92 protein-coding genes and 1 tRNA gene (1 of these 93 running past the window's edge) are annotated in these 115,343 nt (G+C 42.8%); 38 read left to right on the top strand and 55 right to left on the bottom strand.

From position 1 onward, the window contains the following. From G458_RS20740 to G458_RS0112510, 7 genes are all read left to right on the top strand, one after another. Window positions 1-269, top strand: a 269-nt coding sequence (locus G458_RS20740) for a transposase (protein ID WP_035468194.1), incomplete at its 5' end; no start/stop codon positions are given. Window positions 270-389: 120 nt separating this feature from the next. Next, window positions 390-860 carry a hypothetical protein gene (locus G458_RS0112485; RefSeq protein WP_026952196.1) on the top strand — a complete coding sequence of 157 codons (471 nt, stop codon included), beginning with the start codon at window positions 390-392 and terminating at the stop codon, window positions 858-860. Window positions 861-1,007: 147 nt separating this feature from the next. Next, window positions 1,008-1,535 carry a RidA family protein gene (locus G458_RS0112490; RefSeq protein WP_211234633.1) on the top strand — a complete coding sequence of 176 codons (528 nt, stop codon included), beginning with the start codon at window positions 1,008-1,010 and terminating at the stop codon, window positions 1,533-1,535. A gap of 108 nt (window positions 1,536-1,643) precedes the next feature. Beyond that, on the top strand, window positions 1,644-2,534 hold the full coding sequence (locus G458_RS0112495; RefSeq protein ID WP_026952198.1) for a sugar phosphate isomerase/epimerase family protein: 891 nt from the start codon (window positions 1,644-1,646) through the stop codon (window positions 2,532-2,534). 239 nt (window positions 2,535-2,773) lie between these two features. Further along, window positions 2,774-4,135: a Gfo/Idh/MocA family oxidoreductase gene (locus G458_RS0112500; protein ID WP_026952199.1), complete on the top strand. Its 1,362-nt coding sequence runs from the start codon at window positions 2,774-2,776 to the stop codon at window positions 4,133-4,135. A 3-nt stretch (window positions 4,136-4,138) separates the two neighbouring features. Next, window positions 4,139-5,200 carry a DUF6807 domain-containing protein gene (locus G458_RS0112505; RefSeq protein WP_245579271.1) on the top strand — a complete coding sequence of 354 codons (1,062 nt, stop codon included), beginning with the start codon at window positions 4,139-4,141 and terminating at the stop codon, window positions 5,198-5,200. Window positions 5,201-5,286: 86 nt separating this feature from the next. Continuing rightward, window positions 5,287-5,793: an SRPBCC family protein gene (locus G458_RS0112510; protein WP_026952201.1), complete on the top strand. Its 507-nt coding sequence runs from the start codon at window positions 5,287-5,289 to the stop codon at window positions 5,791-5,793. Between the two features lie 45 nt (window positions 5,794-5,838). On the opposite strand, the gene G458_RS0112515 is transcribed toward G458_RS0112510, so the two are convergent. The 13 genes from G458_RS0112515 to G458_RS0112580 all read right to left on the bottom strand — a co-directional run bounded on the left by G458_RS0112515 (window position 5,839) and on the right by G458_RS0112580 (window position 21,853). Further along, the gene (locus G458_RS0112515) at window positions 5,839-6,579 is read right to left on the bottom strand and encodes a hypothetical protein (RefSeq protein ID WP_026952202.1); all 741 of its coding nucleotides are present in this window, start codon (window positions 6,577-6,579) and stop codon (window positions 5,839-5,841) included. Window positions 6,580-6,582: 3 nt separating this feature from the next. Next, window positions 6,583-7,275 carry an HAD family hydrolase gene (locus tag G458_RS0112520; RefSeq protein ID WP_026952203.1) on the bottom strand — a complete coding sequence of 231 codons (693 nt, stop codon included), beginning with the start codon at window positions 7,273-7,275 and terminating at the stop codon, window positions 6,583-6,585. 161 nt (window positions 7,276-7,436) lie between these two features. Then, the gene (locus G458_RS0112525; RefSeq protein WP_026952204.1) at window positions 7,437-8,354 is read right to left on the bottom strand and encodes an alpha/beta hydrolase; all 918 of its coding nucleotides are present in this window, start codon (window positions 8,352-8,354) and stop codon (window positions 7,437-7,439) included. A 34-nt stretch (window positions 8,355-8,388) separates the two neighbouring features. After that, a complete protein-coding gene (locus G458_RS0112530) occupies window positions 8,389-8,730 on the bottom strand; it encodes an L-rhamnose mutarotase (RefSeq protein WP_026952205.1) in 342 nt (113 codons plus the stop codon). 77 nt (window positions 8,731-8,807) lie between these two features. Beyond that, on the bottom strand, window positions 8,808-11,327 hold the full coding sequence (gene priA, locus G458_RS0112535; protein ID WP_026952206.1) for a replication restart helicase PriA: 2,520 nt from the start codon (window positions 11,325-11,327) through the stop codon (window positions 8,808-8,810). Between the two features lie 3 nt (window positions 11,328-11,330). Continuing rightward, window positions 11,331-13,358 (bottom strand): thioredoxin domain-containing protein, encoded by a 2,028-nt coding sequence (locus G458_RS0112540; RefSeq protein ID WP_026952207.1) that lies wholly within the window; start codon window positions 13,356-13,358, stop codon window positions 11,331-11,333. 51 nt (window positions 13,359-13,409) lie between these two features. Beyond that, entirely contained in the window at window positions 13,410-14,396 is a 987-nt protein-coding gene (locus G458_RS0112545; protein WP_026952208.1) for a GSCFA domain-containing protein, read from the bottom strand. A gap of 164 nt (window positions 14,397-14,560) precedes the next feature. Further along, on the bottom strand, window positions 14,561-15,316 hold the full coding sequence (locus G458_RS0112555) for a DUF1835 domain-containing protein (protein ID WP_035468196.1): 756 nt from the start codon (window positions 15,314-15,316) through the stop codon (window positions 14,561-14,563). After that, window positions 15,313-15,738 (bottom strand): DUF1801 domain-containing protein, encoded by a 426-nt coding sequence (locus G458_RS0112560; protein WP_026952210.1) that lies wholly within the window; start codon window positions 15,736-15,738, stop codon window positions 15,313-15,315. Before G458_RS0112560 ends, G458_RS0112555 begins: the two co-directional genes overlap by 4 nt. Window positions 15,739-15,740: 2 nt before the next feature. Beyond that, window positions 15,741-16,130 carry an SMU1112c/YaeR family gloxylase I-like metalloprotein gene (gene gloA2, locus G458_RS0112565; protein ID WP_026952211.1) on the bottom strand — a complete coding sequence of 130 codons (390 nt, stop codon included), beginning with the start codon at window positions 16,128-16,130 and terminating at the stop codon, window positions 15,741-15,743. 61 nt (window positions 16,131-16,191) lie between these two features. Beyond that, on the bottom strand, window positions 16,192-18,261 hold the full coding sequence (locus G458_RS0112570) for a S9 family peptidase (protein WP_026952212.1): 2,070 nt from the start codon (window positions 18,259-18,261) through the stop codon (window positions 16,192-16,194). A gap of 1 nt (window position 18,262) precedes the next feature. Further along, on the bottom strand, window positions 18,263-19,570 hold the full coding sequence (locus G458_RS0112575; RefSeq protein WP_026952213.1) for a D-alanyl-D-alanine carboxypeptidase: 1,308 nt from the start codon (window positions 19,568-19,570) through the stop codon (window positions 18,263-18,265). A 63-nt stretch (window positions 19,571-19,633) separates the two neighbouring features. After that, entirely contained in the window at window positions 19,634-21,853 is a 2,220-nt protein-coding gene (locus G458_RS0112580) for a sodium-translocating pyrophosphatase (RefSeq protein WP_026952214.1), read from the bottom strand. A gap of 266 nt (window positions 21,854-22,119) precedes the next feature. Between G458_RS0112580 and G458_RS0112585 the strand changes: the two genes are divergently transcribed. Together G458_RS0112585 and G458_RS20745 are read left to right on the top strand one after the other, a co-directional pair. Next, window positions 22,120-22,818 (top strand): response regulator transcription factor, encoded by a 699-nt coding sequence (locus G458_RS0112585; RefSeq protein ID WP_026952215.1) that lies wholly within the window; start codon window positions 22,120-22,122, stop codon window positions 22,816-22,818. Window positions 22,819-22,828: 10 nt separating this feature from the next. Then, entirely contained in the window at window positions 22,829-24,277 is a 1,449-nt protein-coding gene (locus tag G458_RS20745) for a sensor histidine kinase (RefSeq protein ID WP_035468198.1), read from the top strand. A 215-nt stretch (window positions 24,278-24,492) separates the two neighbouring features. Here the strand turns inward: G458_RS20745 and G458_RS0112595 are convergent, their stop codons facing one another. From G458_RS0112595 to G458_RS0112610, 4 genes are read right to left on the bottom strand one after another with little or no spacing between them, the layout of a single operon-like run. Next, window positions 24,493-24,942 (bottom strand): DM13 domain-containing protein, encoded by a 450-nt coding sequence (locus G458_RS0112595; protein ID WP_026952216.1) that lies wholly within the window; start codon window positions 24,940-24,942, stop codon window positions 24,493-24,495. 11 nt (window positions 24,943-24,953) lie between these two features. Then, window positions 24,954-25,565: a Crp/Fnr family transcriptional regulator gene (locus G458_RS0112600; protein WP_026952217.1), complete on the bottom strand. Its 612-nt coding sequence runs from the start codon at window positions 25,563-25,565 to the stop codon at window positions 24,954-24,956. Continuing rightward, window positions 25,562-26,452, bottom strand: a complete 891-nt coding sequence (locus tag G458_RS0112605) for a hypothetical protein (protein ID WP_026952218.1) — start codon at window positions 26,450-26,452, stop codon at window positions 25,562-25,564. Before G458_RS0112605 ends, G458_RS0112600 begins: the two co-directional genes overlap by 4 nt. Beyond that, the gene (locus G458_RS0112610; protein WP_026952219.1) at window positions 26,453-26,902 is read right to left on the bottom strand and encodes a DM13 domain-containing protein; all 450 of its coding nucleotides are present in this window, start codon (window positions 26,900-26,902) and stop codon (window positions 26,453-26,455) included. Window positions 26,903-27,010: 108 nt separating this feature from the next. Between G458_RS0112610 and G458_RS0112615 the strand changes: the two genes are divergently transcribed. Next, the gene (locus tag G458_RS0112615) at window positions 27,011-27,289 is read left to right on the top strand and encodes a hypothetical protein (RefSeq protein WP_026952220.1); all 279 of its coding nucleotides are present in this window, start codon (window positions 27,011-27,013) and stop codon (window positions 27,287-27,289) included. Here G458_RS0112615 and G458_RS0112620 read toward each other — a convergent pair. From G458_RS0112620 to G458_RS0112650, 7 genes are all read right to left on the bottom strand, one after another. Next, window positions 27,266-29,950: a fimbria/pilus outer membrane usher protein gene (locus tag G458_RS0112620; RefSeq protein ID WP_026952221.1), complete on the bottom strand. Its 2,685-nt coding sequence runs from the start codon at window positions 29,948-29,950 to the stop codon at window positions 27,266-27,268. The two genes, G458_RS0112615 and G458_RS0112620, sit on opposite strands and share 24 nt — an antisense overlap. Window positions 29,951-29,989: 39 nt before the next feature. Continuing rightward, on the bottom strand, window positions 29,990-30,814 hold the full coding sequence (locus G458_RS0112625) for a fimbrial biogenesis chaperone (RefSeq protein WP_026952222.1): 825 nt from the start codon (window positions 30,812-30,814) through the stop codon (window positions 29,990-29,992). A 47-nt stretch (window positions 30,815-30,861) separates the two neighbouring features. After that, window positions 30,862-31,395, bottom strand: coding sequence for a DUF4402 domain-containing protein (locus tag G458_RS0112630; RefSeq protein WP_157359782.1), 534 nt, complete (start codon window positions 31,393-31,395; stop codon window positions 30,862-30,864). 145 nt (window positions 31,396-31,540) lie between these two features. Further along, the gene (locus G458_RS0112635) at window positions 31,541-31,984 is read right to left on the bottom strand and encodes a hypothetical protein (RefSeq protein ID WP_026952224.1); all 444 of its coding nucleotides are present in this window, start codon (window positions 31,982-31,984) and stop codon (window positions 31,541-31,543) included. Further along, window positions 31,977-32,570 (bottom strand): hypothetical protein, encoded by a 594-nt coding sequence (locus tag G458_RS20750; protein ID WP_051287260.1) that lies wholly within the window; start codon window positions 32,568-32,570, stop codon window positions 31,977-31,979. Before G458_RS20750 ends, G458_RS0112635 begins: the two co-directional genes overlap by 8 nt. Window positions 32,571-32,599: 29 nt before the next feature. Then, window positions 32,600-33,112: a hypothetical protein gene (locus G458_RS0112645; RefSeq protein ID WP_026952225.1), complete on the bottom strand. Its 513-nt coding sequence runs from the start codon at window positions 33,110-33,112 to the stop codon at window positions 32,600-32,602. Beyond that, window positions 33,112-37,944, bottom strand: coding sequence for a T9SS type A sorting domain-containing protein (locus G458_RS0112650; protein WP_084438865.1), 4,833 nt, complete (start codon window positions 37,942-37,944; stop codon window positions 33,112-33,114). Before G458_RS0112650 ends, G458_RS0112645 begins: the two co-directional genes overlap by 1 nt. Window positions 37,945-38,622: 678 nt before the next feature. Between G458_RS0112650 and G458_RS0112660 the strand changes: the two genes are divergently transcribed. Both G458_RS0112660 and G458_RS0112665 read left to right on the top strand, forming a co-directional pair. Further along, window positions 38,623-38,868, top strand: coding sequence for a hypothetical protein (locus G458_RS0112660; protein ID WP_026952228.1), 246 nt, complete (start codon window positions 38,623-38,625; stop codon window positions 38,866-38,868). Window positions 38,869-38,962: 94 nt separating this feature from the next. Beyond that, window positions 38,963-39,037: transfer RNA gene (locus G458_RS0112665), tRNA-Pro, on the top strand. Between the two features lie 311 nt (window positions 39,038-39,348). Here G458_RS0112665 and G458_RS0112670 read toward each other — a convergent pair. The 4 genes from G458_RS0112670 to G458_RS0112705 form a co-directional block, all read right to left on the bottom strand. Then, window positions 39,349-48,708, bottom strand: a complete 9,360-nt coding sequence (locus G458_RS0112670; protein WP_026952229.1) for a T9SS type A sorting domain-containing protein — start codon at window positions 48,706-48,708, stop codon at window positions 39,349-39,351. 631 nt (window positions 48,709-49,339) lie between these two features. Then, complete coding sequence (locus tag G458_RS21460) at window positions 49,340-51,787, bottom strand: OmpA family protein (RefSeq protein WP_026952230.1); 2,448 nt, start codon at window positions 51,785-51,787, stop codon at window positions 49,340-49,342. A 4-nt stretch (window positions 51,788-51,791) separates the two neighbouring features. Continuing rightward, window positions 51,792-52,961: a hypothetical protein gene (locus G458_RS0112695; protein WP_026952231.1), complete on the bottom strand. Its 1,170-nt coding sequence runs from the start codon at window positions 52,959-52,961 to the stop codon at window positions 51,792-51,794. Between the two features lie 680 nt (window positions 52,962-53,641). Next, window positions 53,642-54,565, bottom strand: a complete 924-nt coding sequence (locus G458_RS0112705) for a DMT family transporter (protein WP_051287262.1) — start codon at window positions 54,563-54,565, stop codon at window positions 53,642-53,644. Between the two features lie 115 nt (window positions 54,566-54,680). Between G458_RS0112705 and G458_RS0112710 the strand changes: the two genes are divergently transcribed. The 4 genes from G458_RS0112710 to G458_RS0112725 all read left to right on the top strand — a co-directional run bounded on the left by G458_RS0112710 (window position 54,681) and on the right by G458_RS0112725 (window position 57,631). After that, entirely contained in the window at window positions 54,681-55,169 is a 489-nt protein-coding gene (locus tag G458_RS0112710; RefSeq protein ID WP_026952233.1) for a GNAT family N-acetyltransferase, read from the top strand. A 69-nt stretch (window positions 55,170-55,238) separates the two neighbouring features. Then, window positions 55,239-55,754, top strand: a complete 516-nt coding sequence (locus tag G458_RS0112715) for a hypothetical protein (RefSeq protein WP_026952234.1) — start codon at window positions 55,239-55,241, stop codon at window positions 55,752-55,754. 85 nt (window positions 55,755-55,839) lie between these two features. Beyond that, window positions 55,840-56,325 carry an RNA polymerase sigma factor gene (locus tag G458_RS0112720; protein ID WP_051287264.1) on the top strand — a complete coding sequence of 162 codons (486 nt, stop codon included), beginning with the start codon at window positions 55,840-55,842 and terminating at the stop codon, window positions 56,323-56,325. Next, window positions 56,312-57,631, top strand: a complete 1,320-nt coding sequence (locus tag G458_RS0112725; RefSeq protein WP_026952236.1) for a hypothetical protein — start codon at window positions 56,312-56,314, stop codon at window positions 57,629-57,631. The genes G458_RS0112720 and G458_RS0112725 overlap by 14 nt, the downstream gene beginning before the upstream one ends. 572 nt (window positions 57,632-58,203) lie before the next feature. Here G458_RS0112725 and G458_RS0112735 read toward each other — a convergent pair. Beyond that, window positions 58,204-58,905 carry a DUF4397 domain-containing protein gene (locus tag G458_RS0112735; RefSeq protein WP_035468205.1) on the bottom strand — a complete coding sequence of 234 codons (702 nt, stop codon included), beginning with the start codon at window positions 58,903-58,905 and terminating at the stop codon, window positions 58,204-58,206. Between the two features lie 201 nt (window positions 58,906-59,106). On the opposite strand from G458_RS0112735, the gene G458_RS0112745 reads away from it, so the two are divergent. Beyond that, on the top strand, window positions 59,107-60,567 hold the full coding sequence (locus G458_RS0112745) for a pyruvate kinase (protein WP_026952238.1): 1,461 nt from the start codon (window positions 59,107-59,109) through the stop codon (window positions 60,565-60,567). A 478-nt stretch (window positions 60,568-61,045) separates the two neighbouring features. Here the strand turns inward: G458_RS0112745 and G458_RS0112750 are convergent, their stop codons facing one another. From G458_RS0112750 to G458_RS0112780, 7 genes are all read right to left on the bottom strand, one after another. Continuing rightward, entirely contained in the window at window positions 61,046-63,313 is a 2,268-nt protein-coding gene (locus G458_RS0112750; RefSeq protein WP_026952239.1) for a xanthine dehydrogenase family protein molybdopterin-binding subunit, read from the bottom strand. A gap of 11 nt (window positions 63,314-63,324) precedes the next feature. Then, window positions 63,325-63,783 (bottom strand): (2Fe-2S)-binding protein, encoded by a 459-nt coding sequence (locus G458_RS0112755; protein ID WP_026952240.1) that lies wholly within the window; start codon window positions 63,781-63,783, stop codon window positions 63,325-63,327. 210 nt (window positions 63,784-63,993) lie between these two features. Continuing rightward, window positions 63,994-64,404 (bottom strand): response regulator, encoded by a 411-nt coding sequence (locus G458_RS0112760; protein WP_035468207.1) that lies wholly within the window; start codon window positions 64,402-64,404, stop codon window positions 63,994-63,996. Continuing rightward, window positions 64,404-66,944, bottom strand: a complete 2,541-nt coding sequence (locus G458_RS0112765) for a ligand-binding sensor domain-containing protein (protein WP_157359784.1) — start codon at window positions 66,942-66,944, stop codon at window positions 64,404-64,406. Before G458_RS0112765 ends, G458_RS0112760 begins: the two co-directional genes overlap by 1 nt. A 568-nt stretch (window positions 66,945-67,512) precedes the next feature. Next, window positions 67,513-69,753, bottom strand: coding sequence for a xanthine dehydrogenase family protein molybdopterin-binding subunit (locus G458_RS0112770; RefSeq protein ID WP_026952243.1), 2,241 nt, complete (start codon window positions 69,751-69,753; stop codon window positions 67,513-67,515). Between the two features lie 165 nt (window positions 69,754-69,918). Next, a complete protein-coding gene (locus G458_RS0112775) occupies window positions 69,919-70,365 on the bottom strand; it encodes a nuclear transport factor 2 family protein (protein ID WP_026952244.1) in 447 nt (148 codons plus the stop codon). A 123-nt stretch (window positions 70,366-70,488) separates the two neighbouring features. Further along, window positions 70,489-70,938, bottom strand: coding sequence for a nuclear transport factor 2 family protein (locus G458_RS0112780; RefSeq protein WP_026952245.1), 450 nt, complete (start codon window positions 70,936-70,938; stop codon window positions 70,489-70,491). Between the two features lie 154 nt (window positions 70,939-71,092). On the opposite strand from G458_RS0112780, the gene G458_RS0112785 reads away from it, so the two are divergent. Beyond that, entirely contained in the window at window positions 71,093-72,001 is a 909-nt protein-coding gene (locus tag G458_RS0112785; protein ID WP_026952246.1) for a helix-turn-helix domain-containing protein, read from the top strand. Window positions 72,002-72,108: 107 nt separating this feature from the next. Here G458_RS0112785 and G458_RS0112790 read toward each other — a convergent pair whose 3' ends face one another. Together G458_RS0112790 and G458_RS0112805 are read right to left on the bottom strand one after the other, a co-directional pair. Further along, on the bottom strand, window positions 72,109-72,651 hold the full coding sequence (locus tag G458_RS0112790; protein ID WP_084438866.1) for a fasciclin domain-containing protein: 543 nt from the start codon (window positions 72,649-72,651) through the stop codon (window positions 72,109-72,111). 247 nt (window positions 72,652-72,898) lie between these two features. Next, on the bottom strand, window positions 72,899-75,064 hold the full coding sequence (locus G458_RS0112805; protein WP_026952248.1) for a TonB-dependent receptor: 2,166 nt from the start codon (window positions 75,062-75,064) through the stop codon (window positions 72,899-72,901). A 235-nt stretch (window positions 75,065-75,299) separates the two neighbouring features. On the opposite strand from G458_RS0112805, the gene G458_RS21810 reads away from it, so the two are divergent. After that, entirely contained in the window at window positions 75,300-75,467 is a 168-nt protein-coding gene (locus G458_RS21810) for a hypothetical protein (protein ID WP_157359785.1), read from the top strand. Window positions 75,468-75,573: 106 nt separating this feature from the next. On the opposite strand, the gene G458_RS0112815 is transcribed toward G458_RS21810, so the two are convergent. Continuing rightward, the gene (locus G458_RS0112815) at window positions 75,574-78,117 is read right to left on the bottom strand and encodes a TonB-dependent receptor (RefSeq protein WP_026952250.1); all 2,544 of its coding nucleotides are present in this window, start codon (window positions 78,115-78,117) and stop codon (window positions 75,574-75,576) included. A gap of 404 nt (window positions 78,118-78,521) precedes the next feature. Here G458_RS0112815 and G458_RS0112820 point away from each other — a divergent pair, with 404 nt between their 5' ends. The 9 genes from G458_RS0112820 to G458_RS0112860 all read left to right on the top strand — a co-directional run bounded on the left by G458_RS0112820 (window position 78,522) and on the right by G458_RS0112860 (window position 85,871). Then, on the top strand, window positions 78,522-78,890 hold the full coding sequence (locus tag G458_RS0112820) for a nuclear transport factor 2 family protein (protein ID WP_026952251.1): 369 nt from the start codon (window positions 78,522-78,524) through the stop codon (window positions 78,888-78,890). A 380-nt stretch (window positions 78,891-79,270) separates the two neighbouring features. After that, window positions 79,271-80,053, top strand: a complete 783-nt coding sequence (locus G458_RS20760; protein WP_051287292.1) for a hypothetical protein — start codon at window positions 79,271-79,273, stop codon at window positions 80,051-80,053. An 11-nt stretch (window positions 80,054-80,064) separates the two neighbouring features. Continuing rightward, the gene (locus G458_RS0112830) at window positions 80,065-80,964 is read left to right on the top strand and encodes a helix-turn-helix domain-containing protein (protein WP_026952252.1); all 900 of its coding nucleotides are present in this window, start codon (window positions 80,065-80,067) and stop codon (window positions 80,962-80,964) included. A 66-nt stretch (window positions 80,965-81,030) separates the two neighbouring features. Beyond that, entirely contained in the window at window positions 81,031-82,011 is a 981-nt protein-coding gene (gene moaA, locus G458_RS0112835) for a GTP 3',8-cyclase MoaA (protein WP_026952253.1), read from the top strand. Continuing rightward, on the top strand, window positions 82,011-83,195 hold the full coding sequence (locus tag G458_RS0112840; protein ID WP_026952254.1) for a molybdopterin molybdotransferase MoeA: 1,185 nt from the start codon (window positions 82,011-82,013) through the stop codon (window positions 83,193-83,195). The genes moaA and G458_RS0112840 overlap by 1 nt, the downstream gene beginning before the upstream one ends. Window positions 83,196-83,199: 4 nt before the next feature. Then, complete coding sequence (locus tag G458_RS0112845; protein ID WP_026952255.1) at window positions 83,200-83,937, top strand: sulfite exporter TauE/SafE family protein; 738 nt, start codon at window positions 83,200-83,202, stop codon at window positions 83,935-83,937. A gap of 169 nt (window positions 83,938-84,106) precedes the next feature. Beyond that, window positions 84,107-84,346 (top strand): MoaD/ThiS family protein, encoded by a 240-nt coding sequence (locus tag G458_RS0112850; RefSeq protein ID WP_035468210.1) that lies wholly within the window; start codon window positions 84,107-84,109, stop codon window positions 84,344-84,346. A 3-nt stretch (window positions 84,347-84,349) separates the two neighbouring features. After that, a complete protein-coding gene (locus tag G458_RS0112855; protein ID WP_026952257.1) occupies window positions 84,350-85,417 on the top strand; it encodes a ThiF family adenylyltransferase in 1,068 nt (355 codons plus the stop codon). A gap of 7 nt (window positions 85,418-85,424) precedes the next feature. After that, entirely contained in the window at window positions 85,425-85,871 is a 447-nt protein-coding gene (locus tag G458_RS0112860) for a molybdenum cofactor biosynthesis protein MoaE (RefSeq protein WP_026952258.1), read from the top strand. A gap of 1 nt (window position 85,872) precedes the next feature. On the opposite strand, the gene G458_RS0112865 is transcribed toward G458_RS0112860, so the two are convergent. Continuing rightward, window positions 85,873-86,451 carry a TlpA family protein disulfide reductase gene (locus G458_RS0112865; RefSeq protein WP_026952259.1) on the bottom strand — a complete coding sequence of 193 codons (579 nt, stop codon included), beginning with the start codon at window positions 86,449-86,451 and terminating at the stop codon, window positions 85,873-85,875. Between the two features lie 219 nt (window positions 86,452-86,670). Between G458_RS0112865 and G458_RS0112875 the strand changes: the two genes are divergently transcribed. After that, window positions 86,671-88,914 (top strand): Tex family protein, encoded by a 2,244-nt coding sequence (locus G458_RS0112875; protein ID WP_026952260.1) that lies wholly within the window; start codon window positions 86,671-86,673, stop codon window positions 88,912-88,914. Window positions 88,915-88,996: 82 nt separating this feature from the next. Here G458_RS0112875 and G458_RS0112880 read toward each other — a convergent pair whose 3' ends face one another. Next, window positions 88,997-91,765 carry a TonB-dependent receptor gene (locus G458_RS0112880; protein WP_026952261.1) on the bottom strand — a complete coding sequence of 923 codons (2,769 nt, stop codon included), beginning with the start codon at window positions 91,763-91,765 and terminating at the stop codon, window positions 88,997-88,999. A 312-nt stretch (window positions 91,766-92,077) separates the two neighbouring features. Between G458_RS0112880 and G458_RS0112885 the strand changes: the two genes are divergently transcribed. Continuing rightward, the gene (locus G458_RS0112885) at window positions 92,078-92,335 is read left to right on the top strand and encodes a hypothetical protein (RefSeq protein ID WP_026952262.1); all 258 of its coding nucleotides are present in this window, start codon (window positions 92,078-92,080) and stop codon (window positions 92,333-92,335) included. Continuing rightward, entirely contained in the window at window positions 92,332-93,105 is a 774-nt protein-coding gene (locus G458_RS0112890; RefSeq protein ID WP_026952263.1) for a helix-turn-helix domain-containing protein, read from the top strand. Before G458_RS0112885 ends, G458_RS0112890 begins: the two co-directional genes overlap by 4 nt. Here the strand turns inward: G458_RS0112890 and G458_RS21465 are convergent. After that, on the bottom strand, window positions 93,102-94,145 hold the full coding sequence (locus G458_RS21465) for a toll/interleukin-1 receptor domain-containing protein (protein WP_051287266.1): 1,044 nt from the start codon (window positions 94,143-94,145) through the stop codon (window positions 93,102-93,104). The two genes, G458_RS0112890 and G458_RS21465, sit on opposite strands and share 4 nt — an antisense overlap. Before the next feature lie 64 nt (window positions 94,146-94,209). Continuing rightward, window positions 94,210-94,971 carry a hypothetical protein gene (locus G458_RS0112905; RefSeq protein WP_026952264.1) on the bottom strand — a complete coding sequence of 254 codons (762 nt, stop codon included), beginning with the start codon at window positions 94,969-94,971 and terminating at the stop codon, window positions 94,210-94,212. Window positions 94,972-95,043: 72 nt separating this feature from the next. On the opposite strand from G458_RS0112905, the gene G458_RS0112910 reads away from it, so the two are divergent. Beyond that, on the top strand, window positions 95,044-95,655 hold the full coding sequence (locus G458_RS0112910) for a 2OG-Fe(II) oxygenase (protein ID WP_026952265.1): 612 nt from the start codon (window positions 95,044-95,046) through the stop codon (window positions 95,653-95,655). Here the strand turns inward: G458_RS0112910 and G458_RS0112915 are convergent. Both G458_RS0112915 and G458_RS20770 read right to left on the bottom strand, forming a co-directional pair. Continuing rightward, entirely contained in the window at window positions 95,652-96,074 is a 423-nt protein-coding gene (locus tag G458_RS0112915) for a DUF2141 domain-containing protein (RefSeq protein ID WP_026952266.1), read from the bottom strand. The two genes, G458_RS0112910 and G458_RS0112915, sit on opposite strands and share 4 nt — an antisense overlap. Then, window positions 96,071-97,135, bottom strand: coding sequence for an AMP-binding protein (locus G458_RS20770; protein WP_051287268.1), 1,065 nt, complete (start codon window positions 97,133-97,135; stop codon window positions 96,071-96,073). The genes G458_RS0112915 and G458_RS20770 overlap by 4 nt, the downstream gene beginning before the upstream one ends. 100 nt (window positions 97,136-97,235) lie before the next feature. Here G458_RS20770 and G458_RS0112925 point away from each other — a divergent pair, with 100 nt between their 5' ends. Continuing rightward, window positions 97,236-98,069 (top strand): 1,4-dihydroxy-2-naphthoyl-CoA synthase, encoded by an 834-nt coding sequence (locus G458_RS0112925; RefSeq protein ID WP_035468228.1) that lies wholly within the window; start codon window positions 97,236-97,238, stop codon window positions 98,067-98,069. 225 nt (window positions 98,070-98,294) lie between these two features. Here the strand turns inward: G458_RS0112925 and hutG are convergent, their stop codons facing one another. The 4 genes from hutG to hutH form a co-directional block, all read right to left on the bottom strand. Next, the gene (gene hutG, locus G458_RS0112930; RefSeq protein WP_026952268.1) at window positions 98,295-99,254 is read right to left on the bottom strand and encodes a formimidoylglutamase; all 960 of its coding nucleotides are present in this window, start codon (window positions 99,252-99,254) and stop codon (window positions 98,295-98,297) included. Window positions 99,255-99,334: 80 nt separating this feature from the next. Beyond that, window positions 99,335-101,335 carry a urocanate hydratase gene (locus G458_RS0112935; RefSeq protein ID WP_026952269.1) on the bottom strand — a complete coding sequence of 667 codons (2,001 nt, stop codon included), beginning with the start codon at window positions 101,333-101,335 and terminating at the stop codon, window positions 99,335-99,337. A gap of 130 nt (window positions 101,336-101,465) precedes the next feature. Next, window positions 101,466-102,710, bottom strand: coding sequence for an imidazolonepropionase (gene hutI / locus G458_RS0112940; RefSeq protein ID WP_026952270.1), 1,245 nt, complete (start codon window positions 102,708-102,710; stop codon window positions 101,466-101,468). Window positions 102,711-102,790: 80 nt separating this feature from the next. Next, on the bottom strand, window positions 102,791-104,356 hold the full coding sequence (gene hutH / locus G458_RS0112945) for a histidine ammonia-lyase (RefSeq protein ID WP_026952271.1): 1,566 nt from the start codon (window positions 104,354-104,356) through the stop codon (window positions 102,791-102,793). A gap of 125 nt (window positions 104,357-104,481) precedes the next feature. Between hutH and G458_RS0112950 the strand changes: the two genes are divergently transcribed. Then, window positions 104,482-105,348 (top strand): LysR family transcriptional regulator, encoded by an 867-nt coding sequence (locus G458_RS0112950; RefSeq protein ID WP_026952272.1) that lies wholly within the window; start codon window positions 104,482-104,484, stop codon window positions 105,346-105,348. A gap of 400 nt (window positions 105,349-105,748) precedes the next feature. Continuing rightward, window positions 105,749-106,537, top strand: a complete 789-nt coding sequence (locus G458_RS21470) for a helix-turn-helix domain-containing protein (protein WP_157359787.1) — start codon at window positions 105,749-105,751, stop codon at window positions 106,535-106,537. 17 nt (window positions 106,538-106,554) lie between these two features. On the opposite strand, the gene menD is transcribed toward G458_RS21470, so the two are convergent. From menD to G458_RS0112970, 3 genes are read right to left on the bottom strand one after another with little or no spacing between them, the layout of a single operon-like run. Beyond that, entirely contained in the window at window positions 106,555-108,240 is a 1,686-nt protein-coding gene (menD, locus tag G458_RS0112960; protein WP_026952273.1) for a 2-succinyl-5-enolpyruvyl-6-hydroxy-3-cyclohexene-1-carboxylic-acid synthase, read from the bottom strand. Next, window positions 108,237-109,454 carry a chorismate-binding protein gene (locus tag G458_RS0112965; protein ID WP_035468212.1) on the bottom strand — a complete coding sequence of 406 codons (1,218 nt, stop codon included), beginning with the start codon at window positions 109,452-109,454 and terminating at the stop codon, window positions 108,237-108,239. The genes menD and G458_RS0112965 overlap by 4 nt, the downstream gene beginning before the upstream one ends. After that, window positions 109,451-109,873: a hotdog fold thioesterase gene (locus G458_RS0112970; protein ID WP_026952275.1), complete on the bottom strand. Its 423-nt coding sequence runs from the start codon at window positions 109,871-109,873 to the stop codon at window positions 109,451-109,453. Before G458_RS0112970 ends, G458_RS0112965 begins: the two co-directional genes overlap by 4 nt. A 53-nt stretch (window positions 109,874-109,926) precedes the next feature. On the opposite strand from G458_RS0112970, the gene G458_RS0112975 reads away from it, so the two are divergent. Next, the gene (locus tag G458_RS0112975; RefSeq protein WP_026952276.1) at window positions 109,927-110,556 is read left to right on the top strand and encodes a histidine phosphatase family protein; all 630 of its coding nucleotides are present in this window, start codon (window positions 109,927-109,929) and stop codon (window positions 110,554-110,556) included. Here G458_RS0112975 and G458_RS20780 read toward each other — a convergent pair. The 3 genes from G458_RS20780 to G458_RS0112990 form a co-directional block, all read right to left on the bottom strand. Next, window positions 110,516-110,956, bottom strand: coding sequence for a hypothetical protein (locus G458_RS20780; protein WP_051287271.1), 441 nt, complete (start codon window positions 110,954-110,956; stop codon window positions 110,516-110,518). The two genes, G458_RS0112975 and G458_RS20780, sit on opposite strands and share 41 nt — an antisense overlap. A gap of 118 nt (window positions 110,957-111,074) precedes the next feature. Further along, window positions 111,075-111,845 carry a zinc ribbon domain-containing protein gene (locus G458_RS0112985; protein WP_026952277.1) on the bottom strand — a complete coding sequence of 257 codons (771 nt, stop codon included), beginning with the start codon at window positions 111,843-111,845 and terminating at the stop codon, window positions 111,075-111,077. A 3-nt stretch (window positions 111,846-111,848) separates the two neighbouring features. Next, complete coding sequence (locus tag G458_RS0112990; protein ID WP_026952278.1) at window positions 111,849-112,949, bottom strand: Nif3-like dinuclear metal center hexameric protein; 1,101 nt, start codon at window positions 112,947-112,949, stop codon at window positions 111,849-111,851. Window positions 112,950-112,989: 40 nt separating this feature from the next. On the opposite strand from G458_RS0112990, the gene lpxK reads away from it, so the two are divergent. Further along, window positions 112,990-114,036 (top strand): tetraacyldisaccharide 4'-kinase, encoded by a 1,047-nt coding sequence (gene lpxK / locus G458_RS0112995; RefSeq protein WP_026952279.1) that lies wholly within the window; start codon window positions 112,990-112,992, stop codon window positions 114,034-114,036. Next, window positions 114,033-115,343, top strand: partial view of a putative porin gene (locus G458_RS0113000; protein WP_026952280.1) — the 5' portion only. The gene runs 633 nt beyond the window's last position; 1,311 of the gene's 1,944 nt are visible here — the first part of the coding sequence; it begins with the start codon at window positions 114,033-114,035; its stop codon lies off the right edge, out of view. The genes lpxK and G458_RS0113000 overlap by 4 nt, the downstream gene beginning before the upstream one ends.

The following is a 115,343-nucleotide window of genomic DNA, read 5'->3' on the forward strand; positions in this document are numbered from 1 at the left end:
GAGAAAACTGGGAAGAACTCACAGCTTTCCTGGACTTCCCACTGGAGATCAGAAAGATCATCTATACCACCAACATCATCGAAAACCTAAATGGAAAAATCAGAAAATACACCAAAAACAAGCTTTCCTACCCCACCGATGAAGCCGTCCTCAAATCGGTCTTCTTAGCAGTCATGGAGGCCACAAAAAAATGGACCATGCCCATCCGAGACTGGGGAATGATCCTAAACCAATTTATGATTATGTTTGAAAACCGTCTAAAACTCTAACTAACCCTAAAATCTATTTACACACTTTTCGGGATAGTGTCTATCTTTAAGAAGTTAGGAGTAGGCAGGAAGAGAACGGTTCCAAAAGTCCGCCGTCTCCAGGCTGAATCCAGTTAAAGAATGAACAATCGGATTCTTCTCGTTTCACTTTTAGGACTATTCATTATTTTGAATTTAGTTCCAACATACTTATGGATGTGGGGGATTTCATTAATTGACTTGGGAAGACCTGAATTCTCAACAATCAAATTTGAAACAAGAGAAATTCTAGATTCAATCATTCGAAACACAATTTTAATTGGGCTTTGGTTACCGATATTAATAGTCATATTAAGGCGTAAATGGAAACCAAAAGCTTTGATTTTGCCGACAGTAATAAGTTTGATTCTATTTGTGGTGATGATAAAATCTCAAGATGTTTATCCTGACGAGTATTCAGAATATACAGAAAACGGATATCAACATCGAATTGAAAAATGGAATGAAAAGGATGGGACCAAAATTAGACATTGGAAAAGTCGAGATTCATTAATTAACTACATGACACATAGACACATTGAATGGGTACTCTTAAAAGAGGAAAATAAATAAGCACAATTTCGGCTCTAGTAAGTGCGGGCTGAATTGCAAACTTGGAGCTTTGTGTTTCTAGTCAAGTTCAGTGCTGGGTAGACAGATTGGAGCTCTGAAATCCCGCCCATCGCAAATCTGCAAACCATTAATAATTCAATTATCCCCATGAAAACCCCCATCCTTCCCCTCCTTATTTTTCTCACGGTTTTGAGCAGTTGCCAGCCTGAGTCTGGAAGCCAGGAATCTCCAAACCCAAACAAGGAGGCTTCTCAAACTCAGGGACTAGCTGCAGCGGAAATGCAGGAACCTGTCTTTTTTCCCTCCGAACTTCCCTATCCTTTTTCCAGTGCGGTGCAGGTAGGGGATATCCTTTATCTCTCCGGAGAAATTGGGGATGCAGGAAATGGAACTGGGGTAGTTCCGGGTGGGATTGAAGCCGAAACCCACCAGATGTTCAAGCGAATTCAGGCCACCCTTGCCCAACATGGACTAGGCTTGGAGGATGTGTTTAAATGCACCGTGATGCTGGCCGATATGTCGGAGTGGCCAACCTTTAATCAGGTTTATGCCACCTACTTCGAAAAAGGAAAATACCCCACCCGTTCGGCAATGGGAGTAAATGGCTTAGCCCTTGGGGCAAGAGTAGAGATGGAAGTTTGGGCGTATAATCCTCAGAAAAAGATTTCTGAATAGGATTAGATGTGATTTTATAGCGAATACTTTTTCATTGCTTCTCAATCGTTTCCGTTGATTTTTGCGATAGGGGAGATTCCCCTCCTTTTTTATGGCTATTTTAAGTAGATGATAGAAAAGGACTTATCCAGAAGAGACTTTATCCAAAAAAGCTTGGCTGCCGGCTTGGGTTTGGCAGCATTTCCGAGTATTGCTGCACTTGCTTCCCAAGCTGAACCTAAAATGAAATTTGGCTTGGTCACCTACGAATGGGCAAAGGATTGGGATCTGCCTACTTTGATTTCTAATTGTGAAAAGACCAAGGTTTTGGGAGTGGAGCTGCGAACCCAGCATGCGCATGGAGTGGAAATTTCCCTTTCAAAAGCCCATCGGGAGGAAGTCAAAAAGCGCTTTGCGGATAGTCCAGTTACTTGTCTGGGTTATGGCAGCAACTACGAATACCATAGCCCTGATCCCGAAAAGTTGCGGCAAAACATCGAAGGCACCAAAGCCTATATCGAACTCTGTCATGATATCGGAGCCACGGGAATCAAAGTCAAACCCAACTTCCTGCCCCCGGACGTACCCAAGGAAAAAACCATCGCCCAGATCGCCGCTTCTTTCAATGAAGTCGGAAAATATGCCCAGGATTTTGGGCAGTTGATCCGGGTGGAAGTCCATGGGCAATATACCCAAGAGCTCCCGGTGATGAAGGCGATTTTTGAGCAGGTGACTGAACCCAATGTGAAAATCTGCTGGAATTGCAATACTGAGGACCTTTTGCCTCCGGGTTTGGAAGCCAATTTCAACTCGGTGAAAAAGTGGTTTGGAGATACCGTCCACGTGCGGGAATTCAATGTGGGAGATTATCCCTATCCAGAACTTTTCCGGCTTTTCCGGCAAATGGACTACGAAGGTTGGATTTTGTTGGAAGCCCGAACTCAACCCGCAGATCGAATTCAAGCTTTGCGCGAGCAAAAGGAACTCTTCCAGCAAATGGCCCTGAAACCTTCCACCTAGTGACATCCATTAACCGCTTGGTGAAAAGTAAGCAGTGATCAGTCTCAGTGATCAGTTTCAATCATCAGTCTCAGTCCCAGTGATCAGTCTCAGTTTGCAGTAAAGTAGATTATCCGAAATTCAGACAACCCACAACCGACACCAGTACTGAGCTTGCTGAAGTAACTCACAACCCATATTCATCGGACATCCGACATCGGACATCCGACATCCAAATTCAAACAATAACCCATACAACCATGAACAACGATCAATCCCGCAGAGACTTTCTCAAAAAGTCAGCGCTAACTACCGCCGGACTAAGTCTAGGCGCCATGGCCTTTTCCCCCAAAAGCTACTCCCGTATTCTCGGTGCCAATGACCGGGTGAATGTCGGCATCGTGGGTTTCTCAGACCGATGCCGGGGAGCCCTGATTCCTGCCATGCAAATCCATGCCAAGGAAATGAACTTTCAGTTTACCGCTGTTTCGGATATCTGGAGCCGTAGGAGAGCCGAGTGCTTGGCCTTTGTCAAAGAAAAGGCAGGTTTGGACATTGCGGCATGCCGAAACAACGATGAATTGTATGATCGAAAGGACGTGGATGCCGTGATCGTTTCTACTGCCGATTTCCAGCATGCTTTGCACTGCAAAGAAGCGGTGGAGGCGGGGAGAGATGCCTATGTGGAAAAGCCCTTTGCTGAAACCATGGCTGATGCTAGAGCGGCCAAAGAAGCGGTACTTCGAACCGGAAAAATCGTTCAGGTAGGTTCCCAGCGTCGCAGTGGGATCAATTACCATCAGGCTCATGACTTTATCAAGGCTGGAAAATTTGGGGATATTGTAGCGGTCGAGATGACTTGGAATGTGAACCAGCCCGGCCGCTGGAGAAGGCCGGATTTGGTCAGTCAGATCCGAAAAGAAGATACGGACTGGGATCGGTACCAGATGAATCGTCCCAAGACCGATTGGGATCCACGGAAATATTTGGAGTTCCGCCTATTCTGGCCCTATTCTTCCGGGATTCCGGGTCAGTGGATGGCTCACCAAATCGATACGGTACATTGGTTTACTGATCTTCCTCACCCAAGAAGTGTAGCCGCAAATGGGGGAATTTACCTATGGAAAGATGGTCGCCAGAATTTTGATACCATGACTGCCGTCTTTGATTACGGGCCTTTGAATGATCCGAGCAAGGGCTTTCAGGTGATTTACTCCTCGCGTTTTACCAATTCTGCTGGGGGCACCAAAGAAATCTATTATTCCAATGCAGGGGAATTGAATTTAGACACCAACAGGATTTCTCCCAATGGTGGTCTTTCTGCCAACCAAGCAAGGTCCATGGGAATGAAAGAAAATATGCTTCCAGAAATGGCCTTGGGAGAAGCAGTCAAAGTGGAAACCGGAGCCAATACCGGAGCGGATGACATGACTTCTGCCCACATGCGCAACTGGATGGAATGTGTGCGTTCCCGAAAAAAGCCCAATGCAGACGTGATGGCCGGATACAATCATTCCATTGCCAATATCATGACTACGGCAGCTCTTCGAACCGGTCAGTTTGTGACCTTTGACGAGGAAAAGCAGGAAGTTTTAGCCGGTGGAAAACCTTTTCAGTATTAAGGCATGAATCACCGTAAAGAAATCCAAACGGGGATGGCAGTGCTGCTGCTGTCCCTTTTTACAAGTATGAATACAAGCCTGCATGCCCAATCTGACCCGGTCAAACTGCTTCGAAAGGATGCTGAAAACAAGGTAGATGTCCTGGTGGGAGGGAAGCTTTTCACTAGTTATTATTATCCGATCACGATTGCCAAGCCGGTTTTGTATCCCATCATTTCTGCAGGTGGACATGAAATCACCCGTGGATATCCCTTGGCTCCAAGAGCAGGGGAGCGGGGGGACCACCCTCATCATATCGGGCATTGGATGAATTACGGGGATGTGAATGGCCTGGATTTTTGGAACAATTCGGACGCAATTCCGGCTGAGCAAAAACACAAGTATGGAACCATTATCCACACGGGAATCTTAGCGACCCAAGAAACTGATCAAGGTGCAGAATTGACCGTGGGAATGGATTGGGTTGCTCCGAGTGGGAATGTATTGCTTAAGGAAAAAACCACCTTTCTATTTTCTTCAGAAGGGGAAAAGCGCAGCATCACCCGGATCACTACCTTGACTGCTCAGGAGCTGGCGGTTTCGATGAAAGATAACAAGGAAGGAGTTTTTGCGATTCGGGTAGCCAGAGAACTGGAGCACCCTTCGGATAAGCCGGAGATTTTCACCGATGCGAATGGCATTCCCACCACAGTGGCCAGCCTGAACAATGCTGGGGTAACAGGAAAATACCGAAGCAGCGAAGGTAAAGAAGGGGATGCCGTCTGGGGAACCCGTGGAACCTGGGTCACTTTGAACGGTCAAATTGAAAATGAAAATATCACCGTGGCAATTCTAGACCATCAGGCAAATCCCGGGTATCCTACCTACTGGCACGCAAGAGGGTATGGGCTGTTTTCTGCCAATCCCTTGGGACAAAAAGAATTGAGTGGAGGGAAAGATGTTTTAGATTTTAAACTTCAGCCGGGAGAGTCGGTGACGTTTCGATATCAGGTTATCGTCCAGTCCAACCCTAAAGGAGAGGAATACTGGGAAGGTTTGGCCAGTGAATTTTCGAAAATGAAATAAGAGGAAACGTGGCAAAGGCCACGTTTTTTTGTTTTAAGTCCAGAGCATTGGTTTTTATCCAGATTTGAAAATCTGTAACTTAAAGTATGGAAGCGAACATCGATTGGACATCCTTTAAGCGAAAAATTCATATTGCTAAACCCAAGGAAGAGATATTCCGGGCTTGGGCAAGTCAAAATGGACTGGAAACTTGGTTTTTGGAAAAGGCTGAATTTGAAAAGGCCGATGGATCCAAAAGAGAAAATGATCAACTCTGCGAAGCGGGGGATTTTTTTTCATGGAAATGGCATAATTGGCCGCATCACGAGGATGGGAAGATCTTAGAATCCAATGGAAAAGATCGGTTGGTTTTCACCTTTGGTCCGGGAGGAGAGGTTTTGGTGGAACTGAAAGATTCTTCTTATGGAATTGAAGTGGCTTTGACTCAATATCAGATTGCCACTGATGAAAAAAGTAAAATGAATTACTATGTAGGCTGCCATGGAGGCTGGACTTTTTGGATGGCTAATCTTAAAGCTTGGCTAGAGCATGGGATAACGCTGCATATCACGGGACTTCCCCATGAGGAAACTGCCAATATGGTTAACTCTTAATCATTGCAACAAGGCAGTTAAAAGCTTTATAAAGCCTTCTGAACCTTAGGTTTTGAGATAGGCATTGGGAATATTGGGGAGTTTATATTCCATTCCATACTTATGTTTCATCAGAAGTTCAACCGTCTCAGCGACTGTATTTTCATCTCGGTGCATTTGGGGCAAAAGCCCCATCATCGCATAGCTGATCGGGCTTATGTCCGGGAGGAAAGTCTCCCAAGGTCTGTCTTTTCCCCAAATCAAGCCTTTCAGCTGAATATCTAGACTAGCTTGGTTTTTCAGGCAAAAATCCAGCATCTCCCGGGACTGATTGCCATTTTGATTGACAGTATGGAAAATCGGCGTTTGCCCTCCAAAACCTAAGGAATCCAGACCTGCTGGAGTATCAATCGACAAACCTTGTTGAATTAAAACTTTTGCGCAGGCCACATGATTGAATTCCGCGCAAAGATGCATCAAGGACACTTCCAAAAAGGGTGTATAGGCTGAGGAAAAGGTGTATTCCCGGACTGCTCCTTCAGGTTGAAGGGCAAGTTGTTCCGAGAGTAGGATAGAATTATCGGTCAACACTGCCTCTAAGAATTTGTCGCCAATTTGATCCCCGCATTCCACAAAAGCCAAAGCGCATTCTTTAAACTTTGGGCTTCGTGTATATTCTCCGATCAAAAGCTCTATCCAAGGCTTGCCTTCATAGCCTTCTTCAATGTTTTCTAGCTCGGAAAGTATTTTCCGGATCCCTTCGGCATCATGGAGTTCAATGGCACTATGAAGTTTCTGCAAATCCATGGCTCATAATTTTCGAATCAGGTCTGCGGCTTGGGCTATATTTCCGACTTCGAAAAACCGCTCATGTTCCACCACATGATCTACTTGCTCATGGATCCAGGTGGTATGAAAAGGGATATGAATTCCATGTCCCCCTAGCTCCAGAACTGGAAGAATATCTGACTTGAGGCTATTGCCCAGCATCAGGAATTCAGAAGGGTGAACATCCAGGTGTTTGACCAATTTTTCGTAATCCTCTACTCGTTTTTCACTCATGATTTCGATATGGTGGAAGTGCTTTTCCAGCCCGGATTTTCTCAACTTTCGTTCCTGATCGACCAAGTCTCCTTTGGTGGCAAGAACCATTCGATAATCTCCATTTAAGGCTTTCAGAACATCCTCCACACCCGGCAGGAGTTCGACCGGTTTTTCCAACATTTCCTGACCGATTCGAATTACTTTGTCGATGAGTGTGATGGACACTTTGTGGTCTGAAATCCGAAGGGCAGTTTCGATCATGGAAAGCATAAAGCCTTTGATCCCGTAGCCATAGAGCTTTAGGTTGTCAATTTCTGTGCGATACAGCTCCTTCATGATGGCATGTTGGGGCATAAAGTCTTCCAACAAACTGGCAAATTTCTCCTCCGCCTCACGAAAGAAAGGCTCATTCACCCAAAGGGTGTCATCTGCATCGAAGGCGATTACTTTAATAGGCATTGTTTTTTTGTCAACGGTCGACAGTCCACGGACCACCGTTTTGTAAAATTACACGCAATCTTTAATCTTCAAGGACTAAAATCAGTTGACCGTGGACTGTTGACAAAATCTTGAAAACTGAGATTGATTACTGAAAACTATCACTGCTGACTGCCTTCTGCCTACTGAACCGTCTCTCCCATCCAAGCCAAAAGCACCTCCCTCCAGCCTTCCACGGCTCCTTTTCCTTTTCCAAAACCAAATCCATGTCCTCCGGACGGGTAGAGGTGCAAAGAGGATTTCACACCGTGCTGATGGAGTGCTTTGTAGTATAAAAGAGAATTTTCAATCGGAACTCCCTTATCATCCTGCGCATGTACCAAAAACGTCGGCGGGGTCTCAGCATTTACATTCAATTCTCCTGAAAAGCGGTCCATCAATTCTTGGCTGGCATTTTCCCCAATCAGATTTCTTCTTGAACCTGAATGAACTGCAGCATCCCGGAAGGAGATCACCGGATACACCAAAATCGAAAAATCCGGTCTGGCAGAAAGCCCATCGATCCCATCTTTGGGTCTATTCACTTCATTCAAATATTGGGTGCTGACGGTAGAGGCTAGATGCCCGCCGGCAGAGAAGCCCATAACTCCGACCTTGGCAGGGTCAATGTTCCAATCCATGGAATAGTGGCGGACCATCCTCACCGCACGCTGAGCATCCATTAAGGGTACTTCCTTGGGATCCGTCAAGGACTTGGAAATGGGAAGCCGGTATTTGACCACAATGGCAGCGATTCCTTGAGCATTAAACCATTTTGCAAAGTCAGTTCCTTCCCAATCGTAGGCCAAAATCGCATATCCACCCCCTGGAAAAATCACCACAGCCTCCCCAGTAGCAGCCTGTTTGGTGGGGAGATATACTTCAATAGTCGGAGTTTGCACATTGGCAATTCTCAAAATTCCCTGTTGGGTGGATTCTTCATTCAGGTCCGAGGAATTCTGCAAAGGCGGAGTCCCGTTCCAAAGCGGGAGGCTAAAATTCTGAGAAAATCCCAGAATAGATACCAGCATCAAGGCAAAGGTTACAATAGGTTTTTTCATGGTTTTTTGGGTAAATCATTAAATTTGAAATCACTCATAATTCCGCTTTAAACTCAAAAATCTTCTCACAAAGCGCCCATCTCCAATTAGCTGGTGTCCCGGGAAGATTGGTTTGAAATTGGCCCAGGAAAGCTTCCCATTCCTGAACTTTGGGGTTGGCATTGTCCAATGCTGCCTTCTTTTCAAAGCTGAAGGAGTCGTCACCGACCAGAATCATGCTCAGGCGGTTTTTCCATCGGTAAATGCTCATCTGGAGGACTCCAGCCACACGGATACTTTCCAGAATTTCCGGGGCCACAGCCTTATGACAATCCACATAAGCTTGGATGGCTTCAGGCTCGTTTTTGAGCTCGCAAATCAGAAGAAAAGTCTGCATACACTAAAATTTGGCTTTCATCCAATAAACCAAAAAAATCCGGTTTTACTAGCCTGCAAGTCTGAATTGGTGCCGGATTAATTGGGGTCCACATCCACCACCCACCGAACCGAACGAAATTCGGGTTTGGACTGGAGCTCTTCCAGAATAAGGCTCAGATTTTCTTTGAAGGAATGTTGGGTGTTACCTGCCTTATCCAATTTGATCATGCTTTCAAACTGGTATTGATTTTTTACTCTTGCGACTATGGCCTTTTCAGGTCCAAGTACGATCTTTTTCACAGCAATGGTCGCCATTTTATGGTGTAAGGCATGTGCTGCCCGTTCTGCAGTTTTGAAATCCGAATGCCGGGTGGTGATCCGGATCAGCTTGACAAATGGAGGGTAGTAAAATTTTTTCCGGTCGAACATTTCCTGTCGGAAAAACTCGAAATAGTCACCTCGAATGACTTTTTCATACAGGTCATTATCAGGATTTCGGGTTTGGAGGATTACTTGTCCCTTGACATCTCTTCTCCCGGCTCTCCCGGCCACCTGTGTGATTTGCTGGTAGGCTCTTTCGCCAGCTCGGAAGTCGGGGAAATTCAAAATCCGATCCCCATCCCAAATCCCAACTACGGTTACTTTCCCGAAGTCCAGACCTTTGGTAATCATTTGAGTTCCTACCAAAATGTCGATTTGTCCACTTGAAAACTCATCCAAAATCCTTTGGTATCCATACTTGCTTCGAGTGGTGTCCAGGTCCATTCTTCCCAACCGGGCCTCCGGAAAAAGTAATCCCAGTGATTCTTCAATTCGCTCCGTTCCCATGCCCTGTGTGGTCAATTGAGAGCTTCCGCAGGCCGGGCAGGCTTGAGGTACTTTTTCCTTGTAGCCACAATAGTGGCATCGCATTTCCTCGGCAAACTGATGATAAGTCAGGCTCACATCGCATTGCACGCATTCTGCGGTCCAACTACAGTCCTCACACTGCACATAAGGAGAATACCCCCGGCGATTTTGAAAAATCAGCACCTGCTGTTGCTTTCCCAAAGCCTCTTGAATCTTCTCCCGAAGCAATCTGGTCGAATCCAGCTTCAATAGATTTTTCTTTCGGTCTTCGGACAGATTGGCTAAATGGTACTCAGGTAAGCTGGCATCTCCGAATCGATTCGAAATTTCCACATATCCGTACTTGCCTTGGGTGGCATTGTAATAGGTTTCAAAAGATGGAGTTGCAGATCCTAAAATAGTTCTGGCCTGGTGAAAATATGCCAACATAATCGCTGCATCCCGAGCATGGAATCTTGGTGCAGGATCAAATTGCTTGTAACTGGATTCGTGCTCCTCGTCCACAATGACCAATCCTAAGCTATCAAAAGGAAGGAAAATGGAAGAGCGAACGCCGACCACAAATGAAAATCTCCCTGACAATACTCCATTCCAAACCTCCACCCGTTCATTGTCGGAGTATTTGGAATGATAGACGCCCATTTGAGAGCCAAAAACCTGCTTCAAGCGACTGACTATCTGGGTGGTCAAGGCGATTTCAGGTAGCAAAAGCAAAACCTGAGAGCCGCTCTCCAATACCTCCTGAATCAGCTGAATATAAATTTCCGTCTTGCCCGAACCGGTTACTCCATGCAGGAGTACGGATTGTTTGGTCTCAAAGTGGTTTTTGATTTCTTCTAATGCGGCCTGTTGACTGGTGGAAAGTTCATATGCCTCGCGTTCGGGCTCTTCTTCCTCAATTCGGTTGATCACATGCTTGAAGGATTCGAAAACTCCGTTTTTGATCAATGTTTTCAAAGAACTTTCGGAATCGCCCTCTTCCAGCAAAGTAGCCTTGTCCAGCCCTTTTTCATTCAACTGAGGTTTGCTGAAAACCGGAACATCCCGAAGGTATTTGAGGAGGATAGATTCCTGCTTGGGCTTGCCTTGAACCGCTTCAAAAACGGCCTGAAGGGCATTTTTGTCTGAGGCGATTTCCGAAACTAACCTGATTCTTGTTTCTACTTTTGGAGTATATTTTTCCTGGACCTTTTCAAAAATCAAGATGGCTTCTTTGGCTACCAGGCTTTTGAGAATGGGGTGGATGGTCTTGATTCCCAAGATTTTCTCACAGTCCTCGTAGCTAAGTTCTGCCTGATTTTCCAAAGCTTCCAAAATCTTCTCTTCGCGCACATCCAGAGGATATTTACTGGTTTCCGGATCGAAATTGGGATTGGACTGAATCTTACTCTCCGAAGAAAGACGGAGCCCTGAGGGCAATGCGGCATGCATGACTTCCCCAATATGACAGAAATAGTACTCTGCCATCCAGACCCAGAAACGAATCTGGAGTGGATTAACGCTAGGATGGTCGTCCAAAAGGTCCAAAATCGGTTTTGCTTCGTAAGCCTGTGGAGGCTTGTTGTGCACCTTTCCGATAATGCCTGTGAGGACTTTCTTTTTCCCAAACTGCACTATCACCCTTTGACCGATCTGAATCTGTGGTTTGAGTAGGGAAGGGATTTTGTAGGTGAACATCTTCGGGATCGGAACAGGCAGAATGATATCTGCGAAGTTGTTTCCTCCGGACTTTTCCAAAAAATCTTGATCTGCAAAGAGACTTTCCACCAATTAGGCTAAATAAGGGATTTGAGAAATTGCTTCTGTAAATGTGCTGACGGGCCTTCTGCATGCCCGATCAAAGCAAACATAAATTAAGGCATTTCCTGTCGAATCGGGAGTCTTTGCCTGAAGAATAGGGGCACTTTCTGTCGGAGATTCTGACCATGCCAAGACGATATTCGGCAAATAAGCCTTCTGAAATTCAAGTGCCAGAGCCTCGGCACCTTTTCCTACAATTGCGATCTCTGCAGTGGGCACCAGCATTTCAAGGTAGAGATTTGCCCAATTGCACAGGAATCCCGGATCTCGGCTGATCAAGTCCTGCATTCCTCCGAGCATTTTCCGGGCGATATCGGCATACTTTTCCTGATAGGAAAGCAAGGAAAGCCGATGAAGATTACGGGCCATCACAGAATTGGAAGCCGGGATTACATTGTCGAAAAGCTCTTTTTTATTGGCAATCAGCTTTTCGGCTTTTGGATTGTTGAAAAAGAAAAAGCCATCTGATTCATCGTAAAATTGTTGGATGCAAAAGTCTGTTAGCTCCTGAGCTTTCTGTAGGAATGCAGAATTTCCAGTTGCCTCAAAGGCTTGGATTTCTGCCTGAATCAGCGCGGCATAATCTTCCAAAAAGGCGGGAGTGTAAGCTTTGCCGTTTTTGTAAGAACGGTACAAGATTCCATCCAGAATCATCTTTTCCTGGATAAAATTCAGATTGTTCAAAGCTAATTTCAGCATGCCTCGATCTCCGGTCGCTTGAAACGCTTGAATCAATCCTGTGCTAATCCAGGCATTCCATCCTGAAAGAACTTTATCATCTTTACCTGGGAAAATTCTCTGATTTCTCCTTGCCAGGAGTGTGCTTTTAACAGCCTTAAGTTTGGCTTGAAAATCCCCCAAATCCAAATGAAAGGAAGAAGCGATTTCAGAATAGGGTTGCGTCTGAAAAAGGATATTTACGCCATTTTCCCAATTTCCCACTGGTTTGAGGTTGTAGAGTTTACTCAACCAAGGCAATTCTTCAGCTACCAATTCCTGTAATTCTGCATAGGTCCAAGTGTAGAATTTTCCTTCTTCCTCTTCACTGTCTGCATCCTGAGCGGCATGGAATCCTCCATCTTCCTGAAGCATCTCTGCTTTTAGCCAAGCTACCGTTTCATGTACCTTTTCCAAAAAGAAGGGGTCTTGACTGACTTGATAGGCTTTGGCAAAGAGCTGCAAAAGTTGCCCGTTGTCGTAGAGCATTTTTTCAAAATGGGGAGCAAACCATTCTCCATCCACGGAATATCTTGCAAATCCACCTCTGAGTTGATCGTAGATACCGCCCATTCCGATCTTTTTCAAGGTAAAAAAGACCTTCTCTTTTAATTCCTCATTTTTGGAAAGCAGGGCATAATCAAGTACAAATTGCCAAATCACTGGCATGGGAAATTTCGGGATTCGATTCATCCCTCCCCATTCCGGATCGAATTGAGCACTTAACTTGGCAGCGATCTCACTGAGTTCATCAGGATCCAGGTCCCCGATCTCAGCTTGGATTCCGTATTTTTCAGTTTCTTTTCGATTCAGGCTTTTACCAAAGTTTTCCGCACTCTCTGCCAGCTGATCGGCATGCTTGGCAAAGGCATCTGCAATATTAGCCAGAAGCTGTTTCCATTTGATATTGGGGAAATAGGTTCCTCCATAAAAAGGCTTCTGATTGGGCATCAGAAAGACATTCAAGGGCCAGCCTCCCTGCAATCCCATGGCTTGAACCGCATCCATGTAGATGTTGTCCAGGTCGGGTCGCTCTTCCCGGTCGATTTTGATGCACACGAAATGCTCGTTCATCAAGTCAGCTGTAATCTGATCCTCAAAGCTTTCCCGTTCCATTACATGGCACCAATGGCAGGCGGAATAGCCAATGGATACCAAGATGGGTTTGTTTTCTACCTCTGCTTTTTTCAAAGCCTCAGGTCCCCAGGGGTACCAATCCACGGGATTATGGGCGTGTTGGAGGAGATAGGGGCTTTGAGAGTGGAGGAGACGGTTAGGCATTTGAGAATTATGAATGATGAATTGAAAATTACACGAAATAGATTCCCCCTTTTAAAGGCGGGCAGGGGGATTTAGTAGTTCCGAGACGGATTTAATCTCCTTAGAAAAATCAAGTTCCCTATGTATTCGTTCCAGTTTGACGAGTAAGTTTTGAAGGAATTTCTGGTGAGAATCAGATTCAGGATTAAATGGGCGATGGGCTAGTTCAAGTTGGATTTTCTCAATTTCCCTGACTTTTTCCTGAGTTGGAGCTTTGAAAACGGACTTTTTCCACTTTTCCCAAATGTAATTTTCTGCCTCTTCTGTAGGATGGATCAGATCAGATTTATAAAACCGATAATCCCGCAACTCGTCCATCATGATCTCATAAGCCGGGAAATAGCTGACCATGTTGAATTGTTTTTCCAAGCGATCGCAAAGAACTCGAAGCAGACTTTTGCTGAGTTGATTTTCAGCAATTCCATCTTTGGTATGCCTCACGGGACTGACTGTAAGGATGATTTTGAGCTGAGGAAAGGAATTGGAAATTGTTTCTAACAAATGTGTCATGACAAATTCCATTTCTTCTAATTCACTGAGTTTTTTGGTGAAAAGAGAGTTAGACTGTTTGTGGCAGTTTGCCACCCTTCCCAAATCCTGATGTTGGTAAATCCAGGATGTGCCGAAAGTGAGAATCAGATGTGAACCTTCTTGAAGAAATGTTTTGATCTCCTGAATTTTAGAATCGTAGAGATTTTTTAATTCATCCTGTGAACTGGCCCGGAGATCTGAGTGGGCAGAATAATGCATAAACCTTCCGTCGAATGCCAGAATCTTTTGCTCATCCAATGGATATCCAAAAATGGCCTGATCCAAAAGGTCTGCTAGGTTCATGGGGTGGAAAATTGTTCCAAAGGGATTGATCAGGATGTCAAATTTGGAGTCCTTCATTTTTTGCCCGATCGTCTGGGCAAAGCAGGATCCCAAGCTTAGAATCTTACTCTGATGTGATATGGGAAAAGGAGATTCAGGGATGGGGAAATCTATTGACCAACGCATGGGATGAAGTTACAATAAAATCAAAAGGCACCTTTTGAGATGCCTTGGAGCGGGTAATGAGTCTCGAACTCACGGCCTTCAACTTGGGATCCGCCCTAGCGGACTACCAAAGAGCTACACCGGCTTTTTCTCTTGGTAAAATTAAAAATAGGGAACAGTAAACTTCAAATGTTTTTTTTCATTATCCCCAATTCCCGGCACATATTCAGGACCTGCAAATCCCCAAATCCATATTCAGGAATTCGCTTTTGAAATTCTCTGAAAATGAACCCAAATTCAGCTTCAGGGTTGGTTTTATGAATGGCCATCAAGGTTTCTTTAGGCTTTCCCAAATATCCATTTTTGGGGATCATTTCCTCCCAGAATTTCAGCGCTCTTCGAAGAAAGGGTAGGTAGGAAAAGTGTTTTTCGGCTAGCTTTTGGGCCTTTTCCGGATTCTTGTTTTGGAAGAATGCCCATACCATTTTCAGTACTTTCCGCTCCTCAGTTTCTAATTTGATAGGATTATGGGCGTATAATTCCAAAAGTTCTTTTTGATCCAGATATGAAAAACTAAAAGGGGAGCTTGGAGGAGGAAGCACCAGCAAAACTTTCAGTTCTTTTCCCTGAAGCATGGAAATGCTGAACCATAAGTTTACCTGACAAAAAAGATCCTCTTCAAACCAGCAATAAACATGGGATCCCTCTGGAATTCTGGAGATTTTTTCAATCTCTTTTTGGGAGTAATCGGAATAGTCCAATTCTGGATTCTGAGGAAAGCTTTTCTCGATAAAATCTTTTCGCATTCTCCAGAATTCTTCCATAGAATTGGCCTTGACTGGTCCATCGATTAGGCACTCCCGAAAGGAAATGCGTTCTCCGGGGATTTCATCCGGAAACTGGGACAAAAGCGCATCTCCATTCAGGATGTGAAAAATCATTTCGTGGGATACTTGGCTTTGGTGGATTGATAGGATTTGGCAATAAGCTCTCTTAAAACATCGGGATTTAAGTCTGCCAGTTTGTTGGCATAAATACAAGCCACGCTTTTTTTGTGCTTTCCAAGTTTTGCTAATAAAGGTTCGGCCTCCTGAGTCGCACAGCCTAATAAATACAGGGAAATCGCAGCTTTTCTCGGTGAAAAACCCACAATAGGGGCATCCCCTTCGTGACCTGAGTCATATTTGTAATGGTAGCTTCCGAAACCAATGATGGAAGGTCCCCACATCACCGCCTTTTCACCGGTTACCTCTTCCATTATTTTCTTTAATTGAAATGCATCTTCACGTTTTTTGGGAGATTCTACCTGATTGATAAAGTCATCCACTGAGTCATAAGTAGGTTTGGTTTTGTTTTCTGCCATGATTAGTGCTGGTAAAGTTCTATAGGTAATTCATCTGGATCGGAGAAAAAGGCAAACTTTTTCCCAGTAATCTCATCAATTCTGATGTCTTCCACTGGTATCCCTAAGTTACGAAGCTTTTCCACTTGAGATTCTATATGAAGGACTTCAAAAGCCAAATGGCGAAGGCCACAGGCTTCTGGTCTAGATACCCGAGCTGGAGGATTAGGAAAGGAAAATAGCTCAATCAGGTAAGCGCCATTCAGTGTAAGATCGAGTTTGAAAGACGCTCTTTCCATCCGATGTACTTCCCGGATTATTTCAAATCCTAAAATTTCGGTGTAGAATTTTTTCGACCGCTCGTAATCTGAGCAGATGATGGCGATGTGGTGGAGGTTTTGGAGTTGAAGCATGTTTTTTTCTTGTCAACCGTCCACGGTCCACAGTCCACAGTGAGAAACCGTTGACGAATAATTAGTCCATTAAATGTTTTTTCAGGAATTCGGCGGTGAGGTTTCCCACACGGACCATATTTCTCCAAAGCATCCAGTGATGGGTATCTCCGGGGATTAGTACCGCTTCGTAAGGCATTCCCTTTTCTTCAAATCTTCGGATCAAATCTGTGGTCTGACTAACATTGACATTGCGGTCGTCATCCGAGTGAATGAATAATACCGGGCTTTTCCAGGTATCCAAATCCGCAATCGGAGATGATTTCCAGGCGATCTCTTTGGCTTTTTCATAATCAGGAGCCACTTCATACCCATCAGGTAGCTCGTATCTACTATCCAAATCATGGACTCCATGAATGTCAACGCCCACTTTGAATAAGTCAGAATCTCTCGCCAAAGCCAAAGCGGTCAAATATCCTCCGTAGCTACCCCCATAAATTCCGATTTTATCCCCATTCACTTGAGGAAGGGAAGCTAGGAATTCTCCTCCGGCTTTGATATCCTGATATTCCACGGCACCTTGATAGTAACCATAGGCGGGTCTATGAAACTCATAGCCATATCCAATTCCCAAGCGATAGTTTACGGAAAGCACCACAAAGCCCAATTCAGCCAAGTACTGGTTGTAGGCATAGGTATTGGAATAATAGTCCATGTAGCTCCATCCTAAAAGCATTTGGCGCTGAGGTCCGCCATGCACAAAGACTACCCCTGGTTTTTGAGCTGGGCCTCCTTCTTTTTCGAAAAGTTGTCCATAAACCGTGGTTCCATCAGGAGCTTTAAAGCTGACTTGTTTGGGAGTGACCAGTTTATTTACAGGAAAGTCGCTTGGAATTAAAGATTCCTGAAGGAGTCGGCTTTGGTTTCCTTCCTTGATGGCAACCAAATGCGAGCGCTTCGGAGTAGCGGAGAAGTAGACGATTTTATTTCCTGTACCCATAACAACAGGGTAAGCTTCGATCCCAGAGCCGGAGGTTTCCCAGATAAGGTCTTTGGTCCTGAGGTCGATCTTGCCAATATGCCGCCTATCCAAATCTTCCTTTTCAGCACCAGTATTTGCAGAGAAAACCACCTGATTTCTATTGGGACTGAAATTGATCTGTTCGACCATATACTCACCTGGAGTCAGTGAAGTCAATTTTTTTGATGCAATGTCCAAGGCAAAGAGATGCTGCCAGCCTTCATGGTAGGATTCAAAGACTAATTCATTCTCATTGGGGAAAGCAAAAAATCCATAGCGATAAGATCCGCGAAGCGTTTCCGGAGCTTTCCAGAGCATTTTTCCGGCTCCAGAATTCACATCAGCAATCCAGATTTCCCAAGGAATATGTCGGGGTTCCAGAAGGGGAAAGGCGGTCCCGTTTCCTCCTTTGGTTTTGATAAAGGCTAATTTTCTTCCATCAGGAGACCATTTGGGCTGAGAATAGCGATGGAATGAAGGCGCAATCCAATGAATAGGAGTTTCGGGATTTTCATAAATTCCCAATAGCTGGTGTCCTCCTCGGTTAACGGTAAAAGCTAGTTTTTTTCCATCCGGTGAAAATTCCAAAGAATTGACATTTCCTTTGATCTGGAAGAGTTGAGTAGGTTTTTCATTTCCTAAAAGATCGGCTTTCCAGACTTGTCCACCTTTGAGATAAAGGAGTTGGTTTTGAGGTCCAAGAGTGAAATCATCTCCCTCCACTACTGCTTCAGTTTTCTTGTCGGCTAGGTTGATTTTCCAGATTTCCACTTTGGGAAGAGTAGGTAAGTTTTGGGCATTGACCGTGGAAGAAGCATTTCCTCCACCATGATCCCCACCTCGTACAAAAACCAGCCAATTGCCATCTGAGGTGAATCTTAAGCTGCTGATTTCTTGTCCATCGTCTTCATTGAACTGTGTCACTTTCACTGGGGTGAAATCAGGTCCTTCGGCAAAGTACACGTTTCTTTTCCCTTGCTCATTCATCGCCCAGGCGATTTTTTCACCAGAAGGGGAGGAGGTCAATTCCGAAGGAAAGCTGAATTTGCCTACTTGCTCTAGAGTGAAGCTTTGGGAAAATAGCCAAAAGGGAAAGAAAAGGAAGAGGAATAAAGGCAGTGATTTTTTCATTTTAATAACGGTCATGAATGAAATAGAGAACTTTTTGCAGCTCGGTTCTCAAATCGTTGGTAGGAATTTGGTAATTGTTTAAGAGGCAGGAAAAATGAAGAATCTTACCTCTTTTGGTCAGGAGATATCCGCTTAGGGCGGTGGTCATGCTCAGGGAGCCAGACTTTGCATACACATAGGGCGGCTGCCCTTCGTCAGCCTTGTACCAATTTCTGATGGTTCCGGACTCTCCACCTGCTGGAAAATAGGCCTGGATTTTCTCCCAAGGAACTTCCTCCCGAATTTTTCCCAAGAGTGCAATGATTGACCTCGGGGTAAACATATTCCTTGCAGAAAGTCCTGATCCATCTACCCAGATGGGTTCATCAGGAAGGTTTTTCAATAGATTTTCCTTGGCATAATCGATTGCATCTGCCGTGCTGAGGGAGTTGTTGAGTTGGTCAGAAACTAATAGCAGGAGTTGCTCGGCGAGGAAGTTGTCGCTGATCTTCATCATTTGGGCGTAGAGGCTGTCAGCTGGAGCAGTTTGCAGTTTTTTAGGATCGGCATTTAGGTAGTATTGATTTCGGATCAGCGTGATAGATCGCCCGGTCGCTTCTTCCAAAAGTCTCTTGGTTAATTCTGGAGAGGTGATAGAGGGGATATCAACTTGGAAGGCTTCGGTTTTGGCCTTTTCAGTAAAGAAAAAGGGAAATGTATTCTCGGCTCTTTTTCGGCTGAAGGAATAATTGTAAGTGCCAAACTTAGGCACTGATTCAAGTTCAGGCTTAAATCGGAGAGGATAAACCCTGAAATCCTTCTCTTCTTTAGATTTGCTAAACCGGACTACATTTCCATAGACAGGGAATGCAGATCTCTCAGCTGCATAATAATAAGGATACCAATCCCAAGACCATCCCGGACCAAAGGCAGAAACCTGAGCAAAGTTGTCCACCAAAAAGAGCTTTTTATCACTGGATTTTAAAAACTCGATGACTTGATCATTTTTGAAATCTGGGTGTAAAAGACTGGGGTCACCTGTGCCCCAGAAGATCAGAGAATCGCCCCTTTCCAAATAATTTAAACCATTGACCAAGCCATCTCCCAAAATGGAATAGGAGGTGTAAAAAGTGAAAATTTTGGTATTGGAAGCAGGGATAAAGTATTTGTCAGAATTGATCTCCACCAGGGTTTTCCCTTTCCCCGGATCCAAAAGCATAAATCCTAAATGTCCTTTGTCAAAAACCTCAGACTTCTTGAGGGATGAGTTGATTTTTTGAACCGTGCAGGAGGAAAGGGCAATCAGCAGACCCAGGAGGAGTTTCTTCATTCCCTTAAAATAGAAAAAGCCATCCAGAAATCTGAATGGCTTTTCGTAAGGGTGGTTGATTGATTATTTCGTAATCGTGATAGTTTCAGTTTCGGTCTTTTTACCGTCCACGATCTTGATTTCTTTTTTCACTTCTTTTTTGATCACCTTAGAGCCATCAGCCATGGTATGATGCCCTTTTTCCGAAATATGAGGAGCAATGACCAAGGCCACGATAGACATCAGTTTGATCAGGATGTTCATGGATGGTCCGGAAGTGTCTTTGAAAGGATCACCTACGGTATCTCCAGTTACAGAAGCTTTGTGAGGCTCAGACTTCTTGTAGAAAGTCTCCCCGTTGATCACCACGCCTTTTTCGAAGGATTTTTTGGCATTGTCCCAAGCTCCGCCTGCATTGGATTGGAACATTCCCATCAATACACCAGACACAGTAACACCAGCCAGCATGCCTCCCAAAACTTCTGGGCCGAAGGCAAAACCAACGATCAAAGGAGAAATCAAGGCGATTGCCCCAGGAAGAATCATTTCACGGATAGAGGCTTTGGTGGATATTTCCACACATTTTTCATATTCAGGCTTAGCCTTGTATTCCATGATGCCAGGAATTTCTCTAAACTGACGTCTAACTTCATTGACCATGTCCATTGCTGCACGGCCTACCGCTGCAATAGCCAAAGAAGAGAAGATGAAAGGGATCATTCCTCCGACGAACAAGCCGGCCAAAACGTCTGCTTTGTAAATATCAATTGCATCAATTCCTGCAATTCCAACGAATGCAGCAAACAAAGCCAAAGAGGTCAAAGCCGCTGAGGCGATCGCAAATCCTTTTCCAGTTGCTGCAGTGGTGTTACCTACTGCATCCAAGATATCTGTACGTCCACGTACTTCTTCGGGAAGCTGGCTCATCTCTGCGATACCGCCTGCATTGTCTGCAATAGGTCCGAAGGCATCAATTGCTAACTGCATGGCTGTAGTAGCCATCATACCGGCTGCAGCGATCGCTACTCCGTACAGACCTGCAAATTCATAAGCTCCATAGATACCACCCGCAAGAACCAAAATTGGAAGTACGGTAGATTCCATGCCTACAGAAAGACCTCCGATGATATTGGTCGCGTGTCCTGTAGCAGATTGCTTGATGATGGACAATACGGGGCGCTTGCCCATGGCTGTATAATATTCGGTGATGATGGACATCAAAGTACCTACCACCAATCCTAGAATGATCGCATAAAACACGTCCATATTGGTAAACTCATAGCCTCTGATAGACAAGGTCTCAGGAAGCATATGTCTAACAATAAAGAAGGAAGCTATACCGGTGAATACGATAGAGGACCAGTTGCCCATGTTGAGGGCTTTCTGTACATCGCCTTTTTCGTCTTTGATGGTCACGAAGGCCATTCCCATAATGGAGAAAATGATTCCCAATCCAGCCAAAACCATAGGCAATAGGATAGGAGCGATTCCTCCGAAATTATCCAAAGAAACGATTTCACGTCCCAATACCATGGTTGCCAAAATGGTAGCGACATATGATCCGAACAAGTCAGCTCCCATACCGGCAACGTCACCCACGTTGTCACCTACGTTATCAGCGATGGTGGCAGGGTTACGTACATCATCCTCCGGAATTCCGGCTTCTACCTTACCTACTAAGTCAGCTCCTACGTCCGCTGCTTTGGTATAAATACCGCCACCTACGCGGGCGAAAAGAGCGATGGACTCTGCTCCCAAAGAAAATCCAGCAAGGACTTCCAGAGCTTTTTCCATTTCTACTCCATTCACTCCTGCTCCGAGGGATACGACATAGACTTGGTAAAAGACAATGAAAAGAGCTCCCAATCCCAATACTGCCAGACCGGCAACTCCAAGTCCCATGACAGAACCTCCGGTAAAGGAGACCTTCAAGGCTTGCTTAAGACTGGTTCGTGCAGCTTGAGTAGTTCGGACATTGGCTTTGGTAGCGATGTTCATGCCGATGTAACCGGCGAATGCAGAAAATACGGCGCCAATGAGAAAGGAGATTGCAATTACCGGACTGGAAGTCTCCACGAGGGTTCCAGACCAAGCGAGAACAATCCCAGCGATAATGGCAAAGTAGAAAAGGATTTTCCACTCAGCTTTGAGAAATGCCATCGCACCTTTGGCGATGTAGCCGGAGAGCTCCACCATTTTGGCATCTCCTGTTTCTTGCTTGCTTACCCAGGCGGATTTTACCGCCATGGCCAGCAGGCCGACCAGTCCCAGCGCAGGGACTACGTAAATCAGCGCTTGTTCCATAGGTTATAGTGATTCAATTTGGGTTTTATGAATAATCTGCCAAATATAGAATTAATCGTCTTCCTGCCAATTCCATTTGCTAAGAACCTCGGATTCATCACTTGTTGATTTCTAGGATCACCAAATAAAATAATGAAAATGGGATTTAAGGGATAATTCTTTAATGCAGCCAATCTGTCTTCAATTGCATATTTTCAAAAGAAAAAAGCCAATGTGATACTTTCGTGAACATTTACTTTTAGTTTTCTTGACTTATTGGACTAAGTATGAAAAAAATCCTTGTTGTCGAAGACGATCCAAATATCAATCAACTTTTGCTCCTCCATCTCCAAGATTTGAATTATCAAGTGGAAGTCTGTGATAATGGAAAGCGTGGCTTCGAAAAAGCCCGATCTGAAGAACTTGATTTATTGGTTTTAGATGTGATGCTTCCTGACATGGATGGGATTAGCATTTGTCAAAAATTGAGGGCTTTGGAGGTTTTTACCCCCATTTTAATGCTCACTGCTAAGTCTGAAGAAATCGATAAGATCATGGGACTGGAATCTGGAGCAGACGATTATTTGACTAAGCCATTCAAAATCCGGGAATTTCTCGCCAGAGTAAAAGCAATATTGAGAAGACAGGAATTGATGCGATTGGCCTCCACAAAGGAAAAATCCATGCTCAGATTTGGGCAACTTGAAATAGATCTGGAAAAGCGAAAGGTTCTTTTTGATAATAAACGAATTGAATTAACCCCAAAAGAATTTGATTTACTCTACCTCATGGCTAAAAACCCGGGAAGAAGCTATTCCAGAGGAGAATTACTTGAGCTAATCTGGGGCTATGATTTCAGCGGATATGAACACACCGTAAATGCCCATATCAATAGGCTTCGTGCCAAAATTGAAGCCGATGCAAACAATCCTTCCTATATCCTGACCACTTGGGGAGTAGGATATCGATTTAATGATGAACTCTAAAGCTCCTACCATGAAAAGTTTATATTGGAGAATTTCACTTTCCTTTATTTTGGTCCTTTTGCTCGTGGGAGCTTCCTATGTTTATATTACGGCCAAAAACTCACAAGAGTACTATCAGGAGACCACCCAAAAGCTCAACTCAGACGTAGCGACTTACTTAATTAAAGAAGTCAATCCTTTCAAAAATGGTCAAGTAAATGAGGTAGCGCTGGGGGTGATCATGCATTCGATGATGGCAGTAAACCCTGGGATTGAAGTTTACATATTAAATCCAGAAGGGGAAATTCTTTCTTATGTAGTATTGGATCAGTTGGTTAAGTTGAAGTCTGTGGATATTAATCCTGTCAAACAGTTCATTGAGACCCAAGGTGAGCAGTTTGTTTTGGGGGAAGATCCCAGAAACCCGGGTGGTTTTTCAGTCTTTTCGGCTGCTCCGGTTTATGAAAATGATATCCTTCAAGGCTATGTCTATATCACTTTAGAAAGTGAAAAATTTGATTCCATCAGTGCTCAACTTTTGGGCTCGTACTGGATGAGACTTTCTCTAAATTCTGTCCTGATTACTTTGGTGGTGGGACTATTAATTGGTTTAGTGCTGATCGCATGGTTGACCAGACATTTGAGAAAGGTAGTGGATACCGTGGAGGAGTTTAAGGAAGGAAATCTTTTGGCAAGGGTTCCTGCCTCTTCCTCCGATTCCGATTTAGCCATGCTGGGAAAAACCTTTAATTCCATGGCGGATACCTTGTTAAAAAATATTGAGGAGTTGAAAAACGTAGATACCCTTCGAAAGGAGTTGATTGCGAATGTTTCCCACGATCTCAGGAATCCCCTGGCAATCATTAATGGCTATGTAGAAACCCTCCAAATGAGAGAGGATAAACTTACTTCTGAGGAAAAGTCAAAGTACTACAAAATCATCCTCAACTCCGTAGATAAGCTCACCAAACTGGTTGGAGACCTTTTTGATTTGTCCAAACTTGATTCAGGCCAAATGCCTGTTAAAATGGAAATATTGAAGATTCAGGAGTTGATTTTTGACTCTAGCCTAAAGTATGAATTGCTGGCAGGAACTAAAGAAATACGGATTAAATCCAGCATTTGCCCTGATCTTCCTCCAGTGCAAGCGGATTTGTACCTAATGGATCGTGTGATCCAGAATCTTTTGGACAATGCTGTAAAATATACTCCCCCCAGCGGTGAAATTGAATTGGAAGCCTGCGCTGCCCCAGGTGGAGTTTTGATTCGGGTGAAAAATTCAGGAACTGGTATCCCAAAAGAGGACTTGGATTCTATTTTTGACCGATACTATAAAGTGGATAAAGATTACAAAGGAATCGAAGGGTCTGGATTAGGTCTAGCTATAGTCAAGAAAATCCTGGAGATCCATGGGACTCAGATTCAATTGGAGTCGGATTCTGTTTCTTACACCGAGTTCCAATTTGTCCTTCCAACCTAAACATATTTTTCTAAGACATAAAAAAGCCGTGTGAAAACGGCTTTTTTAATTTAGATAATTTTTTTGATGAATATCCACTTTCTTACCAGTAAGCTGGGCTCCATGGATAAAACCTCACATAAAGGTAATTTTTAGCCCGCTTCGGTCTTCGGACTTCCAACCGCCAAACCAATGTGATTTTGGGTGGTGGTGCAATTACGGATAATCATAATTTTTTAATTCAAAGGTGCAAATCCAAAAGGAATTGCTGCGGCTCCACACCAAATAATGGCATGGTTAAACTTTGAATCCGGAAGACCGGGCAAAGCGAAGAATTGTTCCCCGGGTTTTCCAACAATGGAGACCAATTGAAAGGTGCTTGAGGAATTTAGGTTAAGCGTTTGGGAAGTGGCCAAATACACGGTAACTGTTCCTGTGCTAAATTTGGTTGTGAAATTTTCTGATAATCTGAGAAAGTATTTACCGGCATTATCCTTAACTATTGAGACAGTTCCGATGGTATTGGTTGAACTTTGTGCGGTCAATGTTCCTGATTTGATCAAATCCAATTGACCCGTGACCATGGTATTGTCGTCTGGAGCACTAGGATTCCCATCCTCACTTCCGCAGCTTACTAAAAGAGAAAGCACAAAGGCTAGACTTGCAAGTTTGAGGTAATTTTTCATATCTGATAGATTTATAATGTTTCAAGATTTCTAAAGAGTATTCTACCCCTGCTATACGTGATTTTGTTTTGAGATTTTAGTCCGGCAAGAACCATGCTCACAGTTTGTCGGCTCGTGTCTGTAAGAATTGCTAGGTCCTCCTGCGTCATAGGAAGTTTTAGGAGAGTCTCTTTTCCAAAATTTCTGCCCATCCTTAAGGCAAGGTCTTTCAAGGTAAGTTTGATTCTTTGCTCCGCATCTTGGAAAAGAATCCTTTCCAGTCTTGTTCTGACCTGTAAAATCTCTAATTGAAGGTTTTCCAGAATTCTCATCAATTTCAGCTGACTCGGATCCTCAAAAGGAATAAGCTCGACAACCGTATTATCTTCCAAGGCAATTGCTGAGTAGGAATGTTTTTTTCCCAGCTCTGTTTCTATTAGTTCACCCATCAATTCTCCCTGGATTTTAAAAGAAAGGATAGCCTTAGCTCCGGATTCATGGGTGCGGATGGTTTTAATTAAACCTGATTTGACGAGGTAATAGCCTTTAAATTCTTCATTTTGAAGAAAAAGGGCTTCATCTCTTTTTAAGGTTTTCAGGCAGGGGAATGAGCGATTCAATCCTGATGGTTTTGCTTGATTCATGGTTGCTTGGGTTTCCGTTCGTAATAAAATCCCAAAGAGAATGTTCCTGCTGAATAGAGGTTTTTTCTTTCATAAAGGAAGTCTGCATAATTACGGTAATTTAAAGACAGATAAATTCCCTTGTAAACCGGAATTGCTGCGCCAAAACTATAGCTCGTATATTCTGTACCATCCCCTCGTACAAAGTCTGTGGCTACGGGCACCTCTTGGTTCGAGGTCAAAGCATTAATTCGGCTGTTGACCCAAATCAGATCGGAGATTTTATATCCCAATTCTACTCCTAATCCAATTTGATTGGTAAAGCTTACACCTTGGTAGGAAGTCCTGTAATTATAGGCGCCAAAAAGATTCCCGTAAAGGGGAGTATTGGGTAAAGAAAAGGAAGCGGCCAAAGTGGTCCACACATTAAACTCCCCGTCACCGGAAGGCAAATTGATGGATTCGAAGTCATTGAGTTTGCTTTGAGCAAAGTTGTTGGCTTTTCCAATTGGAAACTCTGGCGCAACAGAAATGGAAAGCGGTAGATATTTTTTGAGAAGTGCCTGCTTGAATTCCAGTCTCAAATCTCCCAATCCGCTGACCGTCTCAGTAGAAGAAAATCCATTCCAAACCTGAAGGGGCCAATTTGCGATTACTGTTAACTTATCATTAAGCCCATATTCTCCATAAAAAACAAGAGAATTTTGCGTGAATTGATTGGTTTTTAATTCTTCACCACCCAAAGTAAAATAGTCATCCGAGGAAAATCTATTGAAGCTGAGTTGATAGAATCCCTCTTTTTTAGCTTTTGTCCACCCGCTTTGGGCCAGGGTTGTATAAGGACTTAGGATAGCCAAAAGTCCAAAAATAATCCCGGACCTTTGGATACGTTGAAATTGATTCATCATTTATTGAAGTCTTGCATTTCCAAAAGGCACTCCCACAGAACCGCACCATAAAATCACGTGAGTGTATTTGCTGGTAGAGGAGCCTGTTGGAATCGCGAAGAAATTTTCTCCTGATTTTCTAACCGGCCCCAAGGCCAATAAGTTTGGATTTCCGTTTCCAGGATCTGGAGTGAAAGTTGATGAGGTAGAAAGAAAAACAGTGACAGTGCCGGTGGCCAATGCAGTGTTGAAATTTGAACTGAAGGATAAAAACTCTTTTCCTTTGGAGTCCACGCCTAAATTGGCTGTACCTGTGGAACCTGCTCCGTTTTGATCCACAAAAGATCCCATTCGCTGGACTGAAAGTGATCCCGATGGAACAGTCGGGTCAATTATTACTGGTTCAGTATCGTCAGAACAGGAAACTAAGCCTAAAAAGGCTACATAAAATAACAAGAGTACTTTTTTCATGATAGATGGAGTTTTGGTTGTTTGTATGATTCAAAACTCGGATTTGACTATCACGAAATGATCACAAAAGAATAAAGCTTTATTTTGGGTCAAATAAGAAATCAAGGAATGAACTTCGAGGAATTCAAAGATTTAGAAAAGCCTGATTCCGCTTTCTCACCAGAGTTGCTGGCTCTTTGGTACGATGGAAAGGGAGACTGGAAAAGTGCTCATGATCAGGTCGATCATTTGGAAACTCGGTCTGCCGCCAGAGTCCATGCCTATCTACATCGCAAAGAAGGAGATAGCTGGAATGCGGATTATTGGTATCGACGGGCAGGGGAGAAGAGGCCCAATGGTACTTTGGAAGAAGAATGGAGGGACTTAGTCCTCCGGTTTTTGATCTGACTTGGGCAAGGGCTTCAGTACTATGTTGAGGCCTTCCAAATAATCCCCATCTGCCAAGGCTTTGATTTCGAATTCGAGCCTACCTGGAACAGATTCAGCCTGCATGTATTCTAATTGTTTTGGGTCCACTTGAAGGGTGTATTTACCGGGAAGAAGGGAATAAGTGTAAAAACTTCCATCATTGAAAGTTCTCAATATAAGTTCTTTACCATCTGATTTGGAGGTTAGAATCAATCTTAATCCTCCCAAACCGGTGGAAGTATTACCTTTTTCAAAAAACACGTAACCATCAATTATTCCAGTTTGATAAAGTGGAACATCAATCAGTTTAAGTCGATTGGGTTCTGCAATGAATCTAAAGCTTTTCTGCTTTGGTGCTAAATTGGGATTAGGAAGGGAGGCAATATCTACGTCCATCCGGTAATTCCAATAGCTCTGAAGTTGTGTAATTCTCAACAACCCGTCTGATCCTATTACAATATTTCCAGATCTGTCCAACCTAACTGCTTTAGCTGAAACTATTTCCTCTCCTTCATCATAGATTGAGTTTTCATTTGAATCTATAAACAATCTTACAGTCACTCCTGAGCGGGTTATTTGGTCTCTATTGGAAGGGATAAGGGTCTTCCCTCCTGGATCATAGGCAATAGATCCACTAAGACTCTGCTGGAACTGATATCCTGTAGTTCTTTTTGTGAATTGGGTGGAGGTTCTCAAAGACGAAAAGTCATATAAGAAGCCAATTTTAAATTGTCCTTGCTTAAAAATAAAATCCCGGTCATAGCCAAGGGTAAATCGACCGTTTTTAAATAGAGTTTGAGATAAAAGCAAGCTGATAGATTCTGATCTTTCAAACAGAGTAGAGTAGCGATACTGTCCTCTTAAGAACATACCTCTCACATAAACCGGGATACTCGGGGTCCTTGGTAGTGTATAGGTTAAAGAGCCAGTTAAAATTCCTAAAAGGTCCAGGTTTGGATTTTCGGCATTGGTTGGATTTCCTCTTTTTCCTCCTCGATAGTTTACCCTAAAGACTATTCGATTTATCTGAGTGTTGAAATCAAGTTGATAATTAGAATTAGCCACTCCATTGTTATACCAAAGCCGCTCTCCAGTTATCCTGAAACCTGAAAATTTTTTAGCGATCTGAAAAGGGAAAAAATAATTCAAACTCGCATCTCTGCTAAGACCAGAGGCATTTAAGGAGGAGTTGGTATTGTATTCAGTGAATTGAGCATTAATTGAGGTATTACTCGCATAAAAAACACTACCAGTCGCCCTATAATATCGGTCTGGCAAGGCATCAATATTGATGAGATATTGCTGAAAAATCCGCGCTGAAAGTCCAAAGACACTATAAAATGGATTTTCTCCAAATACTTCACCTCGGTCCACACCGGCCCTTACGGTCAAAGCATTTGTAATTCCATAAGCAATGTCCGCATGAGTTGCCAAAGTGGTTCCAACTGAATCTTGACTAAACTGAGGAAGTCCGGACTGAAGGTTATAACCCACAAATCCTTTGGGAAGAAAGCTAAATGGAATTTGAATTTGTCGGTCTTCTACGATCACTTCTCCTCTCGGCGTGTAAATTCTTGTACTCAGTCTTACAGTTCCATAAGTAATTGGAGCATTGAAGCGATAATAGCCCACCTCATTTGCTCTGGTAAAATCAACCAACTGCCCACCAATTAATAATTCTACCTCGGAATCTGGGGCAGTAGTCCCGTCGATCACGAACGTGTCTAATTCTAGCCTAGGGATTACGGGATTGTTGGTGACTGACAAACCCAATAAATTGACTGAATTAGTCAGACCAGAAGTATTTACCTGACCGATACTTAGACTGGAAATTGCAGCATTTCGTTCAGGCACCATTCCTCCGGGAAAGACATATCTCCATCTTATCCCTGCGAAAGAGGATAGAATATTGCTGGATTGAAAATTGCCAATGTAGGTTCCTTGTAAATCCCCTGCCAACAATTCCATACCCAGATTGAATTGAGCTCCTATATTTGAGGAAAGGCTTGATTTATTATAGGTTAGGTTGTAATCGAAAACGCCGAGACTCAGCATTTTTTTTTCCCTTGGAAATAGCAATGGGCTGGTAAGTGTATCCAGATTTCCCAGTCTATTTTGGAGCTGAGTACGAATCATCTCCCTTTTTTTCCGCTCTTCTATGGGTAAAGTAAATTCGGAAGAAAGGCTAATGCTCAGTGCATAGGTATTTATGGTAAAGGTGATCCCAAATATTTTTTGGAAGTATTCTGGGTGGAGGTATAAATCCAATTCCCCAATGTAGTAGTCGTCGGCAGGAAGTGAAATTGACTTTCCTTTTAAAAAAAACTGTTGAGTCACGGGATCTATTGACCATGAATCATTTTTACTTGGAAAAACTCCCTGAAGTCCTTTTCCGCTTGCAGTTTTTTCGTAAGGAATGTAAAGCAGGCTTAAAACTTCACCCAAAGGGAGAAAAGCGACATCTCCAAAAAAGGCTCCGTTGATGTATACATTTCCTACTGCAGGATAATTAAAATTAAGGAGTACCTCGCCGTCTGGTTCTTTTTGGGCATAAGTAGATTTACTTAACAAGAAAAAACAGAAAATCAGCAAGACTATTCTAAGCTTGCTTTGGATTTTCAGGCGAGTTAAGAAATGCATGAATTCGTTAGTATCCTTTGATCGTAAAAGGGATATTTTTTATTTCAAAGGAACAGTTTTAATTATAGGAGCACATTGAACCAAATCTCCCGATGGAATATCAGCTCTTTTGGTTTCATACTTCAGCTCTATTTGAGAGGCTGTAGCAACTTGATCTGGAGTAAGTTCAATCTCCACCGCGCGTAATCCCGAGTAATATAGGGCTACGGTTTGTTGAATTTCTTTGATGACTTCTCCTTGTGAGTTTTTCACGCTTGCAGTGACACTTCCTATAAATGGAGAATTGCCAGTGACTTTAAATTCAGGGATTGCACGAAATTTATTTTCGTTTAAAAGGATTTTCACTTCCCCGATTTCTAGACCAGTAGAAGTTTGTCCTACTTTTTGAAATGCAGCTATGATCTGGTCAAATTGGAAATTTACCTGCGTAGTTACTTCGTCGGTATTAGTTTGTTCAATATCCGGCGTTTGTGGATTAGAAGTGATTTTGATTCTGGTGAAATAAGTTCCAGCTGAGGCTGATCGATCGGGTCTGACTTGAAGTCGGATCGTTTGCTGCTGTTGAGGTGCCAAAATAAAAGTTCTTGGAAAGGCACGAACCCGATCTCCAAATCCATTTTGCAAGGCTCGTACACTGTCCCCATATACCATTTTTAAATTTCCCAGTTCATCATTTCCCGGGTATCCAAATTCAAATCCAATACTGATCTCTTGGGGGACATTGCCTGGGTTGGTGACAAATAAAGTTCCCACGCCGTTTTGGTCTATGAATACGGTAGTAGGAGCAAGCGAGATTTGAGCTTGTACATTGCAAATTCCAAAAAGGAAAAAGCTAAGAAGAAGGGTGATTAGCTGTTTTTTCATAGGATTAGGGGAAAACCCGGAGATATTTTATCTCCGGGTGATTTAAATTAATTGTATTCTACATTGATGTTGAAGGTGCCGGTATAAGTGCCAGTTGCTTGATTAACTAATGCAGGTATGGTGCCACCTACCCAGATAAAGAATACGCCATTTTCAATTTCAATGGTGTTTCCACTAGCAATAGCCGCAGCGGATGTCTGACCGGTATTCAGGGCATTACCCACGACTTCTGGAGTCATAACCATTGTAGCTGGAGTAGGATCGGTATTTGACAGGGTTACCGTTGCATCATAACTTACTGTGACTTCAGTATCGGCACCCGTAAGGTTGAATCTAGCGACATTGGTGATGGTACCGGTGTTTGCATTATCAGTACCATTGGCATCCAATACGATAGATCCAGGAGTGTTGGCAGAAAGATTACCAAAGGCGATTTCATTCTGAGTACCATCAAGATCAATAGTCAAATCCGCTAGTACGGTTGCGGAAGCTGGAGCAGAGGTAAATTTTTGTGCCTGAGCAGCGAAACCTAATCCAAGGGTTAGGATTAGGGCAAGGGTGCTTTTAATCATTGTTTTCATTTGTTGTTTAATTTAAGGGTTGTGTTTTGTTTAATTGTTTAAGGTTAGAACTGTTTAATAATTCATTTTCGATTGGGGAGCAGGTTTGCTCCTAAAGGTTAAAAGACATTTTTCATAGGCGTACTAGTTAAGTTTTAATGATCGTTTAAGGGTATTCTATAATTAATTTGATTCCTGAAATAATTGGAATTCCTACCCAAGCCCGCAGGTACATTGGAGTGGGATCAAGGTTTTTGATCAGCATTCTTTGATTTAGGATTTGTAGTTCCTGAATTCCTGTGGATAGTAGCTGAGATTTTTCAAAATCTGAAGTACCATTATTTAGGAAATAAGCCTCAAAAGGTGGCTCTATTTTTCTTTGTGGTTCTTCTACTTTCAATAGGAAATTAAGATTCTCTCTGGTGGAAATACTTATCCAAGCCTTGGCTTTGTTTTTTTCCCATGAGCCTCCAATTAATGGCTCATAGGAAGGAGAATCCATGATTACCCCCGCAGGGATTTCCAGCTTTATGTTTACCACCTGAGCCTCAAGCCTACATGAGCATAGGAGGAGAATTACCAAGCCATATGTCTTTAAACTTTTAATCATAGCTGTTGAAAAAGACATTTAGGTTGATGGTACCTGTATAATTGCCTGCAGGAATAGTTCCGATTGGCCCCAATTCTCCATACAGGTAAACAAATGCTTTAGCTTTTATTCTTGTCTCTGATCCAGATAGAGGGGTAGGAGGTGGGCCGGGAGCGCCTGAAGCCCTGCGATTTACAGGGAAAGTGACATTGTAAAATCCTGTAGGCAATTCAATGGCATTTGCTTTTCCACTGTTCTCATCCACAGCTCTCTGATTATTATAAGCCATTTTAATTTGAAAAGGGATAGTTTTGGTTGGATCAGAATCCAGAGAAAGGACTGTTGGAGCATCCACTTCAACGGTTAAGTCAAAATTTTCTGGGGCTTCGATTGCAAAGGCAATTGCACCAACATCATTGAGATTAATGCTGATAGCAGGACTATTTTGGACAATAATGGCCTGTTTTTGATTGAAGTCGAGTGTCGGGGATGCCATGACTGAGGTGATTATTATGTCATCACTTCCTGTCCAAGTGCTAAAGCTAATTCTTTGGGAATAGCTTGAATTGACCACACAGAGAGTTCCAGCTAGTAAAGCCAGAAGCATAAAAGGGCGATATGATTTCTTACACTTCATTAGATATATTCTAATTCAATAAGAAATTCAGAGAGGTAAATTCCCGGTGTGGCCAAAGAGACATCCAAGACGCCTCCTAACCAAATAAAGAATTCGCCTCTTTCGCTTAAAGAAATGTTTGCCTCGCCAACTGTCAAAAGAGTACTTTGGAATTGGGTGTCTTGAGGAGCTCCACTAATTTCAAATGTTGCATTTACTGTTCCTATTCCTTCTGATTGTTCTTTTAAGACTTCATTTTGGAGGTAGGTGACCCTAACTTTTGCTTTTGGATTTCCAGTGATCTTGAACATTCCAGAATAACTACTAGTAATTGGAGAAACGGTAATTTGATTTCCATTTATTCCCGGATTTACTAGATCAATATTTCTGATCGTCAACATCTGAAGGTTATCAGTGACAGTAGCAGAGGCTTTCACTGAAAGCGTGGCGATTCTTCCATTGATTTGAGCAATGGTTAATTGCTTCGCCAAAACGAAAAAAAGAAAAGTAAAAAGTACAGTTTTTAACCTCATTAGTTCTTGATCAGTTTTTGGGTGGCTTGGAAAGTTTCTGTCTTTAGCCTCACGATATAAATTCCTGCTGGCAAGTTCATGGCATCAGTAATCCATTCGATCTGATGGATTCCTTTTTCATAAAGTTGCGCAGGGTAATATGCGACGGACTGCCCCATCAGATTGGTGATGGTGATTTCAGCTTTATCATCATCGGGTAGGAAAAAGCGAATTTTGGTATGACTGGTGAATGGATTCGGGGCTGGGGTGAAAAGTTTCGGATTGTTCGGGAGGTAACCTATTTCCTGCCCATTTTGTTTGCTGATGTAAATGGTGAACGGCCTTGTGGGCCCATCTGTATTTTTCCTTGCATTTGCGGTGACCTCTCCAGTGGGAAAAGGGGATTGGAAAATACCGGCCTTAGGTAGATCAAATGGATTGTCAGAATTATTCGTTCTGGCATTGGATAATTTGGGAGCAGAGAAAGTAAAAGAATGAGATGAAACCTTCCTCATATCGATGGCTTTCTCCGAAATATGATCCATTAATATGAAGGAGAAGTCTTCCGAGATTTCCTCAGATAGAGTCCAGTTTAGGATATAATTTCCTCGATAAGGATTACCGTTTTTGGCTGCGGCAACATGAAGGGGGATGATTTTATTTTTTTCGCTTAGTGGATCAAGGTGATTGATTACCAAAGGTGTTTTTTGGGTAATCGAACCATAAGAATAAAGCAGTAACCAGTCGGAGGACAAAGGTTCGAGCTGAAATGCATCTTTAGGATCTGTGGATTCCGATCCATCCAGACCAAATGAGATAAAAGCTTCTTTGGTTAAAGATTCACCCATTAGAGATAATCTGAGGTAAGGAGTTGGTTCGGATTGTAACTGCCTACCAAAAAAGCTTTGGTTGGTTAAAGCTTTGGCGCCATTTCCGGTAAGTCTTAAAACTGGGCTGGGAGCATTTGCCTTGACCCAAAATGCCTGATAGGGAGCTATTACTCCACTTCCCAGTGTTCCTAGCGTTCCATTCCAAGTCAAGAAAGAGGAAGAAGCAGGATCCCAAACGTAGATGGTTTGATCCATATTGGTTTTAGCCCATCCAGTGGATGCATTCCAATCTAGATAGCTTGCCGTGGGATTGGCCACCAAGTTAAACCCTTCGTCAACTTGATTGACTTCTGTAATAGTAGTTTCAGTCTGGTCTAGCGAAGTGGCTCTTGGAGTGAAAGTTACCCCAAAATCGAAGGTCCCAGAACTTAGATTGATCTCGGTTCCGGTAAAAGTTTGGGTTAGAGGAAGATTATCGGAATAGTTTCCTGTAGCAGGAGCCGGTTTAGAATCTCCGTTGAAAATGTAGAAATAATGCCCTCTACCCACTGGAAAAGCATCACTGGCTTGACTGGGCATTCTCCAACCCTGCAGGGTAGTGCCCTTGTCTGTTTCATCCCACCATAGGAGGTTAGGCTGTAAGCTTGGATTGGTGGATCCTGGGAATCCTTGAGTTTCAAATCCAGTGCTGAAGGCCCCATAAGTGCTGGTGACAGGTGTTCCAATCATTCTCCAACCTTTTGCTCCGGTGAAAACCTGGCTAACTTCTAATCTTGGGTTTGATGAACTGTAATTGGCATAATTTGCTTGAGATTTTATGATTATCCTACTGCTTGGACCATTCGTGGTGAATGTTCCTCCAGACCGGATGATCATACTTTTGCCGGAATTGATCGTCAAGGTGTTAGGAGAGGTCAATACTACTATACCTCCAACCTGTTCCACACTCTCACTTACCAGTAAAGTGCCATTGATTGTTTTGGTCCCTGTACCGTCAAATTTCAGGAATGCGAATGAACCGGAATTAATCGAATTATTATTGGAGCCTTTAAACTCCACTGTGCTGCTGGTTCCCGGGTTAAAGGTTCCATTAAGGATCCAATTTCCGTGTACTTGCAAAAGTTGAGCTCCTGCAATTGAAAGGCTTGCTCCTGAAGAAATGGACAAGTTATTGGTGATCCCTCCTCCAGTTCCGATGATGGGTTGATTTGGAGCAGTCGAAGCTATGGAAACGTTGGTCGTAGAATTTGGAATGATTCCATTACACCAATTTGAAGAATTGTTCCAGTTCGAATCTACTATACCGAGCCAAGTACCCGTTGAGCATGCCGGAGGTCCAGAAGATACTGTTAGAATTCCTAAATCTGCGGTTCCAAAATATTGTGAATTTTTATTGGTAGCCGAAGAAGCTGAACTTCCATAAGTTCCTGCTGGTTGATCAAAAGTTCCTAATTTAAGTGTATTGGTGGTTGAATTGAGGGCTCCTAATCTAGCTATAGCTGATCCGGAAATAGTCAGATTGGACTGTATGGTCGTAGCTTGATTGAAAAATTTGTTACCAGAGCCACTTAGATCCAGATTAAAGAAGGAAGCATTGGAAATATTTTGATCCCCTGACCTCGAAAAAATAAAGGTACTTGTCCCAATATTCAGAGTTCCAGAGGTGGTGAAATTCCCATTTAATGTATGAGTAAATGCACCTGCAGAAAGAATTCCAGTGAGGGAAAGATCACCCATTATTGTCAAATTTCCTGTGGCGGTTTTTGTCCCAGACCCAGAGATTGTAAGGTTGTTGAAATTACTGCTGCTGATAGTACTAGCTGAATTTCCATTCAAATTGATGGTGGAGGTGTTTGGAGAAAATGTCCCAGCATTATTCCAGTTTCCTCCCACGGTATGAGTGAAGGCTCCAGCGGTGAAGTTGTTTGTGATGGACACATTCCCGGCAATGGCCAAGGCTCCAGTGGCGGATTTGGTGCCAGATCCGGAGAAAGTGACGTCTTGAAAATTGGAAGCCCCAATGTTAGCCGCGCCAGCCCCTGTAAAATCAATGGTGGAACCCGAGGCATTGAAAGTTCCGGTTCTGGTCCAGTTTCCTCCCACGGTATGAGTGAAGGCTCCAGCAGTAAAGTTATTGGAAATGGATGCATTTCCTGAAATAGTTAAAGCTCCTGTAGCAGTTTTTGTCCCAGATCCGGAGAAAGTGACGTTTTGGAAGTTGGAAGTCCCAATGGTAGCAGCATTAGCTCCTGAAAAATCAATCGTGGAACCCGTGGCATTGAAAGTTCCGGTTCTGGTCCAGTTTCCGCCTACGGTATGAGTGAATGACCCAGCTGTGAAGTTGTTTGTGATGGAAACATTCCCGGTGAGGGCCAAGGCTCCAGTGGCGGTTTTGGTGCCAGATCCGGAGAAAGTGATATTATTGAAGTTGCTGGAACCTATTGATGAAGGGCCAGTCCCGTTAAAATTGATGGTTGAGGTGCCGGGGTTAAATGTTCCCGAATTTGCCCAGTTTCCAGCAACATTATGGGTGAAATTGCCTGCGAAAAATGTAGTTCCTGAGCCTATCAGCACATTGCCGCCTATGGTAATTCCAGTAACGGCAGTAGTTGAGGTTGCTCCCGAAATTGTAAAGTTGCCTAGAATGGAGCTTGTTCCAATTTGGAGAGTTTTCGTGCCACTTCCGCTGAGGCTAAGGTTACAATAGTTGATTGGCCTGACAGTCTGATTTGCTCCGGAATAGTTTACCGTATTGGGGCAATTGGTAGTAGCGGCCAATCCAGTGATAGGATAGGTGCCTGTCAAATTTAATGTGGAATTGGTTCCCTGAGTTAGGGTGCCTGATCCATCTAAATTGGAGGTGGTTAGGGTCGTGTTATTGGTGTAAGTGCCAGTAATGCTTAGGTTGGAAATGGTTATGGGGGAACTTCCACTTATTGCCCTATTGGTACCCGAAAAAGTGTGAAGTCCGGAATTTGAGGTGAAATTCCCATTATTTATAAGGTCAGAGGAGAAGGTAATTGGCCCTGCACCTGATTCATTCCAAGTCGCTCCATTGCTGACGGTTACATTTCCGGTAAATGTTTTTGCTCCCGTACCGCCTAAAATCAGTTGACCACTGGATCCTCCTCCGATTTGGCTTGTGCCAGATACAGAAAAGGAGAAGTTGTTTCCAGTCGTTAGGGTTGCCTCGTTTTCAATATTTAAATTACCTCCAATTGATAAATTCCCCGAGCTTGTAGCAGAGACAGTACCTGAGAGGGTCAAATTCGCAGAAATAGAATTGAGGTTGGGAAGGGTTTTGGTTCCGGATCCTGAGAGAATAAGGTTGGCGTAAGGAGAGTTTCGTATTGTTTGGTCTCCTCCATTATATTCGACAGTACTCGAGCCCGAGTTAGTGAACTCAGATGTATCGAATATTCCTGTCAGCTTAAGAGATCCAGAGGAATTAATAATTACTCTCGCTGTCCCTAAGAAATTTCCTGACGTTCCATTATTGCTACCAGTGATGTTTCCTGTTGAAGTTACATTTCCACCAGAGTTGATAATTAAATTAGTATTACCAGACCCTCCCTGCCCTACACTTCTTACTCCTGGCAGCTGATCAATTGTCCCAGAAAAAAGATTGCCATTAACAATAATTTCCGTAGTGGAGACACTTCTATTACTCATACTGGTTCCTGACCCAATGGTCACTAATCCATTTCCACTGCCTACTATTAAAGTGGCTCCTGGATTAATGTTTAAGCTTGTTGTGCTATTGCTAGGTGAGTTTTGAAGTGATAATGAATTACATTCTGCATTTGTCGTGATGGTGACTTCAATACCGGCTTCTATTACTACATCGTTTGAAGTTGTGGGCACAGACTGACCACCCCAGGTAGCGGTGCTATTCCAATTTCCAGAGGATGATGCCCTCCGCTGTTGGCTTAAAGAAAAGTTGGATATCATCAATAATATCCCTAACACCAAAATGGTTTTAGCTTTAAAGCCAAAAATAAAATTCCGTAAAATTTTACTCATTCAAGGGTGCCAGATAAGATTAATCGTTGGGGTGAACAACTTGATTAATCCAAAACATGAACCGATTAAATATGTTTTTGACCAGTTGTCTGCTTGGATTCGATTGCTCGGCAACAAATAATGTGCTAGAAAATCCGTGTTCTATTTTTTTTTAGAGACAGTTTTTTGTCAATACTTAATAGAAATTGTATTTAGTAAAGAAAATAAATAATAATATAAATAATACAATATATTTAATTGTCTAAATCAATATAACATATTATATAAATAATTTTAAAAAATTAGGTATATCTCATAAGAGCAATTGTGGTGAGTCTTAGTGTTGTAAATCAGGTATTTACAAGTTTTTTAATTCGATTTTGAGGTTTTAAATTGACAAAAGTCAAAAAATAGAAATTTTTAAATACAAAAAAAGTGGTTTTGAAATATGAAAAATGGACTAATCTAATTTGAGTAGGAGGGATTGGTTAAGATCAATTCAACTAAGCTTTTTATAAGCCGAAGATTTGGTGGACAAATGTGCTGGATAATGGATTAGCTGGAGAGGTCTTGAAAAATGAATAATTCAAGCTGATTTAACTGCTCAAAAGACCAAAAAACCCTTAAAAATACCCAATATAGGGTATGTTTTCGGATGGTTAGACTAGGTATTTTTGGTGTTGTACATCTTGGTCAAATATGAAATTCTTTTACTTATCCTCAGCCCCAAACAAGGAGGGCTTTTTTGAAATTCATGAGAAAGAGTGTGAGTTTATCCCAGACTCTCTGGATCGGGATTATCTGGGGCCTTTCAACAATGGAATGGAAGCACTTCGAACATCCGTTATAAGGAATCCCAAATCTACGCTCTGCACTCATTGCTGTGCAAATATTACAGCGCCGATCATCTTTTCCCGAAAGACAAAAGAGCATTCTGCCGAATAAAGACTTCAGAATGAAAAGCTTTGCGATTTTGTAAAAGGATTTATTGGATTTTTCTAGCTAGGAATTTCAAAACTTTTAATTTCGCACTCCACATCGGGGTGTGGCGCAGTCCGGTTAGCGTACACGTCTGGGGGGCGTGTGGTCGCAGGTTCAAATCCTGTCACCCCGACAAAATAGGATTTTAAACAAAATTAAAACTCTGTAAATCGCTGATCTGCAGAGTTTTTTGTTTTTAGAGGAATTCAAAAACATCAAAAGAATGCATATTTCTGTGAGTGATTCCGTGAGTCGGAGAACTAAAAATTAATGCAGTTCTTGATTGCCTATGGATTTGTGTATAGAACTATGATATAGGTCTCTATCACCTCGAAATCATTAAAAGAAATCTTTGAGCATTTCTGGCTCAAAAGTATTAAATGCAGAAAGCAAGGGGTCCTTTGACCCAAGTGGTTTCAGCTTTACCTAGCTAATGGCGGTCTTTTAGTTTTTGATAAGCTTTTGGCTTAATTGAAAAGTTCCTGTAGAAAACTGAATCACATACATCCCTGGAGCAAGTTCCATAGTCTTTGGCGTCCAATCTAATTCATGGACTCCAGCAGCATAATCTTGTAAAGGAAATTCTCCAACTACTTGACCCAGGAGGTTAATAATTTGGATTTTTGCTAGGGCAGGGCCGGGCAAATAGAATTTGATTTTGGTTTGGTCAGTAAATGGATTCGGAGCAGGGTTAAATAGCTTGGGTATTTGAGGCAGGTATCCAATATCACTTTCTATTTTTCCACTGATGAAAATGGTGAATGGTCGTTTTGGGCTGCTGGACTCTGTTCGAGCATTGGCACTAACGATCCCTGTCTCATAAGGAGATTCGAAAATCACAGCCTGTGGTGGGTTTAAAGGATCAAAAGTACCGTTCTTCCTTGCATTGGGGACTTGAGGCGCTTCAAAGGTAAAAGAATACGCACTTTGGTCCCTCATATTGATCGCTCTTTGAGATATGTGATCCATCAATAAAACGGTAATGCTTGGATCGAGATTTTCCGGCAAAGTCCAATCCATCAAATAACTTCCTCTAACAGGCTTTCCACCTTTGGAAGCGGCCAAGTGTAATGGGATTACTTTTTCATTTTCATCTAAGGGTGCCTGATGGTTGATTACCAGTGGGGTTTTGGTCTGAGTTGATCCGTAGGTGTAAAGCAAAAGCCAATTTTCAGCTAATGATTCAAGCTGGTAGGCATCTTTTGGATCCATGCCTGGTTTTCCATCTCCTCCGAAGCTGATATAGGTTTCAGCAGATAAACTTTCTCCTGATAATCTCAAGTGAAAATGAGGAGATACCTCCTGTAATTCTCTTCCAAAGAAGGATTTTGAATTTAATGTTTTAGCTCCATTTCCTGAAAGCTGTAGGCTTGGGCTGGAGGCATTACTTCTTACCCAAAACCCTTGAAAAGGAGCAATTCTTCCATTTCCCAGTGACCCTATCGTTCCATTCCAAGTCAGGAAACTGGAGCTTGCGGGATCCCAGACGTAGATACTTTGATCTATATTGGTTTTGATCCAACCCGAGGTTGCATCCCAGTCTAGATAACTTGCAGTAGGGTTTGCAATCAGGTTAAATCCTTGATCGGCCTGGTTCACTTCTATAACTGATTCAGTCTGGGTTTGAAGATTTGAAGGTCTCGGGGTAAAGGTGATTCCGAAGTCAAAATTACCGGATGCAAGGTTGACCTCTGTGCCAAGCGTGGCCATTGTAATAGGCAATAAATCTGTATAGTTGCCTAAGGAGGGAGATGGTTTGGCAGCTCCATTAAAAATATAAAAATAGTGCCCTCTACCTGCAGGAGCGGTAGCCCCTAAGCTGGAAGGCTGTCTCCATCCTTGAAGACTGGTTCCTTTATCAGTTTCATCCCACCACAATAGGTTAGGCTGAAGGGTAGGATTGGTCGATCCCGCAAATCCTTGGGTTTCAAATCCGCTGGTCAAAGTAGCGTATGTCGTTGTAATTGGAGAACCAATCATTCTCCATCCTTTTTCACCGGTAAATAGTTGTTTTACCTCGATTCGGGGATTGGAGGTGCTTCTGTTGACGTAAATCGCATTGGGTTGAAGAATAAGTTTGCTGGAGGCCCCGGCAGTGTTCACAGATCCAGAGGAAAGAATTTCCATGGTCATTCCGGAATTTAAAGTCATCGAGAATGGATTGGAAAGTACCACCGGAGCGGAGACTGGAGTGATATTTCCGGATATGGATAGGGTATTGTTTATGGTTTTGGTACCCGAGCCCGTGAAGCTGATGTTTGCAAAGGAACCTCCGTTGATGGTAGAGGCAGCGCTACTTTTGAATTCTACTGTACTGGTAGTTCCCGGGTTAAAGGTTCCGTTATTGGTCCAGTTTCCAGCAACCTCCAAAAGATGGGCTCCTGAAATGGTCAAAGTAGCACCGGAGTTTATGGTTAAATTTTGGGCTTTTCCTCCAGCCAAACCAATGGATGGGGAAAATGGTGTCGCAGCAGGAATCACCACATTGGTTGTAAGAGCTGGAATACCTCCGCACCAATTGCTGGCAGTGTTCCAATCGGTGCTCGTAACCCCAAACCAGGTTCCGGCGGTACATAATCCTGTAGCAACGGTCAATATACCTGTCCCAGAAGTTCCAAAATAGGTATTAAGCTTGTATTGCGCAGAAGAGGCGGTACTTCCGTAGGTTCCCGAAGGTTGTACAGTCGCTCCTAAGGTTACCGTATTGCTGTTATGGTTAGCATTAAGGAGTCTGGCTACAGCTGTCCCCGAGATGGAGAGTTCTTCAACTACCGTCAAAGATCCTCCAAAAGTTTTGTCCCCACTTCCGGCTAATTCGAGATTTTTAAAGGTCAAAGCAGGAATGGTCTGGTCTCCTGATGCTGTGAATCTGAATCTTGAAGTGGAGGCATTTTTTGTCCCTGCACCTGTCAGGGTCAAATTACCCGTTGCGATTGTTATTGCCCCATCTGTTTCTGGAGCAAAATTCGTTACACCTGAATTATTGCTTACCGCTAAGCCATTATAGGTGCCATAGACTACTTTTTGTCCGCCAGTGTTTGAAGAATATGTCACTCCAAAGGTCCAGTTTTTTCCACCGGGCAGGGGAGAGGCACTGGTATTGGAAGAAGTCAATAAACCTGTTCCTGATGGGGTCAAATTCCCTGAAAGCGCATTACCTCCCATGGCTAGTGTTAATCCACTAGGAATAGACAAGGTTCCACTCATGGCGATCGAAGTACCGGCTGTAAGAGTTGCAGAAGCAGAAAGGCTTAGGGAAATATTTCTTAGCCCTAAGCCAGAAACTTCCGAAGCAGAGGTTTTACTGGCACCTAAATAGGTAATGTCATAAGGGTTGGACCCTTGAATCGAGCCATAAAAAACACCTGCTGTAACGTCAATGGAAGAGTTTGCCAAAACAGTCAAATTGCTTTGTGAATAAAAATCTCCGCTCAATAAAGTCAGCTTATTAGCTAGGGTTGATGGAGCATCCATTAGTAATTCCAGGCCGGCAGATTTATTTATTTCAAGATTGAAAAAGTTATTGATTCCCGATCCTGTTATGGCTTGGTCATCCGAGTTTGATGCAAAAATAACTTTACCATTTCCAGGAATAAATGTTCCGTCATTATTCCAGTTTTCCTCCAAGGTTAGATTTCTTCCAGAGGACATGGTAAGTGTGGCCCCGCTTTCAATATCGAGACTGAAAATGCTGACGTTTCCTGCGCTGATCAAAGGCTGATTGGGGGCTGCGCTACTGATAGTTACAGCTGAAGTAGAATTAGGTACTCCTCCACACCAGTTGGTGGCAGTATTCCAGGCTGTGGAGATATAGCCCAGCCATAGTCCGGCCGAACATGTGCTAGTGCTGACAGTGAGTTGCCCGGTACCTGTAGTGCCAAAATACTGAGTAACCTTGTAGGTGGCTGAGGAAGCAGAGGAACCAAAGGATCCATTAGGTTGGCCTATGGAGCCGAGAGATAGATTTGCAGCGGTATGGTTGACATTCAGTAATTTGGCGACAGCAGCACCGGTTATGGATAAAGTTCCGGTTATGCTGCTTACTCCTGAAAACACCTTATCTCCAGACCCTTGGAGAACGAGGTCCGAGTAGGTTATTGCTGGTAAGGTTTGAATTCCAGAGTCAGAAAAGACCACCTTGGATCCCGTGGCAGTTATTGACCCCGAGGTAGTGAAATTACCTGAAGCGATTTCAATTTCTCCTCCGGCACTGAGAGGGTCTAATGTAGTTGTCCCTGAAGTATTAAGTGTTTTTAAGGTATTGTAAGTGCCAAAAACAACCCTTTGCCCACCGGAAGTGGAGGTGTAATTTACCTCAAAGGACCAATTGACCCCTCGAGGCAGGGGAGGATTTGCAGTACTTGCTGTTTTCAATAAGCCTGTTCCAGTAGTGGACAAGGAGCCATTGCTTAGGACGAAAGTGGCAAGGTTTAATGACCTACCACTCGGAATATTCAAGGACCCTGTGTGAGTGATTGCTGTACTGGCTGTCAGCTCATTGGCAGAGATCAAATTCAGGGTGATGTTTCTCAATCCGACTCCGGAAATTTCAGCACCAGTAGTTTTACCATTGCCTTCATAGGTCACATCATAGGGGTTGGTTCCTTGGATGGCACCTGTAAATGTGGTGGTAGCACCTGTGGTACCTCCCCGGATCACCTGGGAATTAGCTCCCATAGTTAATCGGGTAGAAGCGATGAAAGTGCCCGATGTAAGCGAGAGCGTATTGCTTATGGTAAGATTTGAATTGAGTGTGAACTGCTCAGCCGAAAGTTTTTCCAGATTTAAACGGTAGACCGTTGTGCTGGACGTTCCGCCAAAGGATTGGTTTCCGCTTCCCTTTACAGTGATTCTTCCAAGGTTAGGAATAAAGGTCCCGTTATTGACCCAGTTACCATGCATATCCAAGTTGAATGCTCCGGAAAATGCCAAGCTTGCCCCGGTCTGAATGGTTAAATTTCTAGTGATACCGCCTGTACTTCCAATAATGGGCTGATTGGGAGCCGTACCCAAAATAACCACATCAGTTGTCGATGTAGGGATTCCACTACACCAATTGGCAGCATTATTCCAATTGGTATCCGCATATCCAAGCCAAATTCCGGGTGTACAGTTACTTCCCAAGACGGTTAATACTCCCAAATCAACTGTTCCAAAAGATGAAGAAAGTCTGAAAGAGGCTGATGAAGCTGTACTTCCGAAGGTTCCTGAAGGTTGTCCGGCAATTCCAAGAACAAGAAAATTTGCTGTAGAATTGACACTTCCTAGTCTTAAAATTGCGCTCCCTCCAATGGTAAGGATATTGGAGACCGTGGTTGTTCCTGAGAAAGATTTGTTTCCGCTACCTTCTAAAATAAGATTGTTGAAGGTGATGGCAGGTACAGTTTGGTTGCCTGTACCATTAAATCTTACGGTGGAATTAGTGGAGATATAGCTGCCTGAGGCAGTAAAATTTCCTGAAGCTATTTCTATCTCTCCTCCATCAGACACGGGCGCAAGGGTATTTGTTCCCGAGGTATTGGAGACCGACAGTCCATTATAGACTCCATAGACGATTTTTTGTCCTCCAGAAACCGCAGAATAAGTGACCGGAAATGACCAGGTTTTTCCGCTTGGGAGCGGGTTTGCTGACGTGTTTTGGGTGGTTAAAAGACCTGTTCCCGAGGTGGTCATGGAAGCATTGCTTAAAGCAAAAGTGCTCATTGCTAGCGTGTTTTCACTTGGGATGGTTAAAACTCCGCTAGGTGCAATAGAGGATGAGGCAGTCAGAGTTTGAGAGGAATTCAAGCCCAGGGTAAGGTTTCTTAGACCTGCTCCGGTTGTTTCAGCACCCGTTGTTTTACTTTGCCCTGAATACACCAAATCATAGCTATTACCTCCTTGCAATGTTCCGGTAAAAGAGGTTGGGGAAGCCACTGTTCCGCCTCTTGAGATAATAGTTTCACTCAGCGGGCTTAGTTGCGTGCCTGCATTTAGGGTACCCCAAATAAGATTTAATGAATTGCTAAATTGGGTAGGAGAGGAGAGGGTTAAGTTTGCGCCCCCATTCACTTCCAAAATATAGAATTGACTTGAGCTTGATCCTGAAATATTGGATGTGCCGGCATTGAATTTAAATGTGGAAGATTCAGCTTCGAAGGTTCCTGAATTGGAGAAATTAGCTCCCAGGGTATGAGTGTAAGTTCCCCCTTCAAAAGTGGCTCCGTTGGAAATGGTGAAATTGTTGCCTACAGTTAGGTTTCCGGATGCGGATTTAATTCCTGTTCCAGAAAAGGTCACCTGATAAAAATTACTAGCTCCAATCAATCCGTCCTCGCTTCCCGAAAAGACTACATTGGAGGTACCGGGAACGAAAGTCCCCAAATTGGTCCAGTTTCCGGAAACATTCAAGGTGAAGGTGCCGGAAATGGTGAGACTTGCCCCAGCTTCTATGTTGATGTTTTTGGCATTGGCGCCATTGGCACCGATGATTGGCTGATTGGGTGCTGTTGCCGGGATCAGAACATCGGTATTAATACCTGGAATCCCTCCGCACCAGTTGGTAGGATCAAACCAATTCGAGGAGGTAGTACCCAACCATTCTCCATCAATACAAATGGAGGTCACATCGATAACTCCTGTACCAGTTGTTCCGAAAAACTGGCTCAACTGATTGGTAGCAGCAGAGGCCGTACTGCCATAAGAACCTGTCGATTGAATTACATTATTGAGTAGTAAAGTTCCGACTGTCCGGTTGGTATTACCCAACTTAGCCACTGCAGCTCCTCCAATTGAAAAAGTACCATTGATTATAGTTCCATTGGAAAGAGTTTTGTCCCCGGCACCTCCAAGGGTGATGTTATTAAATGTGATTCCAGGGATATTCTGGGCAGTAGAAGCGTTAAAAACAACCGTAGAACCTGTCAAGGTGTAGGTTTGAGTGCCGGTAAGTGTAAGGGCTCCGGAAGAGATTGAGATCAAACCTTCACTGGTTTGTGCAAAAGTAACCGTGCCAGAAGTTCCAGCTAAGTCCAAATTGGCATAGGTTCCGAACACTACTTTCTGAGATCCAGTAGGGTTTCCATAGCGAACAAGAAAACTCCAATTAACTCCGCCGGGGATAGGATTAATGCTGGTATTGTTTGTGATCAAGGTACCCGTTCCCGAGGTGGTCATTCCAGCCCTAGACAATGGAAAAGTTCCCATCACTAATGTATTTCCTGAAGGAATGGTCAAAAGTCTAGATAGACTCAAATTACTTGCTGCAGTCAAAACCGAACTGGCGTTCATGGCCAGTGTTACATCCCTAAGTCCAGCTCCAGAGATTTCTGAGGATGTAGATTTGGAACCACCTTCGAAAATTACGTCATACGCGTTACTACCCTGAATGGTGCCGTTCATTCCTGTGGAGGTGCCAGTTCCTCTTCGGGTAATCCTCGATCCAGCCCCCATGGTTAAATTAGTCCCTGCAGCAAAAGAGCCCGCGTCCAAAACTAATTGGTTGCTTAATGTAAGCGGGCCTGAAGCTGTCAATCCTGCCGAATTATCCAGGGTTAAGTTATAAAACGAATTTCCGGATGCAGCTATGGTTTGCGTAGCAACCCCATTAAAAAGAATGTTGCTTGTTCCAGGTGTAAAGCTCGTGCTGGATGAAGTCCAGTTACCAGTTAAGGAATGGGAAAAGCTTCCCGCAGAAAAATTATTAGTAATAGAAATGTTGCCCGTACAGTTAAGGCTTCCCGTTGCAGTTTTTACGCCGGTTCCGCTAAAAGTCAGGTTGTTAAAATTACTGGCGCCGATATTTCCTGAATTGGCTCCATTGAAATTAATCGTAGACCCTGTGGCAATAAAGGTTCCGGGCTTGGACCAATTTCCTCCAACAGTGTGCATAAATGCACCGGCAGTAAAGTTCCCTGTGATTGATACGTTTCCGGCAATGCTTAGTGACCCTATAGCTGTTTTTGTCCCGGTTCCAGAAAAAGTAATGTTTTCAAAATTGGATGCTCCGATTGAAGCAGCCGTGATTCCGTTGAAATCAATTGTAGAGCCAGCTGCCGAAAAGGTACCAGAATTTGTCCAGTTTCCTCCCACTTGATAAGTGAAGGCGCCGGGAATAAAAGTGGTACCAGAACCAATGGATACATTTCCACCAATTGAGAATCCATTCACTCCTTGGGCAATTGCTGAACCCAGAATTGAGAAATTCCCGCAAATAGAGGATATTCCCGATTGAAATGTTTTGGTACCTGAGCCATTCAGGATTAATTCTCCATAGTTTTGCCCAGCTATGGTTTGGTCTAAAGCTCCGTCATATTCAACAATACTCGTACAGGGAATGGAATAGGTCCCATAGTTTGCAGGAAAGTTATTTGCCCCGCCTACAGTTAGTCGAAGACCTCCTCCTAAACTAAAGGTACCCCCGGTACTCCCTCTTGAAAGGGTAAAAGTGTCAAGGTCTAGGTTTCCTTGAGATACCAATAAATCACCGCTAAGGGTTACATTTCTGTTGAAGGTGACCGTGTTGTTTCCTCCAACTCCTGTGTTTTCAATCCGAATAGTTGAAGCTGTGGCGGGGAAATTTGGACTGGAAGACTGATCTCCACTACCGTTAAAAATATAGGTCGCAGTAGGATTGAAGGTCCGGGTGCCCGTGGAGCGAACATGTCCCGTGGCTCCGGTGGTGGCCAGCCCATCTGAAGCCCGAATCCCTAGAATAGCTCCCGCATTTATGGTAAAGGATCCGCCACCTCCAAATGTGGTGCTCGGAGAATTTGTTTGTACAAATGAATTCGCTGAAATACCCCAGTTAATGGTATTAGACACAGTACCGCCAGAAGTGAATATTTGCTGAGGTCCTCCTCCATTTAAATTGATGGTCCCTGATCCGGTACTAGTCTCTGTAATAATTCCAGCTGTCTGTGTGAAATTTCCTGCCACATTCAAAGTACCGATTCCCGAGCTAATGGTCATATTCAAAGTGCCACCAGATTGGGTAAAGTTTCCTGCAACTGTCAAAGTTCTGGAGGTGGTTGAATTCACAACTGTATAGTTGCCGTTTATAAGGTTGAAGTTTCCATCGATTATGTAACTTGACGTTTGCCTAAATTCACCCAAACCTCCATTTTGGACAGTTAGATCCCCGGTAATCCTTACGGGACCGAAATTTCCATTTACTGTGTTTTCTGAATTATTTAAAATTACAGTTCCAAAAGTTTGCCCCAAACCGGTCGGCATGGTATTGGTCACGCCAGTTATTTCCATGATAGAATTTTGGCTCCAGACTGAAGTTGGAACTGTTCCTGCATTTCTATTATGGATATAATGGCTCCCTGCATTAAAATTGAAAATTGCTGGTGCTCTTCTTTGAAAAGTTCCAGAGGCTGCAACATTACCATTGTCAATTCCCACCTCAACAATCCCATTTATGGTAGCATTCGAGGCAACCGTACTGGAGGATCTAAGAGTTAATGTTCTTGGCAGTGTTCCATCCCTGCCTAATATGATGAGTTTTGAGCCACTATTTACCAAAATGGCATCTGAAGCATCAGCCGAAACTGTTATTATTCTGTTTCCTGTAGTTTGTGGCTTTAGGGTGATTGTGGAATTATTGGTGATTTGGATCTTACCGATGGTTTGGGAAGGAACATCTAATATTGTCAGGCTCGTCCCAGTATCAAATACAAGAATGTCGGTTGTAAGTATGGAGGATCTAGTCGGGCTCCAGTTTGTTGAGGTTCCCCAAATACCATTGTTGGGACCAATCCATCGATAGGTAGCTTGTGAATACCCGGAAAATGAAGAAAGCAATAGTAAGCATAGAATCATGCAGCGCATGATTTTCCAAAAAATCCGAACTTTAATTTGGCTGGGATTCAGGTCCAAGCCTAAGTTATTGGATGTCAATCGTTAACAGGTCGTTTCAATTTAACTTATAGGGGGTAATTCTAATGGAGTGTGATTTTGGCTGGTGGGTGTTCCCTCCATATTCAAGGACTTTTTTCTCAAATAGAATGACTTAATTAGGGGAAATTTTACACGAAGGAAATTAAAATTTCTCAATCCACAAATAGGCTTAAAAGCAAGACCAAAAACATTTTTTTTAAGCCTTTTTTATTTTTTAAATACCTCAAAAAACTCGAAATAATTGGGATTATTTTCATTGAAATCAACAAGCTTTTTTGGCTTTTGTTTAAATCAGTTGATAATAGCTATTGCTGGTTATTTGGGGACTCATTTTGATGAATTTTTTTCTAAATGGATTTAGATTATTGGCATTTGAACCTAAAAGGATGGTATAAATCCCTTCGCCCCAGACAATTCCTACAACCACGCAAAAAGGGCTGCCTAATTGATAGGCAGCCCCATTTGTTTTCTTGGTGGATTATTTCAATTCTTCAATTCGGAATGGTCTTTTAGAGAAAATTCGGATGGAAATAGAAAGCCAATTTTTAAAAGCTTACTCCACTTTTTCCTTGAATCTTACCTCCACTTTTCGATCCGTGTCAACTGAGCCCTTGCTTTTTCCCCTGATAATTAATCCTCCGACATTGGAGTTGATTCTGGTGGGATTGATTCCAAGAGAGGTCAAATAGTCCCGAACAGCATTTACCCTCTTCTCAGAAATCCGGAGGTTGTAGGCAATGCTGCCAGTGTTGTCCGCGAATCCTCTCAAATCGACTTTCAATTCAGGGAAGGAATTCAGCATATTTTTTACCTGAATCAGTTTTTCCTTTTCGGCATCGGTAAGGCTGGTTTGATTTATTCCAAAATAAACTTCAATCTCACTTAAAAGGGAATAGGTGAGGGAATCGACTTTTTTCTCAATATAAACAGTGTCTGTTTTTACCTCCACTTTCGGTGTTGCGACCAATCGCTGGAGGCTATCAATCAGAATAGAGTCTGCTTGGATTTGGTCAATCCAGATCGAATCTCTTTTGGCCAGCTCCTCTTCTAAGCTCCGATCCTTTGAACTTGGGGTGATGGTCGCAGTTGTGGTTGCCGCACCTGCCGCTAATCTTTGCTGCTCAAGTCGCTTATTTCTTTCCTCAAAGATTTCTTGCTTCTGCCTTTCAAGTTCTAATTTTCTTTGCTCCTTCAGCTCCTCGCCTTCGGTTTTGGCAGTCAAGGCTTCACGTCTCAAATTTTGGGAGTCGGTGACTTGCTGACTGGATAATTTGGAGGCAAATACTCTCATCATGGCAGAATCTCTTACGGCTTGAGCTTGGAGCATTTCTGATTTAAACTGATCCATTTTTGCCTCAAAATCCGCTCTACTCATCATGTCTTCGGAAGGAGTTGGGCTGGTAGATTTTTTGGATTTCAGGACTGTCTCCTGATCTTGAGTTTTAGTAGGGAAATCCGTCTTTCTTACTTCCGTTTTGACATTCAAAACAGAGTCCATAGTGCTAAGGGAAGCTTTGTCATCTTGTAAAAGGATTTGCGCCTCTCCAGAGCTTAAATAAAGGATTTTACTGACTTGACCGGGATAAATCAGGAGTTGATTTACCATTCCAGCAGTGTCCACAGGAGTTTTAAAACGATCTTTGGAAACTGTGCCAAGAGAATCCTGTTTGGCCTTCAATTCAGAGTCTAGGAAATTTAAGCTTGTGATTTTTCCCATGGAATAAGAGCGCTCGTTTTCGAGTTCAAGCACTCTACTTTGCTTGACAGAATCCGAGAGTGTGGAGTCTTTCGCTATCATCTCCATCCGATTTTCCAGCTGATCCATTTCCTCAGTAGTTTCCAAAAGTTCCATGCGAATTTCTTCTCTTTGAGAAGAAATAGAATCTTTGAAAAATTCATGTGCAGCCAAACCTGAGGAGTCTATTCGGATGGTTCCTCCTGCATTCATTTTTTGCCACCCTGGCAATTGGATTACAGTAAAATAATTGACAGTGCTTTCTGGTAGGGTTTTGGGAGCTACCTTTTCCACAGAGTCCACTGGCTCCATTTGTTTTTTGATCAAGGCTTGGGGCACGTAGGTGAATTGTCTTTGGATGACAGGAGGAGTAAAGCTTTTCTTATTTGCTCCAAAGCTGAACTTGATACCCATTCCATGATAAATGTACCAATCCGACCGACCATCCGGATTACCTCGGTAGGGTTGGTCCGCAGAAGATGTATTGGTTCCCGGACGTGCAGCATACCGTTGAAAATCGTTTTCGTAGGTAGTACGGTATGGGCCGGAGACATCATCCAAATAATCTGTAGCAGCTCTTTTGAAATCTGACTGGGCAAAGATTTCTATACCCTTGCTCAGTCTGATTCTAAAACCAAGTCCCAAATTGGCATAAAAGGAAGTTTTAGAATATCCACCCGGAAGCTCTGTTTCAAGCCCACGGAGTTTGGTTTCAAAAGTTCCGTCAGGAATCAAAGATGAATTGGTGTAATCGTAGCGGGATCCATTTGCATTCAAAAGGTCTCCAAATACCTCAAAGGATTGAAAGCCTGCACCTAACGTGATATAGGGCGCCAAAAAGGACTTTCCGGATAGTAGCCAATTGTTATCGGGCTTAAATACAAAGGATAGTCCTGCATCGAAAAGGTTGGTTTGGAAATTGAGAGCCCGATCAAAGTTTTCACCATCCAAGTATAAGGAGCCGTCATTTTTCACCAATCGATCTCCTGATCCAAATTGATAGCTTCCCGCGGTCAACATTAAGCCTACTGAATTTCCTAAGGCATATTCCATAGAGGCTTGGTAAGACAGACGATCGGTGTAGTGCTCATAGCTGTCGTAGAGCTTGGTGAAGTCTTTGAAATTCCTGATTCCGATGGGTCTAATGTCCCCGTAATAATTGGTAGTTCCGGCGCTCAGTCCAAATCTCCATTTGTACCCATATTGTTGGGAAACAGCGGGGGAAAGGGTGCCCAAAAAGGCGAGAAGAATAAGTAGCTTTTTCATTTCCTTACCTTTTGTTTCCAAATCCCACCCAAATTCTAAATTCTGCGCTTAAGCCAACAAATGGTTGGAATTCACGGATCTTGCTGCCGTTCAATTTTTCAGTGGTAAGAAAAGTACCGCCTGCATTCAGTCTGAGAAATCTGAAAAAGTTATACCCCAAACCAACAAATACAGGCCGGTCAAAGGCTACTCCGCTGATCCGCTCACCAAGGGAGTTTTCCATATCCCTGGATAAAAATATCCCACTGCTGATGGACATGTTACTCATAAATTTGGCAAAAGTCCTGTTTCCCAATGGGAAGGAAAAGCCCACATAAGGACTATAGACAAATTCCTGATTTTGTAAATCCTTGGAAAGTGAAATGGCTCCGTAGCCAATATTTAATGGAATAGAGTTAGCCTTTTTGTCAGTGGGGTAATTCATGAATTTCTTTTCATCTACCTTTGCCAAAAGATTAAAGCTGAGGTACTGGTCCACTTCTGAAAGCATGATAGTTTCCAGCTCTTCTAAATATTTGCTGGCATAAGCCGCACGTGCCTCATCATTTTTTCCCAAGCCAAAAATATTGAATCGGGCATTTCCCAATTTTAGCTTTTTACGCTGCTCTAATTTTTTTCTTGTCAAATCCGAAAAGCCTGGAAAAGAAGCTCCTGTAGGCAGCTCAAAATAATATATTCCTGATTTTACTATTTCATTAGCATTGTTGATGATTTGATCATTGGAATCTTCAAATACAATTCCTCCTTTTTTAACTGAAGTAATGGTATTCAGGTAGGTCAATAAATTGGTTTTGACCAGCTTTCTAAGCTCTTCTACTTCAGCCTGTCCGGCTGTTTGATAAAAGCTGAATTCTATTTGATAATCTTCATTGGATCGGAGAGGATCCTCCACCAAAATATGAAAAGAGAGCTCCTGATATCCGAATGGAGGTTTCCAAAAGTATGTTTTTTTGCTTTTGTCCGATTTTTTGGAAGGGAAGAGTTCCACTTTGACGAGTTTGATTTCACTTGGTATAGCTCCCTGAATGTAAAATTTCTCTTCTGAAGGAAGTGGCATTCCACCATTGATTCGATTTTGAATCAAGTCAAGGTTTACTGTAGTCATGGCTTCCTGAGCTCTGGAAGTGGAGAGAATGACGCAGAATAATAAGCAGATAAGTAAAGTTTTTTTCATATTTCGAAGGTGGTGATTGTTGTTTTATATGAAATAAATCGGTGATGGTTTGAATAGGTTATTCTATAATAAACTGTAATTTTTTTAGGGTTAATTTATTTCCAATATTCTGTAAAAAACTTATACTGAACACTTGAAAAATAATTAAATAATATATTGTATATGGTTGAATAATAGAGGCTTTTTGAAAGTGATTTAATTAAAAATCTATTTTTTAATTTAACCTTTTTGAAGGTGTTGTTATAGATCGATAAATATTATTGATTTAAAAGAGTTCATTTAGGGTGTGTTTGAAATTACGAAAAAAAAGCGGGAATACCAATTTTTAAAATACTAATTCTGAAGTTGTATGATGATTATTCATCCCATTTATTCTTAACTAAGTTAGACCGTTCTGTTCCTAATAATCCAATCCTATAGGCTATAAGGATCGAATTGACTTCGATAGGTAAAAGTTCGAATTTCCATTTTCCAACCACTAGTGAGGTAGCAAAGAATTTCGACTCTTTTTGAAAAAAAAACATCAGATTTTTTTCAAAGCTTATGCAACCTCGGTCCTAGAATCTCAATCCTCTTGAAAAGCAACTAAAACATGGTTATAGATGGGTATTGCTCAAAATAAAAGTTAACTGTAAGGGTGTTTGAATAGGCGAAAGAGCTCGGTATTCACCGGGCTTTTTTTAAGAGTTCGCCTCTGCTTTTTCCTTTCTACTCCAAGTCAATAGTACTACTGTCAATAAAATCAACAGCGTCCCAAACCAATCCATAGCCAAAAATGAAACCCCCAACCAAATCACCGCAGTGATGGCCGCAGACAATGGCTCCACGCTAGTCAATAAGCTAGCGTGGGTGGCACCGATGATGGTCACAGATTTGAGAAAAAAGTAGAATGCCAAAACCGTCCCGAAAATGATGATGTAAGCGAAGGCAGTCCAGGTACCCATATCCCAAATTCCGGAGATCTCCCAAGGTTGGGTAATCATGGAAAACCCGACGCCTCCGATCAACATGCCCCAGCCGACGACTACGGAAGGAGAAAAGGTCCTGAGTAATCCCACGGGTTGGATGGTGTAAAAAGCTAAAGCAATGGCTGAAAGGATACCCCAAAACACTGCCTTTTCGGAGATGACCAATTCCTCAAAGGAGCCATGGGTGACCAGAAGAAAGGTGCCAGTCAATGCTAAAACTAGTGCCCCATACTCTGCCAATACCGGCCATTTTCGGTTTTTGATGGCATAAAACCCCACAACAAAGACAGGCCCGATGTACTGAAGAATGGTGGCCGTGGCGGCATTGGAAAGTGAAATACTGTAAAAGTAGGTGTATTGAACCGCGACCATTCCCACTATGCCGAAGAGTACAATACGAAGAATGTCATAAGGTTTTCTCCATACATGGAAAGCTGCTTTTCTTTCTTGAGTCATGGAGAAAACTACCAAAATGAATCCGGCGAAGATCATCCTCCAAGTCACCAGCCAAGAAGGGTCCATGGCTTTTTTCTCAAATAGAAACTGGGCACAGGTACCTGAAATTCCCCAAAAAATGGCAGAAGTTAGAGCCATGATGACTCCCGGCAAAGCCTGTGGACGCATAGGTTGAGACATAGAAGGAAGAGTTCTTGCGAAGATATTCAGGCTTTTGTTTACTTGGTTCTACAGGTTTTCCAAAACTAGGAATAATTTAGCAAGGCATATTCCTTACTTATTGAAACCCATTCCAATGACTCTCATTTTCAGAAAAGCCACTCCAAACGATGTAACCGAACTCTGGGCCTTGATCGAACCCATAATCAGGCAGGGGGGAACCTATGTTTTTTCTCCGGATAGTTCTAGAGAAAAAATGATGAGTTATTGGCTTCAGGACGACAAGCACACCTATGTCGCAGAATGGGAAGGGGAAATTGTGGGTACGCTCTACCTCAAAGCCAATCAGCCGGACCTAGGGGACCATATCTGCAATGCGGGCTTTATGGTATCTAGCCAATATGGAGGAAAAGGATTTGGGAAAGCTATGGGGAAGTTTGCTTTGGTCGAGGCCAAAAATCTGGGTTTCCAAGCAATGCAATTCAACTTTGTGGTGGAAAGCAATGTGCATGCCGTGAGACTTTGGAGGAACCTTGGATTTCAGGAAATCGGGAAAATTCCGGAAGCATACCGACATCCTGAACTAGGTTTGGTGTCTGCTTTGATTCTTTACAGAAAGCTTTGAATGAATTCTTTTGGGAAGGTGTGTAGCGTTTTGGCGCCAGCTTCGTCCTTATTGCAAAGGATCTTCAAAATGACCTGGTTTTACCGCATTGCCTTACTTATTCTTTTTGTCTCCTGTTCGGTGGAGGAGCCTGATGCAGATTTTGCCTTGTCAAATTTCTATGAGGTGAACTTTGGAAATGTCCGGTTTCAGGCGGATCCCCGTTTGTATCAAAAATTAAACTTTGAACGGACTTCCCAACCGGTATGCCGAACCCCTGTTTCAATAAAGGGAATAAAGCGTTCGGGAGATATCTTGACTTTGAAAGTGAAAAGGTCGCAAAATTGTACGGGTAAATACAGCTTGGTTTGGGATGGCTCAGTCCAAGAATCAAACCCTGAGCGTGTTCAGCTTTATTTGTATCCGGAGCTGGAAAACTGCTCCCAAACGGGAGAATTGGTGGAGGATGTTTTGGTAGTGGATTTGAAAAAAGCCTTCCAAACTATGGCTCCGCAGATGGTAGAACGGATGTATCTCTACGTTCGGGAATACTGCAATTATGTGGATTACCTGTGTGAGGGAGATTGTGAGTTAAATAAAAATTAAATCGATATAGCCGATTTCTGAATTGAACTGGTCGGATCAAGAGTTGATTGACGGATGTAAACGTCGGTCAAAAAAACATGAGGAAGTGTTTTTTAAACGCTACTATGGCTATGTCATGGGAATTAGTCTCTCCTATGTCAAAAATCAGGATTTGGCCTACGAAATCACCAATGATTCTTTTCTGAAGTGTTTTGATTCCTTTCAAAAAATGGAGGAAAACCTCCAAGTCAAACCTTGGCTGAGAAGAATTACCGTCAACACGGCCATTGATTATTACCGAAAAAATAAAAGATTCCAAAATCACCTGGAAGCAGACGGGGAGTTGCCTGTCTTCGACGAGGTATATGCTCCGGACCAAATGGCTTATGAGGATCTGCTGAAGATCCTCCGTCAGTTGCCCGAAGATCTACAGCTGGTCTTCAATCTCTATGAGGTAGAAGGATATAGTCACCGGGAAGTAGCTCATCGCCTGAATATCACCGAGAGCTCTTCCAGAGTTTACCTGACCCGAGCCAAATCAAAGCTTCGTCAGTTGATCCACATTCACTTGAAAGAATATGCAGGAAGATAATCTAGATAAATGGTTGGCATCCTCGCTTCGCAAAGCTCAGGAGGAAAGCCCTGTTCCCTACAAAGAGGGCGCTTGGGAATCCTTTGAAAAGAAAAGGTATGCCTCTAAGCCCACAGCTTGGACCTATTGGATCAGCGGAATAGCGGCTTCGCTGGTGCTTTTGATTGGATATAGTTTGATCCGGTTTACGCCCACTGGACAGGAGGGTAGCGTACCTGCTTTGACCTCCACAGAACTGCTAAGCGAAGAAAAGGCCCCTTCCTCCCAGGAAAGAGATGCAAATTCATTTGAAGCCAAGGACTTTAATGCCCAGTCCTCGGAACCTTTGGGTCAAGAGAAGCCGTCTTTTTCAGGCTCCGGAATTCCTGCTCAAAGTTCTCCAAGTTCCCGAAAAACCACAGCTCGGAAAAGCAACTTAACTCCAGCTTTGGCAGCTGGCGATTCGGAAGCCTCCCGATCAAACTCCAGTACCTCCAAATCCAATTTAGCGGTAATTTCCACCGAAAATGAGAAGTCAAAAGTGGAGCTGCAAAATCCTCCGTCCTCAGCTAATAACACGGCAACTGATGCCGAAAATCAAGCCAAGTTGGAAGCACTGAAAAAACAAATTGCGGATCTGACGGGAGTTCAGGAAGAAAAGGTTGAATCCAACCAAAGCAATATGGCGATGACTCTGGGCCTAAACCCAGGCTTTGGGACAGGAACTCAGAATAATCAAAATGTAACAGGATCTTCCATAGGCTTGGGAGTACAGATGAACTTGGCTTTGAGTGAGAAAGTCAGCGTAGGATCTGGAATGGGGCTGAATTATTTCTCTCAGACCAGTAAAGGTCCGGGCATGGTGGCCTTTGCCAATGCTGCCTATCCGACTAATGAAAGGACAGAAATTGACCAGGTTCAAGTGGACCTTCCGCTATATATCACTTATCCCTTGACCCGAAATAAAGGGATATCTATCCAGGCAGGTTTCTCCAATATCTTAGCCTTCAACCAGACCGCACAACAGGAAACCATGTATGTTCGACAAGTGACCGTACAGGATGCCTCTACCAGCCTCAGTTCTGTATCCTTTAGAAATGAAAATGTAACAGGTTTGTCGAGCTTGGATGCTCCGAATGCCAGATTCCTGCCTTTTGCCACGGCCAATTTGGGCGTGAATTTCCGGCTCTTGGAATCCAAAAAAACATCTTATCTCCTGATGCCGTTCTACAACTATCCTTTGCAAGACATCAGTGGCACAGGAAATAATATCGGCTTCTTTGGAGCCTCCTTGAAAGTAAACTTCGGCACTTTGCCCAAAAAATAAATCTGAACTCTAGACCAACGATCCACCCGGGAGAAATCTCGGGTGGTTTTTTTGTGTCCTTTAGACCCTCTTCTTTTTCAAAATCTTGGATATCTTTCTTAAATATTGGATTATATAATTATCCTCAATTGCACCTCAATCCAAAATTCCTTTGGTTGGCCTGTCGGAGGACCGAAATCCGAAGCTGGCTAAAACTAAAATTCAAGCGGGATTTTATTCATAGTGTATGGCTTAAATGTTAGAAAGCGGATACACTTATTGGATTATTTGGTTTTTAATAAAACCGAATTGTTTTCCCCGGAATAATTTTTGAAGAAAAACTATACTTTTAAATATCATTTTTTGTGGGTATCTAAATGACGCAATAAAATTGGCTAGAGAGCAAACAAAGATTCCTCATTCATTTCTATTTCTGAGCATTAGGAATAATGCCTTATCTCAAATTTTTGATAGGTCAGTTTAATGGTGAAGGCTTTTCTTTCTATGCTCAAGTCAATTCTCAAATCCTTTAAAAAAAGAAAATCCCGAGACCACCCATTGTCCCGGGATTTTAGCTTAAAAAATGTGGCCTCTTAATAGGATATGTAATTGGTGATCAATTGTATATCCAGTTTTTTATCGCCTGTAGTTTGGCTCTTCAAGCCTCTTAAAACTAAAGTATAAACCCTGTTGCCTTTGAGTTCCAAGGAACCGGATGTCAGCAAGGTCTGTCCCGTTCCCGCGAGACCGATGGTCAGGGTGGATTTCCCAGGAGTGATCTCCAAAAACTCGGAAATTCCTTTGTACGCGGTGTTACTGATTAAAGGAGCAGTGTTGTCATTGATCTTCAGCTGTACGCTTTCAGTATCCGGAGAGAGGTGAACCAGTCTCAATTGGGCTTTAGTGGATGTCGGCTCTTTCCAGATATCCTTGACCAAAATCGCATCTAGATTCGCGCTTTCATTGATCACGAAAAGGGAATACACAGAGTCTGCAGAAAGCTTAAACCCTTTTTCCAAAAGAGAGGTGGCGGAGTTGTACGGGGAAAATCTAAAATCCCGATTCCCCGGATAAAAAGCATTGTAAGCCAAAACCTGAGAAAATTGCATGGGTTCCCGGTTTACTTTGTTGGCATTGGCAAAAATGTCCAAGGCTGGAGCGTCCGGAGAACCTTGGTAAATGGACACATAAGCGGTGGGAGGAAGAGCAGGGGATTCCAAATCTCCCAGACAAGAAGTGAGTACTGCACTGGTTGCCAGAACCAGTCCGGCGAGGATACTTTTTGTTAGGCGCATTCTAAACAGATTTAATTTAAAATTCCTCCCAAGGACGCAGCAGGGGTTAAATTCGCTTCAGGAGTTTTTGGAAAATTTATTCTCTGGACAATAAGTGGCTGAACTTGACCGAACTGTCGGGAAGATTTTTTTTTCATTAAACGGCCTATTTGCTGAATTTTTTCTTTAGAAATAGGAACTTGTATTCAAACTGTAATCCCCATGAACCCAGAATTAAAAGCCTTGCACGAGGAGCTTTCTTCTCTCCAAGAGGAAATGAAAAAATCAGCTTCCCGGTATGCATCGCTTCTTGAAAAGGTACATCCCAGCCAAGTTGAGTCAGCCAAAAATCTACTGAATTACCTGATCCTTAGAAAAACGGACATTCAGGAGCTTCAGGAAAATCTCCATCGTCACGGGCTGTCCTCTTTGGCTAGTTGCGAAAGTCACACGCATCGGCAGATTCAGGTCACCTTGGAGCGGCTGGGGGAGGACTTTTCCGAAGAGGAAGCTATTTCCCTGGATTATGGACGGGCCAAGATTCAGGAAACTGCCCGAGGACTTTTTGGCGAAGCACCCGAAAACTGGCCCACTTCAGTGATGGTTACGTTTGACCAGGCTTTTTTGGATAAAAAGGAAATAGTCAGTGATCTTTTGAAGAAGGGGATGGGGATAGCCCGGATCAACTGTGCTCATGACGGTCCAAAAATCTGGGAGGAAATGATCAAGTTGGTGCGGCAGTCAAGTAAGAAAACAGGGATTCCCTGTAAAATTCACTTGGATCTGGCGGGTCCAAAACTCCGGACAGAATTGCTGGGAAAGGGGAGAATTTCAGGTAGGATCGAAGTGGCGAATGGGGAGAAAATTTGGCTAAGCGAATCCTTGGAGGGATTTTCGGAGAAAGATTTGGTAATTAGTCCCGGTGAAAAAGGGATAATTGAGGATTTGAAAGTAGGGGAGCGGGTCTTTATCGACGACGGAATGATCATGGCCAAAGTGGTCAAGTTGATGAAGAATTCCGCCATGTTGGTGGTCGAGCGCAACTCCTCCAAAAAAGGAAGATTGAATGCGGAAAAGGGCATAAACTTTCCAGACTCTAAGCTTCGAATCCCTTCTTTGACGGAGTTTGATCTGGAATGTCTGGAGTTTGCTGTGGAATATGCAGATACGATTGGATTTTCTTTCGTCCGGGAAGCCAAGGATTTGGAGTTGCTTAGAAATGAATTGAGGAAATATTCTGAGGACATTCCCCCCATAATTCTGAAGATTGAAACCTATGAGTCAGTGATCAACTTTCCAGAGTTGCTGCTGGAAGGGATGAAAGAGCCTTCTTTTGGAGTGATGATTGCTAGGGGAGATTTGGCGGTAGAGATTGGTTTTGGAAGGTTGGTGGAGATACAAGAGGAAGTTTCCTGGCTTTGCGAGGCAGCTCATGTACCGGTGATCTGGGCTACGCAGGTATTGGAAAATCTGCATAAATCCGGGATTGCATCCCGAGCTGAAATCACGGATGCCGGCCGGGCAGCTTTGGCAGAATGCATTATGATCAACAAAGGAAAGCATACCCTGGCCGTATTAAAAATCCTTCAAGAGATAACCAAGAGAAGCCGGTCTCTGAAAAGAAAAAACAGACTATTATTTAGGCCACTAAGCATTGCTGAGCGGTTTTTGAAGAAGATTTGAAATTCATGAGAGAAAAGGAGCTTCTCTGCCTGATATTATTTTTTCGGCATAAGCCATTAAACAACCATACGGTAAAGTTTTTCTTCAAAGTATAGAGGACATTTAAAGGATCCCTCAAGATTATAAATTCCTCATGTAGGATAACCTTACCTGGTCTTTTTCCAGAACCTTAAATCGGGAATAGAAAAGAGTTACGTTTTCGGTTAAGAAGGGCTATAAATGATATAGAATTACCCGCTTTGATGTCTCTGACTTTATGAAAGAGGGTTTGAAGTTAGATTTTACCTGCAGTCGTCTGTGGAGGGATATCCGCAACATATGAATTCCTATTATCTCTTGCTGGCAGAATTGCAGATATTCCTAAAATGAAAAATCGCCTGAAGAATTCTCCTCAGGCGATCAGTAATTGATTTATTCATACAACCAATAGATGAGTGCTTCATCTTAAAACCAAGCAACTCAATTCTTACATGCTAGATTACATCTTCAAATTCTGCATTTCCAACTGCGGAGCAAAAGGCTGCTCGTAATACCTTTTTCCTGTAGCCTTGTATAATGAATTGGCCAAGGCAGCAAAGACAGGAGGGAAGAGCGGTTCGCCCAGCCCGGTTGGGTCTTCTCCATTGTCCACAAAGTGCACTTCGATCTTTTTGGGAGCCTCTTTGTGACGGATCATGCGATACTTATCGAAATTGGTTTTGGTAGGAGCTCCATTTTCGAAAGCCATTTCACCAAAGAAGGCATTCCCTAATCCATCCACAATAGCACCTTCACCCATATTTCTGGCTGCATCGGGGTTTACTACGATCCCACAATCTACCGCCGCATATACAGCTTCGACTACAGGTTGATTGTCTTTGATAACCGTATCCACTACTTCTGCTACATAAGAATTGTGGCAGAAATAAGCAGATACTCCTCGGCTGACATTGGCTTGTGGGCTGTTCCAGTTGGATTTATCTCTGACTAATTCCAATACGCTCGCATAGCGTTTAGGAACGTAGTCATTGTTTTCACCTACCGGGTTGGTTTCAGCCCGCTTTAGAAGTTCTAGTCTGAACTCAATAGGATCTTTGCCCATAGCCTCCGCCAACTCATCCAAGAAACTCTGCTCAGCTCCTGCAATAAAGTTGGATCGAGGAGCGCGGAAAGCTCCGATGGTAATATTGGAAGGGATGTCCCAACTTTCTGCCAGGTAGTTGTCGATAGCTCCTGCTGGGAATCGATTGGCATGGAGGGGTGATTCTGGAATACCACCAGCTTTTACATGAAATGCCAATAAGTTATTATTCTCATCCAAAGCTGCTCTATAGGTAGCAGAATAGGTCGGACGGTAAATACCATAAGTCATGTCATCTTCTCTGGAATAAACCATTTTGACAGGTGCTTGAATTTTCTGAGAAATCAAAGCTGCCTCAACCATGTGATGGCTATAGGCACGAATTCCAAATCCCCCACCCATTCGTGCAAGGTTGATTTGAACGTTCTCTTTTGGCATACCCAAACTTGAAGCTATGGTGTTTCTGATAAAATCAGGGGCCTGGGTTGGACCATAAATAACCGCCTTGTCGCCTTTCACATCTGCAAAGCAATTGACAGGCTCCATCGTGTTATGAGCCAGGAAAGGAACAGTATAGGTTCTTTCGATTACCTTGGCAGCCTTCTTGAACCCTTCTTCGGGATTTCCATCCCTTCGAACAACCGTTCCGTTTTTCTGGATGTATTCTGCCATCCGCGCTTTGTGTGCAACGGTATTTTCAAGACCGGCAGGAACCTTCACTTGAGTGCTTGGCCTTCCTCCAAAGCCTGCCATGCTAAAACTTGTTTCAGGAGCATTTTCCCATTCTACAGCCAATGACTTTTTGGCTTGCATCACCTCCCAGGTAGAGTTGCCTACAATCGCCAAAATCTCAGGGAAAGTGGTGGTGTCAAAGAAGTTTCGATCATAATCCTCTTTAAAAACATTGATAGGGAATACATCTAAAACCCCTGGCATCCCACTCACGGAGCTTTTGTCAAAAGATTTGAGTTTCATCCCAAAAGCAGGTGGATGGACAATGGCTGCATATTTCATTCCCTCAACCTTGTGGTCTATCCCAAAAAGAGGCTTTCCGGTAACGATTTTTTGCCCATCTACATTCCTTTTGGAATTTCCGATAATGGTAAATGTATTGACGTCTTTTAATTGAACTTCCTCAGGAACTTCCAAGGTTGCTGCCAAACTGGCTACTTCTCCATAATGGGCCTTTTTTCCGCTTCCTTTGTGTTCCAATATTCCAGCCGAGGTGGTAATCTCAGATGCGGGGACATTCCAGGTTTGCGCCGCAGCAGCCACCAGCATAGCTCTTGCAGTAGCTCCGGCAGTCCTCAGGGGTTTCCATCCTTGACGAATGCCTTGGCTACCTCCGGTAAATTGACGGTCAAATCGCTCTGGATAAAAATCCGCTTGCTCTACGAAGACATTTTTCCAATCTGTATCCAGTTCTTCTGCCAAGATCATTGGCATGGATGTTTTGACATTGGAGCCAAATTCAGGATTAGGGGAGTATAGAGTCACGGCACCATTTTCGCCGATTTTGATGTAGTTATTTAATTCAAACCATTCCTTTGGCATGGCCAAAAGTTCTTCTTTGGTTGAAGGTTTGCATCCTGCCAGCCAGCTAAAGCTCAGCATCATACCACCCCCGGCCAAAGCGGATACCTTTAAGAATGATCTTCGATCAAGATTTGTATTTAGGTTGCTCATGGGTTTGGGGATTATAAGTTTTGGGATGCAGTTTTGATGGCTGCTTTAATTCGGGTATAAGTTCCGCATCGGCAGAGATTTCCATTCATCGCATTATCGATATCAGTATCTGATGGGTTAGGATTCTGTGCCAAAAGTGCAGCAGCACTCATGATCTGCCCCGCCTGGCAATAGCCACACTGGGGAACATCATGCTCCATCCAGGCTTGCTGAACTGGATGGTCACCACTCTCAGAGAGCCCTTCGATGGTGGTGATTTTGGAATCACCAACGGAAGAAACCGGGAGTTGGCAGGATCGCATCGCATTTCCATCCATATGGATCGTGCAAGCCCCGCATTGGGCAATTCCGCATCCGAATTTGGTACCCACTAGATCCAGGTGATCTCGTAATACCCAAAGCATAGGGGTATTTGGATCGACATCTACCTGCTGGGTTTTTCCATTGATGTTTAGGTTATATAAGGCCATAGCAATTTTAAGTTATGTTTAAAGTTATCCAATTTGGGTTGGCTTAACCTTACGGATTTCAAACAAAATCTTACCTAATTCCCATATAATGAGGGGTTTTAACCAAAAAAATCAATTATTAAAAGCTTAAATCTTGAAAAAGGCTCTTTTTCAATTCTCCATTCCATGATTTTGAGAAAAGAAGAATCGGATAATAAGTAGCTTAGAGAGCTATGATAGCCCCAGCCATGAACCTAGATTAGCCTTGATTGTGGAAATGTTCTGATCATCCAATGGCTTTTCCCAAAAATCAATCACAAGTCGGTATTCCTGAGCTTTATCTCGGTCTTCTTGGTCCAGGGAGGAAGTGACCATGATCACTTTGATATCGGCCTGCTTGATCTGAGTTTTCAGTTGATCCAAAAATTCCCATCCATTCATTTTAGGCATGTTGATGTCCAAGAAAATCAACATTTTAGAATCAGAGGAATCATTTTCAAGAACGTGTGTTAAGGCAACTTTTGGATCTGAAAAAGTCAAGGGTGAAGAATGGAGCATTCCCCCTTTAATAATTACTTTATGCAAAAATAAAATGGCCAGATCGTCATCAACAATCAGGACATTGGCTAAAAAATCACTCATTATTTTTTAAAATTTTGAGTTTTAGCATGGGTATCTTTTACAATTTCATCCACCTGCTTCAACGCGTTCAAAAGTTCAATTTCCAATTCTTCCTTGGTCTTTTCGGCTTGTTTGTATTTTGAGAAATTTATCAAGAGCTGACTGATTCCCATCGCCCGGGTAAGTGGGGCCCGGAGTAAGTGGGAATGGTTCCAGGTAAGCTCTTTCATGACTGCATTCTGTACCTCGATTTCGGTTAAGGCACTCTTTAATTTACTGTTTGTCTGACTGAGTTCCAAAGTTCGTTGAACCACTTTCTCCTCCAGTTCTTTTTTCATTTTTCGGTTGAAATACAACAAAAGCAAAAAGTACAACAAAAGGATGAAAGCAAAGCCAAGAATTAGTTTAAAACTTAAAGATTCAAAAAAAGTAGCCGAGACTTTGATGGGCAGCGCATATATTTTCTCGTCTTGCCCAAACCGGAGAATCTTTACTTCAAGCGTATAATCACCGGGTTTTAAGCCATTGAAATAGAGTTGTCTTTGGTCTTTAATAGGAAGCCAGGCCTCATTATTTCCTGCAATTCTATAGAATAGGGTGTATTGAGTTGGGTTTTCTAGGTCAATCAGTGAGAAGGAAATCTGAAACATCCGAACTCCCTGGGGAATTTCCACAGATTTTCCGATGGATGATTTTTCTTCCCCGATCCGCAGTTCATCCCAGGTAAAATTGATAGGGTTTTTAGGTTTTTCGACTATGGTAACAGGGTCAATGATTCCTACTCCTTCCACGGTAGGTACCCAGATTTTTCCTGAAAAATCCTGAATTGCAGCGGGAAAAATAAGTCCGTTGGTTTCGGAGTTTGGCAAGCCCAAGTGCTTATCGTAAAGGGTGGAGCTGAACAATAAATCTCCTTCCTGTTTTTTAAAGTTTTCCAGCTCTTTGGTTGAAAAATACTGAACCCCAAAATTACTGCTTATCCAAATACCTTGTTTTCCGTCCCCGGTGATACTGTATACAGTTTTGGATTTCAGTCCATGGATTTTTTTTAGAGCCTTAAATTTCCCGTCTTTCAATAAAAGGACCCCTCCATGTGTTGCCAACCAAAGATCTCCCTCCTTGTCTTGGTATATGCTATAAACCACATTTTCTCCTGGAGGTAGGGGTAAGGCTAATTTTTTCACCAATTTCCCGTTTTCGACCCATATGAGGCCTTGGTTCATGGAGCCGATGAGAATTTGCTTGTTGCTGAGTTCAAGTGCACTGACAAATCGGGTGTATTCGTATTCTGGGTCTAGCTTTACTTGATGAAGTTTTCCCTCAGAATCGAGGTAATGGATTCCCCCTTTTCGGGTCAAAATCCACAGAATATTTTTGGAATCCTTGTATAAGGCATGGACATAGTTACTTCTGAGACCATCTTCCTCAGTAATTTGGTCGAGGATTTTTCCGGACTTCATGTCCAATACAGAAATTCCGGTATTAGAACCAAAATAAATCTTTCCGTTATGCGAAGAGATGGTGGTGTTACTGTTTTGAATTAGTCCGTCCTGCTGATTCCATGATTTGATTTCTCCATTTTTGATTCTGAAAAGACCGTCGGCTTTGGTTCCAATCCAAACACTGCTGTCTTCGCTTTGATAAATTGCTTTGATATTTTTTTGAACCAATTGCTCAAAATTCAGCTGATTCACCTTGGCAGGTTTGATCAGAAGCAAGCCTTTTCCCATGGTACCCAAAAAAAGATTATTGTCTTCTTTGATGATTTTTCGGACGCTGTAGTTTTTTAACTCCGGAAAATTAAAGCGTTGTACTTTTCCCTTTTCGATGGCAATCAGACCTTTTTCCAAAGATCCTGACCATATTCTGTTTTCGGAATCTACTGTTAAGCTGCTTAGATTGAGATCTTTTATTTCCTCCCAATCAACAACTTTCTCCATTGAGTAGTCCTTTCTAAGGATTGATATTCCTGATTCAGAGGAATAGATATATAACTCATTTGGGTTGCCAAAAATTTTATTGGCAGAAAATGTATCGGAAGAAACGAGTTTCATTTTTCGGGAAACCATGTCGAGTTCATAAAGCCCTCTACTCGTGCCTACCAATACTTTAGAAGCACTGAGATTATAAAAACTATTGATTTCTAGTTGAAATTCAGGCTTCCAGAAATCCAGGGGGTTGAGTGAGCCTTTATTCCATTCATGAATTTTCCCATCGTCAGTACCGATCAACAAGTTTTCAGTTCCTATTTCTGTTACAGCTCTGATCCAGGTGTTGTCCGTGATTTTGGTACAATCAATAGTTTTCAGGATTGTTTTGTCCAATAGAACAATGCTTCTGTCGGCTGAAGCCCAAATTCCAGCAGAGGACTTGTGGAAAGCATAATAGGTCTGTTCGGGCATGAAGGGATAATTATCCTGATCAAAAACCCTCCAGGAAGCTCCATCCAATCTTGCAAGACCTTCCTCTGTCGCCAACCATAAATAGCCATGGTTGTCTTTATCCATGGCGAAAACGACATTTTGGGGTAATCCATTGGTGTTGTCCCAAGATTCAACCATGTAATTACCTGAAAAAATCTGGGTGCTATTTACACTAATTTCAACCTGGGCAAAAGTTCTCTGACCCCCAAGCCACGTGCATAAAAAAAGTAAGAAAGCAAAAACGGATACTTTGGAAATCAATGTTTTGTATGATTAAATGGTAATGTTGGGTTGTTCCGTTTGTCTAATGGGTTTTGGGTTATTCGAAGAGTATTTTCAAGAATCAATAATTGCACAGAAATTTAGAGTTTTTTAGGTAATAAATTTTCTGTTCCAAACTATTTCAGCAAGAAGCATACTAAAACAGGCTTACAAGTATTATTTAACGTCTTTTTTTCCAATTTTCAAATAGGATTTTTTTAGAGAGTCAGTTTTTTTTGTGACCTTATTATTCCATGTTTTGATCAAAGTTTATCTTCTATTTGATAATCAGGAAGTAAGTTGTGTATAAAACCAAACCTTCTACCAACGGACGTAGAATTAAGATCCTTGAAATTCAGTCCATTGGACTAGGGGCGATTATCGAATTAATCCTATATCACAAAAAGCCTCCAAATAGGAAGCTTTTGTGCGTGGTTGAAATTGATCAGATGTTCAATTGGGGAAAGAAAGGTTGCTCGGAGAGCCGTTTGCCAGTAGCTTGGTACAAAGCATTTGCAAGGGCTGCAAAAATAGGCGGGTAGGTGGGTTCCCCTAACCCGGTCGGGTCTTCCAAATTTTCCACAAAATAGGTTTCGATTTGCTTGGGAGCTTCCTGTATTCGGATCATTCGATAGTTATCGAAATTCTTCTGCTCAGGCTCTCCGTTTTGAAACTTTATTTTCCCGAACAAAGCCGTGCCGATTCCATCCACTACAGCTCCTTCGCACAGATTTTTTGCAGCGTCAGGATTAATGACCAAGCCACAATCCACCGCTTGAATTACCTTTTCAATCTGGACTTTTCCGTTTTCGATTTTCAAATCTACCACCTGAGCGGCGTAGCTGTTGTGACAGAAATAGGCCGAAACACCGCGGGAAACACCAGATTGAGTTTGTCCCCAATTGGATTTGCTTTTCACCAATTCCAAGACTCCTGCATATCGGTCCGGATTATAATCATTTCGTTCACCTATTGGGTTTTCCTTGGCTTTTTTCAAAAGTTCTAGGCGGAAATCGATCGGATCTTTTCCCGCAGCTTCTGCCACTTCATCCAAAAAAGACTGCTCAGCAGCAGCGATAAAATTGGAGCGAGGCGCACGGAAAGAACCAACCGTAATATTAGAAGCAACGGTCCATTCTTCCGCCAGATAATTTTCAACAGCTCCAGCAGGGAATCGATCGGCGTAGAGTGGGGGCTCGACCAAGCCACCTGCATTGATATGAAAGCCAATTAACTGATTACTCTCGTCAAGGGCTGCCCGATAAGTTGCTTGGTACATGGGGCGGTAAATTCCCCCGGTCATATCATCTTCCCGGGTGTATTGGAGATGAATAGGAGCATTCATTTCCTTGGAAATCACTGCGGCCTCAATCAACCAATGGGCATAGGAGCGACGGCCATAGCCTCCCCCCAGTCGGGTCATGTCTATGTAAATATTTTCTATTGGAACACCCAGTCTGGCAGAAAGAGCCTGTTCGGTTAATTCCGGTTTTTGCAAAGGCCCGGCACATTCGATTTTGTCTTCCTGTACATGAGCGAAAAAGTTCATCGGCTCCATGCAATTATGGGCTAAAAATGGCCCATTAAAAGTTCGTTTAATAATCTTGGCTGCCTTGGAGAAAGCGACCTCAGGGTTTCCATCCTTTCGGACAACTCGTGCTTTTTTAGCCTCTTCAGCCATTTTTTGAAGTTGGCTAGCTTCATTTTCTAAGCCACCTGTAATAGTTCGAAGTTCCTTTCTCCCGTTCCAATCCCTTTTTTCTTCATAAGTTGAAAAAGGCTCCCATTCGACTTTCACGGCCTTTTTGGCATTCATTACTTCCCATGTTGAATTGCCTACGATAGCCACCAAATCCGTGAAGCTGGTAGTGTCAAAGAAAGTCCTCTCATAATCATCCTGATGGGATTTGATCTGGAAAATAGCCTTGATCCCAGGCATGCCTTTCGCAGCAGAATCGTCAAAAGACTTCAAGCGCAAGCCATGTGCTGAGGGATGTATGATCATAGCTTTCAGCATTCCGGGCTTTTTATAATCAATCCCGAAAAGAGGCTTTCCGGTGACAATATTCTTGGCCTCCACATTCTTATGTGATTGCCCAATGATTCTGAATTGGGAGATTTCTTTGAGGGGGACGTCTTCAGGAACTGGCATAGTAGCTGCCAGAGTCGCCATTTCTCCAAAATGGGCTTTCTTGCCGCTTGTAGCATGAAGTATAAAACCCGGTTCAGTGGAAATTTCTTCTACGGGAACAGCCCAGGTTTTCGCGGCTGCTTGGACAAGTAGGTTTCTTGCAGTAGCCCCTGCAGTTCTCAAAGCTTTCCATCCAATTCTTATGGCCTGACTACCTCCAATAAATTGACGGGTAAAATTTTCTGTATCCAAAGGGGCTTGTTCGACCACCACATTTTTCCAGTCCGCATCCAATTCCTCAGCCACAATTATCGGCATGGAGGTCTTGATATTCTGTCCGCCTTCTGGATTAGGGGACATGATGGTGACCAATCCATTTTCCCCGATTTTGATATACCCATTGAGTCTAAACCATTCCTTGGGCATTCCCAAAGTTTCCAATTCCTTTGGCTTGCATCCAGCCAGCCAATTGAAGCTCAGAATCATTCCACCTCCTGCAAGTGCGGAGACTTTGAGGAAGGATCTGCGGTTGAGTTTTTGGTCTATTTTAGGCATTTCACTTTGTTTATTCTTTCAATTTACAGAATTCATTTAGGACCATTTTTCAAAATTTGACAGTTGGTCCCCCCTAATCGGTACCTAAATGAATAAAAGGGTCAAAAGTGATCTTTACCCAGAAACTCAATTCTTAGGTTGTCCAAACAATAAGATTATATTTTGTTATTGTCCACCGGGAGTCATCAATCGCGTAAAGGAAAGTGAACCAAGTTTCCAGCCGTCTGCCTTTTTGATATACACTTCGGTTACTTCAAATGGATTGGTCACCTCCCTGCCCCCAACTTCCGCAACTAGTGTGATACGGTTGAGAAGGATAGCGGTGTTGTCGATGATTTCTACCGAAACTTCATGGATGTCTGCTTTTTTATACCAAATTCCACCGCTTCGAATGATATCGACTTCGCGTTGCTTGCCCCAAGAACCACCCATGTGGACGAAAACTGATTTGTCGTCAAACAACTCAGCGAGCTTGTCAGCTTCTTTGTCTTCCATCCATTTCCATTTGGTTTTGGAGAGTTCGATAATTTCTTGTTGCTCGGGAGTAGTTTGGGAGAAAGTGACTTGCGTGGCCAAAAGGAGTATAAATAAACTGATTAGTGTCTTTTTCATTGGAAAATATTTGGGAAAAGAAATCGTGTTGAGATTTGATTTTTAAGGATTACAAATCCTTTAGATAAGGCCTAGGAATTACAAATTCCGAGGAGCATGTCATAGTAGAATGACTTATAAATTTTATTTCTCAATTTGATGTGTATCCCGTACGCTGCTGAAAGTCAAAGCCAGCATTTTCCAATCGGAACCTTCTTTTTGATAAACTTCAGTGACGGTAAATTCAGTCACCACATCATTTCCCCTCACATGGGCTGTCAATGTGATTCTATTCCAAACGACAGCTGTATTTCCAAATAATTTAACAGCAGTATCATGAACTTTAGCGTCTTTGTACCAGATGCTGCCCGTTTCTATGATTTCGAGTTCTCGTGCAGTGGTCCATGTTCCGCTCATGTGGACAAACTTGGCTTCCGGATGGAATAGGGGAGTGAGATTCGCGATGTCTTTTTCTGCCATCCATTTCCATTTGTTCATGGAAAGCTCGTAAACCTCTTTCTCGGTAGTGGATTGTGCAAATGACCAAGTTGAAGTAAGAACTAAAAAGGTTAGTCCGAAGAATAATTTTTTCATGTACGTTTGATTTTATTTCTATTCCAAAGCTATATCCCTTTAATTCTAAGTCACTTACCCGGATTACTGAATTACCTACCATTTTTACAGATGGGCTGTTGTTTGTCCTTTAAATCCGGGGACTCTTTCTATTTTTGATCTAAATCCTTTTGCCATGGAAGAAATCGTAGATCTCTGGAATGTAAACGACTACTGCAGCCCTTTGAAATTATCCAGCATGCACCCACAAGTCACAGTGGTGGATTTGTCCAAGGGAGAATGGCCTAAGGACCCGGGAGCCAAAGCAGTTCGCTACCATTTTTATGGCGTTTTTCTCAAAGAGGGGGAGGAATGCGAGATAAGGTATGGTCGAAAGAATTATGACTTTCAGGAAGGAACCTTGGTATTTGTAGGCCCTAGACAAGTGGTCAATATTTCGAAAATCGGAGAGCGACCAAAAATGTCCGGATATGCGCTTTTATTTCATCCAGATCTGCTTTTAGGAACTCACCTTGGTAAAAAAATCGAGGACTACAACTTTTTCTCCTATGAGACTTATGAGGCGCTGCATATGTCAACCAAGGAAAGACAAATCGTTTTGGATTGCTTCGAAAAGATTCAAGACGAACTTTCAGAGCGGATTGATAAGCATAGTAAAACAGTCATCCTTTCAGCCATTGAGCTGTTTTTGAATTATTGCCAGCGCTTTTACGATCGACAGTTTATTACCCGAGATACGGTCAATAGAAATGTGATAGAGCAATTCGAATCGGCTCTCAAATCCTATATCCGATCTGGAAAGGCGCAAGAAAAAGGGATTCCTTCGGTGGCTCATTTTGCAGAAGAGCAGAATCTTTCTCCGAATTATTTTGGGGATTTGGTGAAAAAAGAAACCGGAAAAAGTGCCCAGGAATTTATCCAATTGAAGCTGATCGAAATCGCAAAACAGCGGATTTATGACCGAGAACTTTCAATCTCAGAAATAGCCTACAGTTTGGGATTCAGATACCCCCAGCATTTTACACGGTTGTTTAAGCAGCAAGTAGGAGTTTCGCCTAAAGAGTTTAGAGAGTCGGTGAATTAAATTTAAAAGCCTGATTGCCTTGATAAAATTATTTTATCTTTCAATTCAAAGGCATAAAAAAAGGCTAACCCCAATGGAGTCAGCCTTGTATTATTAACTATCAACCTTTATTTCGGAAGTAATACGGAGTCGATGACATGCACAACTCCATTGCTGCCAGCCAAATCTGCTGCTACAACGGTTGCGCCACCGATCATCACTTTTCCATCTTTTATGGATACGGTTAAAGTTTGGCCATTTACAGTAGTTACTACTTGGCCATCACTTAAATCTCCTGACATCACATTGCCAGCCACTACGTGGTAAGTAAGGATTCCAGTCAAAGCATCTTTGCTTTCAGGCTTCAGAAGTCCTTCTACTGTACCAGCAGGTAAAGCTGCAAAAGCCGCATTGGTTGGGGCGAATACTGTGAATGGACCGTCTCCGCTAAGGGTTTCAACTAGTCCAGCCGCTTGAACTGCAGCTACTAAGGTAGTGTGGTCCTGAGAACCGATCGCGATGTCTACTACTGTATTGGATGGTGCAGGAGTTTCTTCCACAACCTCAACCATGGTTTCTTCAGTAGTTTCTTCTTTTGGAGCGCTACAAGCAGTCCATAATCCAATAGCTAGAAATCCTCCAGCTAATGCCAAAATTTTTGTGGTTTTCATTTTTGAGTGGTTTTTTGATTTCACTCTTGGAAAACAAACTCAAGGCAGGAAGGTTTAAAAATAAAATCGGGATTGGAACAATATTTCTTGATTTTCAACAAATTGATCTTGCTGAGCTGGTTTTTTGATTCAATGTTGAACTCAATTTTCAATATCCCTTCTATCGTACTAAAAATTCTAAAAGGATTTACCCAAAACCCACCAGATCTTGATGACCTGGCAGGTTGGACAAGAAAATCCTCTTTCCTTAGAACTGAAGCTTGAAACCTCCGTTGATTACAAATCCGTCAACAGGGGCATAGATTTCCCGAAATTCCGGAGAAGAAATAGTGCCAGTAAATATGGTATCAAAACGTGTTTGACGAGTATCCAGGAAGTTTTCAAAGTTGAGAAAAACCGAAACGGATTCTCCAATCTTTTTCTCGGTCATTAAGCCCAATATCCAATAAGCTTTTCCCTTGCTTCCATCCGATAATACCTGGGGGCTGAAATAATATGCCTCAAACCCAATCCAGAAATCCTCATGCTTTTCATACATCAATACCTGATTCAGTCGGTGTTTTGCCACCAAAGGATAGGGAGTGGAAGTTCCTTGAAACTCTTGTTTCACATCCGAAAAAGTGTACCCGGTAAATAGTTTAAAATCTTGATAGGTCCATTTCATATTTACCTCGATTCCCTGGGTATTGACTGTTCCATTTGGCTGTCGGAATTCCAGGAAGCTTCCATTTGGAACCAAGATAAGTGGATTTTGGATCTGGGTGGAGAAAAACAGCAGGTTGGTATTCAGGGTGATTTCATCTCCGATTCCCACCTTGTAGTTGACATCCAAATTCCCTCCGGATGACTTTTCAGGATTTAAAGTATTGAAATCAGGAGGCTGCACATTTCTGAAAGAAACCCTTTCTGCATCTTCCGTAAAAGCCGTCGGGGATTTGTAGCCCAATCCTCCTCCCAACCTGAAGGTCAGTTGCTCATTGGGTTCAAACATGAGGGAAAATTTGGGTAGAGGGAAAGCACCGAAATCTTTCTGATAGTCTAGCCGGAAGCCTGATTCCAAAGTCCAAAGCTCCGAGATGGACCAAAGGTTTTGGACAAAAGCTCCTGTAGTAGTCAAATTGTAATCCAGAGGGTTGCCCAGGTCACCTATTTTCTGGTCAAATTGATCCGTCCAGAGATTCAGTCCTGCAATCCATTCAGATCGGCCACCAGCTTTCGCTAAGTTTACTTCTGAAAATGTGGATTTTTGCTTGCCCCCAAATTCATAGTCAGCTAACTCAATCGATCTGTCATACCAGCTGAAACTGTTTTTAATTTCCAATTTCAAGTTCTGTTCTAAAGTCGTTTTGAAACTCAGCTGTGAGGAAAGTCTGTCGGTGATATTCTTTTCGAAATAGGGGTTTTGAACCGGCTCTCCCTTGGCATAGCTGTAATTTCCACCTAGTCTATTTTCAGCAGTCCAGTTGATTCCGGCAATTAGTTCAGTTTTTTCGCTATGTGACCAGAAAATTTTTGGATTTAAGGTGATTCGGTCAAATTTTGGAATTGCGGTAAGTCCAATGTCAGCAGGATCGTATGGAGTACCTTGGTTGTGAGACACAAATACTGTGGTGCCCAATTTCCCAAACTGGTTGCTATAAAATCCGCTGGCATCCAAACCTAAAGCAGAAGTTCCATTAACCATGAAATCCAGCCTTCGTTCCTCTTCGGGTCTTTTGGAAATTAAATTCACCAAGCCTGCGATCGCACCGCCTCCGTAGAGGGTGGAAGATGAACCTTTGATCACCTCCACTTGGGCGAGGTCCAAAGGGGCGATCTGAAGTATGCTCAATCCGCCGGAATACCCGGAATATAGCGGAAGCCCGTCCCTTAGCAACTGAGTGTATTTTCCATCTAAACCCTGAATCCGGATGCTGGAATTATAGCTAGTCGCAGAGGTTTGCTGAGTTTGGATCCCTGTGCTTTCATTGAGCAGCATCCGGATATCTCCGGGTTTCATATTTCCTTTCTCGGAGAGTTCTTCCCCAGCAATCACTTCCACTCGGCTCGGTAAATCCTGAATTACCCGGCTGGATCGATGAGATTGTACGATGATTTCCTCCATTTCATCCTCATGAGGATGCAGAGATATTTGCTCGAGCAGAGAGGAATCCATTGGGAATTTTCTCTCTATGACTTCACTCTCAAATCCGAGGAATCTGATTTCAATTTTGAAGGTCCCTGCAGGAATTCCTTCAAGAGTAGCTAGTCCGTTTTCGTCAGCTATAGCATTGATATTTAAAGCTTTAATCTGAATAGTGGCTCCAGGCAAGGGATTGGATTCATGGTCAGTGATTTTGACCTGAATGGAATATTGGGCCATGGCCATGGGAATGCTCCAAAATGCCAGGATTAGCCCTAGAATAATTTTCATGGTGTAAAATTTTATTGGAAAAAAAGGATTGAGGAGAGCTATCTCCTTAGGAATTGAAAAAATAGTGGCTTGGAGGTTTTAGAATTGAGCTTCTGCTACCATGAGGAATATTTACCGAAGGCTCAGAGAAAAGAACTGGTAAATTCTGCTTTTCCGATATCCATCCCAAAGGATTATTTCCCTCTAAAATAAAGCCTGAACATGTCCCACAAGAATAAAACGGTGAGCATGGAGCATGATTTTCAGTTTCTTTTTCAGAAGATCCTTGGTCTTCAAGGCAAATGGGAGAATCTTGTTGGACTTCATCTCCACAGCAGGGCATGACGGAAAGCCAAAGCACCAATGGAATGAGGAGAAGCAAACAAGTTTTCATATCCCAAATATAAAAGGGGATTTCATCTGACTTCGCTTTAGGGAGAAAATGAGGGATTAAATTTTCCGGTATTTGCTGAAAGTTGAAAGTCGAGCTGGATAGTTTAATCGAAGTTTATATAGATTTAAAAAGAGCCCTAAAGTTCCAAGGTCAAACTCGAATAATAATAACCACCGATTGCAGGTCCGCCCAGATAGGAGTAATAATATTGGTTTAAGGCATTGGTAGCTCCAATTTTTATTCTTCCCAAACCTTTGAAAATCATTGCGGTCAACTGAAAGTCCAAACTGCTGTAGGATTCCACCCAACCAGTAGCTAAAGCGGATTCCCATTGGAACCCTGCCTGCTGCCTAAAATTCACTTGAAATCCGAGGCGAGCTTGGGCCAATGGAAATCCCAAAATTAAATTATAATGCCAAGCGGGAGTATTGAATCCATCCTCTAAGCCATCTCCTTGGGAAGTCCGGGACAATTTTGCAAAGGTGAAATTTCCCGAAAAATAGAGGTCCTTTTCAAACCGGTAGTGGAGCCCCGCGCTCCCTCCATAGTTTCTGCTGATGGTTTTGGAGTTGGTCCAAAGTCGATATAGTTCTTGGGTGTTATTTTGAAGAAAAGATAAGCCCAGGCTATCTGCGGACGCGAATTTTGGAATACTTACATCCAATTGGGCAATGAGGTTTTGGTATTTGTTGAGATAAAAATCCAGGTCCCAATCCAATTTGCCATTTGGAGATTTCGAGCGGAAGCCAATTTCCAAACTTCTTACCCGTTCGGGTTGCAGGTAAGTGTAAGAGTTTTTGGCCAAGAGGTTTTGGTTGCGTTCAATTGCTTCCTGTAAGGGAAGTTTCGCAGTATTCACATCAGTTCTCACGGCTCTTTGAAATTGAGTCACAGAAGCCTGAGTATAGCTGTTTTCAAAAATCCCTTGGGACATGACGGGAAGCCCCCCGATTCTCTTTCTTCCTCCGCTGTTGATATTTGAGAAGCCCTCGAAAATACTGGGGAACCGATATCCGTTTTGATAAGCAAATCTCAAGGATTGGGCGCTGCTGGGACTATAAACCAGAGCAATTCTGGGATTGAGTTTTGGATTGAAGTATTGGTTTTTATCCAAGCGGAGAACCGTGTTCAGCTTAAGTTTTTCATCCCAAAAAGTTTTGGTTGCCTGCACGAAAGAACCTGTTTTCCAGTAATTCAAGTTTTCACCTTCCTCAATGGGATTGATAAAATAATTGCCATCTGGGAAAATTTTATAGGATCTATAATCCAGTCCATACATTGCCCGAATTTTGGCTTTGGCCAGCACATTCCAATGACTGATATCCTGTTGAAATTCCGTGTGAAATAAGCTGGTTTTTATCCGAAGTGCTGCTCCAAAGTTCCAGTCGTTGATGTCCCTAAGCTCTTCTATTTTTTGTTTTATCTCTTTCGAACCGGGCAGCAGTCGGCCTCGGTCCGATTCCTTTCTTGCATATTTTAAAGCTTCAGGAATGCTTAAGCCGTTCGCCGTGGCACTTTTGAAGTGATTGGAAAAATTCGAAAACCATTCTCCGTCTGGTTTAAAACTCCGGTCCAGGTTTTCAGCCATGGATCGGATATTGTAGGAATTTCCTGAATTTTCAGTGGTATAGTACGCTTTAAATTGAACCTGAGGAGATTGAAAAGTCAGCACATGCTGCTGAGTCAGGTAGTCTTCCAATCGAAATCTGTTTGTTCGCTGAAATAGATTATTCTGGTTGGCTGCTCTGAAGGTGTAAGCTAGTTCGGATTGATCTTTGGGTCTAAAATAGATGCCAAAATCCCCCTTGAAATTAGAAAGTCCATAGTCGGCAATTTCCTTTTCCGCATAGCCAGTTCGACTGACTACATATTGGCTGCCATTCAGCAAAAGAGTTCTGCGGTTTGCCGATTCGTCTCCATATTGATTAATGAGGTCAGCACCGGGGTTGTACAGACCCAAAAGTCCAATGCCTGCATTTGCGGTTGAGTTGAGATCTGTCAGATTGTTGGCTACCCAATCGGTACCACGTTGATAACTGCCGTTGATTTTTATAGCCCATTTCTCTTTCCAAGTTTGGGCAAATCTTAGGTTAGACTCTGTGAATATTGCCGGATCGGAATCCTGAGACCTGACATGGTTGATTCCTGTTTTTTGGTTGAAAGAAAATCCGGGGAATTCAAAGGGATTTTTGGTGATGAAATTGGCAATGCCATTGATGGCATTCATTCCAAATAGAGAGGAAGCCGAGCCGGGGACAATTTCCACGGAAAGAATGTCAAGGTCAGTAGGTCCCAAAGAATTTGCGATTGGGGCTCCTATGTGCGGAGCTTGAATATCGATACCGTCCACGAGCTGGACAAACCTGACATTGGTAGTATGTCCAAATCCTCTGGAATTCAAAACCCTAAATCCCAAGCTTGGAGTGATGAATTGAATGCCCTTTAAACTTTGTAAGGATTCGAAAAATCCCGGTTGGGCCGATTGGTGAATAGCTTGTAAGTTTAGTTTTTCAACACTTACAGGTGCTTGTAGCAGGGATTCAGACTGTTTGGTGGCCGAAACCACCACTTCCCCCAGGTTTTGAACGAGGAGGGTATCTTTTCTTGCTTCTACTTGTGTCAAAGCCAGATTCCAGGGAAAAAGAAGAATTGCCCAAAAAGCCAAACTCTTGGATATCATGAGGAAGAAGTTGATTTTTTGAAATCGGGCTTTTTCATAGAATTGAATCGGATTGACTCAATGGTAATTTGGCTGGCTTATAAGTTTGAAAATCAGGGTTTTTCTGTTGGTTTACTTGCTTGAAAATATATTCTTTTACCTATGATGAATTTGAGAATGAAGCTAGTTTTCAGGCCTCAATTTTCCTTACATTTTTCAAATAAGAATTAAAAAATTCAACTCATCTGGATTCTATTTTTTTGGCTTTTAGTTAATAGCGTTTTCGGATAAGGAAATACTCCAAAATTTTCAATTAAGAGATTGGTTTTCAAGTTATTTCCATCAAATCTGCTAAGAGTTTTTTAGGTTTTAAGGTGTAGCACAGGATTTGTTCAATGGAAAAAAGTCAGCTTAATACACCCGCCATGATTTCAGAAGATGAATTGATTGGTCTTTCCAAAGAGAAGTTTAAAACTTGGGAGACCAATGACTTAGAAAATCTAGAGAAGATTTTCGATGACCAAGGTTTGTTGATTTGTTCCAACGGTAAGGCTGAAACCAAGCCGGAAGTGGTAGAAATCGTCAAAAGCAAAAGAAAAGAACTTAAAAACCTGAGCTTGCAGAAGGCCTTCGCCCGTGTTTATGGAAATACAGGAGTAGTACATGGTGAAGGGGAAATCACTATCTCCATCGGAGGAAAAATCAGGTCTTCTGGGCTAAACTTCCTGGACATTTGGATGGAAAAAGATGGAAACTGGAAATTGGTATCCTCTCATCTAAATCAGGTGATTTAAGAGATATTTTGTTGTAACTCTCATTAGTTACTCATTTCGAGATTTCCTTGGATTTCGCTTGGAAAGGCGTAAGCTTAAGTGACATTTCCAAAAATTTGAACCTAGGCTTGAGTTACATTCACTCCCATACCTTTTTTCCCAATATTTAGAATGAGGCAGAAAGCTGAAAGACAACTCAATTTTTTAATCTTTCCGCTATCAATTGCCATGGTAAATGGCAGTTCGGTAGTAATTGTAATGGCTCTCTTTGGGGGTCCTATTGTTTGATTTTTATAAGTATTGATTTGAATTCATCTATTTTTTAGCCAAATTCCTGTTGAATTTTGCAAGGTATCCTTGAGTTCAATTCTAGCTTATATTCCAAACCTATCCTTTTATTCATGAACCTATTTCTCAAAAAGATAAGTACAGGAGCCTTATTCTTGTTTTTGTCTCTTTCCCCTCGTGGTTATTCGCAGTCTGCAGATTCTGGGCAAAAGTCCCCAGAACGCCATTTTAATGGAACCATCACCGCGACAAACAATGGTATCTCCATAATACCCGCATTTACTTTGGGAAGGCCAGCGGTGTTTTTCGACTTAAGTGTAGGAGGGGAGAGGCTTTCTTTTGACCCGATGTTTCGATTTGGAATGAATGGGAAGCCTTGGACCTTTGTCCTTTGGTGGAGGTATAAGTTGATAAAAGACAAGAAATATACCCTATCAGCAGGTGCTCATCCGGCATTTCTTTTCCAGGATAAAGAAGTAATTGTCGATGGAGAGCTCAAAAAGATGTTCATCGCCAATAGATATCTGGCGGCTGAAATCAATCAGATGTATAAGTTTTCCGACAAATTCAGCATGGGGATCTATTACCTCCATGGGACAGGATTTAACCCGACAGGTCCGAAAAACACGGATTATTTGGCTTTGAATCTAGTGCTCTCCAACCTTAGAGTCGGGGAGAATTATTCTTTGAAAATAAACCCTCAGCTGTTTTTTCTGAGTGTGGATAAAAACTCAGGAACTTACCTGAATTCCAGCTTTACCTTGAGCAAGGATAAATTCCCGATTGCTTTTCAAACCTTTTTCAACCAAAAAATCAAATCCTCTGTAGCTGGAGATGACTTAGTCTGGAATGTCAGCCTTCTCTATAATTTTTCCAATACCTATTCTAAACGATAAACCCAATTGCTATGGCGAAGGCTGAAACCTTAGAGGAATTTTACAAAAGGAAGTTTAATTGGCTTCCTGAGGATATTCAGAAGGATATCGGACATTTTAATCTGTTTCGACTGGAACCGATTATGGAGGGCAAGGTGAAATCCTTACCCTACAGAAGGAGGGATTTTTATAAAGTGATGCTTGTCAAAGGTCCCGGACAGGTTCATTATGCGGATCGAATTTACGAGGTAAAAAAGCAGGCCCTTTCATTCTCTAATCCCATGGTTCCCTATAAGTGGGATCATCTTACCTCAGAAACCAAAGGGGTTTATTGCATCTTTAATCCTCATTTTTTTCATGCCTTTGGGGACATCAAAAAATATGAGGTATTCCAGCCCAAAGGCACCCATATTTTTGAATTGACAGATGGGGAAAGCAAGGAAGTAGAAAGGATTTTTGAAAAAATTGAAACAGAATTCAATTCGGAATACAAGTATAAATACGATTTGATCCGAAGCTTAATTCTCGAATTGATTCATTTTGGGATCAAACTTGCACCCGCCGAGACCCAAACCTTAAAGCACGGAAATGCTTCTTTGAGAATTGCTTCCTTGTTTTTAGAATTGTTGGAGAGACAGTTCCCCATTGATGACACTCATTCCCAAATCGGATTGAGAACACCCGGCGATTTCGCTGATCAGCTTAATATCCATGTCAATCACCTCAATAGAGCAGTAAAGGAAATGACCCAAAAAACCACTTCTCAGTTAATTGGAAGCCGTATTTTGGAGGAATCGAAGATCCTTTTGAAGCATAGTTCCTGGAATGTTTCTGAAATTGCCTTTGCTTTAGGCTTTAACGAAGTGACTCACTTCAATAATTTCTTCAAAAAGAATATGGATTGCAGTCCAACTCAATTTAGGAAAGCTTAGAACAAACTATTTACCTCCAGATCACTGTTCATTTCAAAACCGGGTATTATTTCTTAAACTAGCCTTATGCTTCAGGATACAATCGGACGGGTTCACAATTACCTCAGAATTTCTCTGACGGATCACTGCAACTTCCGTTGTACCTACTGCATGCCTCAGGAGGAAATGGAATGGATGCCTCAGTCTCATTTGATGAGCAAAGAGGAAATCATCCAGTTAGCTGAAATTTTTGTAAAGCTTGGGATCAGTAAAATCCGATTAACAGGGGGTGAACCTTTGGTGAGAAGGGAATTTGACTGGATTTTGGATCAGCTGTCAAAATTCCCGGTGGAGTTGACCCTGACCACCAACGGGATTCTAATTGACAAGCATATTCCAGCCTTGAAAAAAGCCGGCGTCCGCTCGGTCAATGTAAGTTTGGACACCCTGAATCGAGAGAAATTCAAAAAACTGACCCGAAGAGACCAGTTTGACCAGGTTTGGAACAATATCCTTTTACTCCTTAAGGAAGGATTTCGGGTCAAAGTCAATGCGGTAGCTCTGCATGGCTTGATTGAGGAGGAAATCTGTGATTTTGTCCAGCTAACTGAAAAGCTACCGCTCCACATGCGTTTCATAGAATTCATGCCTTTCCAGGGAAATCTCTGGGAAAGCAAAAAAGTGATTACCGCTGCCCAAATGCTGGATATCGTGAAAGAGAAATTTGAAGTCGAGAAACTTCAGGATAAAAAGCATGATACGGCAAAGAAATATCAGGTTCCGGGATTTAAAGGAACTTTTGCATTCATTACCACCATGAGTGAGCATTTTTGTGGAAGCTGTAACCGACTGAGATTGACTGCTGATGGCAGGATCAAGAATTGCCTTTTTGGAAAAGAAGAAATTGATCTCTTGGGAGCTTTAAGAAATGGTGAGCCGATAGAACCTCTGATTCATCAATCGGTGACCAGAAAACATGCCGCCTTGGGTGGTCAATTTGATCCGGATTACCTGAAGACAATTCCTGAGGAAATTGAAAATCGTAGCATGATCAAAATCGGTGGTTAATGAATGAATTTATCCCGGTAAGCAAGGCCAAAGAACTGCTGAAATCCCTTTCACTTTCTGGAAAATCTGAGGTCCTACCCATAGGCCAAGCCTTGGGCAAATACACTGCTGAACCCGTGGTTTCTCCCATGGCGGTTCCTTCCTTCGATAATTCCGGAATGGATGGGTATGCTCTAGCTTGGGCTGATGGGGGTGAAAGTAGAAAAGTAGTGGATGTAATCCAGGCCGGATCAAATCCTGATTTTATGCTTGAAAAAGGAACTGCGGTTCGGATTTTTACCGGTGCCCCTGTTCCCAAAGGTGCTGATACAGTTATTCAGCAAGAACTGATTACAAGAGCTGGGGATATCATTTCCTTTGAAAAAGAACAGGTTAGCCAAGGAATGAATGTGCGGAAAAAGGGTGCACAATGTAAGGCTGGTGAAATGGTCATACCGACTCATACGGAATTAAGCCCCGGATCTATTGGCTTATTGGCCTCCTTGGGGATAGAAAAGATTGCTGTTTTTTCACCACCTACAATCGGGATCATCCTGACTGGGGATGAAATCATTGACTTAGGTAATGGGCTTTTGCCTGGACAAATCTATAATTCCAATGGGCCTGCATTGGAGGCTTACTTGAAGAAACTAGGAGTAGAAAAAGTCCACACCTACAAAGTGAAGGACGAAGCTTCCGAGGTGGTGAAAGTGATTCAGAAAGCTTTGGCAGAAGTGGATATTCTTTTGCTCACAGGGGGAATTTCTGTAGGGGATTATGATTTCGTAAAGGGAGGATTGGAAGAAAACGGAGTCACTCAATTGTTTTATAAAGTGAGGCAACGTCCCGGAAAACCTTTGTATGTCGGTTATAAGGAAGACCAAGTTGTCTTTGCACTTCCAGGAAACCCGGCCTCTGTTCTTTCCTGTTTTATTCAATATGTCAAACCCGTGATCTTGGAATGGATGGGAGCACCGTCGGCTTGGCAAGGGCCAATATTTCTACCTGTTTCTAAAGATTTTGAAAAGAAAACAGGCTTGACTTTTTTCTTAAAAGCAAAAATCCATGAAGGCAGAGCCGAGATTTTGCCGGGCCAAGAATCCTTTAACTTACTTCCTTTTGGTATTGCTGATGGATTGGTCGAAATTCCACAGGATTTGGAAGGTGTGGAAGAGGGGAGTTTAGTCGCATTTTATCCTTGGTGAGTGGATGGAAACTTGGGATTGGTTTCTGTATTTCCTAATGCCCTTTGCCGCCTTTATGTATGCTTCAGTAGGCCATGGCGGTGCTAGCAGTTATTTGATGATCTTGGCCTTGATGGGCTTTGCTCCTGAGGAAATTAGACCCTCGGCCTTGATTTTGAATATGTTTGTTTCGATGATTTCTTTCTTGAATTATCGGAAGGCAGGAGAATTTCCCATGAACCTTTTCCTTTCCCTGATCATTTTCTCTATACCTGCAGCGTATTTGGGAGGTACTATTTTACTCGATACCGGGATTTATAAGCAGGTATTGGGTTGTTTGTTGATTTTTCCTGTTTTAAGGTTTGCAGGAGTATTTCAGGCATCGGACTCAGTAAAAGTGGAGCGGAAATGGTGGATGGGGCCAATTTTGGGATTTGCTATTGGGTTACTTTCGGGGATGATCGGAATTGGAGGGGGAATAATCCTTTCTCCGATTATTCTGATGCTTGGTTGGGTTGGGGTAAAGGAAACAGCCGCATTAAGTGCCTTGTTTATCTTCCTGAACTCTGTCTCAGGATTCTTGGGAGCTTCGGTCTTTCATATTGAGTTTTCTACCCAACTCTGGATATTGCTGCCGTTGACGGTGGCCGGAGGTGCTTTGGGAGCTTATCTTGGAGCCAGGAAGTTCAGTCCCAAAATACTCAAATACCTCTTGGCATTTGTCTTGGCCTTTGCAGCGGTGAAATTGATTTTGGGAGGATAGGGAAAGGAAGTAGGGTGTACGATGCCCGATTTAGGTAGGGAAAAATGGTCTGATGCTGAAGTCAGCCATTATTTCTCTTCGATTTAAAACGCGGGAAGTTGGATTTTCGCTGTTTATTCAACTTGAAAACAGGCTCAATGCCTAAATTGAAATTTGAAATTCAAATAAAATGTCTCAGACGATCACCATAAAAGCTTTTGGGATGGTTGCCGAAAAAATTGGCAGCGCTGAGTTAACGCTGGAAAATCCAGGGACTTTGCTGGCACTTAAGAACCAATTAGCAACTCGTTTCCCGGAGTTGAAGGAGATGAAGTTTGGCTTTGCTTTGAATAAAAAAATGCTGACTTCTGACTCAGTAATTCCGGTTGGTGCCGAGATAGCTTTGTTACCACCCTTTTCCGGAGGATAAAATATGAGCCGGTTTGAACGACAGGAAATATTGCCAGGCTTCGGCATGCAGGGGCAAAAAAAGCTAAGAGCATCTTCGGTTTTAGTAGTAGGGGCTGGAGGATTAGGATGTCCCGCACTTTTATATTTAGCTGCAGCTGGTGTGGGTAAAATAGGAATTGTGGACGGGGATCAAGTTTCACTTTCCAACCTCAACCGACAAGTACTTTTTGGAGAGAAGGATTTGGGAAAAAACAAAGCCTACACGGCCATGGCTCATTTTAAGGAAAAATACCATGACATTGAGTGGGAAGTTTATCCAGAGTTTTTGACAGTTGAAAATGCTGAAGAAATAATCTCTGAGTACGATCTTATCCTGGATGGAAGTGATAATTTTCCGACACGTTACTTGGTCAATGATGCCTGTGTTTTGCTTCAAAAACCGCTGGTTTTCGGGGCAATATATCAACACGAGGGGCAGGTATCAGTCTTTAATGTAGGGGAGGATTCCTGCAATTACCGAGACCTTTTTCCAGGTATGCCGGCTGCTTCAGAAATCCCAAATTGCGCTGAAACCGGTGTTTTGGGTGTTCTTCCCGGAGTTATAGGAAATCTGATGGCTTTGGAAGCAATAAAGGTTCTGGCAGATTTCGGTTCCTCCCTAAAAAACAAAGTCCTTTTGTTCAATAGCCTCACCTCGGCATTCTACGAGGTGGAAATTTCCCCCCAACCGATTTCCTCACAAGCTCCCCAATCTTTTGAAGAATTGAAGAAGATGGATTACGAATTGGCTTGTGAAGGAGTAAGGCAGTTGTCTTGGGAAGAAGCAATGGGGAAAATGAATCCCGGGATTGCATTTGTAGATGTGCGGGAAGAAGGAGAGGTGCCGGAATTAAACTGCACCGGACTTTTGAAAATACCTTTTTCAAATCTAGAGAGAGAAAAAACTCAGTTGACTCATTCTGAGGAGATTCTTCTTTTCTGTCAAAGTGGGATAAGAAGCCAAAAGGCTGCTCAGCTTTTGATTCAGGATTTTCCGGATAAAAGGATTTATTCCATCCGAGGTGGGATGAACGCATTTAAAAAAACTTGATTTAACAATGGAAAAGGAACGTAAACCCAAAAATATCTTTGTGCAGGGAGCTATATCCCCGGAAAAAATCGCCCATTCGATCGCCAATCATTCTTCCAAGACGGATATCGGAGGCCATTCTATTTTTCTGGGTCAAATCCGGGCAGATGAAAAGCCAGAAGGCAAGGTCATTGCCATCGAGTACACGGCTTATGAAGAAATGGCTTTGGAAAAGGCTTTTGAGATCCGTGAAGATATTTTCTCCAAATACCCTCTGACTTGCATGCATATTTACCACAGTTTGGGCAAGATCAATGTCGGAGAAATTTGCCTCTTTGTCTTTACTTCCTCAAAACACAGAAAAGCTGCAATGCAAGCTTGTGATGAATTGGTGGAACGAATAAAAGCGGAATTGCCTATTTGGGGTAAAGAAATCCTCGATACAGAAGGTCATGTCTGGAAGGTGAATAGTTAGGCTATTCACTGAGCTTAAGCAAAAAATCCTGAAATTCCCGGGTGTTAAAATTGCTCATTCCTTCTTGATAAAACACGATTTTGCCCTGCTTGTCAACTACCAAGGTGGTGGGAATAGATTGGCTTTGGAGGCTTGAATTAAGACCATAGCTGGCATGAACTACCGGGAAACTCCAAGACTTTCCAGCTATGAAATCCTTGCTTTTAGTAAAGTCCTGATCTATTCCGATCATTAAAAACTCCAGATCAGGTTGATCTTTGACCTTTTTGTAAAGCTCTGAAATATGAGGCATTTCTGCCCGGCAAGGTCCGCACCAAGAAGCCCAAAGATTGATAAAAACCACCTTGTCCCGATAGTCTTGAAGATCTACGGGGTTTCCTTCCATATCTTTAAACTTACCCCGATAATCAAACTTTTGGTTGGTCAAATCAGGGAGCTCTATTTTGGGTTTAATCAGTCCCGTTGAGAGCAAAACAGACTGAATTCCTCCCTGAATCACGGGAAGCAATCCGGTGAAGTATAGAAAGACGAAAAAAGCCAGAATGAGGCCCCAGGATTTAATTTCTTTTTTCCAATCCATGCGGTACGAGTTAAGAGTTACGATTTACGAAGTGGAAATATGGAATATCCTTTCTGCTTCCAATTCAATTTTTCAATCTTCCAATTTTCATGTCTTTCAATCCCTCAATTTTACAATCTTACAATCAGTTCTTTAGTGATTTTTCACACATTTTAGACTTTTTCTCCAAAAAGGAGGACTTAACTTGCGGGTCAAATTGCCAAAGAATTAAACTCATATATGACTTACGAGATTAAAATCGCCTCGGAGCTCGGGGTAAAACCTCATCAGGTTCAGGCAACTATCGAGTTGCTGGATGGTGGGGCTACAGTTCCTTTTATTTCAAGGTATCGAAAAGAAGCCACCGGGACGCTGGACGAAGTTCAGGTTGCCAATATCCGAGACCGGATAGAGCAGCTTCGGGAACTGGACAAGCGCCGTGAAGCTATTTTGAAATCTGTGGAGGAGCAGGGTAAATTGACTCCAGAGCTCAGAAAGGCCATCGAAGGAGCGGAGACCATGTCCAAATTGGAGGACATATACCTTCCCTACAAGCCAAAGCGTAGAACGAAGGCAACAATTGCCCGGGAAAAAGGATTGGAGCCTTTGGCAGAAAAGATTTTTGCGCAGCATTCATTTGATCTTGAAGCGGAGGCCACCAACTATATCAGCGAAGAAAAGGAGGTAAAAACCCTGGAAGAAGCCCTTCAAGGTGCGCGAGATATTATTGCGGAATGGATCAATGAAAATGCCCAGCTTCGGGAGAAGATGAGAAAACTGTTCTTGGAGGAAGGGACTTTTACCTCCCGAGTGATTCCGGGTAAGGAAGCTGAAGCAATCAAATACAAAGATTATTTTGACTGGTCCGAGCCGATCAAAACTGCTCCTTCCCACCGAGTTTTGGCCATGCGCCGAGGAGAGAAAGAACTGTTTTTGATGCTGGATTCCTGTCCTGAAGAAGCTTCCGCAATTGCTTTGATGGAGAGAGAAGTTTTAGAAGACGCTGCCAATTCAGCCGTTGATCAGGTTCAAATAGCCATCAAAGACTGCTACAAGCGGTTGCTTAAGCCTAGTATGGAAACGGAGGTCAGACTTTTGACCAAGAAAAAAGCAGACGAAGAAGCTATTCGTGTTTTTGCGGAAAATCTTCGTCAACTGCTTTTGGCAGCACCACTTGGGGAGCGTTCTGTAATGGCCATAGACCCAGGGTTCAGAACAGGCTGTAAGCTGGTTTGCTTGGGTCCACAGGGACAACTCCTGCACTATGAAGCCATCTTCCCTCATGAGCCTCAGCGACAAACTGCGGCTGCAGGAATGACTGTAAAAGGGCTTGTTGAAAAATTCGGAATTCAGGCCATTGCCATCGGAAATGGCACTGCTGGCAGGGAAACTGAAACATTTGTGAAAGGCTTGGGACTTCCGAAATCTGTTGTCGTCACCATGGTAAATGAATCCGGAGCTTCTATTTACTCCGCCTCAGAGGTTGCCAGAAATGAATTCCCGGACTTGGATTTGACCGTAAGAGGAGCTGTATCCATCGGCCGTAGGTTAATGGATCCTTTGGCAGAATTGGTGAAGATCGATCCGAAGTCCATCGGCGTTGGACAATACCAGCATGATGTTGATCAGAATTTATTGAAAAACTCGCTGGATGATACCGTCATGTCAGCGGTAAACGGAGTAGGAGTAGAGGTCAATACTGCGTCTAAAGAGCTGTTGACCTATGTTTCTGGATTAGGACCTGGCCTAGCCCAGAATATAGTTGAGTTCAGAGCAGAAAACGGACCTTTTACCAGCAGAGCTCAATTGAAGAAAGTGCCAAGATTGGGGGAAAAGGCGTTTGAACAAGCAGCTGGATTTTTGAGGATCCGAAATGCTAAGCATCCTTTAGACAGTTCTGCTGTTCACCCCGAGCGATATGAGCTGGTGGAAACCATGGCAAAGGACTTAAAAGCCTCTGTTCAGGACCTGATGAGTTCCGAAGAGCTACGGAGTAAGATTATTTTGAAAAACTATGTTTCTGAGACTGTCGGGATTCCTACCCTTCAGGATATTTTGGAAGAACTGGCCAAGCCGGGAAGAGATCCCCGGGAAAGCTTTGAGGTTTTTCAGTTTGAGGAAGGGGTTAATTCTATGGCAGATTTGAAGATCGGGATGAAACTTCCGGGTATCGTGACCAATATTACCGCATTTGGAGCTTTTGTAGATATTGGGGTTCATCAGGATGGTTTGGTTCACCTGAGTCATTTGGCGGACCGCTTTGTCAAAGACCCGAATGAAATTGTCAGCGTCAACCAGAAAGTTCAGGTGACGGTGATGGAAGTAGATATTGCCAGGAAAAGAATTGGCCTGAGCATGAAGTCGGATCCTTTTGCAGAAAGAGGAAAGTCCATGGCAAAACCTGCCCAAAAAACAGATAGAAAAGAGGAGCAAGGGTCCATGGCCGAAAAACTGGCGATGTTAAAAGGCAAGTTTGGAAAGTAAGACCTTTTGCCTGCCTATGAAATAAAAATAGCCTACGGAACCAACCGTAGGCTATTTTTTTGAAGTGGGTTTTCGGAAATGGTTACAATTGTCGAGGGCCTCCCTCTTCACGGTACATTTCATTGTAGGTGTTTTCATCCATTCCTTTGGAGAATCTTCTCAGATTGTAGGTGAAGGAAATCATGAAATATTGCTGTAGCACATTGGTCTGAATGTCTTCGATAAAGGTCTCGGTGATATTTCTTCGCACATTGGCATTTTGCTTCAGCAGGTCATAGACCATGATGCTGATTTCTCCCCGCTGATTGGCAAAGATCTTTTTCCCCAAACTCATGTTGACCAACGAGAAGTTGTTGTCAAAGCCTTGGCTGAGTCCGGAATTGATTTGATGATTGAGGTCAAGTCGGTACACCAATCCTTCCCAAATGATCCAGTTTAAGTTTACCCGGAATCTTTGTTGGAAAAACCGGTTGTTGAGATTGGAATTGAGGGTGTTTTCCACATTGTTGAAGGAAGATCTCGACCAGATATTGAAGTCAATTTGGTCACTGATACTGCTGTTGATGGAAAATCCTGTGCTCAAACGCTGGGAATTGTTAAACCCAATCAGGTCATTGACTTGTCCAGGCCTTTTGGAAATTCCCAGACCTGCATTGATGTTGAGCTTGGATTTGATAAAGTCCAAAGGCATGCCGTAACTCAACCAAGATCGCATGTCCCAATAGCCGTTGAGGTTTACTGGTTTGTTGAGCTGTGAGCCTTTTTCCAGAATTATTCCATCCTGAATCTCTGTGGCTTCATCTGCTATGAATACACTGTTGCTGATAAAATTGTCAATCAGGCTAGACTGCGCAAAAAGGAACCAGCTTTTGTCGGTATCTGGATTTTGACTTCTGAATCGTACCCTGAACTGATGGTTGTAGGATTGATTCAAATCTGGATTTCCTGTCCTGAGTTGAAGCGGGTTGGTATTATCGATTACCGGTTGAAGCTGGCGGATTTGAGGTTCACTGGTTCTGGTGTCGTAATCCAGCTGGATATTGGTAGTCTTGGAGAATTTGAATTCTGTTCTAAATGTGGGTAGGACTGCGTTAAACCTTCGGTTTAGCTCAAATGGCATCGGGAATTCCTGGCTATTATCCAGTTTGGCATCTTGATATTGAACTTCAGTCTGGAGTCTAAACTTTTCCGTCTTGTATTGGTAACCCAGTTCAATTTCTTGAGTCAGATAATCACTTTGGAAGGCATTACTCAGGGCTGGATCCAAAGTCAATATTCCACGGTCAAAATCTCCTCCTTCCACGTTGTAGATGAGTTGGTCGGAGTTATTGTCTCGGTTTCCGATTTCATATTCCAATTCTAGCTGACTTTTTTGGCCAATCGCTTCGGTATAAGAAATCCCAGTCTGCCAACGGTTGCCCACGCGTTGACGGGTTGTTCTTTGGTTTAGGAGTTCTTTTCTTTCATTCCCATCTTCAAAAAAGGAGTTATCAGCCGTTCGGTCACTCACATCCTCGTCCCATCCTCGATGGAAAATTGTTCTCAGGGTTATTGTTCGTCCGGGTTTGTCAAATTTATGGCTGTAAAGAAGTCGATTGAAGAAATCAAACTCTTTGTAATTCCCGGTCTTTGAATTTTCTACTTGGTTGATCAAAGCAGATCCATTGGTTGTCTCGCCAAAAAAGCCGGAGTTTTCATCCTCAAATCTTGCGGTGAACCGTGGAATATAAAGGATTCTGTTTTTGGAATCGGGATTATAATCCAATCTCAAATCTGCCTGATGTTCGTTATTCACTCTGACATCGCGGGAGTTTTCGGAGTATTCCTGATTTGATGCATCAGTGGTTACAAAGTCCCTAAATCTGGTTACCAGGCCTACATTTTCACGATTTGAAAAAGTATAAGACCCGGTGACTTTCATTTTTTCTCCCCAAAGATCTGTATAGTTAAGGCCAAGGATATTGGTGGTGACAATACCTTCTTGAGGTCTTCCGTCAGCTTGTGCGTTTGCATCGCTGGTGTAGTTGAGCATATTGACGTTATTGGTCAATCCGGTGAAGGTAATCCGCTGATCTTCGTCAAAGGCATTGATGCTGGCTCCCACCAAATAGCGGTCGTCTGTACCATATCCCGCAGTAGTTTTTCCAAACTGTCCTTTTCTTCGATCTTGTTTGGTGATGATGTTGATGGTTTTCAGCTGTTCTCCATCATCGAAGCCACTTAACTGGGACTTTTCACTTTTCTGATCAAAAATCTCGATGCTTTGAATTACTTCGGCAGGCAGATTTTGCAATGCAGCCCTGACATCCGTTCCGAAGAATGGCTTTCCGTCCACCAAGATCTGAGCGATATTTTCCCCTTGTGCTTGCAGAACCCCACCCTCGGAAACTACCCCCGGTAGTTTTTCGATCAACACCTGAGCACTAGCATCTTTCATGGTTTTAAATGCATCGGCATTATACAATGTGGTGTCACTTTTTTGAGTTCCAGTAGATCGTCGGGCTGCAACCACCACTTCGTTGAGTGCAGTAGCTTCTTCCCGAAGACTTACAGTGCCCAAGTCGATATTCGTATTGACTCGGAGAAGCTTGAAATAGTTTTGATATCCCAGGTACTGGATTTTAAACAAATAGTCACCATCCCGAACTCCATTCATCTCAAATTCTCCATCCAAATCAGAGATTGTCCCAGCTACCTGGGAGGAATCCGTCACGGAAAGAAGTAAGACATTGGCATAAGGGATCGCGTCCTGTTTACCGTATTCATATATTTTCCCTTTTACGGTATAGGATTGTGAATAGGATAGGGTGAGACACCCCAAAGTAAAAATGAAAGAAAGGAAATACTTCATTGGGTCTATTAAATACTCGTTGTAGTCAGTTGGTTTAGAGAAAAATCTCTAGGTATCACTATATCATACAAAATAACAGTGCTTGGGTTTACTTTTTGGACAAGAATTGGCTGAGCGGTAGAAATAGCAAATGAGTAGCTACCTTTCATGGAAAAAGGCCTGATGCTATCCTGTACTGTCCTGAAAAATAGAGTATTATAGATGGGTGTATTTTTTTGACATTTTTTGTCGGGAAAAAATGTTTATTTTTGCAACCTGACGATGTTAATAAAAGCAACATTTTTAACTTAGCATCCGTAAGATAAAGTAGTTATGGAAACAGGAGAAAAAATCAGCATCACCACTAAGACCTTGGCCTCTGGAAATTGTCAGGTCAAATTTTATGTAGAAGACGAGCATAAGCCGCAATACGGATACCTTTTGGTGACCGAGCCAAAGCCTGTCGGAGCTATCATCGATGAAATCAAAAACCGATTGGAAAGAAGAAGAAACGAAATGATGAATCTCAATCCCTTTTTTCCAGTTCCTCCAGTGGAAGAAGATCATAAATTTTACCTTTTCTCAGCATGAGTTACTTAGCCTCAAATCTTCGGTTTTTGCGTAAGCAAAAAGGAATCACTCAGAATGATCTTGCTGACCAGCTGGATGTGCAGCGAACGATGATCTCCGCTTATGAAGACGGGAGATCTGAACCCAAACTTGCCACTCTTCAAAAGATCTGCGAACTCTTGGAGGTTGGAATTGAGGAGTTGATAGAGCATGACATCGAGATGAAGGGAAGAAGGGTATTGCAAAAGCGGGGGCTTAATATTTTGACCATTGCAGCGACTGAAGATGACCGCGAAAATATTACGCTAGTTCCCCAAAAAGCCTCCGCAGGATATCTCAATGGGTTTTCAGATCCTGTTTTTATGGAATCCTTACCGCAATTTCATTTGCCAAATCTTTCCCGACAAGCGACTTATCGGGCTTTTGAATTAGCTGGAGACTCGATGCTTCCACTAGTCCCTGGGACAATCGTGATCGGATCATACCTTGACCAACTCAAAGAAATCAAGAGTGGACAAACTTACGTTTTGGTGACTCAGACGGAAGGGGTGGTATATAAGCGGGTATTTAACTACCTGGCAGAAAACGGAAAACTTTTTCTGGTTTCAGATAATGAGCATTACAAGCCTTATGAAGTGAAAGGGGAGGATGTCTTGGAAATCTGGGAGGCCAAAGCCTTTATCAGCACTGATTTTCCAAATCCAGGAGATAAGAAAAAACCATTGAGCTTAGAGGATCTGGGTGATATGATCCGGGATATTCAGTTGGATCTGAAGAGGATAAAAGGTTAATAATTCCGGTTTAAAGTCATCGCTGCCGAAACGCCCTGCGAAGGAACGCTGACCTGTCCTGTTAGCTGATCTGCATTCGGCGATACTCTTAGATTAACTGTTCCGGAATAGTTGAAGGCGGATTGATATTCTAGGTTTATAAATTCCCCATTGATGCTGCCTTTCCCATTACCAATGATTGAGCCTTCAAAGGATATTTCGTTGAAAGTCAGGGAATTTCCGTTTTGGAAAAACTCATAATAATAAGTGATTCCCAAGTCATTTACTCCCGTCCATCTTCCCTGTAAATTAATAGCTTGGTTGTCATCCTCCTCCTGAAGAGTAAGATTATCATAGATTTCTGTTCCTTGAGGATTGTTTTCCTGGGCGTCAACCATTTCCTCAGTGCTCATATAGGATTGATCGTCATATGGAAGAACTTCATCCTCATTGGGAATACACATTCCAACCAATATTATAAAGCCGACAAAACCTCCCAGTACCCACAAATAGTTTTTTTGCCACCAGCTTTTAGGTGGCTGGGGTGGAATGGGTCTTGGTTTGGGGCTAGGTTGAGGCTCTGGATTTTTTTTAGGAATAAGCTTCTCCAAAACTTTTACCAATTCACCCAAGTCATAATCCCATCGTTTGGTGGTGATCTCAGCGACCTGAAGTTGGGTAAGGGCCTTAAGATCATCCGGTAAATCTTCTTCCTTGGGGATTTCGGCATTCTTCACCAATACTGGGATCACACGCGTTCCGGAGCTGTTAAGGGACGCCGCAATTTCCCGGCGAACCCAGTCTTTTGGATCAAAAAGTCTCTTTTCTCCTTTTTCATTGGTGACATCAAGCCAATCTGGACCTATCACCACCAAGACGACTTTACTTTGCGCTAGGGTTCTTTCGATCGCTTCCGCAAATCTGATTCCCGGTTCTAGGTTTTCGATATCCAGGAATACCTGATCCTTACCAAATATTTTCTGAAGGTCACTTTTGATTCTGTGACAATCACTTTGGGTATCTGAATGCCGATGACTAATAAAAATTTTATCCTTTTCCATAAAAAAACCTGATTTACACCTACTTAAAGGTATAGAATCAGGTGTCTCTATGCAAATAAAGGATTTAGTCTTCCAATAATTCTTCGAAGCCTTGTCTGATTTTCCCGACAGCATCAAAGCTGGGATCAATATTATCTACCCCTTTTCCAAGCTGATGCCAATAGCCGTCTCCACAGTCTATGTATTCACCTCTTTTGGTTCCTGGAGCATCTTTGGCCAGTTCGTAGTGGTAATCGGGGGTAAAAATCATCTTCATCAACTGGATGGCATATTCCCAATGGATGATGCGGGATTTTCCATTTTTTTCAAAAACCACTTCGCGGTTGGAGAAGTGAACTGTTAGACTGCAATCGGTAGTGGTTTCATGGTCCACTTTCCGGTAATTCACCTTTAGAGGTGCTTCTCTTTTTACTGTTTCATAAATAGCCTGGATCAGGTCCTGAGCCATCAGTTGCCATTCTTCTTGATTGGAAGGGATTTTCAGTCCAAGGTCTTTGCCTTTTTCGGTTGGCGTGATAGTGATTCCTCCCTCATCAATATCCTTATTGGTCCATTTTGTCTTCTGGAAAAGTTCTTCCAAAGGCTTGACCCAAACTTTATTCAAACTTCCCTTGTAGCTATAGTCATCCTGAAGTGAAAATCCTTCATCCAGAATTTCTTCTTCACTCAGATCTTCCCGGTCGGTGTAGTGCAATTCGAGTTGGCAGTCTAGGTTTCCTTTGGACCAATCCAATTCCAGATGAAAAACATGGCTGTAAGGAGGAGGGACGATTCCGGAGTCGTAATCCAGGATCAACCCGGTGATAGTATTTTTTAAAGAATTCATTTCGGATGCTTTCGGCAAAAGTATGGTTTTTCGCCCAATTAAGTGGTTATTTTGCAAGCCAAAGCCCAAGTCATGGAAGAAATACTGGATCAGATCAGCTCTGAGATTTACCAAAATTCTTACGTTATCATTGATCAGTTTATTACTGAAGAGTATCGGCAAGCACTTTTAGAAGAACAATCCAATTTGTTAAATGCTGGGAAATTCAGGCAAGCAGCGGTGGGAGTGGGAGAAAAAAAGCAAATCAGAACCGAAATCCGAAATGATGAGGTGCTATGGATGGATGCAGACAATTTAAGCCTTTTGCAAAGCGAATATTGGGAAAAAGTCGACTCCATTAGGCAAGCTTTAAACCGTCGTTGTTTTTTGGGACTTCGGTCTTTTGAGGGTCATTTTGCGAGATATCCAATTGGATCTTATTACAAGAGGCATTTAGATCAATTTCAGCAAGTTCCGCATCGTGTGGTCACGGTGATCTTATATCTCAATGAGTCTTGGTCTGAGGAAGATGGAGGCGCTTTGAGAATGTACATTCCCCAAGAAGATGGAACAGAGAGGGTAGAGGATATTTATCCTGTGGGTGGAAGATTGGTAGTATTTCTAAGTGGGGAGATTCCTCATGAGGTTCTTCCCACCCAAAAAGAAAGAATCAGCATCACGGGTTGGATCAGGAATATCGACTAGCGCAGGTTAATCTGCACGGTCTTGTTTTCACGTCCCAGAAGGATGGCTGCTTTTTCAAAACTGGGCGGTCCAAAATAGATTTTGGGATTGTTGGAAAACCCATACTTTTCCTGCGGAAAGCCCATCAAACTAGTACTCATTTTTCCGTTGTTGTCCTCATCATGAAGCACGGTGATGGCATATTTTCCCGAAGGGATATTTTCCAGTGTAAACTCAACCTTCTTATTTTTAGGAACGAGAACAAGTCTTTGAAAAGCTTGATCAATGGACTCAGGAAAACCCTTTTCTGAATTGAAAACCAACACTAGGATTTTTCCTTGGTCAGAACTGGCATGGTTGATTTGTACTTTTAAGTCAGCGGTTTGTGCAAAAACCGAGTGAGATAAAAACAGGAAACCCACCCAAATTAAAAATCTCATATTCTTTCAAATGTTGATTTTCGATTGATTTTCCCATTTTCAGTCCTGGAAAACTCGGGGCAGAAATAAATCTCTTTTGGACTTTCGTATCGACCTAGGATAGATTTCAAGCGATCCAAGAGCAGGTTTGATTTTTCCATATTCTTTTCAGCTTCCAAAATCAAAACCACTTTCTCTCCGAGTTTATTGTCTTTTTCTCCAAAGAAAAAGAACCGGGAACCCGGAAAAATAGTGTTGATGCTTGATTCTGCTCTTTGCTCCAAGATTTCAGGGAAAATCTTAATTCCTCCCGAATTGATCACAAAGTCTGCCCGTCCAAGCCATTGGAAAGAGTGGTCTGAATTGAGCTTCACCAAATCATTGGTTTGGATCTTTTGATTTTTGCTCATCTCTGCGGAAACCCAAAGAGCACCACGCTCATCTTGGCCGATTTTGACATTTGGAAGCGCTTGATAACTCAGGTCTCCTCGTTCTATTTTTGCCAAGGCAATATGAGAAACAGTTTCTGTCATGCCATAAGTTTGCCATGCATTTAGCCGGTTACTCAGGATTTCAGCCTGAAGTTTGGAAGAAATGGGAGCTCCTCCAATGATCAAATTTTTGATTTTTCTGATCTTATACAGGCTTTGAGAAGAAAGCATGCAGGATTCTACTTGTAGAGGCACCATAGCCACAAAGTCGAACTCATCGCTTAATTCCTCCAAAGGATTTGAACTGGGAGCCACGATTCTGATCGGGCAATTCCAAATCATGGCTCGCACCAACATCATTTTACCAGCAATAAAACCAGTATTCAAGCAGCATAATAGCTTGTCACTGGAGTTGATTTGGAAAAAATCTCGGGTTGCCTTGGCGCTGGATTCCATTTGGGCTCGTGTAATCGAAATGATTTTAGGAGTACCCGTGGAGCCGGAAGTCTGTTGGCTAAAATCATGTTTTCCTTCCATCCATTCCGTACAAAAATTAATCGCCTCCTGAACAAATGGGGGTAAATGGTCCACATTTGACTTGAAATCAGCCCGTGACTTAAAAATCTGATTCTCAAATTGGAGTTGAAACATGGCTTTGGAGAGAAGTGGAAAGGATTTTACAGACTTAACAAAATTCCGTTTGGGCCTGTTATCTTGCAAAAAAATCGGATTTTTAACCAAAACGAAAATGATGGAGTGGATTACTGCCAAAGAATACGAAGATATTACCTACAAAAAGTGTAACGGGGTGGCGAGAATTGCATTTAACAGACCCGAAGTCCGAAATGCCTTTCGCCCAAAAACCACCGCTGAGCTATACGATGCATTTTACGATGCTCAAGAAGATACTTCCATTGGAGTTGTTTTACTTTCTGGAGAAGGACCATCACCCAAGGACGGAAAATGGGCTTTTTGCTCAGGTGGTGATCAAAAGGCCAGAGGACATCAGGGGTATGTGGGAGAAGATGGATATCATCGACTGAATATTCTGGAGGTACAGCGACTGATCCGCTTTATGCCAAAAGTGGTGATCGCGGTGGTTCCTGGTTGGGCTGTAGGAGGAGGACATAGCTTGCATGTGGTTTGTGATTTGACCTTGGCCAGCAAGGAACATGCGATATTCAAGCAGACCGATGCGGATGTGACTAGCTTCGACGGTGGTTATGGTTCGGCCTATTTGGCTAAAATGGTTGGCCAGAAAAAAGCCCGTGAGATTTTCTTTTTGGGAAGAAATTACTCCGCCCAGGAAGCTTTTGAAATGGGAATGGTGAATGCCGTGATTCCTCATGAAGAGCTTGAAGCCACTGCCTATCAATGGGCTCAGGAAATCCTTGAAAAATCACCGACCTCCATTAAAATGCTCAAGTTTGCGATGAATCTGACCGATGACGGAATGGTAGGCCAGCAAGTATTTGCGGGTGAGGCAACTCGATTGGCTTACATGACCGAAGAAGCTAAAGAAGGTAGAAATGCTTTCCTTGAAAAGAGGAAGCCTAACTTCAAGGATATCAAGTGGATACCATAAATGTTTGATATTGGATGTTAGGTCTCCGATGTGAGGTTTTGCTATAAAATAATATCCAAAAATTAATGAACCCAAGGTCAAGGCTAATAGGCTCGAACCTTGGGTTTGTTCATTGACTTTACTTCTAAAAATTTCTCAAAATCATAATCCTGAGGATCTTTTATTAAAATTTAATAGTCTTTAACCGGCAACCAACATCGGTCATCGGACATTCTTACATCAAACTTACTTTCCGGTCACTTTCCTCAAAATATACTCTACACTTCTGGCAGCAAGTCGGGCAGTCTCATCATCCTGGTCAAATTTGGGATTGAGTTCCACCACATCCAGAGAAATCAGTTTTTTACTGGAAGCGATCAATTCAAAAACCTTAAAAGCAATTTGTGGATCAAAACCCATGGGAGAAGGGGCAGAGACTCCTGGAGCAAATGCAGCCGAGAATCCATCCAAATCTATACTGAGGTAAATCTTGTTGACTGAATCTAAAAACCAGATAATTTGCTCCTCAATGTATTCCCAATTGTTTAGGCGGAAGTCCTCCATGACCAAAAATCTTGCATTGAGTTTTTTGGCAGTTTCGAAAAGTGATTTTGGATTGGCAGCACGCTGAATTCCAAGGGCCATGTAATGAAAATCATTTCCAAACTCTTCTGACAATTGGAAAAAGGGAGAACCTGAGTGACCTTTTCCATTCACCAAAGGGCGTAAATCAAAATGTGCGTCGAGGTTGATAATACCCAATTTTTCACCTTTTTCCTGAACAAAATTTAAAGCGCCTTTTCCATGTGCATAGGCTAAATCATGACCTCCGCCCAGTAAAACAGGAAAATGATGGGTTTGAAGAAGTTGGGTAACTGCCTTGGATATTTCAGCATGAGAGGATTCCATGTCCTGCTCCCAAGTCACAATATCTCCATAGTCAATAATTTCCACTGATTCTGGCAAGTGATGAGCTACCGATCCGAGGATTTTTCGGATGACTGCAGGAGCTTCCTGAGTACCTAATCGCCCTTGATTTCGGATTACCCCTTCTTCCCCTGAATAGCCCAAAATCCCCACTTTTTTCTCCGGTGAATCTTTGAATTTTAGATTGAGAACTGTCTGGACTACTTGATGCCAATATTCATTTTGTGCTGATTTTCTTCCGGTCCAATTGGAGGGGGAGGGATTTTGATGGAGGTTCATAGGTTTGACTTTTTCTAAAAATAAGGAATCTAGGAAGATTTTCTAGAATCGGATTTCTGATCTGAAATGAAAAAGGGCTGTCAAATCAGCCCTTTTAAAATATTCTCGTCCACCAAATGGGGAAGTGTGACTTTGAGTCCAGGAGATCGATCCATTTCCCGCTGAATGGCTTCCAAGGAACCCGAATTTCTTGCCCAAGCTCTTCTGGCGATTCCATTGTTCACGTCATAGAAAAGCATAGACTGTAATCTCCTTTCTGCTTCTTGGCTTCCATCCAAAACCATCCCAAAGCCCCCGTTGATTACTTCGCCCCATCCCACACCGCCTCCATTGTGTATGGATACCCAGGTGGCCCCTCTAAAGCTGTCTCCGATGACATTGTGAATGGCCATGTCTGCAGTAAATCTACTTCCATCGTAAATATTGCTCGTTTCCCGGAATGGAGAATCGGTTCCACTCACATCATGGTGATCTCTTCCCAAAACTATCGGGGCTGAAATTTCCCCAGAGGCAATTGCCTGATTGAATGCTTGAGCGATTTTGGCTCGGCCCTCGGAATCTGCATAGAGGATTCTTGCTTGTGATCCGACGACTAGCCTGTTTTTTTCGGCTTCTTCGATCCAGGTTATGTTATCCTGCATCTGCTGGGAAATGGCAGCGGGGGCTGATTCCATTATTTTTCGTAAGACTTGAGCAGCAATTTGGTCTGTTTTCCGGAGGTCCTCAGCATTTCCTGAGGTACATACCCAGCGAAAAGGTCCAAACCCATAATCGAAACACATGGGCCCCAAGATATCCTGTACATAACTTGGGTATTTGAAGTCGATGCCATTTTCAGCCATTACTTCAGCTCCTGCTCTGGAAGCTTCTAAAAGGAAGGCATTTCCATAATCAAAAAAGTAGGTTCCTTTTTCGGTATGTCGGTTGATGGCTGCCGCATGTCTTCTTAAGGATTCCTGGACTTTTTCTATAAATAAATCCGGATTCTCAGCCATCATGGAATTAGATTCCTCAAAAGACAAGCCCACTGGATAATAACCTCCTGCCCAAGGATTGTGAAGGGAGGTTTGATCGGATCCCAATTCTATGAATATGCCTTCTTGGTCAAATCTTTCCCAGATGTCCACTACATTTCCCAGATAGGCTATAGATACCACTTCTTCTTTTTCTTTGGCAAGTTTTGCCCGCTGAACTAATTGATCCATGTCCTCAATCAACTCATCCACCCATCCTTGCTGATGCCGTTTGTTGGCAGCGTCTGGGTTGACTTCTGCACAAATGGTAATGCAACCTGCGATATTTCCAGCCTTTGGCTGTGCCCCACTCATTCCACCTAGACCAGCGGTCAGGAAGATCTTCCCCTTTGGGCTTTGGCCGGCTTGAAGTTTTTTCCGAAAAGCATTCATGACCGTGATCGTCGTTCCGTGGACGATCCCCTGAGGGCCAATGTACATATAAGAACCAGCGGTCATCTGTCCGTATTGGGTGACTCCCAAGGCATTAAACTTCTCCCAATCATCGGGCTTTGAATAATTGGGAATCATCATGCCGTTGGTGACAATTACTCTTGGGGCTTCTTTGAAAGAAGGAAACAGGCCCATTGGATGTCCGGAATACATGTGCAAGGTTTGCTCCTCGGTCATTTCCGAGAGGTATTTCATGGTCAGGAGGTATTGAGCCCAATTCTGAAAAACAGCTCCATTTCCTCCATAAGTTATCAGTTCTTCAGGATGCTGGGCCACAGCTGGATCGAGATTGTTCTGAATCATCAGCATGATAGCTGCAGCCTGAGGAGTATTGGCAGGGTATTCCGAAATAGGCCGAGCATACATCGGATAATCGGGCATAAACCGGTACATGTAAATTCTGCCAAACTCTCTTAGCTCTTCTAAAAATTCATGAGCCAGTTCTTCGTGCCAGTCTTTTGGAAAGTATCGAAGCGCATTCCTTAGCGCTAGTTTTTTCTCTTCCTGGGATAAAATATCCTTTCTCTTGGGAGCATGGGAAATTTTCGGATTTCTGGTTTTCTTAGGAGGAAGAATCGCGGGGATTCCCTGGATGATTTGATGTTTAAAAGACATTTGGTTTTCGAGTTTTGATTAACGATTTGTGAGGATTAAATGCTCCTCTACTCGGAGTTCTAAGGCTTTTGACTTTATTAATGAATTAGCCACAAGGATTCTTGGAGATCTTTGGGCTACAATTCGAATTTTAACTTCCTAATTCTCCTACTACCAGATTTCCTGACTTCCATACCAGGCTGGGTTTCAAATTTCCTTGGTGATATAGAATCTCCCGGAAATCTGATGCAGGAAAAGCGATAAAATCAGCCAAAGAACCAGGGATAAGTTTTCCCCGATCTCTCAGCCCCAAAGCAGCCGCAGCTCTGAATGTAAGCCCGGAGAAGACCTCAGCAGTACTCAGTTTTTCAAAGGTGGCTAAAATCGAAGCTTGGGTTAATAGATCTCCCATTGGAGCCGAACCAGGATTCCAGTCAGAAGCAATGGCCAGACTTCCTCCTTGGTCTAGAATTTTTCTTGCCGGAGTAAATCCGCAACCCAAACCCAAACTTGCCCCTGGCAAAGCGACAGCTATGGTGTTTGAATGGGCCAAAAGCTCGATTTCTTGATTTCCTGAAGCCTCTAAATGGTCGGCTGATAAAGCTTCCTGCTCGATAGCTACCCGAGATCCTCCCACAGAAAATTGATCGGCATGTACCGTAAGATCAAAACCCATTTCCTTTGCTTTCTGCAAGTAAGGTGTGATCTCGGCTGGAGAAAAAGCACTTTTCTCAACAAAGGCATCGATTCTTTGGCAAAGTCCCTCAGACTTCAACAGGGGAAAGAGGTTTTGAGCAATCCAATTCAGGTATTCAACCGGCGTTCCCTCAAAATCTCTAGGTTTCATATGTGCTGCCAGACAGGTTGGAATTAATTCAGCTGAAGTCTGCTTTCCTGCCTCCATGATGGCTCGGAGCATTTTTAATTCTTCTTGGACCGAAAGTCCATAACCGCTTTTGACTTCAATGGTGGTGACTCCTTGGGACAAATGTCTGTTTGCATTTTTGGCTGTTCTTTGGGCCAGATCTTCTACAGAAAGTTTTCGAGTTTGCGTCACTGTGTCCCAAATGCCGCCTCCTGCTTCCGCAATTTCCAGGTAGGATTTGCCTGCATTCCGCATGGCAAAATCCCTCGCTCTACTTCCTCCAAAACAGATATGGGTATGGCAGTCCACCAATCCTGGAAGCACTACAAAATCACCCTTTAATTCAAGAATTTCAGCTTGGGGAAAGTCTTGACGAAGCTCTTGCCACTTTCCGACATGAAGGATTTTGCCATCTTCCATAAGGATTCCAGCCTCCTGAATAACCTCCAATTGCTCGTCTTTCAAGGCTCCTTTGGGCGAGAGCTTATCCATTGTCAATGCTTGGGTAATCGGTCCGATTAGTTTTTTCATAGTATTTCCAGCTGATTTCGTTGAATTTTAATATATCTCCGCAGATCTCCGACTTTTTCTGGGCAAATCAGCGGGAGTATTTAATATTCAAACAGTTCACTCCATTCGGTTTCGAAATCCAATCCCTCTTGAAGTGCTGCCTTTTTTGCCAATTTCACCAAATCTCCACTTCTAAGCAGTTCAATAGCAGTTTCCATATCTTCATACAGGATTCTGTCGGAAACGACAGGTTGAATCAATTCTCGCACTTTGCCATAAATGGCAGACATGATTTTTCCCGACTTGAGAGGTGCATGGTAGTCCATGGCCTGAGCGGCATAGAACAATTCAATGCCAAGGATTTTTTCCACATTTTCAATAACCCGAAGAGCTTTTCTTGCGCCAATACTACCCATACTGACATGGTCTTCTTGTCCGAGGGAAGTTGGAATGGAATCAGCAGAGGCAGGAAAGCACAGCCCTTTATTTTCAGAAGCTAATGCCGCGGTGGTGTATTGGGGAATCATCAGCCCAGAATTGAGTCCTGTTTCTTTCAGCAAAAGCTTGGGAACACCAGGAGTATCTCCTTCTATAGAAAGGTAGATTCTTCGGTCAGCAATATTGCCAATTTCAGAGGCTGCCAAGGTTGCATAATCCAGAGGTAGAGCTATGGGTTGTCCATGAAAATGTCCTCCTGAAATGGTGTTATTCTCGTCAAAAACAACCGGATTGTCTGTCACTGAGTTGATCTCAGTTTCCAGGATGTTTTTGATATGTAGGAATGCGTTCCAGCTTGCGCCATGAACTTGCGGCATGCAGCGTAAGGAATAAGGATCCTGTACTCTGGCACAATTGATATGGGAAGCCACTATTTCAGATTCGTGGAGTAAATTCAAGATAGTCTGCGCCACATGCTGATTGCCTGGGTAAGGTCTCAATTGGTGTAGTTCGGCAGAAAAGGGTTTTATTGATCCCATCAAACCTTCAATCATCATGGCACCGGTGATGCTGGCGTGTGTCAAAAGATTATGAAGCCGTTCGACTACTTTTACCCCATGTGCCGCCATAAACTGTGTGCCGTTGATTAGTGCCAATCCTTCTTTCGGGCCAAGATGTAGGGGCTTTTTATCAAATTGAGCTAAAACGGCTTCTGTTTTCTGGATCTTGCCTTCGAAATGAACCTTGCCCATACCGATCAAGGGTAAGAATAGGTGGGAAAGGGGCGCCAGATCTCCAGATGCACCCACAGAGCCTTGGATTGGGACCACCGGAATGATGTCCTTTTCCAACATCCAAAGAATTCGCTCCACAGTTTCTAGGCGTATTCCTGAAAATCCCTGAGCCAAAGCATGGATTTTTAGAATCATCATCAATTTTGAGATTTCAATGTCCACAGGTTCTCCGACTCCGACCGCATGGCTTTTTAGTAGGTTTTCCTGCAAGGTTCGGGTATCTGCAGCTGAAATTTTGGAAGTACAAAGCGGGCCGAAGCCTGTGTTAATTCCATAAACTATCCGATCACCTTGGGCGATTTTTTCAACAGCCTCCGCTGATTTTTGAATTGCACGGAGTGTGTCCTCACTGAGGATTCCTTTAATTTCTTTTTTGGCAAGCTTCAAGGCCAAAGAGGAAGTAAGATTATCTTGACCGTAATGAAATGTTTTCATGGTGCTTTTGGGACTCTGAAGCAAAAGGTATTAAGCTTCAGTTTTGATTTCTATTCAAAGTTAAGGCTTTGAGTTGATGCTTATTGATACTATTATTGTCATTAATTGATAACTTATAAGCATCAATGGAATTAAGACATCTCCTGTATTTTCAAGCTGTGGCTGAGGAATTAAACTACCGAAAAGCTGCCTCTCGCTTATTCATATCTCAGCCTGGCTTGAGCAGGCAGATCAAATCCTTGGAAGATGAATTGGGTGTACAATTATTGGAGAGGGATCAAACAGGAGTGGAGCTTACTCCAACCGGGGTGTTTTTCAAAGGAGAAGTAGATTTCCTACTAAACCATATCGAATCGACTAAAAACCAACTCAAAGCCATTGCTTCAGGCAAAGTGGGAGAGTTGAGGATTGGCTTCCTAGGGTCTGCTTCCAACCGCGTTTTGCCAGAACTACTCAAAAAACTCAATGACAACTACCCCTTGATTTCCACTAGTTTGGAGGAATTAAGCAATAGTATCCAGGTGGAAATGATTCAGAAAGACAAGTTGGATCTGGGTTTTGTCCGATTGGCATCAGTACCGGAGGATTTGGAAATGAGACCTGTTTTCAGGGATAGTTTTTCCCTGGTAGTTCCTGAAAATCATCCTGTTCAGCTAGCTGATTTTCATTCGGTAAGCCAATTTCAGGATGAATCTTTTATTCTTTTCTCCTCGGATTACTCCAATTACTATTATGATCAGATCATGGGGATCTGTAGGGATGCTGGTTTTATCCCAAATATCAGACATAAATCTGTACATGCTCTAACCATTTTTCGATTAGTAGAAAATGGCTTGGGTGTGGCCATTGTCCCTACTTCCTTGAAAGAAGGGTATGATCTTAAGGTGAGATTTATGGAAATTCCGGGAATTCCTCAGTTTACTGAGTTGTCGGTGATTTGGAAGCCAAAAAACCGGAATCCAACTTTAAGCCGGGTGATTTCTTTGGTGTGAGGTGAGCGGCAATTTGCAAGGGGCAAAGGGCAATTGGCAAGTAGCAAAGGGCAAATTGCAAAAGGCTTTAACCATTTTCCAATAACCAAAAAAACAATAAGGAAAGGGCAAAAGAAAAACTGCAAAAGGCTTCTACCAATTTCCAATAACCAATAACCAATAACTAGTAACGATTTCCCAATAACCAAAAACCAATAAGCAAACGGCAAGGAGCAAAAACACAAGAGATAGTTTTCGCATCTTCGATCCTTTCAGCACTGGTTTATCCTTTTGTTTTATTTGAAAAAACTCCATTTTAACATATGTCGGGCAAATGTCGGGTCAATTCCGCCTGATTTTCGCCCTGTTTCCAATCTCATTCTCTGAACTTGCCATGGTAAAATCAAACCCACTATTTCAAATGAAACAACCGGAATTAGGCAGGAAAATCTCTGAATTGAGAAAAGCAAAAGGACTAACTCAGGAGGAGCTGGTCGAAAAATGCAATCTGAATGTTCGCACCATTCAGCGAATTGAAGCCGGGGAAGTTACCCCGAGAAGTTATACCGTAAAGGCTTTGTTCGAGGCCTTGGACTTTCAAGATTCGAATGATCTCGGTATTTCTCAAGAAAAGCCAAAGACTCCAGGTTTCATCTACGCAGCCATTGGAGCTGGGCTGGTATATTTCTTCTTATCCTTTTTTGAAATTGGAATTGAGGAGGAATATCTCTCAGGAAATGAATCTGTCAGCAGAAATGCTTTTTCTCTGATAAAAGTCGGAAGCTACTTGGGCTACATCCTTTTTATGTTGGGCTGGATCAGACTGGAACAGTTTTACTCCAATTCCATCCTGAAAATCGGGGTTTGGCTTATGATAGGGGCTAATGTGATTTGGTTTTTGGTAGACCTGACCGCTTTGCAGACTGATTTTTTGGAGTTTAAGGATTTCTTTTGGGTAAAAATCAGCTCTTTTGGCTTCTTCTATGCCATTTTGGGCATGGGGTTTATTGGCTATAAAAAGCAATTTACTTCGATCCCCATGATCATTGGAGTCCTGACTTTAATTGCAGGAATATTCCTTTTTTCGGGGTTTGGGGCTATTCTGGCATTAATTCCGCTGACTTTGGCAGAAATCGGGCAGATTGGATTGATGATTTATTTGGCGCAAGCTATCGGGAGAACTTCTCCCGATAGTATGCTGGCCATTTAAGAAAAGTCTTAAAGAAATCAGTCTGCTAGGGCTTTTTGAATTTTCGCCTTTACTCCCTTGAGGATTTCAGCATTTTTTGCACTGGAAGTTTCTATCTCCAATATCTTGGGCTTTAGGCTTGGAGCGTAAAAAGACTCCAAACTGTGCTGAAGTTCCTGTTCATTTTTCACCAAAACGTATTCAAATCCAAACTCCTGCGCTAAGTGATAAGCATTGAGTTTTTGCTGGGTTTCAAAATATTCTTCCAATTCAGGTTGCTTGGCTGGCCCATCAATCAGGCGGAAAATTCCTCCGGCGTGGTTATTTAGGATTACAATCCGAAGATTTGGCATAGAGTAATTGTGCCAAAAGGCATTCCTATCGTAGAAGAAAGCCATGTCTCCCGTGATCAGGGTAACCGGCACTTTGGTGGTAAAAGTACAGCCAACAGCCGTACTATTGCTTCCGTCAATCCCGCTCGTTCCCCGATTGCAGATGATTTCCTGATCTCTTTTTCCGAGAAAGTTTACATAGCGAACTGCCATGGAGTTGGCCAGATGAAGCTTGGAGGCAGTGGGAATTTTCCGAAGCACCTGATTCAATGCAGGATATTCTCCGAATTCTGCATCCGCAAGGGCGGAAGGAAGACTTTCTGCCACCCGATTCTGTAGATTATGCCAAATATTGAAGTATTCCGGGTTTTGTCCGGAAAGATTTTGACTTAGCCAATTCAAAAAGGAAGTGGGATTGCAGCTTAATACCCGAGTCAAACTTTGATAGGTGTCCTTAGCGTTCCCATCTTCTTGAATATGCCAGTGGGAGCATTCAGCATTTCTAAGAAAAAGCTTCAGAGACTTGGAGATAATGGATTTTCCAAAGGTGATGACTAGGTCAGGTTTTAGGTTTTCCTGAAGTGAATCAATCCCTACAAAATGATCATGAAGGTGGATTGATTTTGGGCCTTGAAGATTGGAGATGGTGTCAGAGACGATAACGACATTTTTTTCAGAGGCTAGAGTATCCAAAATGGTTTGGATGCCTGAATTGGGGCGCTGTTGCCCAGGTACAATCAGTAGCCGATGAACATCTTTTAGCCGGTTTTGGATTTGCTTTAGACTTTCCTCGCTCAAATGTTTTTGGGCTGGGAATATCGCAAAGTCATGATTGGGTTCCTGAAAAACAAACTGCTCATTTGCCTCTGGATAGAAAGGCTCCCGAAGGGGAATATTGATATGTACTGGACCTGCTGGGTAAGATTTGCTTAGATTGATTGCCTCATTGATAATTCTTCGACCATGCCATTGCTGGTCCTTTTGCTCAAATGAGTCGGGGAATTGAAAAGATTTTTTGACATGTTTTCCAAAAACCTCTTCCTGATAGATCGTTTGTCCATCCCATTGATCAATCCATTCTGGCGGCCTATCTGCAGTTAAAATCACAAATGGCACTTGTTGAAAATAGGCTTCGGCAATGGCAGGAAAGTAGTTTAGCGCTGCTGATCCTGAAGTACAAACGAGGACTACCGGATGCTGCAGTTGCTGAGCCATGCCTAATGCAATGAAGGCAGCAGAGCGCTCGTCAGGGATGGTTCTGGCATGGATTTCCGGGTGTCTGGCAAAAGCCAAAGTCAAAGGAGCGCAACGAGACCCCGGGGAAAGAATGGCATGTTCTATTCCTTTATGGGCACAAGTGGCCACTAAGTCGAGGATAGGCTGGATGATCAAGGTTTTGGACTTTGGATAAACTTACCGATGATTTCGCATTTGAGCTCTGTTTCATCCCATTCTAAAACTGGATCGGAGTCTTCTGTCACTCCCGCTCCAGCATAAAGAATCGCCTGATTTTCCAAAAGCTGTGCAGTTCTCAAATTGACATAAATGGAGGTTTCGGACTCAACATTCACAGGACCCAAAAAACCTGCAAAGAAGGAGCGGTCGAATTTTTCATTTTCCTGAAGAAAGTCATGAGCTTCTTTTCGGGGCATTCCACATACTGCTGAGGTAGGATGGAGCAAATCCACCATCACAGATCCCAACTGAGGGAAATTGGTGGCCTTCATGTCCACTTTAAAGTCTGAGCGAAGGTGAAGCAGGTTCCCAGCCAAAACGGTTTTGGGACCGTGTTCCTCATACTCTCGCAGGCGGATTTTCTTAAAGCAATCCACAATATATCGGCTTACCAGGGCTTGCTCTTCAATTTCTTTTTGCGTCCATGCTGTAGATTTCAGAGGGTTGTCACCTTTGGCTTGTTGGGTACCCGCAAGAGACATGGTGTAAAAATAATCCCCTTTGGTCTCGATCAAAACCTCTGGCGATGCACCAATCCAAGTTCCGACTTGAGGAATATGGAAGAAGTTGATAAAAGAGTTGGGGTAAGTGGAAAGCAGATTCAGGTAGGTTTTACTCAGATCAAAGTCCTCCTGTAAGTCAATGACTTTGGTCCGGGCAGGAACAATCTTCTCTAGCTTACCTTTCTGAATGGCTTGAATTCCTTTTTCTACCAAGGCAAGAAATTGGTCTTTTTGACTTCCTTCGGACTTTAGGGAGGAACTGGATTTGGTGCTTTTTTGAAGTAGGGTAAAAATGTCTTTTTTACGGCCTTGACTTTTTTTGGAGAGTTCTTTTTGTATCCAAAGAGGAAGATCTTCGGTTTCTAATTTTTGATCTAAAAAAAATGAGAAATAGCGGTTGGCTTCAATGAAGAAAGCTTTTTTGTCTTCCTGATCTGCGAAGGGGTGGAGGACAAATCCCGCCGGAAGCTCCTCAAGCTGCAGGGAAACACGCTTAGGCTCGTCGCATTCATCCTGAATGAATTCCAGCTTATTGGACTTGGGTTTCCTCCAGATTGCAAATGAACCTCCGGATTCCAGACCTTTTTGGAAAAGGATGTCCAAGACTTCAGCTTGATGAGTGAGATGCAGGGATTCTGTGAGATTCATTTTTTGTCCAAAATTGCCATGGTTAACCTGCTAATGCAGCAGAGTTGGCCGCTTTCTGTATGAATTTTTATTTCCCAGACTTGAGTGGATTTGCCCACATGTACTGGTTTGACAACGCCGGTCACTTTTCCTTCTCGGACTGATTTGATATGATTGGCGTTGATTTCTAAGCCTACACAAATTTGTTTTTTGGTGTCTATAGTTAAAGAACTGGCAATACTGCCTAAAGTTTCTGCCAAAACTACGCTGGCTCCTCCATGTAACAAGCCATAGGGTTGTATGGTTCTGGAGTCCACTGGCATTGTTGCTTCCATAAAATCCTCTCCGATTTTAGTGAACTCAATCCCGAGGTGCTCGACCAAGGTGTTTCGGTTCATGGAGTTCAGAAATTCGAGGGAAGGAATACTTAGAAAAACCATTAAAATATGGGCTAAATGAAGTTTATTTGGGCTCCGGACAAAAATAAAGAAACTTGAATCGAAAAAAAATTTACCTAGTGAGACATGGTCAGACTGACTTTAATCTCCAAGGAGTAGTACAAGGCAGCGGGATAGATGCTCCAATCAATAAGACTGGACTCGCTCAGGCTTCTGCTTTTTTTAACGCCTACAAAGAAGTGCCTTTTGATCAGCTTTATCATACAGCTTTGATTCGTACCAAACAGTCTATTCAGCAATTCATTGATTTGGGAATTCCAACGATAGCTTTGCCGGAATTGAATGAAATTTCCTGGGGTGATTATGAAGGAACTCCCATGACTCCTGAGGAAGGGGAATATTACCGACATATGCTGCATCAATGGCAGCAAGGGAATTTGGATTACGCCATTGCAGGAGGGGAGAGTCCAAATACTGTAGCAACCCGAATGCGGATTGGAATCGAAAAAATTGTCTCAGGACCAGGCGAAACGATATTAGTTTGTATGCATGGTCGAGCCATGCGGATTTTCCTGAGTTTGATCCTGAATTATGATTTACGGTACATGGATCAGTTTGAGCACCACAACTTGTGTTTGTATGTTTTGGAGCAATTAACGGACGGTACTTTTGTGGTCAAAAACTTCAATGACCAGGACCACCTAAAGACCCTGAGGGCTGTCTAGCTGTTTTGGAGTCTTTTTTCTTTTTGGAAAGGCTGTCTTCATACATGGCAACGTAGGCTTGATGAAGTTCCTTGTTTTCGGTGAGATCAAATACTCGAAAGGCAATGTTCTGAAGTTGAATTTTTTTACCTCCTTCTAAATCAACCAGAAATTCACCCAGAAAGCATTCATCAAAATCACAGGATGGAATTTCGATGAGGAGCGCAAACTCCGAATTTCCTGCATAGGTTTTGGTTTTGAAAAATCCAGAAAATTGACTCTCAATCTGTTTCAGGCTAGTTTTTAATTCCTTCAGTTCCTTTGGTTTGAAAAGCGCCAAAAAAGTCTTGGATTCAGGATCTTTTGCAAATCCTGAATTAGAGCAAATAATCAAAGTGAAAATGAGCAATAGCTTTTTCATAGCTTTTAATATAGTTATTTAACTCGCGGAAAATCAAGTTTGTTGGGGGAAAAAATCCAAAGGGGCAAAAAAAATCCTCAAAGGGCTGCTTTGAGGATTTCTATAAGGTTAAAGCTGCTTAAGCTTTAGAAGTTCTTTTTTTGGTTTTGGTGGTTTCGTCTTCCACTTCATCTTCTACACCCGCCAAAATTCTTCCACAGTGCTCACAAACGATCAGCTTTTTCTTTTCACGGATATCAGCTTGTCTTTGTGGCGGAACAGTATTGAAACATCCTCCGCAAGCACCTCTTTTTACCATGACTACGGCTAGACCGTTTTTGGCATTTGCCCTAATCTTGGTGTAAGACTTAATAAGTCTCTCTTCGATTTTCTTACCGGCTTTCTCGCGATCAGCCATTAGTTTGCTCTCTTCAGCTTCGCTTTCTGCAACGATGGTGTCCAATTCGTTCTTCTTAACGTCAAGATCTTTTTGGCGGTCCTTCATTACATTTTCCAGCTCCTCGAGATCTGCTTTTTTCTGGTCGATTTTCACTCCAGCTTCAGCAATTTTCTTCTTGGAAACCTGAATTTCAAGGTCTTGAAGCTCAAGCTCTTTAGTGATGGCATCGTACTCACGATTGTTTCGTACGTTCATCTGCTGCTCTTGATACTTCTTGATCAGTTTTTCAGATTCTTTGATGTTTTCCTTGAATCGCTTGATGTCTTCTTCGAAGCTTGCGATATCATTTTGGAACTTCTCAAGTCTGGTTTCGTAGCCGGCTATCTCATCTTCCAAGTCTTGGACCTCTTCAGGAAGAGCTCCTCGGACTTTCAAAATGGAATCTAGTCTAGAATCTATGAGTTGAAGGTTGTAGATAGCGTCGAGTTTTTGTGCTACTGTACTTTCCATGTACTATCGGTAGGATGTGGGATTAGTAACTACTTTTGTCAAATAGAGTGCAATATTAGGAAAATTTTGTGACAATAGTTCAGAGAGTAAATCTTTTGTAAAAATTTCGCTCTCATAATGACCAATATCACAAAGAATCAGCTGCCCGTCGGCATCAAAAAACTCATGGTATTTGACGTCTGCTGTGATAAAAATATCAGCTCCGGCTCTTTTGGCATCTCCTAAAAGGAAAATTCCTGCTCCTCCGCACAAGGCAACTTTTTTTATCTTTTTGCCTTTTAAAGCCGTGTGCTTCAAAAACTTAAGATTCATTTTTTCCTTCAAATAATCCAAAAAGTTCGCCTCATTCATCGGTTCCAATAATTCCCCGACCATTCCTGCGCCTACTTCCTGATTTTCATTTTCCAAAGGAGAGAGGTAATAGGCCACTTCTTCATAGGGATGAGATTTTTTCATGGCGGAAATTATCCTCGACTTGAGATGGGAAGGCAAAATGACCTCGATTCTTACTTCTTTTTCTTGGGAAGGAACTCCTTTTTGCCCTGAAAATGGATTGGCATTGTCAGAAGGAGTAAACGTGCCTGTTCCTTCGAGTTGGAATGAACAATCCTTGTATTCCCCAATCTGACCGGCACCGGCTGCAAATACAGCCTCCAGAACTCGATCCTTTTCTGGCAAGGGGACAAAAAACACCAATTTATTCAACAAGTCTTTTTTAGGCTGAAGGATTTTAGTGTTAATCAATCCCAGTCTGTCGGAGATTCTCTTATTCACTCCATTAGCGACATGATCCAAATTGGTATGAATCGCATAAATGGCGATGTCATGTTTAATAGCCTTGATGACAGTTCTTTCTACATAATTTTTTCCAGTCAGGCTTTTGAGGCCTTTGAAGACGATGGGGTGGTGGGCAACGACCAGATTGGCTCCCAAAGAAATTGCTTCTTCTACGACTGCTTCTGTGCAATCCAAAGTGCAAAGCACACCTGTGAGTTCTGCATTGCGATCCCCACAGATCAAGGTGGCATTGTCATAGCTCTCCTGATACGCCGGAGGTGCAATACCCTCTAAGAATGAAATTATGTCCTGAATTCGTTGTCCCATATTTTTCTTTTCTTTGGTCAAAAATAGCAATTCTACCCCAATGCCTTGGTATTCCTTTTTGCTTGCACCATTTGCCTTGATTTTTCGGATAATAACCTCCATTCGCAATGGATTGTATGATAGGAATGTCTTAAAAAGCCAAAAAGGAAAGATTTTTTCTCTAGTTGTGGGAAATCTGTCGGTTGGTGGTACCGGGAAAACTCCCATGGTAGAATACCTACTTAGGGCACTTTCTTCCGAAAGGAAATTGGCAGTGCTCAGTCGGGGATATGGAAGAAATACGAAAGGATTTTTGCAGTCCACTAAAGAAAGTGCCCCGAGTGAAATCGGCGATGAGCCCCTTCAGATCTTTCAAAAGTTTGGAGAAAGTACTCCGGTATTCGTTTGTGAAAACCGGGTGAAAGGGATAGAAAGAATTTATGCGATCAAGCCCGATTTGGAGGCCATTGTGCTGGATGATGCCTTTCAGCATAGAAGTTTGAAGGCAGATGTTTATATCCTTCTGACACCCTTCCAAAAGCCTTTTACCAGAGATTTCATCATGCCTGTAGGAAGACTTCGGGAGTCAAGATGTGGTGCCCAAAGAGCAGATTTGGTCGTAGTTTCCAAATGCCCCGAAAATTTATCCTTGGAAGATAAAGCATCTCTTACCCAAGAAATTTCATCTTATCTGCGCCCTTCAATCCCTGTAATATTCTCCTCACTTTCCTATTGTATGCCCTTGGCTTTAGGACACTCTTCGGCTTTTTCTGGAAACGTTCTGCTAATTTCCGGACTGGCAGATGACCGGCTTTTTTTGGATTACTGCAAGGAAAAGTTCAAGGTCTTGGAAGTGTTTTCTTTCCCTGACCATCATGAATATTCGAGGGAGAATATCAAATCGTTTATAAAAGCGGCCGCGAGGGTAAAATCCGAGTCTCCGGTATTTTTATGCACGGAAAAAGACGGTGAAAAACTTAAATCTCTCGGCAAAGGGGGATATTTAGGGGAATTTCCGATTTTTGTCCTGCCCATAGAGGTAAAATTCGAACCCCAGGATAAAGAAATTCTGCTTACCCAAATCCGAAAAAAATTGGTTTCCAAGTGATCAAGAGAGGCGTAGTTTTAATTGTTTTTTATGGAATGCTGGGCTTGCAGATGCTTTTTGCGCAGCGACCAGTACAAAATCAAACCTCGGGACAAACAGCTCGGGAAGGTCGGCAATTGGTAGAGCAGGAGGAGAATGAAGATGGTCTCAGCCGAAAATCATTGCTGGATGATAGTACTAGAATGGTTTATGGCCCGAAAACCTCCCTTTACTTTTTTGAAAAAGATATCAAGAGAAACAGCCTAAGGCTTTATGAGCAGGATACTTCCCTGACTAATTTTCACAACTACGATCCAGTTGCCAAGAGTGGTTGGAAATATCAGGACTTGGCCAACATTGGGAGTGCTGCAAAGCCGGTGTTTTATCAGATTCCGGAACTGATCGGAACGACTTCCGGATTTCACGCTTATGATATTTACTACCAAGATCCTGCAAAAAGGAGGTTTTTTGATACCAAGTCACCGTTTACCGAAATGTCGGCTTTTTTCGGAGGAGGGAATAGAAACCTTTTGGACATCGTTTTTGCAAGAAATATCAATCCCCGATGGAATGTGGGAATGGATTTTAAAACCCAAAAAATCCGGAAAACCCTCAATCCCAGCGATCGGGATGATCATATGGTGGAGCAGACTTCCTATGGAATTCATACTAACTACCGATCTGAAAATGGGAGATACTGGATTTTGGGATCCTTTTCGAGGATGAGGCATTTTGTCAATGAAATAGGAGGGATCATTCCTCCGGAAGTTGATCCAACCTCCCTGTATTTTACTTATGAGGATGCCAAAGTTTGGTTGAAAAATACCACTGCCTCCGACCTTAGACAGGATTTGCATCTCTACCATGAATATAAATTGGGCAATGGCCTTCAGCTATACCATGTGGCTGACAGAAAAAATCAAAAGTTGAGGTATCTGTCAAATCTGAACACCGCCGATTCTTTGTTTTTTAATGAAAACCGTTTCAATAATCCCGATACCACAGCCAACTTCAGTGGATTTTCAGAATGGAGGAATGAGTTTGGGGTGAAAGGTTCCTACAAAGGCTTTTATTACAATGCCTATGGGAAGCTCCGAAATGCTAAAATGGAGAGTACTTTTTTTCCTAATGGAAGTGAAAATTATAACGAAGTCTATATCGGTGGAGAATTGAGAGGGAAAATCTCTGATCAATGGTCTCTCCAAGCCGACGGAGAATATCTGATTGCGGATGCCTTCAGACTGCATGGTCTGTTTGTATCGCCATGGCTGGAATTGGAATATACCAAAGCCTTGTATCGCCCTACTTCCCTTCAGCAAATTTATTTT

The sequence above is a fragment of the Algoriphagus mannitolivorans DSM 15301 genome (assembly GCF_000429425.1).
GTDB lineage: Bacteria > Bacteroidota > Bacteroidia > Cytophagales > Cyclobacteriaceae > Algoriphagus > Algoriphagus mannitolivorans.

Coding starts and splice junctions, on each gene's coding strand:
- G458_RS0112520 (WP_026952203.1), bottom strand. CDS start 7,275: ATGCCTATTAAAGTAATCGCCTTCGATGCAGATGACACCCTTTGGGTG.
- G458_RS0112750 (WP_026952239.1), bottom strand. CDS start 63,313: ATGAGCAACCTAAATACAAATCTTGATCGAAGATCATTCTTAAAGGTA.
- G458_RS0112510 (WP_026952201.1), top strand. CDS start 5,287: ATGGAAGCGAACATCGATTGGACATCCTTTAAGCGAAAAATTCATATT.
- G458_RS0112905 (WP_026952264.1), bottom strand. CDS start 94,971: ATGAATTCTTTAAAAAATACTATCACCGGGTTGATCCTGGATTACGAC.
- G458_RS0112650 (WP_084438865.1), bottom strand. CDS start 37,944: ATGAGTAAAATTTTACGGAATTTTATTTTTGGCTTTAAAGCTAAAACC.
- G458_RS20745 (WP_035468198.1), top strand. CDS start 22,829: ATGAAAAGTTTATATTGGAGAATTTCACTTTCCTTTATTTTGGTCCTT.
- G458_RS0112840 (WP_026952254.1), top strand. CDS start 82,011: ATGAATGAATTTATCCCGGTAAGCAAGGCCAAAGAACTGCTGAAATCC.
- G458_RS0112860 (WP_026952258.1), top strand. CDS start 85,425: ATGGAAAAGGAACGTAAACCCAAAAATATCTTTGTGCAGGGAGCTATA.
- G458_RS0112525 (WP_026952204.1), bottom strand. CDS start 8,354: ATGAAAAAACCTATTGTAACCTTTGCCTTGATGCTGGTATCTATTCTG.
- G458_RS0112790 (WP_084438866.1), bottom strand. CDS start 72,651: ATGAAAACCACAAAAATTTTGGCATTAGCTGGAGGATTTCTAGCTATT.
- G458_RS0112830 (WP_026952252.1), top strand. CDS start 80,065: ATGGCGAAGGCTGAAACCTTAGAGGAATTTTACAAAAGGAAGTTTAAT.
- G458_RS0112620 (WP_026952221.1), bottom strand. CDS start 29,950: ATGCATTTCTTAACTCGCCTGAAAATCCAAAGCAAGCTTAGAATAGTC.
- G458_RS0112705 (WP_051287262.1), bottom strand. CDS start 54,565: ATGTCTCAACCTATGCGTCCACAGGCTTTGCCGGGAGTCATCATGGCT.
- G458_RS0112585 (WP_026952215.1), top strand. CDS start 22,120: ATGAAAAAAATCCTTGTTGTCGAAGACGATCCAAATATCAATCAACTT.
- G458_RS0112575 (WP_026952213.1), bottom strand. CDS start 19,570: ATGAAGAAACTCCTCCTGGGTCTGCTGATTGCCCTTTCCTCCTGCACG.
- G458_RS0112505 (WP_245579271.1), top strand. CDS start 4,139: ATGAATCACCGTAAAGAAATCCAAACGGGGATGGCAGTGCTGCTGCTG.
- G458_RS0112950 (WP_026952272.1), top strand. CDS start 104,482: ATGGAATTAAGACATCTCCTGTATTTTCAAGCTGTGGCTGAGGAATTA.
- gloA2 (WP_026952211.1), bottom strand. CDS start 16,130: ATGCTTCAACTCCAAAACCTCCACCACATCGCCATCATCTGCTCAGAT.
- G458_RS0112865 (WP_026952259.1), bottom strand. CDS start 86,451: ATGGATTGGAAAAAAGAAATTAAATCCTGGGGCCTCATTCTGGCTTTT.
- G458_RS0112555 (WP_035468196.1), bottom strand. CDS start 15,316: ATGATTTTTCACATCCTGAATGGAGATGCGCTTTTGTCCCAGTTTCCG.
- moaA (WP_026952253.1), top strand. CDS start 81,031: ATGCTTCAGGATACAATCGGACGGGTTCACAATTACCTCAGAATTTCT.
- G458_RS0112780 (WP_026952245.1), bottom strand. CDS start 70,938: ATGAAAAAATTATTCTTCGGACTAACCTTTTTAGTTCTTACTTCAACT.
- G458_RS0112725 (WP_026952236.1), top strand. CDS start 56,312: ATGCAGGAAGATAATCTAGATAAATGGTTGGCATCCTCGCTTCGCAAA.
- G458_RS21470 (WP_157359787.1), top strand. CDS start 105,749: ATGAAACAACCGGAATTAGGCAGGAAAATCTCTGAATTGAGAAAAGCA.
- G458_RS0112775 (WP_026952244.1), bottom strand. CDS start 70,365: ATGAAAAAGACACTAATCAGTTTATTTATACTCCTTTTGGCCACGCAA.
- G458_RS0112765 (WP_157359784.1), bottom strand. CDS start 66,944: ATGGTTGAATCTTGGGACAACACCAATGGATTACCCCAAAATGTCGTT.
- G458_RS20780 (WP_051287271.1), bottom strand. CDS start 110,956: ATGAAAAAGCTATTGCTCATTTTCACTTTGATTATTTGCTCTAATTCA.
- G458_RS0112645 (WP_026952225.1), bottom strand. CDS start 33,112: ATGAGGTTAAAAACTGTACTTTTTACTTTTCTTTTTTTCGTTTTGGCG.
- G458_RS20750 (WP_051287260.1), bottom strand. CDS start 32,570: ATGCTTCTGGCTTTACTAGCTGGAACTCTCTGTGTGGTCAATTCAAGC.
- G458_RS0112805 (WP_026952248.1), bottom strand. CDS start 75,064: ATGAAAATTATTCTAGGGCTAATCCTGGCATTTTGGAGCATTCCCATG.
- G458_RS0112820 (WP_026952251.1), top strand. CDS start 78,522: ATGATTTCAGAAGATGAATTGATTGGTCTTTCCAAAGAGAAGTTTAAA.
- G458_RS0112785 (WP_026952246.1), top strand. CDS start 71,093: ATGGAAGAAATCGTAGATCTCTGGAATGTAAACGACTACTGCAGCCCT.
- G458_RS0112695 (WP_026952231.1), bottom strand. CDS start 52,961: ATGAAAAAAACTTTACTTATCTGCTTATTATTCTGCGTCATTCTCTCC.
- G458_RS0112710 (WP_026952233.1), top strand. CDS start 54,681: ATGACTCTCATTTTCAGAAAAGCCACTCCAAACGATGTAACCGAACTC.
- G458_RS0112560 (WP_026952210.1), bottom strand. CDS start 15,738: ATGGCAGAAAACAAAACCAAACCTACTTATGACTCAGTGGATGACTTT.
- G458_RS0112855 (WP_026952257.1), top strand. CDS start 84,350: ATGAGCCGGTTTGAACGACAGGAAATATTGCCAGGCTTCGGCATGCAG.
- hutI (WP_026952270.1), bottom strand. CDS start 102,710: ATGAAAAAACTAATCGGACCGATTACCCAAGCATTGACAATGGATAAG.
- hutG (WP_026952268.1), bottom strand. CDS start 99,254: ATGAACCTCCATCAAAATCCCTCCCCCTCCAATTGGACCGGAAGAAAA.
- G458_RS21810 (WP_157359785.1), top strand. CDS start 75,300: ATGATTTTCAGTTTCTTTTTCAGAAGATCCTTGGTCTTCAAGGCAAAT.
- lpxK (WP_026952279.1), top strand. CDS start 112,990: ATGCCTTGGTATTCCTTTTTGCTTGCACCATTTGCCTTGATTTTTCGG.
- G458_RS0112670 (WP_026952229.1), bottom strand. CDS start 48,708: ATGATTCTATGCTTACTATTGCTTTCTTCATTTTCCGGGTATTCACAA.
- G458_RS0112660 (WP_026952228.1), top strand. CDS start 38,623: ATGAAATTCTTTTACTTATCCTCAGCCCCAAACAAGGAGGGCTTTTTT.
- G458_RS21465 (WP_051287266.1), bottom strand. CDS start 94,145: ATGGAAAAGGATAAAATTTTTATTAGTCATCGGCATTCAGATACCCAA.
- G458_RS0112625 (WP_026952222.1), bottom strand. CDS start 30,814: ATGAAAAAACAGCTAATCACCCTTCTTCTTAGCTTTTTCCTTTTTGGA.
- hutH (WP_026952271.1), bottom strand. CDS start 104,356: ATGAAAACATTTCATTACGGTCAAGATAATCTTACTTCCTCTTTGGCC.
- G458_RS0112485 (WP_026952196.1), top strand. CDS start 390: ATGAACAATCGGATTCTTCTCGTTTCACTTTTAGGACTATTCATTATT.
- G458_RS0112735 (WP_035468205.1), bottom strand. CDS start 58,905: ATGCGCCTAACAAAAAGTATCCTCGCCGGACTGGTTCTGGCAACCAGT.
- G458_RS0112935 (WP_026952269.1), bottom strand. CDS start 101,335: ATGTCTTTTAAACATCAAATCATCCAGGGAATCCCCGCGATTCTTCCT.
- G458_RS0112610 (WP_026952219.1), bottom strand. CDS start 26,902: ATGAAAAAAGTACTCTTGTTATTTTATGTAGCCTTTTTAGGCTTAGTT.
- G458_RS0112755 (WP_026952240.1), bottom strand. CDS start 63,783: ATGGCCTTATATAACCTAAACATCAATGGAAAAACCCAGCAGGTAGAT.
- G458_RS0112745 (WP_026952238.1), top strand. CDS start 59,107: ATGAACCCAGAATTAAAAGCCTTGCACGAGGAGCTTTCTTCTCTCCAA.
- G458_RS0112600 (WP_026952217.1), bottom strand. CDS start 25,565: ATGAATCAAGCAAAACCATCAGGATTGAATCGCTCATTCCCCTGCCTG.
- G458_RS0112915 (WP_026952266.1), bottom strand. CDS start 96,074: ATGAGATTTTTAATTTGGGTGGGTTTCCTGTTTTTATCTCACTCGGTT.
- G458_RS0112815 (WP_026952250.1), bottom strand. CDS start 78,117: ATGATATCCAAGAGTTTGGCTTTTTGGGCAATTCTTCTTTTTCCCTGG.
- G458_RS0112615 (WP_026952220.1), top strand. CDS start 27,011: ATGAACTTCGAGGAATTCAAAGATTTAGAAAAGCCTGATTCCGCTTTC.
- G458_RS0112890 (WP_026952263.1), top strand. CDS start 92,332: ATGAGTTACTTAGCCTCAAATCTTCGGTTTTTGCGTAAGCAAAAAGGA.
- G458_RS0112545 (WP_026952208.1), bottom strand. CDS start 14,396: ATGCGTTGGTCAATAGATTTCCCCATCCCTGAATCTCCTTTTCCCATA.
- G458_RS20770 (WP_051287268.1), bottom strand. CDS start 97,135: ATGTTTCAACTCCAATTTGAGAATCAGATTTTTAAGTCACGGGCTGAT.
- G458_RS0112845 (WP_026952255.1), top strand. CDS start 83,200: ATGGAAACTTGGGATTGGTTTCTGTATTTCCTAATGCCCTTTGCCGCC.
- G458_RS21460 (WP_026952230.1), bottom strand. CDS start 51,787: ATGAAAAAGCTACTTATTCTTCTCGCCTTTTTGGGCACCCTTTCCCCC.
- G458_RS0112490 (WP_211234633.1), top strand. CDS start 1,008: ATGAAAACCCCCATCCTTCCCCTCCTTATTTTTCTCACGGTTTTGAGC.
- G458_RS0112970 (WP_026952275.1), bottom strand. CDS start 109,873: ATGGTTTTTCTAAGTATTCCTTCCCTCGAATTTCTGAACTCCATGAAC.
- G458_RS0112530 (WP_026952205.1), bottom strand. CDS start 8,730: ATGCAGACTTTTCTTCTGATTTGCGAGCTCAAAAACGAGCCTGAAGCC.
- G458_RS0112570 (WP_026952212.1), bottom strand. CDS start 18,261: ATGAAAAAATCACTGCCTTTATTCCTCTTCCTTTTCTTTCCCTTTTGG.
- G458_RS0112770 (WP_026952243.1), bottom strand. CDS start 69,753: ATGCCTAAAATAGACCAAAAACTCAACCGCAGATCCTTCCTCAAAGTC.
- G458_RS0112885 (WP_026952262.1), top strand. CDS start 92,078: ATGGAAACAGGAGAAAAAATCAGCATCACCACTAAGACCTTGGCCTCT.
- G458_RS0112875 (WP_026952260.1), top strand. CDS start 86,671: ATGACTTACGAGATTAAAATCGCCTCGGAGCTCGGGGTAAAACCTCAT.
- G458_RS0112965 (WP_035468212.1), bottom strand. CDS start 109,454: ATGAATCTCACAGAATCCCTGCATCTCACTCATCAAGCTGAAGTCTTG.
- G458_RS0112925 (WP_035468228.1), top strand. CDS start 97,236: ATGGAGTGGATTACTGCCAAAGAATACGAAGATATTACCTACAAAAAG.
- G458_RS0112880 (WP_026952261.1), bottom strand. CDS start 91,765: ATGAAGTATTTCCTTTCTTTCATTTTTACTTTGGGGTGTCTCACCCTA.
- G458_RS0112580 (WP_026952214.1), bottom strand. CDS start 21,853: ATGGAACAAGCGCTGATTTACGTAGTCCCTGCGCTGGGACTGGTCGGC.
- G458_RS0112635 (WP_026952224.1), bottom strand. CDS start 31,984: ATGATTAAAAGTTTAAAGACATATGGCTTGGTAATTCTCCTCCTATGC.
- G458_RS0112760 (WP_035468207.1), bottom strand. CDS start 64,404: ATGAGTGATTTTTTAGCCAATGTCCTGATTGTTGATGACGATCTGGCC.
- G458_RS0112715 (WP_026952234.1), top strand. CDS start 55,239: ATGACCTGGTTTTACCGCATTGCCTTACTTATTCTTTTTGTCTCCTGT.
- G458_RS0112595 (WP_026952216.1), bottom strand. CDS start 24,942: ATGAAAAATTACCTCAAACTTGCAAGTCTAGCCTTTGTGCTTTCTCTT.
- G458_RS0112515 (WP_026952202.1), bottom strand. CDS start 6,579: ATGGATTTGCAGAAACTTCATAGTGCCATTGAACTCCATGATGCCGAA.
- G458_RS0112990 (WP_026952278.1), bottom strand. CDS start 112,949: ATGGGACAACGAATTCAGGACATAATTTCATTCTTAGAGGGTATTGCA.
- G458_RS0112910 (WP_026952265.1), top strand. CDS start 95,044: ATGGAAGAAATACTGGATCAGATCAGCTCTGAGATTTACCAAAATTCT.
- G458_RS0112605 (WP_026952218.1), bottom strand. CDS start 26,452: ATGATGAATCAATTTCAACGTATCCAAAGGTCCGGGATTATTTTTGGA.
- G458_RS0112985 (WP_026952277.1), bottom strand. CDS start 111,845: ATGGAAAGTACAGTAGCACAAAAACTCGACGCTATCTACAACCTTCAA.
- G458_RS0112500 (WP_026952199.1), top strand. CDS start 2,774: ATGAACAACGATCAATCCCGCAGAGACTTTCTCAAAAAGTCAGCGCTA.
- G458_RS0112540 (WP_026952207.1), bottom strand. CDS start 13,358: ATGCCTAACCGTCTCCTCCACTCTCAAAGCCCCTATCTCCTCCAACAC.
- G458_RS0112495 (WP_026952198.1), top strand. CDS start 1,644: ATGATAGAAAAGGACTTATCCAGAAGAGACTTTATCCAAAAAAGCTTG.
- G458_RS0112850 (WP_035468210.1), top strand. CDS start 84,107: ATGTCTCAGACGATCACCATAAAAGCTTTTGGGATGGTTGCCGAAAAA.
- G458_RS0112630 (WP_157359782.1), bottom strand. CDS start 31,395: ATGAAAACAATGATTAAAAGCACCCTTGCCCTAATCCTAACCCTTGGA.
- G458_RS20760 (WP_051287292.1), top strand. CDS start 79,271: ATGAACCTATTTCTCAAAAAGATAAGTACAGGAGCCTTATTCTTGTTT.